This is a genomic window from Mumia flava, from assembly GCF_002797495.1.
Lineage (GTDB): Bacteria > Actinomycetota > Actinomycetes > Propionibacteriales > Nocardioidaceae > Mumia > Mumia flava.
This window is the reverse complement of record NZ_PGEZ01000001.1, coordinates 1-112702: the sequence shown is the minus strand read 5'-3', so window position 1 is coordinate 112702 and position 112702 is coordinate 1. Positions and strand designations below refer to the sequence as shown.

Annotated in this window: 115 protein-coding genes, 4 tRNA genes and 1 riboswitch (1 of these 120 cut by a window edge); of the genes, 96 read left to right on the top strand and 23 right to left on the bottom strand. The window is 72.7% G+C overall.

All coding sequences use genetic code 11. The features are described 5' to 3' along the window. The 4 genes from CLV56_RS00595 to CLV56_RS00580 form a co-directional block, all read right to left on the bottom strand. Positions 1–464, bottom strand: the 5' end (the start) of a protein-coding gene (locus tag CLV56_RS00595) for a dihydrolipoyl dehydrogenase family protein (protein WP_039357515.1). The gene continues 898 nt to the left of window position 1, outside the view; 464 of the gene's 1362 nt are visible here — the first part of the coding sequence; its start codon is at positions 462–464; its stop codon lies off the left edge, out of view. 243 nt (positions 465–707) lie between these two features. Continuing rightward, a complete protein-coding gene (locus tag CLV56_RS00590; protein WP_039357513.1) occupies positions 708–1307 on the bottom strand; it encodes a hypothetical protein in 600 nt (199 codons plus the stop codon). 9 nt (positions 1308–1316) lie between these two features. After that, on the bottom strand, positions 1317–2540 hold the full coding sequence (locus CLV56_RS00585; RefSeq protein WP_100414223.1) for an HRDC domain-containing protein: 1224 nt from the start codon (positions 2538–2540) through the stop codon (positions 1317–1319). Next, positions 2537–3133, bottom strand: a complete 597-nt coding sequence (locus CLV56_RS00580) for a DUF3000 domain-containing protein (RefSeq protein ID WP_039357510.1) — start codon at positions 3131–3133, stop codon at positions 2537–2539. The genes CLV56_RS00585 and CLV56_RS00580 overlap by 4 nt, the downstream gene beginning before the upstream one ends. 193 nt (positions 3134–3326) lie before the next feature. Between CLV56_RS00580 and hemE the strand changes: the two genes are divergently transcribed. From hemE to hemQ, 3 genes are read left to right on the top strand one after another with little or no spacing between them, the layout of a single operon-like run. Further along, on the top strand, positions 3327–4337 hold the full coding sequence (hemE, locus tag CLV56_RS00575; protein ID WP_039357580.1) for a uroporphyrinogen decarboxylase: 1011 nt from the start codon (positions 3327–3329) through the stop codon (positions 4335–4337). Between the two features lie 4 nt (positions 4338–4341). After that, positions 4342–5748: a protoporphyrinogen oxidase gene (gene hemG / locus CLV56_RS00570; RefSeq protein ID WP_039357507.1), complete on the top strand. Its 1407-nt coding sequence runs from the start codon at positions 4342–4344 to the stop codon at positions 5746–5748. A gap of 4 nt (positions 5749–5752) precedes the next feature. Further along, complete coding sequence (gene hemQ / locus CLV56_RS00565; protein WP_039357504.1) at positions 5753–6451, top strand: hydrogen peroxide-dependent heme synthase; 699 nt, start codon at positions 5753–5755, stop codon at positions 6449–6451. Between the two features lie 203 nt (positions 6452–6654). On the opposite strand, the gene msrB is transcribed toward hemQ, so the two are convergent. From msrB to CLV56_RS00525, 9 genes are all read right to left on the bottom strand, one after another. Beyond that, positions 6655–7059 (bottom strand): peptide-methionine (R)-S-oxide reductase MsrB, encoded by a 405-nt coding sequence (gene msrB / locus CLV56_RS00560; RefSeq protein WP_039357501.1) that lies wholly within the window; start codon positions 7057–7059, stop codon positions 6655–6657. A 69-nt stretch (positions 7060–7128) separates the two neighbouring features. Continuing rightward, complete coding sequence (locus CLV56_RS00555) at positions 7129–7671, bottom strand: hypothetical protein (protein ID WP_039357498.1); 543 nt, start codon at positions 7669–7671, stop codon at positions 7129–7131. 91 nt (positions 7672–7762) lie between these two features. Beyond that, positions 7763–8512: a sirohydrochlorin chelatase gene (locus CLV56_RS00550; RefSeq protein WP_039357496.1), complete on the bottom strand. Its 750-nt coding sequence runs from the start codon at positions 8510–8512 to the stop codon at positions 7763–7765. 62 nt (positions 8513–8574) lie between these two features. Further along, a complete protein-coding gene (locus CLV56_RS00545; protein ID WP_100414221.1) occupies positions 8575–9318 on the bottom strand; it encodes a phosphoadenylyl-sulfate reductase in 744 nt (247 codons plus the stop codon). Further along, complete coding sequence (locus CLV56_RS20765; protein WP_170224743.1) at positions 9315–9473, bottom strand: eL43 family ribosomal protein; 159 nt, start codon at positions 9471–9473, stop codon at positions 9315–9317. The genes CLV56_RS00545 and CLV56_RS20765 overlap by 4 nt, the downstream gene beginning before the upstream one ends. After that, the gene (locus CLV56_RS00540) at positions 9470–11152 is read right to left on the bottom strand and encodes a nitrite/sulfite reductase (RefSeq protein ID WP_039357492.1); all 1683 of its coding nucleotides are present in this window, start codon (positions 11150–11152) and stop codon (positions 9470–9472) included. The genes CLV56_RS20765 and CLV56_RS00540 overlap by 4 nt, the downstream gene beginning before the upstream one ends. A 316-nt stretch (positions 11153–11468) precedes the next feature. After that, the gene (locus CLV56_RS00535) at positions 11469–12824 is read right to left on the bottom strand and encodes a M15 family metallopeptidase (RefSeq protein WP_157805021.1); all 1356 of its coding nucleotides are present in this window, start codon (positions 12822–12824) and stop codon (positions 11469–11471) included. A gap of 70 nt (positions 12825–12894) precedes the next feature. Further along, a complete protein-coding gene (locus tag CLV56_RS00530) occupies positions 12895–14304 on the bottom strand; it encodes an amidase (protein WP_039357489.1) in 1410 nt (469 codons plus the stop codon). Between the two features lie 126 nt (positions 14305–14430). Then, positions 14431–14754, bottom strand: coding sequence for a hypothetical protein (locus CLV56_RS00525; RefSeq protein WP_039357486.1), 324 nt, complete (start codon positions 14752–14754; stop codon positions 14431–14433). Between the two features lie 118 nt (positions 14755–14872). Here CLV56_RS00525 and CLV56_RS00520 point away from each other — a divergent pair, with 118 nt between their 5' ends. The 3 genes from CLV56_RS00520 to CLV56_RS00510 all read left to right on the top strand — a co-directional run bounded on the left by CLV56_RS00520 (position 14873) and on the right by CLV56_RS00510 (position 17470). Then, a complete protein-coding gene (locus tag CLV56_RS00520; RefSeq protein ID WP_157805020.1) occupies positions 14873–15448 on the top strand; it encodes a hypothetical protein in 576 nt (191 codons plus the stop codon). A gap of 99 nt (positions 15449–15547) precedes the next feature. Then, positions 15548–16501: an endonuclease/exonuclease/phosphatase family protein gene (locus CLV56_RS00515; RefSeq protein ID WP_039357484.1), complete on the top strand. Its 954-nt coding sequence runs from the start codon at positions 15548–15550 to the stop codon at positions 16499–16501. 66 nt (positions 16502–16567) lie between these two features. Then, a complete protein-coding gene (locus tag CLV56_RS00510; RefSeq protein WP_100414218.1) occupies positions 16568–17470 on the top strand; it encodes an ATP-binding protein in 903 nt (300 codons plus the stop codon). A 128-nt stretch (positions 17471–17598) separates the two neighbouring features. Here CLV56_RS00510 and CLV56_RS00505 read toward each other — a convergent pair. The 3 genes from CLV56_RS00505 to CLV56_RS00495 all read right to left on the bottom strand — a co-directional run bounded on the left by CLV56_RS00505 (position 17599) and on the right by CLV56_RS00495 (position 17901). Further along, a tRNA-Val gene (locus tag CLV56_RS00505) sits at positions 17599–17673 on the bottom strand. 41 nt (positions 17674–17714) lie between these two features. After that, a tRNA-Cys gene (locus tag CLV56_RS00500) sits at positions 17715–17785 on the bottom strand. Positions 17786–17829: 44 nt separating this feature from the next. Beyond that, a tRNA-Gly gene (locus CLV56_RS00495) sits at positions 17830–17901 on the bottom strand. Positions 17902–17997: 96 nt separating this feature from the next. On the opposite strand from CLV56_RS00495, the gene CLV56_RS00490 reads away from it, so the two are divergent. The 24 genes from CLV56_RS00490 (at position 17998) to CLV56_RS00375 (ending at position 38792) form a co-directional block, all read left to right on the top strand. Continuing rightward, on the top strand, positions 17998–18831 hold the full coding sequence (locus tag CLV56_RS00490) for an aminotransferase class IV (protein WP_039357482.1): 834 nt from the start codon (positions 17998–18000) through the stop codon (positions 18829–18831). Positions 18832–18994: 163 nt separating this feature from the next. Further along, positions 18995–20290, top strand: a complete 1296-nt coding sequence (locus CLV56_RS00485) for an HNH endonuclease signature motif containing protein (protein WP_170224742.1) — start codon at positions 18995–18997, stop codon at positions 20288–20290. A 170-nt stretch (positions 20291–20460) separates the two neighbouring features. Then, positions 20461–20532, top strand: a tRNA-Val gene (locus tag CLV56_RS00480). A gap of 150 nt (positions 20533–20682) precedes the next feature. After that, on the top strand, positions 20683–21909 hold the full coding sequence (locus CLV56_RS21415) for a GmrSD restriction endonuclease domain-containing protein (protein ID WP_211287948.1): 1227 nt from the start codon (positions 20683–20685) through the stop codon (positions 21907–21909). An 82-nt stretch (positions 21910–21991) separates the two neighbouring features. Next, the gene (locus CLV56_RS00470) at positions 21992–22591 is read left to right on the top strand and encodes a carboxymuconolactone decarboxylase family protein (RefSeq protein ID WP_039357475.1); all 600 of its coding nucleotides are present in this window, start codon (positions 21992–21994) and stop codon (positions 22589–22591) included. 16 nt (positions 22592–22607) lie between these two features. Then, positions 22608–23195 carry a DUF1214 domain-containing protein gene (locus CLV56_RS00465; RefSeq protein WP_039357472.1) on the top strand — a complete coding sequence of 196 codons (588 nt, stop codon included), beginning with the start codon at positions 22608–22610 and terminating at the stop codon, positions 23193–23195. Next, positions 23192–23746 (top strand): DUF1254 domain-containing protein, encoded by a 555-nt coding sequence (locus CLV56_RS00460; RefSeq protein ID WP_157805019.1) that lies wholly within the window; start codon positions 23192–23194, stop codon positions 23744–23746. Before CLV56_RS00465 ends, CLV56_RS00460 begins: the two co-directional genes overlap by 4 nt. Before the next feature lie 85 nt (positions 23747–23831). Further along, a complete protein-coding gene (gene thrS / locus CLV56_RS00455; RefSeq protein WP_039357466.1) occupies positions 23832–25838 on the top strand; it encodes a threonine--tRNA ligase in 2007 nt (668 codons plus the stop codon). Next, the gene (locus CLV56_RS00450) at positions 25835–26389 is read left to right on the top strand and encodes an HIT family protein (RefSeq protein WP_039357463.1); all 555 of its coding nucleotides are present in this window, start codon (positions 25835–25837) and stop codon (positions 26387–26389) included. The genes thrS and CLV56_RS00450 overlap by 4 nt, the downstream gene beginning before the upstream one ends. Beyond that, positions 26389–26997, top strand: coding sequence for a phosphatidylinositol phosphate synthase (gene pgsA, locus CLV56_RS00445; RefSeq protein ID WP_039357461.1), 609 nt, complete (start codon positions 26389–26391; stop codon positions 26995–26997). The genes CLV56_RS00450 and pgsA overlap by 1 nt, the downstream gene beginning before the upstream one ends. Positions 26998–27010: 13 nt before the next feature. After that, positions 27011–27919, top strand: coding sequence for a phosphatidylinositol mannoside acyltransferase (locus CLV56_RS00440; RefSeq protein ID WP_100414217.1), 909 nt, complete (start codon positions 27011–27013; stop codon positions 27917–27919). A gap of 13 nt (positions 27920–27932) precedes the next feature. Further along, entirely contained in the window at positions 27933–29033 is a 1101-nt protein-coding gene (locus tag CLV56_RS00435; protein ID WP_039357458.1) for a glycosyltransferase family 4 protein, read from the top strand. Further along, positions 29030–29632, top strand: coding sequence for a hypothetical protein (locus tag CLV56_RS00430; protein ID WP_211287947.1), 603 nt, complete (start codon positions 29030–29032; stop codon positions 29630–29632). The genes CLV56_RS00435 and CLV56_RS00430 overlap by 4 nt, the downstream gene beginning before the upstream one ends. A gap of 33 nt (positions 29633–29665) precedes the next feature. Next, the gene (pdxS, locus tag CLV56_RS00425; protein ID WP_039357455.1) at positions 29666–30595 is read left to right on the top strand and encodes a pyridoxal 5'-phosphate synthase lyase subunit PdxS; all 930 of its coding nucleotides are present in this window, start codon (positions 29666–29668) and stop codon (positions 30593–30595) included. 6 nt (positions 30596–30601) lie between these two features. After that, positions 30602–31168 carry a DUF6891 domain-containing protein gene (locus CLV56_RS00420; protein ID WP_100414216.1) on the top strand — a complete coding sequence of 189 codons (567 nt, stop codon included), beginning with the start codon at positions 30602–30604 and terminating at the stop codon, positions 31166–31168. Then, positions 31165–31764, top strand: a complete 600-nt coding sequence (gene pdxT / locus CLV56_RS00415) for a pyridoxal 5'-phosphate synthase glutaminase subunit PdxT (RefSeq protein ID WP_039357452.1) — start codon at positions 31165–31167, stop codon at positions 31762–31764. The genes CLV56_RS00420 and pdxT overlap by 4 nt, the downstream gene beginning before the upstream one ends. A 60-nt stretch (positions 31765–31824) precedes the next feature. Next, positions 31825–32586 (top strand): YebC/PmpR family DNA-binding transcriptional regulator, encoded by a 762-nt coding sequence (locus CLV56_RS00410; RefSeq protein ID WP_039357558.1) that lies wholly within the window; start codon positions 31825–31827, stop codon positions 32584–32586. Between the two features lie 81 nt (positions 32587–32667). Beyond that, the gene (locus CLV56_RS00405) at positions 32668–32841 is read left to right on the top strand and encodes a CsbD family protein (RefSeq protein WP_100414215.1); all 174 of its coding nucleotides are present in this window, start codon (positions 32668–32670) and stop codon (positions 32839–32841) included. Between the two features lie 119 nt (positions 32842–32960). After that, positions 32961–33542, top strand: coding sequence for a crossover junction endodeoxyribonuclease RuvC (gene ruvC, locus CLV56_RS00400; RefSeq protein WP_039357449.1), 582 nt, complete (start codon positions 32961–32963; stop codon positions 33540–33542). Then, positions 33539–34183 (top strand): Holliday junction branch migration protein RuvA, encoded by a 645-nt coding sequence (gene ruvA / locus CLV56_RS00395; protein ID WP_039357446.1) that lies wholly within the window; start codon positions 33539–33541, stop codon positions 34181–34183. Before ruvC ends, ruvA begins: the two co-directional genes overlap by 4 nt. A gap of 14 nt (positions 34184–34197) precedes the next feature. Continuing rightward, positions 34198–35265 carry a Holliday junction branch migration DNA helicase RuvB gene (gene ruvB / locus CLV56_RS00390; protein ID WP_039357444.1) on the top strand — a complete coding sequence of 356 codons (1068 nt, stop codon included), beginning with the start codon at positions 34198–34200 and terminating at the stop codon, positions 35263–35265. 140 nt (positions 35266–35405) lie between these two features. Beyond that, the gene (yajC, locus tag CLV56_RS00385; protein ID WP_211287946.1) at positions 35406–35753 is read left to right on the top strand and encodes a preprotein translocase subunit YajC; all 348 of its coding nucleotides are present in this window, start codon (positions 35406–35408) and stop codon (positions 35751–35753) included. Then, entirely contained in the window at positions 35750–36289 is a 540-nt protein-coding gene (locus tag CLV56_RS00380; RefSeq protein ID WP_039357438.1) for an adenine phosphoribosyltransferase, read from the top strand. The genes yajC and CLV56_RS00380 overlap by 4 nt, the downstream gene beginning before the upstream one ends. Positions 36290–36482: 193 nt before the next feature. Beyond that, complete coding sequence (locus tag CLV56_RS00375; RefSeq protein WP_100414214.1) at positions 36483–38792, top strand: RelA/SpoT family protein; 2310 nt, start codon at positions 36483–36485, stop codon at positions 38790–38792. Positions 38793–38844: 52 nt separating this feature from the next. On the opposite strand, the gene CLV56_RS00370 is transcribed toward CLV56_RS00375, so the two are convergent. Both CLV56_RS00370 and CLV56_RS00365 read right to left on the bottom strand, forming a co-directional pair. Beyond that, entirely contained in the window at positions 38845–39759 is a 915-nt protein-coding gene (locus tag CLV56_RS00370) for a hypothetical protein (protein WP_100414213.1), read from the bottom strand. A 145-nt stretch (positions 39760–39904) separates the two neighbouring features. Beyond that, positions 39905–41149 carry a DUF349 domain-containing protein gene (locus CLV56_RS00365; protein ID WP_039357432.1) on the bottom strand — a complete coding sequence of 415 codons (1245 nt, stop codon included), beginning with the start codon at positions 41147–41149 and terminating at the stop codon, positions 39905–39907. 150 nt (positions 41150–41299) lie between these two features. Between CLV56_RS00365 and CLV56_RS00360 the strand changes: the two genes are divergently transcribed. The 18 genes from CLV56_RS00360 to nusB all read left to right on the top strand — a co-directional run bounded on the left by CLV56_RS00360 (position 41300) and on the right by nusB (position 60462). Next, positions 41300–42010 (top strand): MBL fold metallo-hydrolase, encoded by a 711-nt coding sequence (locus CLV56_RS00360; protein WP_039357430.1) that lies wholly within the window; start codon positions 41300–41302, stop codon positions 42008–42010. Position 42011: 1 nt separating this feature from the next. Then, positions 42012–43367, top strand: coding sequence for a histidine--tRNA ligase (gene hisS, locus CLV56_RS00355; protein WP_039357427.1), 1356 nt, complete (start codon positions 42012–42014; stop codon positions 43365–43367). Beyond that, a complete protein-coding gene (gene aspS / locus CLV56_RS00350) occupies positions 43364–45124 on the top strand; it encodes an aspartate--tRNA ligase (RefSeq protein ID WP_039357426.1) in 1761 nt (586 codons plus the stop codon). The genes hisS and aspS overlap by 4 nt, the downstream gene beginning before the upstream one ends. 105 nt (positions 45125–45229) lie before the next feature. Next, positions 45230–47080: an ABC transporter substrate-binding protein gene (locus CLV56_RS00345; RefSeq protein WP_157805018.1), complete on the top strand. Its 1851-nt coding sequence runs from the start codon at positions 45230–45232 to the stop codon at positions 47078–47080. 72 nt (positions 47081–47152) lie between these two features. Beyond that, positions 47153–48562 carry a replication-associated recombination protein A gene (locus CLV56_RS00340; protein ID WP_245857467.1) on the top strand — a complete coding sequence of 470 codons (1410 nt, stop codon included), beginning with the start codon at positions 47153–47155 and terminating at the stop codon, positions 48560–48562. A gap of 33 nt (positions 48563–48595) precedes the next feature. Beyond that, a complete protein-coding gene (locus CLV56_RS00335; RefSeq protein WP_039359164.1) occupies positions 48596–49186 on the top strand; it encodes a hypothetical protein in 591 nt (196 codons plus the stop codon). Beyond that, positions 49183–49521, top strand: a complete 339-nt coding sequence (locus CLV56_RS00330; protein WP_157805017.1) for a DUF6167 family protein — start codon at positions 49183–49185, stop codon at positions 49519–49521. Before CLV56_RS00335 ends, CLV56_RS00330 begins: the two co-directional genes overlap by 4 nt. 17 nt (positions 49522–49538) lie before the next feature. Continuing rightward, the gene (alaS, locus tag CLV56_RS00325; protein ID WP_039359163.1) at positions 49539–52205 is read left to right on the top strand and encodes an alanine--tRNA ligase; all 2667 of its coding nucleotides are present in this window, start codon (positions 49539–49541) and stop codon (positions 52203–52205) included. Then, a complete protein-coding gene (gene ruvX / locus CLV56_RS00320) occupies positions 52180–52662 on the top strand; it encodes a Holliday junction resolvase RuvX (protein ID WP_425437682.1) in 483 nt (160 codons plus the stop codon). The genes alaS and ruvX overlap by 26 nt, the downstream gene beginning before the upstream one ends. Continuing rightward, the gene (mltG, locus tag CLV56_RS00315; RefSeq protein WP_100414211.1) at positions 52659–53801 is read left to right on the top strand and encodes an endolytic transglycosylase MltG; all 1143 of its coding nucleotides are present in this window, start codon (positions 52659–52661) and stop codon (positions 53799–53801) included. Before ruvX ends, mltG begins: the two co-directional genes overlap by 4 nt. Next, positions 53801–54613 carry a shikimate dehydrogenase gene (locus tag CLV56_RS00310; RefSeq protein ID WP_039359162.1) on the top strand — a complete coding sequence of 271 codons (813 nt, stop codon included), beginning with the start codon at positions 53801–53803 and terminating at the stop codon, positions 54611–54613. The genes mltG and CLV56_RS00310 overlap by 1 nt, the downstream gene beginning before the upstream one ends. A 157-nt stretch (positions 54614–54770) precedes the next feature. Beyond that, positions 54771–55460 (top strand): prepilin peptidase, encoded by a 690-nt coding sequence (locus CLV56_RS00305; protein WP_157805016.1) that lies wholly within the window; start codon positions 54771–54773, stop codon positions 55458–55460. Positions 55461–55548: 88 nt separating this feature from the next. Beyond that, positions 55549–56727, top strand: a complete 1179-nt coding sequence (gene aroC, locus CLV56_RS00300; protein ID WP_039359161.1) for a chorismate synthase — start codon at positions 55549–55551, stop codon at positions 56725–56727. After that, positions 56724–57224 carry a shikimate kinase gene (locus tag CLV56_RS00295; protein ID WP_039359160.1) on the top strand — a complete coding sequence of 167 codons (501 nt, stop codon included), beginning with the start codon at positions 56724–56726 and terminating at the stop codon, positions 57222–57224. The genes aroC and CLV56_RS00295 overlap by 4 nt, the downstream gene beginning before the upstream one ends. A 56-nt stretch (positions 57225–57280) precedes the next feature. After that, positions 57281–58375, top strand: a complete 1095-nt coding sequence (gene aroB, locus CLV56_RS00290) for a 3-dehydroquinate synthase (RefSeq protein ID WP_039359159.1) — start codon at positions 57281–57283, stop codon at positions 58373–58375. A 37-nt stretch (positions 58376–58412) separates the two neighbouring features. Beyond that, positions 58413–59489: a M24 family metallopeptidase gene (locus CLV56_RS00285; RefSeq protein ID WP_039359158.1), complete on the top strand. Its 1077-nt coding sequence runs from the start codon at positions 58413–58415 to the stop codon at positions 59487–59489. Then, entirely contained in the window at positions 59486–60052 is a 567-nt protein-coding gene (gene efp / locus CLV56_RS00280) for an elongation factor P (RefSeq protein WP_039359157.1), read from the top strand. The genes CLV56_RS00285 and efp overlap by 4 nt, the downstream gene beginning before the upstream one ends. After that, the gene (gene nusB, locus CLV56_RS00275) at positions 60052–60462 is read left to right on the top strand and encodes a transcription antitermination factor NusB (RefSeq protein ID WP_039359156.1); all 411 of its coding nucleotides are present in this window, start codon (positions 60052–60054) and stop codon (positions 60460–60462) included. Before efp ends, nusB begins: the two co-directional genes overlap by 1 nt. A gap of 216 nt (positions 60463–60678) precedes the next feature. Here nusB and CLV56_RS00270 read toward each other — a convergent pair whose 3' ends face one another. Then, entirely contained in the window at positions 60679–61059 is a 381-nt protein-coding gene (locus CLV56_RS00270) for a hypothetical protein (RefSeq protein ID WP_157805015.1), read from the bottom strand. Between the two features lie 159 nt (positions 61060–61218). Here CLV56_RS00270 and pyrR point away from each other — a divergent pair, with 159 nt between their 5' ends. From pyrR to CLV56_RS00135, 27 genes are all read left to right on the top strand, one after another. Continuing rightward, complete coding sequence (gene pyrR, locus CLV56_RS00265) at positions 61219–61818, top strand: bifunctional pyr operon transcriptional regulator/uracil phosphoribosyltransferase PyrR (RefSeq protein ID WP_039359154.1); 600 nt, start codon at positions 61219–61221, stop codon at positions 61816–61818. After that, on the top strand, positions 61815–62783 hold the full coding sequence (locus tag CLV56_RS00260) for an aspartate carbamoyltransferase catalytic subunit (protein WP_039359153.1): 969 nt from the start codon (positions 61815–61817) through the stop codon (positions 62781–62783). The genes pyrR and CLV56_RS00260 overlap by 4 nt, the downstream gene beginning before the upstream one ends. Continuing rightward, positions 62780–64081 carry a dihydroorotase gene (locus CLV56_RS00255; protein WP_039359152.1) on the top strand — a complete coding sequence of 434 codons (1302 nt, stop codon included), beginning with the start codon at positions 62780–62782 and terminating at the stop codon, positions 64079–64081. The genes CLV56_RS00260 and CLV56_RS00255 overlap by 4 nt, the downstream gene beginning before the upstream one ends. Beyond that, positions 64078–65241 carry a glutamine-hydrolyzing carbamoyl-phosphate synthase small subunit gene (gene carA / locus CLV56_RS00250; protein WP_039359151.1) on the top strand — a complete coding sequence of 388 codons (1164 nt, stop codon included), beginning with the start codon at positions 64078–64080 and terminating at the stop codon, positions 65239–65241. The genes CLV56_RS00255 and carA overlap by 4 nt, the downstream gene beginning before the upstream one ends. Further along, entirely contained in the window at positions 65241–68600 is a 3360-nt protein-coding gene (gene carB, locus CLV56_RS00245) for a carbamoyl-phosphate synthase large subunit (RefSeq protein WP_039359150.1), read from the top strand. Before carA ends, carB begins: the two co-directional genes overlap by 1 nt. Beyond that, a complete protein-coding gene (locus CLV56_RS00240; protein ID WP_039359149.1) occupies positions 68597–69442 on the top strand; it encodes a dihydroorotate dehydrogenase electron transfer subunit in 846 nt (281 codons plus the stop codon). The genes carB and CLV56_RS00240 overlap by 4 nt, the downstream gene beginning before the upstream one ends. Beyond that, a complete protein-coding gene (locus tag CLV56_RS00235; protein ID WP_100414993.1) occupies positions 69439–70401 on the top strand; it encodes a dihydroorotate dehydrogenase in 963 nt (320 codons plus the stop codon). The genes CLV56_RS00240 and CLV56_RS00235 overlap by 4 nt, the downstream gene beginning before the upstream one ends. Continuing rightward, positions 70394–71272, top strand: coding sequence for an orotidine-5'-phosphate decarboxylase (pyrF, locus tag CLV56_RS00230; protein ID WP_100414209.1), 879 nt, complete (start codon positions 70394–70396; stop codon positions 71270–71272). The genes CLV56_RS00235 and pyrF overlap by 8 nt, the downstream gene beginning before the upstream one ends. A 124-nt stretch (positions 71273–71396) precedes the next feature. Continuing rightward, positions 71397–71753, top strand: coding sequence for a hypothetical protein (locus tag CLV56_RS00225; RefSeq protein WP_039359148.1), 357 nt, complete (start codon positions 71397–71399; stop codon positions 71751–71753). 162 nt (positions 71754–71915) lie between these two features. Beyond that, complete coding sequence (locus CLV56_RS00220) at positions 71916–72407, top strand: hypothetical protein (RefSeq protein WP_039359147.1); 492 nt, start codon at positions 71916–71918, stop codon at positions 72405–72407. A gap of 179 nt (positions 72408–72586) precedes the next feature. After that, positions 72587–72907 carry an integration host factor, actinobacterial type gene (gene mihF, locus CLV56_RS00215; protein ID WP_039359146.1) on the top strand — a complete coding sequence of 107 codons (321 nt, stop codon included), beginning with the start codon at positions 72587–72589 and terminating at the stop codon, positions 72905–72907. Then, entirely contained in the window at positions 72900–73496 is a 597-nt protein-coding gene (gene gmk, locus CLV56_RS00210) for a guanylate kinase (RefSeq protein ID WP_039359145.1), read from the top strand. The genes mihF and gmk overlap by 8 nt, the downstream gene beginning before the upstream one ends. Positions 73497–73506: 10 nt before the next feature. Further along, the gene (gene rpoZ / locus CLV56_RS00205) at positions 73507–73791 is read left to right on the top strand and encodes a DNA-directed RNA polymerase subunit omega (RefSeq protein WP_039359144.1); all 285 of its coding nucleotides are present in this window, start codon (positions 73507–73509) and stop codon (positions 73789–73791) included. 5 nt (positions 73792–73796) lie between these two features. Further along, on the top strand, positions 73797–75020 hold the full coding sequence (coaBC, locus tag CLV56_RS00200; protein WP_039359143.1) for a bifunctional phosphopantothenoylcysteine decarboxylase/phosphopantothenate--cysteine ligase CoaBC: 1224 nt from the start codon (positions 73797–73799) through the stop codon (positions 75018–75020). Between the two features lie 62 nt (positions 75021–75082). Beyond that, the gene (gene metK, locus CLV56_RS00195) at positions 75083–76276 is read left to right on the top strand and encodes a methionine adenosyltransferase (RefSeq protein ID WP_039359141.1); all 1194 of its coding nucleotides are present in this window, start codon (positions 75083–75085) and stop codon (positions 76274–76276) included. A gap of 44 nt (positions 76277–76320) precedes the next feature. Next, on the top strand, positions 76321–78387 hold the full coding sequence (locus tag CLV56_RS00190; protein WP_039359138.1) for a primosomal protein N': 2067 nt from the start codon (positions 76321–76323) through the stop codon (positions 78385–78387). A gap of 55 nt (positions 78388–78442) precedes the next feature. Next, entirely contained in the window at positions 78443–79366 is a 924-nt protein-coding gene (fmt, locus tag CLV56_RS00185) for a methionyl-tRNA formyltransferase (protein WP_039359135.1), read from the top strand. Beyond that, positions 79359–80741, top strand: a complete 1383-nt coding sequence (locus tag CLV56_RS00180; protein WP_039359184.1) for an RsmB/NOP family class I SAM-dependent RNA methyltransferase — start codon at positions 79359–79361, stop codon at positions 80739–80741. The genes fmt and CLV56_RS00180 overlap by 8 nt, the downstream gene beginning before the upstream one ends. 157 nt (positions 80742–80898) lie before the next feature. After that, positions 80899–81570: a ribulose-phosphate 3-epimerase gene (rpe, locus tag CLV56_RS00175; RefSeq protein ID WP_039359132.1), complete on the top strand. Its 672-nt coding sequence runs from the start codon at positions 80899–80901 to the stop codon at positions 81568–81570. Between the two features lie 73 nt (positions 81571–81643). Beyond that, positions 81644–81772: riboswitch (FMN riboswitch) on the top strand. A gap of 117 nt (positions 81773–81889) precedes the next feature. Continuing rightward, complete coding sequence (gene ribD / locus CLV56_RS00170; protein ID WP_039359182.1) at positions 81890–82894, top strand: bifunctional diaminohydroxyphosphoribosylaminopyrimidine deaminase/5-amino-6-(5-phosphoribosylamino)uracil reductase RibD; 1005 nt, start codon at positions 81890–81892, stop codon at positions 82892–82894. 4 nt (positions 82895–82898) lie between these two features. Beyond that, positions 82899–83513, top strand: coding sequence for a riboflavin synthase (locus CLV56_RS00165; RefSeq protein WP_039359130.1), 615 nt, complete (start codon positions 82899–82901; stop codon positions 83511–83513). Further along, positions 83510–84205: a nicotinamide mononucleotide transporter family protein gene (locus CLV56_RS00160; RefSeq protein ID WP_039359127.1), complete on the top strand. Its 696-nt coding sequence runs from the start codon at positions 83510–83512 to the stop codon at positions 84203–84205. Before CLV56_RS00165 ends, CLV56_RS00160 begins: the two co-directional genes overlap by 4 nt. Next, positions 84202–85557, top strand: coding sequence for a bifunctional 3,4-dihydroxy-2-butanone-4-phosphate synthase/GTP cyclohydrolase II (locus CLV56_RS00155; protein ID WP_100414208.1), 1356 nt, complete (start codon positions 84202–84204; stop codon positions 85555–85557). The genes CLV56_RS00160 and CLV56_RS00155 overlap by 4 nt, the downstream gene beginning before the upstream one ends. After that, positions 85554–86024, top strand: coding sequence for a 6,7-dimethyl-8-ribityllumazine synthase (gene ribH / locus CLV56_RS00150; protein WP_039359124.1), 471 nt, complete (start codon positions 85554–85556; stop codon positions 86022–86024). The genes CLV56_RS00155 and ribH overlap by 4 nt, the downstream gene beginning before the upstream one ends. A 6-nt stretch (positions 86025–86030) precedes the next feature. After that, complete coding sequence (locus tag CLV56_RS00145) at positions 86031–86294, top strand: phosphoribosyl-ATP diphosphatase (RefSeq protein ID WP_039359121.1); 264 nt, start codon at positions 86031–86033, stop codon at positions 86292–86294. 71 nt (positions 86295–86365) lie between these two features. Beyond that, complete coding sequence (hisG, locus tag CLV56_RS00140) at positions 86366–87211, top strand: ATP phosphoribosyltransferase (protein WP_039359119.1); 846 nt, start codon at positions 86366–86368, stop codon at positions 87209–87211. Continuing rightward, positions 87199–87663, top strand: a complete 465-nt coding sequence (locus CLV56_RS00135) for a PH domain-containing protein (protein ID WP_157805014.1) — start codon at positions 87199–87201, stop codon at positions 87661–87663. The genes hisG and CLV56_RS00135 overlap by 13 nt, the downstream gene beginning before the upstream one ends. Positions 87664–87685: 22 nt before the next feature. On the opposite strand, the gene CLV56_RS00130 is transcribed toward CLV56_RS00135, so the two are convergent. After that, complete coding sequence (locus CLV56_RS00130) at positions 87686–88117, bottom strand: hypothetical protein (RefSeq protein ID WP_100414206.1); 432 nt, start codon at positions 88115–88117, stop codon at positions 87686–87688. 91 nt (positions 88118–88208) lie between these two features. On the opposite strand from CLV56_RS00130, the gene CLV56_RS00125 reads away from it, so the two are divergent. After that, the gene (locus CLV56_RS00125) at positions 88209–88694 is read left to right on the top strand and encodes an SseB family protein (RefSeq protein WP_039359117.1); all 486 of its coding nucleotides are present in this window, start codon (positions 88209–88211) and stop codon (positions 88692–88694) included. A gap of 4 nt (positions 88695–88698) precedes the next feature. Here the strand turns inward: CLV56_RS00125 and CLV56_RS00120 are convergent, their stop codons facing one another. Both CLV56_RS00120 and CLV56_RS20435 read right to left on the bottom strand, forming a co-directional pair. Beyond that, the gene (locus tag CLV56_RS00120; RefSeq protein WP_157805013.1) at positions 88699–88998 is read right to left on the bottom strand and encodes a DUF4333 domain-containing protein; all 300 of its coding nucleotides are present in this window, start codon (positions 88996–88998) and stop codon (positions 88699–88701) included. A 70-nt stretch (positions 88999–89068) separates the two neighbouring features. Continuing rightward, positions 89069–90100 (bottom strand): GNAT family N-acetyltransferase, encoded by a 1032-nt coding sequence (locus tag CLV56_RS20435; RefSeq protein WP_170224741.1) that lies wholly within the window; start codon positions 90098–90100, stop codon positions 89069–89071. Between the two features lie 337 nt (positions 90101–90437). On the opposite strand from CLV56_RS20435, the gene infC reads away from it, so the two are divergent. The 16 genes from infC (at position 90438) to CLV56_RS00030 (ending at position 106395) form a co-directional block, all read left to right on the top strand. Then, on the top strand, positions 90438–91082 hold the full coding sequence (gene infC / locus CLV56_RS00105) for a translation initiation factor IF-3 (RefSeq protein ID WP_039359112.1): 645 nt from the start codon (positions 90438–90440) through the stop codon (positions 91080–91082). A 1-nt stretch (position 91083) separates the two neighbouring features. Then, a complete protein-coding gene (locus tag CLV56_RS00100) occupies positions 91084–91281 on the top strand; it encodes a large ribosomal subunit protein bL35 (RefSeq protein WP_039359109.1) in 198 nt (65 codons plus the stop codon). A gap of 41 nt (positions 91282–91322) precedes the next feature. Next, positions 91323–91718 (top strand): 50S ribosomal protein L20, encoded by a 396-nt coding sequence (gene rplT / locus CLV56_RS00095; protein ID WP_039359107.1) that lies wholly within the window; start codon positions 91323–91325, stop codon positions 91716–91718. A 24-nt stretch (positions 91719–91742) separates the two neighbouring features. Continuing rightward, complete coding sequence (locus tag CLV56_RS00090) at positions 91743–92594, top strand: TrmH family RNA methyltransferase (RefSeq protein WP_039359106.1); 852 nt, start codon at positions 91743–91745, stop codon at positions 92592–92594. Continuing rightward, the gene (locus CLV56_RS00085; RefSeq protein WP_170224737.1) at positions 92591–93634 is read left to right on the top strand and encodes a sensor histidine kinase; all 1044 of its coding nucleotides are present in this window, start codon (positions 92591–92593) and stop codon (positions 93632–93634) included. The genes CLV56_RS00090 and CLV56_RS00085 overlap by 4 nt, the downstream gene beginning before the upstream one ends. Positions 93635–93688: 54 nt before the next feature. Beyond that, positions 93689–94792 carry a phenylalanine--tRNA ligase subunit alpha gene (pheS, locus tag CLV56_RS00080; RefSeq protein ID WP_039359104.1) on the top strand — a complete coding sequence of 368 codons (1104 nt, stop codon included), beginning with the start codon at positions 93689–93691 and terminating at the stop codon, positions 94790–94792. After that, the gene (gene pheT / locus CLV56_RS00075) at positions 94792–97284 is read left to right on the top strand and encodes a phenylalanine--tRNA ligase subunit beta (RefSeq protein WP_039359100.1); all 2493 of its coding nucleotides are present in this window, start codon (positions 94792–94794) and stop codon (positions 97282–97284) included. The genes pheS and pheT overlap by 1 nt, the downstream gene beginning before the upstream one ends. A gap of 79 nt (positions 97285–97363) precedes the next feature. Further along, positions 97364–98392: an N-acetyl-gamma-glutamyl-phosphate reductase gene (gene argC / locus CLV56_RS00070; RefSeq protein WP_039359098.1), complete on the top strand. Its 1029-nt coding sequence runs from the start codon at positions 97364–97366 to the stop codon at positions 98390–98392. Continuing rightward, positions 98389–99540, top strand: a complete 1152-nt coding sequence (gene argJ / locus CLV56_RS00065; protein WP_039359096.1) for a bifunctional glutamate N-acetyltransferase/amino-acid acetyltransferase ArgJ — start codon at positions 98389–98391, stop codon at positions 99538–99540. Before argC ends, argJ begins: the two co-directional genes overlap by 4 nt. Continuing rightward, positions 99537–100490: an acetylglutamate kinase gene (argB, locus tag CLV56_RS00060; RefSeq protein WP_039359093.1), complete on the top strand. Its 954-nt coding sequence runs from the start codon at positions 99537–99539 to the stop codon at positions 100488–100490. Before argJ ends, argB begins: the two co-directional genes overlap by 4 nt. Next, the gene (locus tag CLV56_RS00055; RefSeq protein WP_100414204.1) at positions 100487–101716 is read left to right on the top strand and encodes an acetylornithine transaminase; all 1230 of its coding nucleotides are present in this window, start codon (positions 100487–100489) and stop codon (positions 101714–101716) included. Before argB ends, CLV56_RS00055 begins: the two co-directional genes overlap by 4 nt. Further along, positions 101713–102648, top strand: coding sequence for an ornithine carbamoyltransferase (argF, locus tag CLV56_RS00050; protein WP_039359090.1), 936 nt, complete (start codon positions 101713–101715; stop codon positions 102646–102648). Before CLV56_RS00055 ends, argF begins: the two co-directional genes overlap by 4 nt. Continuing rightward, complete coding sequence (locus CLV56_RS00045; RefSeq protein WP_039359087.1) at positions 102645–103169, top strand: arginine repressor; 525 nt, start codon at positions 102645–102647, stop codon at positions 103167–103169. The genes argF and CLV56_RS00045 overlap by 4 nt, the downstream gene beginning before the upstream one ends. Next, positions 103166–104371 (top strand): argininosuccinate synthase, encoded by a 1206-nt coding sequence (locus tag CLV56_RS00040; RefSeq protein WP_039359085.1) that lies wholly within the window; start codon positions 103166–103168, stop codon positions 104369–104371. The genes CLV56_RS00045 and CLV56_RS00040 overlap by 4 nt, the downstream gene beginning before the upstream one ends. A 2-nt stretch (positions 104372–104373) precedes the next feature. After that, positions 104374–105804: an argininosuccinate lyase gene (argH, locus tag CLV56_RS00035; protein ID WP_039359167.1), complete on the top strand. Its 1431-nt coding sequence runs from the start codon at positions 104374–104376 to the stop codon at positions 105802–105804. A gap of 42 nt (positions 105805–105846) precedes the next feature. After that, positions 105847–106395, top strand: coding sequence for a DNA-3-methyladenine glycosylase (locus tag CLV56_RS00030; RefSeq protein ID WP_039359166.1), 549 nt, complete (start codon positions 105847–105849; stop codon positions 106393–106395). A 1-nt stretch (position 106396) separates the two neighbouring features. Here CLV56_RS00030 and CLV56_RS00025 read toward each other — a convergent pair whose 3' ends face one another. Further along, positions 106397–107536, bottom strand: coding sequence for an ROK family transcriptional regulator (locus tag CLV56_RS00025; RefSeq protein WP_039359082.1), 1140 nt, complete (start codon positions 107534–107536; stop codon positions 106397–106399). A gap of 178 nt (positions 107537–107714) precedes the next feature. Between CLV56_RS00025 and CLV56_RS00020 the strand changes: the two genes are divergently transcribed. The 4 genes from CLV56_RS00020 (at position 107715) to tyrS (ending at position 112391) form a co-directional block, all read left to right on the top strand. Continuing rightward, entirely contained in the window at positions 107715–108773 is a 1059-nt protein-coding gene (locus tag CLV56_RS00020) for a substrate-binding domain-containing protein (protein ID WP_039359079.1), read from the top strand. Positions 108774–108849: 76 nt separating this feature from the next. Continuing rightward, positions 108850–109731 carry an ATP-binding cassette domain-containing protein gene (locus tag CLV56_RS00015; protein WP_100414203.1) on the top strand — a complete coding sequence of 294 codons (882 nt, stop codon included), beginning with the start codon at positions 108850–108852 and terminating at the stop codon, positions 109729–109731. Next, positions 109728–110963, top strand: coding sequence for a sugar ABC transporter permease (locus CLV56_RS00010; RefSeq protein ID WP_039359077.1), 1236 nt, complete (start codon positions 109728–109730; stop codon positions 110961–110963). The genes CLV56_RS00015 and CLV56_RS00010 overlap by 4 nt, the downstream gene beginning before the upstream one ends. Before the next feature lie 165 nt (positions 110964–111128). Then, the gene (gene tyrS, locus CLV56_RS00005; protein ID WP_039359074.1) at positions 111129–112391 is read left to right on the top strand and encodes a tyrosine--tRNA ligase; all 1263 of its coding nucleotides are present in this window, start codon (positions 111129–111131) and stop codon (positions 112389–112391) included. The last annotated feature ends 311 nt before the right edge of the window (positions 112392–112702 follow it).

Sequence of the window (112702 nt, the reverse complement as noted above, 5' to 3'; positions counted from 1 at the left end):
TCGGCGAGGCCGTCGATCGGGGGAGGGACGGCCCGGGTGCCGACGTCCAGCAGGACCCCCCGGCGGGCCGTGACGGTCGTCCCGTTCACGTCGACGCGCCGCTCGCCGAGCAGGCGGCCCGTCCCACGCACCACGGTGACGCCCTGCCGCTCCAGCCGTTCGACGGCCGCGGAGTCGTCCCAGTCGGCCGTGATCGTCCGCACCCGGTCGTGGGCGAGGGCGAAGTCGGGGCGGACGTCGACGGTGCCCCCGACACCGTCGGCGCGCCGGGCCTCGGCGACCAGGTCCGCGGAACGGATCAGGGTCTTCGAGGGGATGCAACCGTAGTACGGGCACTCGCCGCCGACCAGGTGCTTCTCGACCGCCAGCACGGCGAGTCCCGCCTCCGCCAGCGCGCCGGCGGCCGCCTCCCCACCCGGTCCGGTGCCGATCACGACGACGTCGACCTCGGTCTGCTCAGCCATGTCGCGATCATCCCCGAGACCGGCCCGTTCCGCTCGTGGCGCGTCGGGGGAGCTGGTGCGCCGGGCTGGGAGCGCCTCACGGCGCGTGGCCGCTCGTAGCGGCTGATGTTGGGACCCGGGGCTACCGCAGCCCGGCGCGGTGACCAGCCTAGCCCGGTTGGCGGATTCGGCGAAACGAGCGCGGGTGTGACCTCGTCGACGACCGCCGTGACACCCACCCGGCCGTACGGCGCCCCGCGGCGGTCAGTGCAGCTCGCCCAGGCGCTCGGCGGCGGCCGCCCGCTCGAGCGCCGCGGCGGTGTCGGACAGGCGCGCCGCACTGGTCGCCTCGGCCGGACCGCCGTCGCCCGCGGCGGCGCGCCCGACACCGACGATCGCGGCGAAGGCCGCGGCCCGGTCGAGCGTGTCCGCGAGGTCGCCGGTGACCACGCCGCGCAGGACCTGGTCGACCAGGGCGACGACCTCGGTCGGTCCGGGCGGGTCGACCACGCCGGCGACCACCTCGGCGACCGGGACCAGCCGGCGTCCCGCGTCGAACTCGGACGCGGCGGTCGCCGGGTCGCGCCGCACCCAGGTCCGCAGCACGTACAGCCGCCAGAGAACGCCGGCCAGGGAGTCCGACGGCGCGCCGGCCCACAGCTCGGCGAGCAGGTCCAGCCCCTGGTCGTCGGCGAGGGCGACGATCCGCTCGACGGCGCCCTCGTCGTGCGCGTCCCGGGTCCCGCGCACGAGCAGCGTCGCGACCCGCGCCCCCGCCTCGGCCCGCGCGACCGGGTCGTCCGTCCCGGCGCGTGCCTCGAACAGCTCGGGCCCGCTGGGCAGCGGCTTCGAGAAGTCGGCCATCGGCTCAGCCTACGCGTCGAGACCGGAGCGAGCGGCGGCGAGACCGGGCGCCGTGAGACCCACCTGCCAGCGGCGTGCGCCGCGAGCGAGCAGGTGCTCGGCGATCGCGTCGGGCTCGGCGGGCACCGGGTCGTCCCAGGCCAGACGGCGGACGAGCTCGGGGGTGAGCAGGTTCTCCAGCGGCAGGTCGTGCTCCTCGGCGAGCCGGGTCAGCGTCGCACGGTACGCGGTCAGGCGGGCCGCCGCCTCCGGGTTCCGCTCGCTCCAGGCGCGCGCCGGCGGAAGCGTGTCGACGTCGGGAGCGGTCGAGGGGAGGTCCGCGTCGCCGAGCTCCCCGGCGCGTACGACGGCCTCCGTCCATGCGTCGAGGTGCCGTCGCGCGCCGCGTCCCCGCATCGCAGGGAGGTCCCGCAGGGCCTGGCGCGTGGTGGGCGTGGCCTTGGCGATCTCGACGATCGTGGAGTCCGGCAGCACGCGGCCGGGGGTGATGTCGCGCTCCCGGGCGATCGCGTCGCGCTGCTCCCAGAGCTCGCGGACGTACGCGAGGCGACGTCCGCCGCGGACCTTGTGGATCCCGGAGGTTCGTCGCCACGGGTGCGCGCGCCTCGGGGGGCCGGTGAACGACAGCAGCGCCTCGAACTCCTCGCGCGCCCACTCCAGCTTCCCGGCGTCGTCGAGACGGCGCTCCAGCTCGTCTCGGATCTCCACCAGCGGCTCCACGTCGAGCGCTGCGTAGAGCAGCCACGGCTCGGGAAGGGGACGGCGGGACCAGTCGGCGGCCGAGTGCTCCTTGGCCAGGCTCGCTCCGAGCACCTCCTGGACGAGCGCGGCCAGACCGACCTTCGGAAGGTTCAGCAGCCGACCGGCGAGCTCGGTGTCGAACAGCGCACGCGGACGCAGCCCGACCTCCGCCAGCGACGGGAGGTCCTGGGTCGCGGCGTGCAGGATCCACTCCGACTCGCCGATCGCGGTGTCGAGGTCGGTGAGGTCGGCGAACGCCACCGGGTCGACCAGGGCGGTGCCCGCACCCTCGCGGCGGAGCTGGATCAGGTACGCGCGCTGGGAGTAGCGGTAGCCGGACGCCCGCTCGGCGTCGAGCGCGATCGGCCCCGACCCGGCAGCGACGGCGGCGACCACGCCGGCGAGCGCCTCAGGGGTGTCGACGACGGCGGGGAGCGGGTCCGCGAGCACGAGCGGGGCCAGACCGTCCCCGTCGGCGGGCGTCTGGGTCACCGCTGCCTGCGCCTCTCACGCCCTCGGGTCGGCAGGGCGAGCACCCCGGGCGCGAGCGGGGGAAGCCCGGAGACCATGCACAGCAGCTCCGACCAGGCGCTGGCGTGCGGCCCGAGGTCGGGCGCGTCGGTGGGGGTCCACGAGGCCCGGATCTCCAGCTGGGCGTTCGAGCCGTCGTCGGCCATCCCGCCGAACCCCTCGGTCCGCACCAGGGTGACGCTCCCGCTCGGCGCCACGTAGGTGGCGCCGGCCGACTCGAGCGCCTCGACGAGCCAGCTCCAGCCCACCCCGGCCATCACCGGGTCGCTGGCCATCTCGGAGTCGAGGTCCGCCCGGGCGAACATCACCAGCCGGAACGTGCCCTCCCAGCTGTCGTTGCCGTCGGGATCGTGCAGCAGGACGAGGCGACCGGTGCCGACCTCGTCGCCGCCGACGACGACCTCGGCAGCCTGCGCGAAGGCGTACGGCGCGATCCGCCGCGGCGGTGGCAGGTCCTCGGGCAGCACCTCGGGACGCAGCGTGGCCTCGTGCAGCCGGGCCACGGCGTCGTTGAACACCGACGGCGAACCGTCGAGCTCGTCGCGCGCTGCCATGCCGCCACACTATGCGTGATCGCGCGGACCTGCGGCGGCGACGCGCCGCGCGACCTGGGAGGATCGGGGGGTGAGTGCGAAGCCGACGGACAAGCCGAGCGACAAGCCGACCGAGAAGCCGACCGAGAAGCCGACCGAGGAGCGACCGGGCGGCACGGCCTCCCCGCAGGCGGGCGGGACGACGTCCGCCTTCCTGGCCGCCTGTCGCGGCGAGAAGGTCGACCACGTCCCGGTCTGGTTCATGCGGCAGGCCGGGCGGTCGCTGCCGGAGTACCGCAAGGTCCGCGAGGGCGTCCCGATGCTCGAGTCGTGCACGCGACCGGAGATGGTCGTCGAGATCACGATGCAGCCGGTCCGTCGATACGGCGTGGACGCCGCCATCTTCTACTCCGACATCGTCGTGCCGCTCAAGGCCGTCGGTGTCGACCTCGACATCGTGCCCGGCACCGGGCCGGTCGTGGACGAGCCGATCCGCACGCGCAAGGCGGCGGAGAAGCGCCTGCGCGCGCTCGAGCCCGACGACGTCCGCTACGTCACGGAGGCCGTCCGCGGTCTGGTCTCCGAGCTCGGCGACACCCCGCTAATCGGCTTCGCCGGCGCTCCGTTCACCCTCGCCTCCTACCTCGTCGAAGGCGGCCCATCGCGGGACCACCGGCTCACCAAGGAGCTGATGTACTCGGCGCCGGACGCGTGGGACGCGCTGATGAGCCGCCTCGCCGACATCGCGGCGGCCTTCCTGCGGGTCCAGGTCGACGCGGGGGCGCGGGCGGTCCAGCTGTTCGACTCGTGGGTCGGCACGCTGTCGCGCGCGGACTACGTCCGCTACGTGAAGCCGTACGCCGCCAAGGTCCTGTCCTCGGTCGCGGACCTCGGAGTGCCGCGGATCCACTTCGGCGTCGGCACCGGCGAGCTGCTCGGCGAGATGGCCGATGCGGGCGCGGACGTGGTCGGCGTCGACTGGCGGGTCGACCTGGCCGAGGGGATCGAGCGGGTCGGGAAGGGACGCAGCGTGCAGGGCAACCTGGATCCGACGGTGCTGTTCGCCCCGCAGGACGTGATCGAGGCGAAGGCGCGGGCCGTGCTGGAGGCGGGGCGCTCGGCGCGCGGGCACGTCTTCAACCTCGGCCACGGAGTGCTTCCGGCGACCGACCCGGACGCACTGGCACGCCTGGTCGAGCTGGTGCACTCGTACGAGGTGGGCTGAGGCCGTGCCGCAGGGGCCCACGATCGCGGTCGTCGGCGGCGGGATCGCCGGGGCGGCGGCGGCGCGTGAGCTGGCCGAGGTGCGGCCCGACGCCCGCGTGCTGCTGCTCGAGGCGGGGGACCGGCTCGGCGGCAAGCTCGCCCGGGCGGAGGTCGCCGGCACGGTGCTCGACGTCGGCGCGGAGTCAATGCTCGCGCGCCGATCCGAGGGCCTCGAGGCGGTACGGACCGCCGGGCTGGAGCCACGCCTCGTGCACCCCGAGCCCGTCGGTGCGGCACTGTGGACCCGCGGCGCGCTGCGGCCCTTGCCGAGGACGGTCCTCGGGGTCCCGAGCGACCGTGTCGCCCTCGCTTCCTCGGACGTGCTGTCCGATCGTGGGTTCCTCCGGGCCCAGGAGGACCGTGCGCTGCCGCTGCCGGACCACGACCAGAGCGTCGCCGCGTACGTCGGGGCCAGGCTCGGCTCCGAGGTCGTCGACCGGCTCGTCGAGCCGCTGCTCGGCGGGGTGTACGCGGGCCACGCGTCGGACCTGTCGCTGCAGGCCGCGGCACCGGCGATCTGGGCGCTGCGTGCGCACGGTCCACGCCTGCTCGAGGCCGCGGCCGCCCAGGTCGCGGCGGCGCCGGACGATCCGCGGCCGGTGTTCGCGGGGATCGAGGGCGGGATCTGGCAGCTGCCGGCCGCGCTCGCGGACCACCCGGCGGTGACGGTACGGACGGGCGCGTGCGTCCGCGCGGTGGAACGGACGGTGGACGGGTTCCGCCTCGAGGTGGGGTCCGCGGCCGCGCCGGAGCACCTCGACGTCGGCGGCGTCGTCCTGGCGACGCCTGCCGCCCCCACGGCGCGGCTGGTGCGTGACCTGGCCCCCTCGGCGGCGGGGCTGCTCGGCGACGTGCCGTACGCGTCGATGGCGATCGTCACGCTCGCGGTCGGGCCCGGGCAGCTCCCCGGCGCATCCGGCTCCGGGTTCCTCGTCCCGCCCGTCGACGGGCGCACGGTCAAGGCCTCGACGTTCTCCAGCGCGAAGTGGCGCTGGCTGTCGCGCCGGCCCGACGGCGCGGTTCTCCTGCGCGCCTCGGTCGGCCGGGCAGGGGAGGAGCGCACGCTCCAGCGCGACGACGCCGACCTCGTCACGGCCGTGGTCGCTGACCTCGTCGACGCCGTCGGGCTGCACGGACCCGTCGTCGACAGTCACGTGCAGCGGTGGGGCGGCGGGCTGCCGCAGTACACCGTCGGTCACCTGGACCGGGTGGCCCGGATCCGCTCCGCAGTCGCCGGCGTGCCCGGCCTCGCGGTGTGCGGCGCGGCGTACGACGGGGTCGGGATCCCGGCGACGGTCGGCTCCGCGCGGCGGGCCGTGCGGCAGGTGCTCGACCACCTCGCGGCAGCGGGCCGCGAAGGGGGACAATGACCCCATGACGTCCGCAGCTGATCCCGAAGTCCTCAACGCCACCATCCGCTACTCGATGTGGTCGGTGTTCCGGCTCCAGACGCGCTTCGGTGACGTCGCCGACCGCGCCAAGACCGTCGAGGAGGTCGAGGCGCTGATCGCGGGCTTCACCGAGTCGGACGTCGTCGTGCGCGGCCTGTACGACGTCTCGGGCCTGCGTGCCGACGCCGACGTGATGATCTGGTGGCACGCCCCCAGCGCCGACGCGCTCCAGGACGCCTACCACGCGTTCCGCCGGACCGATCTCGGTCAGCGGCTGGAGCCTGTGTGGTCGCAGGCAGGGCTGCACCGTCCCGCGGAGTTCAACCGCTCGCACACTCCGGCGTTCATGTCGGAGCCGGGCGGCAAGGCGTACCTCTGCGTCTACCCGTTCGTCCGGTCCTACGACTGGTACGTGCTGCCAGAGGAGGAGCGGCGCGCGATGCTGCGCGAGCACGGCATGATGGCGGCCGGGTACGCGGACGTCCGCGCGAACACCGTCTCGGCGTTCGCGCTCGGCGACTACGAGTGGCTGCTGGCGTTCGAGGCCGACGAGCTGCACCGCATCGTCGATCTCATGCGCGATCTCCGCGCGTCGAAGGCCCGCCTCCACGTCCGCGAGGAGATCCCCTTCTACACCGGCCGGCTGCGTACGGTCGCCGAGCTCGTCGACACCCTGCCCTGATTCACGACCACGCGGCGAGTCGCTCGTGGTGGGGTGGCGAGTCGCTCGTGGTGGGTGGCGAGTCGCTCGTGGTGGGTGGCGAGTCGTCCGGGGTGGTGGGCCGAGGGCACGCGCATGCGTACGGGGTGGCCGGCTGTTCGAGTACGCAGGCACCTCGGTCGCCGGCAGTGACTCGCGACTACGCCTCGAGTGACTCGCGAGCGTCAGGCGTCGGGCACGAGGCGCAGGCTGACGCCGTTGATGCAGTAGCGCTCGTCGGTCGGCGTCCCGAACCCCTCGCCCGAGAACACGTGACCGAGGTGCGACCCGCAGGTCGCGCAGCGTACCTCGACGCGGCGCATGCCGAGGGAGTTGTCCTCGAGCAGCTCCACCGCCTCACCGGCGAGCGGGGTGTAGAAGGCCGGCCAGCCGCAGTGTGCGTCGAACTTCGTCTCGCTGCGGAACAGCTCGGCCCCGCAAGCACGGCAGGCGTACACGCCCACGGTCTCGTCCGTCTCGTACGGGCTGCTGAACGCCCGCTCCGTGCCGGACTCGCGCAGGACGTGGAACTCCTGCGGCGTGAGCTCGGCGCGCCACTGCTCGTCGGTCTTGTCCACCTGGTAGCCCATGGATCCAGCCTACGGCGCAGGACCAGGGACGACCGGAGGCCAGGGCCCACCCGCACGATCCGCCTGGAGTCAGATCAGGGACGCGCCCTCGCCGGCGCCGGAGGACTGGGCGTCGAACGACTCGTGCTCGATCAGGTGCAGCGTCGGCACGTTGAGCTTGCGCTCTGCGCGGGACGCCCAGTCGACGTGGAAGAACTCGGAGATCGCGTGGGGCGAGGTGAGGATGATCGCCTCGGAGGCGTCGACCCGGGTCACGAGATCCGCCAGCGCGTTCACCGGGTCGTCGCGGGTGAGCTCGCTCTCGACGCTGCTGGCCTCCTTCGCTGCGGCCTGGACCAGCTCCGCCGACGCTGCCAGCGTCCGGCTGCCGTCGTCGACGACGGCATCGTCGATGTCGCTGATCGAGCGCGGGTCGGGCATCGCCATGTCGGGGCTGCCGAGCACGCCGAGCGACGTCGCCATCGTGGCGGCGGCGTCCTCGATCGGGAGCATGAGGTGGTAGACGACGGGGTCGTCGAGCCCTTCGTGCAGCGCCACGAGCTGGCGTGCGTCCAGCTCGGTGAACGCCTGCTCGAACAGGACGGCCACGTGGTACGCGGTTGACTCGCTCACGGCGCTTCCCCTCTCGGTCCGGGTGGGGACAGCGTATCGCTGCCTGCGCCGCACCGGACGCAGGTGGTCGCCGTACGCGGGCGCTGCGGTCTCAGACCGGGATCGGCACGAGATCGACGGCACCGACGGCGTACCGGGCGAGCACGACGCGTGCGATCTCCGGGTCGGATCCGAGCGGCTCGGAGACGGCCACAGCCCCGGCCTCGAGAGCCAGCTCGGCGGCACGCGACGGGAGGAACCCGGGTGCGAGGAACAGCGAACCGACCGCGATGTGGCGCTTTCCGTCCGCGCGGAGCTGGCGGACCGCCTCGCCGGTGGCCGGCGGTGTGGCCGACGCGAAGGCCGCGAGGACGGGGAGGTTGTGGTGCGCACCCCAGGCCCGAGCCGCGCGGGCGATCTGCGCGTTGGCGAGCGGGTCCGAGGAGCCGGCTGCGGCGAGCACGAGCCCGTCGAGCTCGGTGGCCCGTGCTTCCCGCAGCGCGGCGCGGAGCCGGGCGTCGAGGATCGGCAGGAAGCTGCGCTGGATCCCCAGCACGTCGGTCGCGAGGATCCGCAGGCCGGTGTGCCGGGCCCGCGCCGCGTCCAGGACCGCCGGGATGTCGACGCCGGCGTGGTACGCGTGGGTCAGCAGGAGCGGGACGACGACGATCTCGTCGTAGCCGTCGGCGACGAGGCGGTCGATCACGCTCGCCGGGTCGGGCTGCGCGAGCTCGAGATACGCGGTCTCCACCCGCAGGTCCGGCCGCATGCACGCGACCGAGTCCGTCAGTGCTGCGATCGTGGCGGCCGAGCGGGGGTCGCGGCTCCCGTGGGCGAGAGCGAGAAGGGCTGGCGCGGTCATGGTGCATGCCTCCTTCCAGGAGGTGGTTCGGGGTCGGACGTCGTCGTCACGACCTGGGGATGTCAGAGGTGGATGCCGCACTCGTTCTTGCCGGTGCCGGCCCAGCGGCCGGCTCGGGCGTCCTCGCCGTCGGCGACGCGGCGCGTGCACGGCCAGCACCCGATCGACGGGTAGCCGTCGTACTGGAGCGGGTTGACGAGCACGCCGTTCTCCGCGACGTAGCGGTCGACGTCGTCGGCGCTCCACCGCGCGAGCGGCGAGACCTTGACCTTCTGCTTGCTCGCGTCCCACCCCACGACCGGCGCGATCACACGGCTGTGGGTCTCCTCGCGCCGCAGGCCGGTGGCCCAGGCGTCGTAGCCGGACAGGGCGTCCTGGAGCGGCTTGACCTTGCGGAGGAAGCAGCAGCGGTCGGGGTCGCGGGCGAAGAGGTCCTTGCCCTCGGTGGCGTCCTGCTCGGCGACGCTCTGCTCGGGCGTCACCGTGATCAGGTTGACCGGCAGCGTCGCCTCGACGGCGTCGCGGGTGCCGATGGTCTCGGCGAAGTGGTAGCCGGTGTCGAGGAAGACGACGTCGATCCCGGGCGCCACCGTGCTGGCGAGGTGCGCGAGGACGGCGTCGCCCATCGACGACGTGATGCAGAAGCGCTCACCGAACTGCTCGAGCGCCCACTCGATGATCAGCTCGGCCGGGGCGAGCTCGAGGTCCGGTCCGGCGATCCGGGCGAGCTCCTCGAGCTCGGCGGCCGAACGGGTCGGGGGTGCGGTGGTGGTTCGGGTCGGCTGGCCGATGGCGGTCGCGGTCATGCGGGGTCACCTCCGGGGGAGATCAGTCCGAGGAACGAGAGCGAGAAGGCACGCATGCAGCCGCGGCACTCCCAGGCACCGTGCGACGCGGCGTGTGGACGGAGGTCCTCGTCGCCGCAGTACGGGCAGTAGAAGGGGGCTGCGCGTCCGCTCATCGCAGATCGTCCTCCTCGGCACGGGCGACCCAGGCGGCGAACGTCTCGCCGTCGGCCCGCTGGTCGAGGTAGGTCCGCACGATGCCCTCGACGTAGTCGGCGAGGCCGGCGGCGGTGACCTTGTGGGCGCGCAGCTTGCGGCCGAACCCGGCGGTGAGCCCGAGGGCTCCACCGAGGTGGACCTGGAAGCCTTCGACCTGCTCACCCTCGTGGGTGACGAGCTGGCCCTTGAGCCCGATGTCGGCGACCTGGATCCGCGCGCAGGAGTTCGGGCATCCGTTGAGGTTGACGGTGATCGGGACGTCGAGCTCGGGGATCCGGCGCTCCATCTCGGCGATCAGCCACTGCGCACGGTCCTTGGTGTCGACGATGGCGAGCTTGCAGAACTCGATCCCGGTGCAGGCCATCGTGTTCTGGCGCCATGCGGACGGCCGTGCCTCGAGCCCGAGCTCGGCGAGGGCCGCGACGAGAGGCTCCACCTGCTCCTGCTCGACGTCCAGGACGAGGAGCTTCTGCTGCGCGGTGGTGCGGATCCGGTCCGAGCCGTGCGCCTCGACGACGTCGGCGAGGCGGCTCAGGATCGTGCCGGTGACGCGGCCGACCGTCGGGGCGACGCCGACGTAGTAGCGGCCGTCGTTCTGGCGGTGGACTCCGACGTGGTCGCCGGGCGTGGCGGGGGCCGGCGCCTCGGGCCCGTCGACCAGCTTGCGCTTGAGGTACTCGTTCTCGAGCACGTCGCGGAACTTCTCGGGTCCCCAGTCCGCGATCAGGAACTTGATCCGGGCCCGGGTCCGCAGGCGGCGGTAGCCGTAGTCACGGAAGACGCCGGCGATCCCCGCCCAGACCTCGGGGACCTCCTCGAGGGGGACCCACGCGCCGAGGCGCTTGGCGAGCATCGGGTTGGTCGACAGTCCGCCACCGACCAGCAGGTCGAAACCGGGCCCGTGGTCGGGGTGGACGACGCCGGTGAACGCGATGTCGTTGATCTGCGGGACGACGTCGTGGCTCGGGTGCCCGCTGATCGCGGTCTTGAACTTGCGGGGAAGGTTCGAGAACGCGGGGCTGCCGATGTAGGTCCGCTCGATCTCCTCGACCGCCCAGGTCCCGTCGAGGATCTCGTCCTCGGCGATCCCGGCGACGGGGGAGCCGAGGATGACGCGCGGGCAGTCGCCGCAGGCCTCCTGGGTGGACAGCCCGACCGCCTCGAGGCGGCTCCAGATCTCCGGCATGTCCTCGACGCGGATCCAGTGGTACTGGACGTTCTGCCGGTCGGTCAGGTCGGCGGTGTCGCGCCCGAACTCGGTCGAGATCTCCGCGATGGTGCGCAGCTGGGCGACGGTGAGCTGGCCACCGTCGATGCGGACGCGGAGCATGAAGTACGAGTCCTCGAGCTCCTCCGGCTCCAGGGTCGCGGTCTTGCCGCCGTCGATCCCGGGCTTGCGCTGGGTGTAGAGACCCCACCAGCGGAACCGCCCGCGCAGGTCCTGCTTGTCGATCGAGTCGAAACCGCGGTGCGCGTAGATCGTCTCGATCCGGGCCCGGACGTTGAGCGCGTCGTCGTCCTTCTTGATCTGCTCGTTGCCGTTGAGCGGCTCGCGGTAGCCGAGGGCCCACTGGCCTTCGCCCTTCTTGCGGCGGGGGCGGGCGGCGCGCACGGGCGCGTCGGTGGTCGCAGTCATGTGACGTCCTGTCGAGGAGAGATGCTCGGGAGGGCTGGCGGTCGGGCGGCGCTCAGAGGCCGACCCTGGGAATCACGCGCAGCGACACATCATGCTGCGGACACGACCGAAGTCCACGTGGCGACGGGCCGCCAGATGGGTCGTGTGCGCGATGAGCATGACGCCAGTCTCCGGGGGAGAGGGCGCCCCGGGCAACCGCAGGTCTCAGAATATGGGACATGCGTCCGTATCGTGGGACGCCCGGATGCGGCCACGCCTGCGAGCGCGGGCCGGCGCGGACGGTGGTGTGACCGGAGCCACAGCGCCAGCCGGTCGCTCAGTCGTGGAAGTGCTCGGGCGTCGGCATCGTACGGGCGCCGCTGCCGACGTACTGGAAGTGCTGCCAGTCGGCGCTGCCGAGCCACCCGAAGCCGTGCCGCGCCATGATGCGCACGACCTGGTGCGAGCGGGACCGGTAGACGAAGGCGCGCGGACGGGTGCGGCTGTCCCAGTAGGCGTTCGGGACGAGGCCCCAGCCGGAGCGGTACGGGTTCTCCCACGTGTTCAGGTCGATGCTCCGACCCAGCGCGTGCGGGCTGCGCCGCCCCGGTGCGCCGACCACGGAGCGGCAGTTGAAGGCCGAGGAGTTCCCGGCGGCCATCGAGCGCATGTCGTTCGCGCCGTTCAGCCGACGCGACCAGCCGAACCGGTCGACGCGGTACATCGAGCGGATCGGGACCTTCGCGCGGTAGAGGTCCCGCAGAGCTCGACGGGTCTGCTTGGCGACGCCCGCGTGGACCACCATCACGCCGCGGCGGCGGTACCCGTCGTACGCGTAGTAGCTGGTCCGGACCAGGCGCAGGCTGGAGCGCGAAACGGGGCAGCCGCGGTGCCAGCTGCGGCCCTTCATCGACCGCCAGACCCGTCCCGGGATCGTCGAGACCGAGGCGTTCGCGCCGAGGACGTACGCGCGACGCTGACGCGGCAGCCGAACCCGTGGTCGCGGCGCGCCGCTCGGTCGGCGGAAGACCGTCCCGGGCGGTCGGTTGTCGACCCGCAGGGGCCCCGAGCGCCCGGCGAGCACGATCCGGGTGCCCCCGGCGCGCAACCGGTAGCGGAGGTCGCGACGGGGACGGGTGCGGACCGAGCCCGAGCCGGACCGGACCTTCACGGTCGTGACCCGGTGCCAGCGGGACTGGCCCGCGCGGCGACGTTCGAGGCGGACCCTGCCCGTGAGTGCGCGTCCGTCCTGGGTCCGCCACCGGGCGGTCAGGCGGATCCGGCGGCCGTCGACCACCGAGCTCGGGCCCCCGAGGCGCAGCCGGCTCTCGGCCCGGGCACCCGTGAGGGTGACGACGGTCTGGACGGTCTCGTCCGGGTGCGTCAGGCGTACCCGGAGGTCGTGGCGTCCACGGAGCACGCCCAGCCTGAAGGAGAACCGGCCGTCGTCCGACGGTCGCCTGCTGCTGACGACCACCCAGTCGCCGTCACGCCGACGGGCGACCGTGACGGTGCCCGCAGCCGGGTCGGGCAGGTCGACGACCTCCCCGCGCAGCGTCGCCGTCGTCCCGACGAAGGCGCGCTGGGGCAGGTCGACCTGGAGCCCCGGAGCCGCGTGGGCCGGGGACGAGGCGAGCAGCGATGCGATCAGGGTCAGGAGGACCAGCGCTGCCCCCCACGTACGACCGTGCACTTGCGTACCCCCTCCGCGCGGCATCGCCGACCAGCCTAAGCCCGGTCGGTCCACTCGGCCGCTCGACGATTCACCGCCCGGTGATCGAGGCGAACGGGTGCGCCTCCTCGAGCTCGAAGGCCAGCTCGAGGAGGGTGCGCTCGTCGCCGTGAGCAGCAGAGAAGTGCACGCCGACCGGCAGCCCCGAGCGGGTCTGCGCCAGCGGGAGCGACAGCCCGGGACCACCCGAGACGTTGTTCAGCGGCGTGAACCCGACGTACGAGCGCAGCCGTGAGAAGAGGGTCTCGAAGTCCTGGGTCGGTGAGAGGTAGCCGATCTTCGGGGTGACGTGCGTGAGGACCGGGGACAGGACGACGTCGTAGCGGGTGAAGAGCGCGCGGTACTGCTTCTCGACCCGTCGCAGCCGGAGCACCGTCGTCGGTGTCCGGGCGAACCCGCGGCGATACGCGGCCGCGAGACCGCGGGTCAGGTTGTCGGTGCGGGCGGCGTCGAAGTCGGGCGCGAGGCTACGCCGCCCGGTCGTCGACATCACCCACGCGAGCAGGCCCCAGTAGTGGGAGAAGTCGTCCGCGAACTGGCGGGTCACCGGCACCGGCATCTCCTCGACCCGGTGGCCGAGTCCGGAGAGCAGGTCCGCGGTCTGCTGCGTCGCGGCGGCGGTCTCGCGGTCGACCGGACCGGTCACGGAGTCCCGGACGACCGCGACCCGCAGCCGGGTCGGGCTCGGGCCGGTGACCTCGCGAACCGCCGGCAGGGCCGGGTTGCGGTACGTGCGTTCGGCGGCCGCGAGGAACCGCGCGGAGTCCCGGACGGTCCGGGTCACGACACCCTGCGCGACCAGCCGGACCGGCATCGCGCGGTCCATGGCGTCCGAGACCGTACGTCCGCGGGTGGGCTTCAGCCCGACCAGGCCGCACGCGGCAGCCGGGATCCGGATCGAGCCGCCACCGTCGTTCGCGTGGGCGATCGGGACCACCCCGGCGGCCACCAGCGCTGCCGACCCGCCGGACGAGGCGCCGGGGGAGTACGCGAGGTTCCACGGGTTGCGCACCGGAGGGCGGGTCATGAACTCGGTCGCGGCGCTGAACCCGAACTCCGGGAGCCGGGACTTCCCGAGGATCGTGACGCCGTGCTGGCGCCACGCCGCGACGAAGTCGCCGTCGCGTGGCGCCGTGCGGGGGGTGTACGCCTCCGAGCCGTGCCCGGTCGGCATCCCGGCGACGTCGGCGTTGTCCTTCGCGAACGTCGGCACGCCTGCGAACGGGCCCGATCCGACGGCGTCCGCCTCGGCCAGCGCACGCTCGGAGTCGAGGTGCTCGACGGCTTCGAGCTCTCGGACCGACTCGAGCCGCTCGAGGGCAGCCTCGACGGCCTCGCGCGGCTTGATCTGGTGGGTCGCGATCAGCTCGGCGAGCCCGGTGGCGTCGAGGTCCGCGAGGACGTCGTCGCGGAACGCGTGCAGGCGCGGGGACGGGGACATCGGCGGCTCCGTGGTCGAAGGCGGGACCCGGTGGTCCCGGGGGCTCGATCACACGGACCCTAGCAGCGGCGGTTACCGGTCGGTAGGGCCCTCACGTGCACGCCGGCCGGCCGGGCTCCTGGGGCTTCAGCGCAGGCTCTCCGGCGACAGGGATCCCGCGAGGACGGCCGCCTGGTAGGCGGTCAGCGGGACCTCCGGACCGCCTCGCTGGTCAGGGAACACGAGCATGAACTCGGGCTCCCCGGTCTCGGGGTCGACGCCGCGCAGGGTCAGGTAGACGTCCTCGCCGAAGGACTGGCAGCCCTCCTCGACCTCGTGCGGGATCGCGCAGAACCGCATGCAGGTCGGGAACGGCCACGACGGTCCGGGCGGTCGGGCAGCGGGGGCGGCGGCGCGCTTGCCGTGGTACGTGGTCCCGCGCGTGCTGGCGCCGGCGGGATCGTCTTCCATGGAGCCCAAGTTTGGCCCGATCCGGCCTCGGGGTCCAGCAGGAAGCACGGCGACGCGAGCGTGCGTCGCGCCCGCAACGCGGTCGCGGGCGCGACGTCGGGCGATCTACGGTGACGACGTGAGCACGCGGATGGGCGTGGCGGGGGTCGGCCTGGGCGCGGTCGCCGGCCTGGCGTGGGCCTGCGGGCTGCGGTCGTGGATGGAGGCGCTCGCCGGGCCCGAGAGCACGTTCACGTGGGCCACCGAGCTCGGCGTCCTCGTGCCGGCGGCCGCCGCCGGGGCACTTCTCGGGTACGCAGCCAGCCTGCGACTGGGAGGTCGGCCCCTGTCCCGGTGGCTGGTGCTGAGTCCGTTGGTGACCGCAGCGGTCCTGGTCGTCCCCGGCTACCTCGTCGACCTGCTCACCCGGGGTCTCGGCAGCGGTGCGCTGCTGGTCCCGATGATCGCGATGGCGACCGCGTACGCACTCGCGTCGGGCGGGCGACCATGGGCGCGTGCCCTCGCGGGCGCGCTGGGGGCCGCCGGATTCGTCGGGATCGCGGTGCTGCCCGCCTCGATGCAGCCGGGGCTCGGCGCCGGGACGCCGCAGGGGTTCTTCGTCATCGTCCAGGGACTCAGCCTGATAGCGGTGTTCAGCGCAGCCGCCGCCATCCCGTACGGCCCGACCCGCTCACGCCTGGGCGGCTCGGCGTGACGACCACCGGCGGCTGAGCACAAACCGGACGGAACGGACACCGTGGCGGTGCGACGATGACGGGGTGAGACCTGCAGCGCCGAGGGATCCGGCCCTGCCGTGACGACCACGACCGTCGTCCCGGAGGCCCCGCCAGCGCTCGCCGCGGAGCTCCTCGCCATGGACGCCGCGGCGTCTGCCGCGATCCCTGCCCGCACGGAGCGGAACCTGCTGGTCGCGACCTGGAACCTTCGCGCCTTCTCCGACCTCACGCCCAGGTGGGAGGCACGGTCGTCCGACACGCCCAAGCGCGACTGGCACGCGGTCGCCTGCATCGCCGCCGTGCTGTCGCACTTCGACGTGATCGCGATTCAGGAGGTCCGGCGCAACACGACGGCGCTGCGATTCCTGCTCGCGCGGCTCGGGCCTCGGTGGCACTTCCTCACCAGCGACGTGACGGAGGGGAGTGCCGGCAACGGCGAGCGGCTCACCTACCTCTACGACAGCACGCGCGTGGAGCCGTCGGGGCTCGTCGGGGAGATCGTGCTGCCCGCGGGCGTCGGGGACGACCCCGGCCGCCAGTTCGCGCGGACCCCGTACGCCGCATCGTTCCTGCGGGCGGATGTCGAGTTCATCCTGACCACCGTGCACGTCCTCTGGGGCGCCGACGCCGACGAGCGGCTGCCGGAGGTCGAAGCGGTCGCGCGCTGGATGCGGGACTGGGCCGACCGTCCCGACGACTGGAACAGCAACCTGCTCGTGCTGGGGGACTTCAACATCGACCGCCTGGACGACCCGCTGTACCGCGCCTTCGTCGCGACCGGGCTGTCCCCGCCACCGGAGCTGAACGGCGTGCCTCGGACGATCTTCGACAACGACAGGGCCCGGCACTTCTACGACCAGATCGCCTGGTTCTCCGCGCCCGACGGTCGCCCGCTGCTGAACGCGATGTCCTACACCGACCGCGGTGGGTCGTTCGACTTCCTCGGCCACGCCTTCGGCACCCTGAGCAAGAACCAGGTGTCGTGGCGGATCTCCGACCACTACCCGCTCTGGGTGGAGTTCGCGCTGTGACGTGACGCGGCGCCGTCGCTGAGATCACACACGCTGACGGTGCGCCGCGGAACTAGGCTCGGCGTCATGCACTCGGCAGCGCCGCGCGCGCCGGACGTGGAGCCGGCACAGGGCCGGTGGGCGCGAGACACCCTCGCGTCCCTCGCCGCGGTGCCCGGCGTACGGCGGGTGGGGCTGGCGCTGACCGACGGAGGCGGCCGCGAGCTGCTGTTCACGGCGAGCGACCGCGACGAGGCGGCGGACGGCCAGTGGTGCCTCATCGACGCGTACGACGAGGTCCCGCTCAACGCCGCGATCCGGTCCGGGGCGCCGGTCGTCGGGAGCCTGCAGGACCTGCGCGGCAGGTTCGGCACGTTCGTCGAGCGTCAGCGCGACGGGCTCACGGCCGCCCTGGCGGCCGTTCCGGTGGTCGGGTCCGGGCAGGTCCTGGGCGGCTACGTCCTCTTCTTCGACAGCGAGCAACGGTTCGGGCCGGGCCGGGTGCGCGCGCTCGCGGCGGTCGGCTGCGAGGTCGGAGCGGCGCTGCGTCGTCTCCAGCGCGAAGACGTCCGACCGGCCCCGGCCCTGACCGACGAACCCGTTCCACCGGGTGCGCGCGCCGTCGTCCACGAGCTCGCGCCCGAACCGGCCGCCGTCCCGCAGGCCCGCCGCTTCCTGCGAAGCACGCTGGCGTCGTGGGGTGTCGACGGCCGGGCGGGGGAGGCGGCCGAGCTCTGCCTGTCCGAGCTCGTCACGAACGTCGTGATGCACACCGGCTCCGGCTGCGGGGTCCGGGTGCTGCTGGACCGGGGCGTCCTGACCACCACGGTCCGCGACTGCGGCGCTTCGCGCCCGACGCCCGTCAGCCGGCCCGTCGACCCGCTCGGCGTCCACGGCCGGGGCCTCCAGATCGTGGAGGCACTCGCCGACCGGTGGGGCTCCGAGCTCGACGGCGTCGGCACGACGGTGTGGTTCGAGATCGAGCTCTGAACGTGCACGACCGCCCACGGAAGGCCGACGCCCGGTTAGCGTGAGACCGACGGAGGCCCGTCTGCGCGCACGAACGACAGAGGTCCCCGCCCGGCGGGAGTGCCGGACGGGGACCTCTGTGGTGATGCTGGTGGGCGATACTGGGTTTGAACCAGTGACCTCTTCCGTGTCAGGGAAGCGCGCTACCGCTGCGCCAATCGCCCTCAGGACCTCGCGGTCCCGCTGGAGCCTCGCGGTCCAGTCGAGGTGGAGACGGGATTTGAACCCGTGTAAACGGATTTGCAGTCCGTTGCCTCGCCTCTCGGCCACTCCACCGGACATCCTCGGATGCCTGAGAAGGGGCCATCAGACCCACTCCGAGCGGACGACGGGATTCGAACCCGCGACCCTCACCTTGGCAAGGTGATGCTCTACCACTGAGCCACGTCCGCGTGCTTCCGGGCTTCCCCGGCGGCGAAAGAAACATTAGCGGATGGCACGGACGCGTCCAAACAGGGGGGTCGGCCACGGCCGGGTACGGTGTCGCCATGCGCGCGTGGATCGACGGCAGAACGCTGGAATCGCCGGATGAACCGGCCCTGTCGGTGCTCGATCACGGTCTCGTCGTCGGGGACGGAGTCTTCGAGACGGTGAAGGTCGAAGAGGGTGTTCCCTTCGCTCTCGAGCGGCACCTGCTCCGGCTCGCACGCTCCGCGATCGGGCTCGGCCTCGACGCGCCGGACCTCGACGCCCTGCGGTCGGGAGTGGCTTCGTGCCTGGCTGGTCAGGATCTCGTCTTCGGGCGGATCCGGATCACGCTCACGTCCGGTCGGGGCCCGTTGGGGTCCCCTCGCGGCGGCGGCGCTCCGACCGCGATCGTCGTCGTCGAGCCGGCGACGCGGCCGGGCCCGACGACCTCGGTCGTGTCGGTGCCGTGGACCCGCAACGAGCGGGGCGCGCTGACCGGGCTCAAGACCACCTCGTACGCCGAGAACGCCGTGATGATCGAGTACGCCCGGGCACGTGGCGCCACCGAGGCGCTGATCCCGAACACCGCCGGGCTGCTGTGCGAGGGCACCGGCTCGAACGTCTTCTACGTGCTCGACGGCCAGCTCGTCACCCCCACCCTGGAGTCGGGCTGCCTCGCCGGTGTCACGCGGGCGTTGGTGCTCGAGTGGTGCCGCGACGAGGTCGACGTGGTCGAGCGCGACGAGCCGATCGAGGTGCTCCAGCGAGCGGAGGAGGTGTTCCTGGTCGGCACCACCCGCGACGTCCAGGCCGTGCACCGCGTCGACGAACGGGACCTGCCCGCGCCCGGACCGGTCACGAAGCTGGTCGCATCGATCTGGGCGCGCCAGGCTCCGCTCCACCCGGAGCCCTGACCGAGTTCCCCGCTGCTCCAGGCGTGAGGCGGTCCTCCCGCTGGACGCTGGTCGAGGCGCGAGGCGGTCCTCCCGCTGGACGCTGTTCGAGGCGCGAGCGGAGCGAGCGATCGAGAACCCTTCTGTCAGAGGCTTCTGCGATGCTGTACATATGTTCGAATCCGTGCCAGTGGAGCGCCTGTCCACCGTCGTCTCCGAGCTGTGCTCCCAGCCGATGGCACTCGCCGACGGGGAGCAGACCCGCGATCTCCTGCGCCGCGTCCGCGACGCGTCCGACCGGCTCGCCGGCCTCGAGGCCGCCGCGCTCGACCATCTCGACGAGACCGGGGCGTACGCCGAGGACGGCGCCTCGAGCGCCCTCGGCTGGGCGCGTCGGGAGCTGCGCCTGACCCCGGAGCAGCTGAAGATCCGCCGGTCCGCCGGGCGTACGATGCGGCGCCTGCCGGCGGTCGGTGATGCGCTGCGGTCCGGCCGGATCCGCCTGGATCACGTGCGCAAGTTCACCGCAGGTCTGACCCGGCTCGGGACCGCTGTGATGGACGAGGTCTGCGACGAGCTGCTGGACACGGCCTCCGACGCCGATCCGGCGACGCTCGGTGAGCGGATCGACGAGATCGAGCGTCAGCGCTACCCGGAGCGCCTCGACGACCGCTGGGCCACGGGCATGGAGAAGCACGACCTCACGCTGGCGAAGTGCGGCGACGGCTGGCACCTGGCGGGCTATCTCGACATCGCGACCGGTGCGCGGGTCGCCTCCTGGCTGAAGGCCGCCTCGGCGCCACGCGGTGAGGACGACGACCGGTCGCCTGCCCGGCGACGGGTGGACGCATTCGGGGATCTCGTCGCCGCCGCCCTCGCGCACGGGATGCCGACGGATCGCGGAGTCCGCCCTCAGATTCATGTCATGACCGACGCGCGGTGGCTGGCGGACCAGCTGGCGCACCGGGGCGACGCTCACCACGGCGGCGTCGGGCCGGTGCTCACGGGCTGGGGGCCGATCGGGCCGGGGCTGCTCGACTACCTGGCCTGTGATGCCGACAGGACGGACGTGCTGTTCGACGGGTTCACCGACGGGCCCACTCCGCAGGCGGACATCCTCAACGTCGGCCGGGCCCAGCGGCTCGCCACCCCGGCCCAGCGCGCGGCCGTGATCGCCCGGCAGCACGGCATCTGCGCCAACCCGGGCTGCGGCGGGACCTGCCTCGAGATCCACCACGCCGAGTGGTGGGAGCGCGACGGCGGCGCCACCGACCTCGACAACCTCCCCGGGGTGTGCCCGCGTTGCCACCAGCTCATCCACGCCGGACGCCTCGTCGTCACGGCGGACGGGCGTCGGGGCTTCGTCTTCACCCTCACGACCGGAAGGCAGCGCGGCCGCGCGCTCGAGGATCACCAGCTCCACGCCCGCAATCGCGCCTGGCTCGCCGCCGACTCGGCCCAGCGCCGCGAGGCCGCCTGAGACGCAGCCTGCCCGCCCCGACGCCGGACCGTACCGGCCACACCCGCCTGCGAGGAATCGCGGCGGCCCTCGGGATGCCCTCACGCGCTGCCCTCGGCGCGTCGACCCGGCGTTCGATCTCCCGACCCGCGTGCGCTAGTATCCGTGACGTCCTGATCGCAGGATGATGCGGGCGATTGGCGCAGTGGTAGCGCGCTTCGTTCACACCGAAGAGGTCACTGGTTCGAACCCAGTATCGCCCACCCGCACGATCAAGCCCCTGACCTGCACGTCGCAGGCAGGGGCTTCGTCGACCCGGCCCGGTGCGCGGAAACCATCACGGCGACCGACCCCCTCGCGTACGGTGTCGTCCGCCCCGCGACACCGCTCACGACGAACGGACCAGCGACACGATGACGACATCCCCTGATCGGTCGCGCAACCGCGGACAGCAGTCGACCTGGAGCGTCTGGCTCGGGTGGACGGTGTCGGCGGCACTCGCCGCCCTGGGGGCGGCCTCCGGCGGGCTCTCGGGCTTCCTGATCATGTCCGGGCTGGTCCTCCTGCTCGTCGCGCTCGTCGCCACCATCCGCGGTCGCGTCCGGTGGGCGCTTCTGCGCTCCCGGGTCGCGGGCGTGTCCGCACTGGCCGTGGCGCTCGCCGTGATCGTGGTCGGCGGTGCGGTCGCGGACACGGAACCGGCCGGCCGCATCGCTGCGTCGGAGACGTCGAGCGTCGCGGATGAACCCGCCCCGACCTCGTCGCCGTCCGACCCGTCCGCGGGGTCGCCGTCCCGGCAGCCAAGCGATCCCACCACCTCCGTGAGCCCGTCGACGCCGGGCGCTGACACCGCACTCGCACTCCTCGCGACCCTCCCGGTGAAGGGACGCGCACCCAAGACCGGCTACGACCGGGACCAGTTCGGACAGGCCTGGGCGGACGTCGACCGCAACGGGTGCGACACCCGCAACGACATCCTCCGGCGCGACCTGACCGAGCTCGTCGTGGAATCCGGGACGCACGGGTGCGTCGTCCTCACCGGCAGGCTCGACGGGCCGTACACCGGCGAGAGCATCGACTTCGTCCGCGGTGCCGCCACGTCGTCCGCCGTCCAGATCGACCACGTCGTGGCCCTGTCCGACGCATGGCAGAAGGGCGGGCAGCAGCTCCGGCTCGGCGCCCGGACGGCACTGGCGAACGACCCGCTGAACCTCCTCGCCGTCGACGGCCCGACGAACGCCTCGAAGGGCGACGGCGATGCCGCCACCTGGCTGCCACCGTCGAAGCACTTCCGGTGTGCGTACGTCGCGCGGCAGGTCGCGGTCAAGGCACGCTACGACCTGTGGGTCACCCGGGCGGAGCACGATGCCATCGAACGGGTCCTGACGGCTTGCCCTGACACCGTCGTCCCGACCTCCGAGCCCGTCCCGCTCGGCGGCGGCCGAACCGGCACCCCTGAGCCCACCTCCGGACCGACGCCGACCAGGAAGCCGACGAGGCGCGGCACCGGCTCGACCGACCCCCGCTTCGACACGTGCACGGCCGCGATCGACGCCGGGTACGGGCCGTACGTGCGCGGGAAGGACGCCGAGTACGGGTGGTACGACGACCGCGACGCCGACGGAACCGTCTGCGAGTGACGACGCATCCCGACCCTCGTTGCATCCGCCCGCGCGAGCACGTGATCGGCAGTAGCGTGTGAGGGCCGAGCCAGGAGCACCGATGACCTCTGCCAGCTTCCTTCCCGAGCCTCGCGAGTCAGAGGCCCTCGCGAGCGCGTACGAGGACGACCTGCGCTCGGACGGGTACGTGAACAACCTGACCCGGGTGTGGGGCTGGCGTCCCGATGTCCTCGCGGACTTCACCGAGGTGCGCGCGACCCTGCTCGCCGGCACGACGCTCGACGACCGCGAGATCGCTGTCGTCGTGGTGGCGACCGCGTCGGGTCTCGGCGACGCGTACTGCTCGCTCGCCTGGGGCGCCAACCTCGCAGCCCTCACCGACGACGAGACCGCCGCCGGCGTCCTCGCCGACGCACCCGGGATCCCCACGCTGTCGCCCCGTGAGCGCGCACTCGCCGACTGGGCGCGGCAGGTGGCGCGCGACCCGAACAGCACGACGGCCGAGGACGTCGAGGCCCTGCGCGCGGTCGGTCTGACGGACCGGGAGATCTTCGAGGCCACGAGTCTGGCGGCGTTCCGGCTCGCGTTCTCGACGGTCAACGACGCGCTCGGGGCGAGGCCGGACGCGGGGCTCGCCGCGCGCGTGCCCGATGCGGTCCGCGCGGCCGTGACCTACGGGCGTCCGGCGGCCGACGCGTGAGCTCGGGCCCACCGCGGTGAGGCGCGCGCTGCGCTGGGTGCTCGCGGTCGGCGTCGGCCTGGCCGTCGGCGTCGGCTCGGCTGCGCTCGTGCTGTCGGGCGCTCTCGTGGGGAGCAGCGAGACGAAGGTCGGTGCGTGGTCGATCAGCCTGGACCGGGGGAGCACCGAGGCGAACCCGTACGTCCGCTCGGCGACGGCGATCCAGGGGCTGCTCGCGCTGTCGCAGCGCGAGGCCGTCTACCTGGTCGCGCTCGGTGACGACGACGGGACCGACCTCGACGCGGCGTGCCGCTACGCGATCGCAGGCGCCGACCTGCCGGCGCGGTGGTGGTCGATCACGTTGTACGACGGGGCGTACCTCGCCGACAACGACGACGGACGGCCGTCGGTGGACGCGACCAGCCTCACGCGTGCCTCCGACGGGGCGTGGACCGCCGAGCTGGCCGCGACGGCACCGCCGGACGGCGACTGGCTCTCGATGGGGGAGGCGGACCGACCCAACCTCGTTCTGCGCCTGTACGAGCCGGAACCCTCCGTGCTCGACGACCCGACGACGGTGCCCGTGCCCACGATCACGCGAGTCGAGTGCGGCGACGCGCGATGACCGCCGAGCAGAGCCCCGGGCCGCGGCGCCGTTGGTGGGCACCGCTCGCGGTCGCCGTGGTGGTCGCCGTGATCGCCCACCTGGTGGTGGTGCTCGCCGCGCCGCGGGTCGTGATGGGCGTCGCCGAGCGCCGCATCGCCGAGAGCGCGGGCGGTCGCAACACCTGGCTGCACACCCCGCGCGTGACCCCGCGGAACCAGCAGGTGGTCCGGTCCTCGCCCGACCTCGCGTACTCCGCGTGCGTCTGGGACCTGTCCGACGGCCCCGTACGGGTGAGCGCGCCGGGCTGGGACGGCTACTACTCGCTCAGCATCTACGACGACCGCACCGATGTCGTCTTCGTCGACGGCGACCCGCACCCTGAGGTCACGGTGCTCCTGGCGACCACCGACCAGGAGGACCAGGCGCGGCGCGCGGCCGGTTCGGACGTCGAGGTCGTCGTCGTCCCGGCCCCGGACGGTGTCGCGCTGTTGCGCTACCTGGCGCCGACCGACGACGCGTTCGCCGACGCCGACCGCGTCCGGTCGTCGGCCGTCTGCGCGCCCGCGTGATGCGCGGCAAAAGGGGTGCGCGGCCCGAGCGAGCGAGCCGATAGCATCGAGGGCGATCCGTCCGCACCGAACCGAGGAGATCTTCGTGTCCGAGCTGAGAGTCGTCGTCGCCGGCCCCGAGTCGAAGGCCGAGCACACGGTGACGCCCGGGACGAAGGCGTGGGAGCTGTTCCCCGACGACCCGGCGGTGATCGCCGCGCGGGTCGACGGCGTGCTCAAGGACCTGTCGTACGAGCTCGGGCAGGGCGAGACCGTCGAGCCCGTCGCGATCGGCAGTCCTGACGGGCGCGACATCCTGCGGCACTCGACCGCGCACGTGATGGCGCAGGCGGTCCAGGAGCTGTTCCCCGACGCCAGGCTCGGGATCGGGCCTCCGGTCACCGACGGCTTCTACTACGACTTCGACGTCGAGCAGCCGTTCACGCCCGAGGACCTCGAGAAGATCGAGTCGCGGATGCGCAAGATCGTGAAGGCGAACCAGCGCTTCTCCCGTCGACCGATCGACGACGACGAGGCCCGCACCGAGCTCGCCCACGAGCCGTACAAGCTCGAGCTGATCGGGCTCAAGAGCTCGACCGGCTCCGACGGCGACGGCGCCGATCTGGATCAGGCCGCCGAGGGGGCGAGCGTCGAGGTCGGCGCCGGCGGTCTGACCATGTACGACAACCTCGGCCGTTCCGGCGACGTCGCGTGGACCGACCTGTGCCGGGGTCCGCACCTGCCGACCACCAAGCGCATCCCGGCCTTCAAGCTGATGCGCAGCGCGGCGGCCTACTGGCGCGGCAACGAGAAGAACAAGCAGCTCCAGCGGATCTACGGCACCGCATGGGAGTCCAAGGAGGCGCTCGACGCGTACCTCCACCGCCTCGAGGAGGCGCAGCGGCGCGACCACCGCCGGCTCGGCACCGAGCTCGACCTCTTCAGCTTCCCCGACGAGATCGGCTCCGGCCTGCCGGTGTTCCACCCCAAGGGCGGGGTGATCAAGCGTGAGATGGAGGACTACGTCCGCCGCCGGCACATCGAGGAGGGCTTCTCCTACGTCGGCAGCCCGCACATCACCAAGAGCCACCTGTTCGAGACCTCGGGCCACCTCCCGTACTACGCGGACACGATGTTCCCGCCGATGGAGCTCGAGAACGCCGAGTACTACCTCAAGGCGATGAACTGCCCGATGCACAACCTGATCTTCAGGTCGCGCGGGCGGTCGTACCGCGAGCTGCCGTTGCGGTTCTTCGAGTTCGGCACCGTCTACCGCTACGAGAAGTCCGGCGTGATCCACGGGCTGACCCGGGTCCGCGGCCTGACCCAGGACGACTCGCACTCGTACGTGACGCCGGAGCAGGCGCCGGACGAGATCAAGCACCTGCTGTCGTTCGTGCTCGGCCTGCTCCGGGACTTCGGGCTGGACGACTTCTACCTCGAGCTGTCGACGCGCGACCCCGACTCGGACAAGTTCATCGGCTCCGACGAGGAGTGGGAGAACGCCACCGCGGTGCTGCGCCAGGTCGCCACTGAGACCGGGCTCGAGCTGGTCCCGGACCCGGGCGGCGCCGCGTTCTACGGTCCGAAGATCTCGGTCCAGGCCCGCGACGCGATCGGGCGCACCTGGCAGATGTCGACGATCCAGTACGACTTCAACCAGCCGGCGCGGTTCGGCCTGGAGTACGTCGCCCCGGACGGGTCCCGTCAGCAGCCCGTGATGATCCACTCGGCCAAGTTCGGGTCCCTCGAGCGTTTCTTCGGCGTGCTCGTCGAGCACTACGCCGGCGCATTCCCTCCGTGGCTCGCCCCCGTCCAGGTCACCGCGATCCCGATCGCGGAGCGGCACGTCGACTACCTCACCGCCGTGGCGACCCGGCTGCGTGCCGCGGGGATCCGCGTCGAGGTCGACGACTCCGACGACCGGATGCAGAAGAAGATCCGCAACGCCCAGACCCAGAAGGTTCCGTTCATGCTGATCGCCGGCGACAACGACGTCGAGGCGGGGGCGGTGTCGTTCCGCTACCGCAGCGGGGACCAGGACAACGGGGTGGCCGCCGACGACGCGATCGCACGGATCGTGGACGCGGTCGCGAGCCGGGTCCAGGTATGACCGACGGGAGCGACGCGCGCCCCTGGGGACGCTCGGACCACGGGTTCGAGGACTTCGACCGGCTGTGGACGCCGCACCGGATGGCCTACGTCACCGAGGTCAACGGCGACGACGAGGACGACGACGGCTGCCCGTTCTGCACGATGCAGAGGAAGGGCGACGCCGAGACGCTGATCGTGGCGCGCGGTCGGCACGTGTTCGCCGTCCTGAACCTGCACCCGTACAACCCGGGCCACCTCATGGTCGTCACGAACCGTCACGTCGGCGAGCTGGAGGCGCTCACCGACGACGAGGCCCACGAGCTGACCGCGTTCACCCAGCAAGCCGTCCGGGTGATCAAGCAGGTCAGCGGGCCCGCCGCGTTCAACGTGGGCCTGAACCTCGGCGGTGTCGCCGGCGGGTCGCTGTCGGACCACCTGCACCAGCACGTCGTCCCGCGGTGGTCCGGTGACGTCAACTTCATCACGGTCGTCGGCGGTGCCAAGGTGCTGCCGCAGCTGCTCGCCGACACGCGCGACCTGCTCGCCAAGGCCTGGGACGAGGTGGCCTGATGCTCGAACGCTTCCGGGCGAGGTGGGCGCGGATCATGACGCCGGTCGCCGACTTCCTCCTGCGGCTCGGGATCAGCCCCGACGCCGTCACGTTCGTCGGCACGCTCGGTGTCTCGTTCGGCGCGCTGTGGTTCTTCCCGCGCGGCCAGTTCTTCGTCGGGGTCATGGTGGTGACCCTGTTCGTGTTCTCCGACATCGTCGACGGCCTGATGGCCCGCCGGTCCGGGCGGTCCAGCGCGTGGGGTGCGTTCCTCGACTCCACCCTCGATCGGGTCGGCGACGCGGCGGTCTTCGGCGGCCTCGTGCTCTGGTACGCCGGGGACGGCGACGACCTCCTGCTCATGGGCGTCGCGCTGTGGTGCCTGGTCGGCGGTCAGCTGACGTCGTACGTCCGCGCGCGTGCCGAGGCCCTGGGGATGGAGGCCAAGGGCGGCATCGCCGAGCGGTCGGACCGGCTGGTCGCGGTGCTGGTGATGACGGGCCTCTCGGGTCTGTTCGACCTGCCGGTGCTGCGCACGATCGTGCTGTGGGCGCTCGCCGTCGCGAGCACGATCACCGTGATCCAGCGGATCGTCATGGTCCGGCGCCAGGCGCTGGCCGACGCATGACCGTGGCCGACGCATGAGCCCCGTCGCGCTCGGCGACCTGGCCGCGTCCGTCCGGACCGAGGTCGAGGCGGCTGCGTACCGTACGGGCTGGGGGGTCGCGAACCGTCTGCCTCAGGCGATGGTGTCGAGCGCCCTGCGGACGACCGCCGACACCCTGACCCGGCGCGGCGGACGCGGGATCGACCAGCTCCGCGCCAATCTCGCGCGAGCGGCAGCGCCCGACGCCGACCTCGACGTCCTCACCCGGGACGCGATGCGCTCGTACCTGCGCTACTGGGGCGAGGTGTTCCGGCTCCCGCGGCTCGCGGCCGACGACATCGACGCCGCGATGGGCGTCGACGACATCGAGATCGCCTACGAAGCACAGGCGGCCGGACGCGGTCTGATCGCCGCGCTGCCGCACATGGGCAACTGGGACCTGATGGGCGCCTGGGCCTGCCTGCACGGACTGCCGCTGATGACGGTCGCGGAGCGGCTGCGACCGGAACGGCTGTACGACGAGTTCGTCGCGTTCCGCGAGGAGCTCGGGATGCAGGTGCTCCCGCTCACCGGAGGCGACCCGACGATGCCGGCGCTCGCCGAGCACCTGCGGGCGGGCGGGTTCGTGTGCCTGCTCGCCGACCGTGACCTGAGCCGCAGCGGCATCGAGGTCGAGCTCCTCGGCGAGTCCGCCCGGATGCCGGTCGGACCGGCGCTGCTGGCACAGCAGACCGGCGCGGTGCTGTTCGCCGCGACGTCGCACGACGAGGGCGAGCGGATGCGGATGGTGGTGCACGAGCCGGTCCCGCACCGTGCCGGACCCGACGGCCTGCGGGTCATGACACAGGACCTCGCCGACACGTTCAGCGCGCAGATCCGCGCGCACCCGGCCGACTGGCACATGCTCCAGCGTGTGTTCAGCGCTGACCGGACCCCGCTCTGAGAGGCTGGTCGGTGTGAAGGTCGGCATGGTGTGCCCGTACTCGTTCGACGTCCCGGGCGGGGTGCAGAACCACGTCCTCGACCTGAGCCGCACGCTCCGGGGGCTCGGCGTCGACGTGTCGGTGCTCGCGCCGGCGACGGTCGGGGTCGAGCTGCCCGACTGGGTCTCCGCCGCCGGGCGGGCACTCCCGGTCCGCTACAACGGCGCGGTCGCGCGGGTGTCGTTCGGTCCGGTCGCGATGGCGAAGACCCGCCGCTGGATGAGGGACGGGCGGTTCGACGTCGTGCACGTGCACGATCCCGCGACACCGAGCGTGTCGTTGATCGCCCTCAGCCTGGTCTCCGGCGTCGCCGTGGCGACGGTGCACACGTCGATCGGCCGGTCGCGCGCCCTGACCGCGACCGAGCCGCTGCTGCGGCCGGCGATGGAGAAGCTGAGCGCTCGGATCGCCGTGTCCCGCGAGGCTCGCCGCGTCGTGGCGCAGTACCAGGGCGGGGACGCCGTCGTGATCCCGAACGGCATCGATGTCGCCTCCTTCGGGCAGATCCCGCGGGCGAGCGGTGGGGAGAAGCCGACCGTGCTCTTCCTCGGGCGGTTCGAGGAGCCCCGCAAGGGGTTCGGGGTGCTGCTGGACGCGCTCCCCGCGGTGCTGGACCGGATCGGGGACGTGCGGGTCCTCGTCGCGGGCGCCGGCGACGTCCGGGCCGGCACCGCACTGGTCCCCGCGAGCCTGCGCGACCACGTCGAGGTCCTGGGAAGGGTGGACGACGCCGTACGCGCCCGGCTGCTCGCCGAGGCGGACGTCTACGTCGCGCCCAACACCGGCGGCGAGAGCTTCGGGATCGTGCTGATCGAGGCGATGGCCGCGGGTGCTCCCGTCGTGGCCTCCGACATCCCTGCGTTCGCCGACGTGCTCGACGACGGCCGCCTCGGCGCGATGTTCGCCAACGGCGATCCGGAGTCGCTCGCGAAGGTGCTCGGGGAGGCGCTGCTCGATCCCGCGCGTGACGCGCGTGCGGCGCTGGCCCGTACGGCCGTGCGGCGCTACGACTGGAGCGTGGTCGCGCCGGAGGTGGTGCGGGTCTACGAGACGGTGCTGGGAGGGAGCGCGTGAGCACGCTCGAGTGGGTCCTGGTCGTCGGGGCCGTGATCGCCGCGATCACGGTCGCGTTGTCGACGACGGCGGGCCGGCTGGACCGTCTGCACATCCGGCTGGCGACGGCGCAGGCGTCCCTCGACCGCCAGCTGCTCGAGCGCTCGACGCTGTTGAAGGAGCTGGCCACGAGCGGGTTGCTCGACCCGGCGAGCGCGCTCGTCGCGGTCGAGGCTGCGGACGCAGCGCGGGCGTCGCGGGGGACGGCGATGCAGGCGGAGCGCGAGAGTGACCTGAGCGAGGTGATCCGGACGATCTTCGGCGAGGCGGCCGATGTCGACCGGCTCTGGCGCGACGCCGACGAGACCCAGCGTGAGGTGCTGGCCGACTTCGGCGACGCGGCCGACCGGGTGCGGCTCGCGCACCACTTCCACGAGGACCTCGTCGCCCGGACGGTGCGGATGCGCAGCCAGCCGGTGGTGCGGTGGGGCCACCTCGCCGGGCATGCACCGTGGCCACGGCGGATCGACCTCGATGACGCCCCACCGCCCGGCCTGGTCGCGCACGAGCGTCCGCCCTCCGGGCACGAGCCGGGCGTCGGAGGGGCGGACGTACGATGAAGGCGTCCGTTTCGACCACACCGAGGTGACCGAATGACCGACCAGACCCTTCCGCCCGCGGACCACGCGACGACCCCGGCCTCGCAGACCGGGACCGCGCGGGTCAAGCGCGGCATGGCCGAGATGCTCAAGGGCGGCGTGATCATGGACGTGGTCACGGCCGAGCAGGCCAAGATCGCCGAGGATGCCGGTGCGGTCGCGGTCATGGCGCTGGAGCGGGTTCCGGCCGACATCCGGGCCCAGGGCGGTGTGGCTCGGATGAGCGACCCGGACCTGATCGATGGCATCGTCTCGTCGGTCTCGATCCCGGTGATGGCGAAGGCGCGGATCGGTCAGTTCGTCGAGGCGCAGGTCCTGCAGTCGCTCGGCGTGGACTACATCGACGAGTCCGAGGTGCTGACGCCCGCCGACTACACCCACCACATCGACAAGTGGGGTTTCACCGTGCCCTTCGTGTGCGGCGCGACCAACCTGGGCGAGGCGCTGCGCCGCCTGACCGAGGGGGCGGCGATGATCCGCTCCAAGGGCGAGGCCGGCACCGGTGACGTCTCGAACGCGACGACCCACATGCGCTCGATCCGGGCGGAGATCCGCCGGCTCCAGAGCCTCGCGCCCGACGAGCTGTACGTCGCCGCGAAGGAGCTCCAGGCCCCGTACGAGCTGGTCCGCGAGGTGGCCGAGGCCGGCCGCCTCCCCGTGGTGCTGTTCACCGCGGGTGGCATCGCGACGCCGGCCGACGCGGCGATGATGATGCAGCTCGGCGCCGAGGGCGTGTTCGTGGGGTCGGGCATCTTCAAGTCCGGCAACCCGGCCGAGCGCGCTGCGGCGATCGTCAAGGCGACGACGTTCTACGACGACCCCGACGTGATCGCGAAGGTCTCGCGGGGCCTCGGCGAGGCCATGGTCGGCATCAACGTCGAGGACGTCCCCGAGCCGCACCGGCTCGCCGAGCGCGGCTGGTGAGCCTCGGTGCCGTTCTTCTCGGCGCCGAAGCTGTCGGCTGACGACGCGCTGAGGTCGTACGCCCGGGTGCTGGTGCGCTCCGGTCTGCTCGGTCCGGACGCGTGCGTCGCCGAGGTCGCGGAGGCGGCCCACGAGGACGCCGGTCGCGACGACGCCGAGGAGGTGGCCCGCGGTCTCGTGGCCTCCGAGCGCGCGGCGCTCGCCGCGGACGTGGCGTCCTGGCCTGCGCGGACCGACTACGACGCGCTCGTCGAGGCGTTCGAGGTGCTCGAGTCCGACGGTGTTCGCGTCCTCGTCGGGGTCGACGACCACTGGGCCGCGGCAGCGGTCGTACGGTCCGGGGAGTCCGGGCTGGAGGGCGTGGTGTGGTTCACCCCGCCGGACGTCTGGCACGCGGTCGAGCACGGCATGCTGGAGGTGAACGCCTGGCATCCCGACGGCGCGAACGTCGCCGACGGCGACCCGCTGTGCGTGCGGGTGATCGAGGCGATCGCGTCCGCCGGCCTCGCGGCGCGCTTCGACGAGGGCCGGATCGAGGTCGCGGCGTCCTGGCGGCGCCGGGTGGGGGAGTGAGCGCGCCGCGGATCGGCGTGCTGGCGCTGCAGGGCGACGTGCGCGAGCATCTGCGGATGCTGACCGACGCCGGTGCGGAGCCGTTCGGGCTGCGCCGACCGGCGGAGGTGGAACGCTGCGACGGGCTGCTGATCCCCGGTGGGGAGTCGACGACGATCGACAAGCTGTCGCGGATCTTCGAGGTCCGCGACCCGATCCGTGCCCGGCTCGCCGAGGGGATGCCGGCCTTCGGCACGTGCGCGGGCATGATCATGCTGGCCGACCGGATCCGCGGCGGTCTGCCGGACCAGCAGACCTTCGGCGGGCTCGACGTGACCGTGCGGCGCAACGCGTTCGGCAGGCAGGTGGACTCGTTCGAGACGGAGCTGGACGTGGCGGGCCTGGCGGCGCCGATGCACGCGGTCTTCATCCGGGCCCCCTGGGTGGACGAGGTCGGCGAGGGCGTCGAGGTCCTGGCCTCGGTCGACGCCGGCCCGGCGGGGCAGCACCCGGTCGTCGTACGGCAGGGTGCGGTGCTGGCGTCGTCGTTCCACCCGGAGTTCGGCGGGGACGACCGGCTCCACCGGATGTTCGTCGACACGGTGCGGGCCGGATAGGATCGTAGGCGGCCGTGAGGACGGCCGAGCCAGTTCGAGGACGAGGGATAGGTGGGTGTCGTGTCCGGTCACTCCAAGTGGGCGACGACCAAGCACAAGAAGGCCGCCATCGATGCCAAGCGCGGCAAGCTGTTCGCCAAGCTGATCAAGAACATCGAGGTCGCTGCGCGCACCGGAGGTCCCGACCCCGACGGCAACCCGACGCTGTACGACGCGATCCAGAAGGCGAAGAAGCAGTCGGTCCCGAACGACAACATCGACCGCGCCGTCAAGCGCGGCGGCGGTCTCGACGCCGACGCCGTCGACTACCAGACGATCATGTACGAGGGGTACGCCCCCGGCGGCGTCGCGATCCTGATCGAGTGCCTCACCGACAACAAGAACCGTGCGGCCATGGAGGTGCGCACCGCGATGACCCGCAACGGCGGCTCGATGGCCGACCCGGGCTCGGTGTCGTACATGTTCCACCGGAAGGGCGTGGTGATCGTCCCGGCGGACCAGGGTGACCGCACGCTGACCGAGGACGACGTGCTCGAGCCGGTCCTCGACGCCGGGGCCGAGGACGTCAACGACCTGGACGGGTCGTTCGAGGTCGTCAGCGAGCCGGGCGACGTGGTCGCGGTGCGGACCGCGTTGCAGGACGCGGGCCTCGACTACGACTCGGCGGAGGTGTCCTTCGTGCCGTCGATGACGGTGGAGGTCGACGCCGACGGCGCGGGCAAGGTCGTCCGGCTGATCGACGCGCTCGAGGACTCCGACGACGTCCAGAACGTCTTCACCAACTTCGACGCCTCCGACGAGGTCATGGCGCAGGTCGGCTGACGGCCGTCTGCGCCGCGCATGCTTGCGCGGCATCGTGGGTACGTCAGTCCTGACATCCCGCGGACCGAGGAGATGAGTCGCATGGCCGCCGACGACAAGATGAAGAACACCGCCGAGGACCTCGAGGGCAAGGCGAAGGAGGCCGCGGGCAAGGCCCGGGGCGACGAGCAGCAGGAGAACGAGGGCAAGGGCCAGCAGGCCAAGGCCGACCTCAAGAAGGCCGCCGAGAACGTCAAGGACGCCTTCAAGAAGTGATCCGAGGGGCCGCGCCGGTCCTGCTCGATCCGAGCGGGGCCGGCGCGGCGCGTCGCAGCCGAACCGCCGGCCGGTCGCGATAGCGTGTCGAACACGTGTTCGCTGTCGCGGGAGGTTCGATGCGTGTCCTCGGGGTCGACCCGGGCCTGACCCGGTGCGGCATCGGCGTGGTCGAGGGTCGGGTGGGGGCCGCGTTGAGCGCGGTCGCGGTCGAGGTCGTCCGCACCCCGGCGAGCGACGAGGTCGCTCAGCGGCTGCTCGCGATCGAGGTCGCGCTGTCCGACGCACTGGTCCGCTACGAGCCCGACGTCGTCGCCGTCGAGCGCGTCTTCTCCCAGAACAACGTGTCCACCGTGATGGGGACCGCTCAGGCCAGCGGGATCGCGATGGTCGCGGCCGCGCGGCGCGGCCTCCCGGTCGCGCTGCACACGCCGAGCGAGGTCAAGGCCGCGGTCACCGGCAACGGTCGGGCCGACAAGGCCCAGGTCACCGCCATGGTGACGCGGCTGCTCGCCCTCGAGACCGCTCCGCGGCCGGCTGACGCCGCCGACGCGCTGGCGCTGGCGATCTGTCACGTCTGGCGCGGCACCTCGACCGGCCGGCTCGAGGCTGCCGCGGCCGCCCAGCGCCGTACGGCCGGTCCCGTCCGTACGGCCGCCGAGCCGCTCCGTTCACGACTGCCCGGGAGGTACGCCCGATGATCGCCCACGTCCGCGGCACCGTCGCCGCGACCACGCTCGACTCCGCCGTGATCGACGTCGGCGGGGTCGGCATGCTCGTCCGCTGCACTCCCGGCACCCTGGCCGGTCTGCGCGACGGCCGCGAGGCCCAGGTGTCGACCAGCCTGGTGGTGCGCGAGGACTCCATGACCTTGTACGGCTTCGCCGACGACGACGAGCGCGACACCTTCGAGCTGGCGCAGACCGCCAGCGGTGTCGGCCCGAAGGTCGCGCAGGCGATCGTCGCGGTCCTCGGGGCCGACGGGCTCCGGCGGGCGGTGGCGTCGGAGGACGTGACCGCCCTGACGAAGGTGCCGGGGATCGGCCGCAAGGGCGCTCAGCGGATCGTGCTCGAGCTCAAGGATCGCGTCGCGGCGGTCGTGCCGGGCGAGTCCGCGAGCGTCGCGGCCGGGGGAGCGGGCCCCGTCGCCGGCGGCGGCGACGCCGCCGACTGGCGCCCGCAGGTCCACGCGGCCCTCGTCGGCCTGGGCTGGTCCGCGCGCGAGGCCGAGAGCGCGGTCGTCGCGGTGGTCGACGTCGCGGCCGCCCAGTACGAGTCCGACGGCGCTGCCGACGTCTCCGAGCTGCTGCGTGCCGCGCTGCGCACGCTCTCGAGAGCCTGAGCCGGGGGAGCGGCATGGACGATCGTGACCTGGAGACCCGAGAGGCTGCCGAGCTCGAGGCGCGGCTCGTCGGCCCCGACGCCGACGGCGACGAGCGGGCGTACGAGGCGGCGCTGCGGCCGAAGACCCTGGACGAGCTGATCGGGCAGGAGCGGGTCCGCGAGCAGCTCTCGCTGGTGCTGACGGCCGCGAAGGGTCGGGGCCGCACACCCGACCACGTCCTGCTGTCCGGTCCGCCGGGCCTGGGCAAGACCACGCTCGCGATGATCATCGCGAGCGAGATGGGCACGTCGCTGCGCCTGACGAGTGGTCCGGCGATCCAGCACGCCGGTGACCTGGCCGCGATCCTGTCCGGGATCAACGAGGGCGACGTCCTGTTCGTCGACGAGATCCACCGGATGTCCCGGCCCGCCGAGGAGCTCCTCTACATGGCGATGGAGGACTTCCGCGTCGACGTGGTGATCGGCAAGGGGCCGGGCGCCACCGCGATCCCGCTGCAGATCCCGACGTTCACCCTGGTCGGGGCGACGACCCGCGCCGGCCTGCTGCCCGGGCCGTTGCGGGACCGCTTCGGGTTCACGGCGCAGCTGGAGTACTACGAGTCGGCCGAGCTGCACCGGATCGTGGACCGCTCGGCGGCGCTGCTGGGGGTCGACGTCACCCGCGACGGTGGGATGGAGATCGCCTCGCGGTCCCGTGGGACGCCGCGGATCGCCAACCGCCTGCTCCGTCGGGTCCGCGACTACGCCGAGGTCCGCGGCGACGGGACGGTCGACCTCGACGTCGCGCACCGTGCGCTCGAGCTGTACGAGGTGGACCGGATCGGGCTCGACCGGCTCGACCGCTCCGTCCTGGAGGCGTTGTGCCGGCACTTCGGCGGTGGCCCGGTCGGGATCTCGACCCTCGCCGTCGCGGTGGCCGAGGAGCGGGAGACCGTCGAGGAGGTCGCGGAGCCGTTCCTGGTCCGTCGAGGGTTCCTCGCTCGGACCCCGCGGGGCCGGATCGCCACCGCGGCCGCGTGGGAGCACCTCGGGCTCCGCCCGCCGGAGGGATCCGGCCCGGAGCCGTTGCCGATCGACTGAGCGCCGGGGCGGCGCGCGGCATCGCGTACGGCGACCGTCGGCAGTCCGACCTGCACCGATGGACCTGCACCGATGGACGTCGTCCAGGGTCTCCTCGCTAGACTTGTGCGGGTTCTCTCACCCAACCCCCTGGAGTCATCGTGGAGCTCGGTGCCCTGCTGCCGCTGATCCTGCTCGCCGGCGTTTTCTACTTCCTCATCATCCGACCGCAGAGCAAGCGGCGCCGCGAGTTCGTCGACATGCAGAGCCGCGTCGAGCTCGGCGCCGAGGTGATGCTGACCAGCGGCATCTTCGGCACAGTGACGGGGCTCGATGAGGACTCGATGGAGCTGACGATCGCGCCCGGCGTCGAGATCCGGGTGCACCGCAACGTCGTCGCGAAGATCCTGACCCCGACGTCGGGCGGCGCCGACGATCCCCGCCTCGACGACCCGGCGTCCTCCGACGACGACGCGCCGTCCGACAAGCGGGAGGAGAACGGGGCGTGACCCCCGCTCTCGACGACGTCCTGGACCGCCTGGTCCGCGACGTCGAGGACTGGCCCGAGCCGGGCGTGCTCTTCCGCGACGTCACGCCTCTCCTGGCGGATCCGCCGGCGCTGCGCGTCACGGTGGAGCGGTTGACGGAGCTGTCCTCCGAGCTGGCCGACGGTCCGGTGGACAAGGTGGTCGGCATCGAGGCCCGCGGCTTCATCCTGGCGGTGCCGGTGGCGCTCGCGCTGGGGGCCGGATTCGTCCCGGCACGCAAGGCCGGCAAGCTCCCCGCGACCACGCACCAGGTCTCCTACGACCTCGAGTACGGGTCCGCGACCCTCGAGATGCACACCGACGCCCTGGTTCCGGGGGAGCGGGTCGTGGTCCTCGACGACGTGCTCGCGACCGGCGGGACGATGGCGGCGGTCGACGAGCTCGTCGCCGCCACGGGCGCGGAGGTCGTCGGCAACGTCACGATGCTCGAGATCGGCCCGCTCGGGGGACGCAGCCGGCTTCCTGTCGGCCGTTTCGGCACCCTGCGTACGTACTGACCGGTGCGCGCGCCGCGCGCAGCACCTGGGGAGAGTGAGCGACATGAGTCCCGAGACCACGCGCCTGATCGCGCTCGTGCTGGCGATCGCGTTGGTGCTCGCGGGGGGCGCCACACTGTTCGGTGTGCTGTTCGGCTGACGTTGGGGACAACGCCGCGCGGGCTTGCGCTCCGGCCTAGGATGGCGGCCTACGATGGAGGGGGAGGTGCCGGTGGCTGATCGCGCTCGAACCGAGTCCGGACCGCGCAAGGAGTCCGTCCCGACCCCGGCGCGCGTGCGTTCCCGCCTGGCCCGGCTCGGCGGTGGCCGTGGAGGCTCGGACACCCCTGTCGTGCTCGACCCCCTGGTGCGGATCATCCGGACCAACCACCCCAAGGTCGACACCGGGGTCATCGTGCGGGCGTACAAGACGGCGGCCCGCCTGCACCGCGGTCAGAAGCGCAAGAGCGGCGACCCGTACATCACGCACCCCTTGGCCGTCGCGACGATCCTCGCCGAGCTCGGCATGACGCCCCCGACGATCGTCGCGGCGCTGCTGCACGACACGGTGGAGGACACCGCCTACACCCTCGACGAGGTCACGAAGGAGTTCGGCGAGGAGGTCGCGACGCTCGTCGACGGCGTGACGAAGCTGGACAAGGTGCGCTACGGCGAGAACGCCGAGGCCGAGACCATCCGCAAGATGATCGTCGCGATGAGCCGCGACATCCGGGTGCTGATCATCAAGCTCGCCGACCGCCTGCACAACATGCGGACGCTGCGCTACCTGCGCCAGGACAAGCAGGAGAAGAAGGCGCGCGAGACGATCGAGATCTATGCCCCGCTGGCTCACCGGCTCGGCATGAACACCATCAAGTGGGAGCTCGAGGACCTCTCGTTCTCGACGCTCCACCCGAAGGTCTACGACGAGATCGTTCGCCTGGTCGCTGATCGCGCACCGTCACGCGAGGACTTCCTCTCGAAGGTGATCACCCAGGTCAACGAGGACCTCAAGACCTCGAAGATCAAGGCGACCGTGACCGGTCGCCCGAAGCACTACTACTCGATCTACCAGAAGATGATCGTGCGTGGCCGCGACTTCGCCGACATCTACGACCTGGTCGGGATCCGCATCCTCGTCGACAGCGTGTCGGAGTGCTACGCGGTCCTCGGCGTGCTGCACGCTCGCTGGAACCCGGTGCCGGGTCGGTTCAAGGACTACGTCGCGATGCCGAAGTTCAACATGTACCAGTCGCTGCACACGACCGTGATCGGCCCGGAGGGCAAGGCGGTCGAGCTGCAGATCCGGACGTACTCCATGCACCGTCGCGCCGAGTACGGCGTCGCCGCGCACTGGAAGTACAAGGAGGACGGGTCCGGCGGGTCGGGCTCCGGGTCGGGCTCCGGCGACATGGCGTGGGTCCGCCAGCTGATCGAGTGGCAGCGCGAGAACGAGGAGTCCCAGGACTTCCTCGAGAGCCTCCGGTTCGACCTCTCCGACCAGGTCTACGTGTACACCCCGCGCGGCGACGTGATCGGGCTGCCGGCCGGGTCGACGCCGATCGACTTCGCCTACGCCGTGCACACCGAGGTCGGCCACGCGACCATCGGCGCCCGGGTCAACGGTCGGCTGGTCTCGCTCGAGTCGGCCCTCGACAACGGCGACGTGGTGGAGATCTTCACGTCGAAGGCGCCCGGCGCCGGGCCCTCCCGCGACTGGCTGGAGTTCGTCAAGAGTCCCCGCGCCCGCAACAAGATCAAGCAGTGGTTCACCAAGGAGCGTCGCGACGAGGCGATCGAGCAGGGCAAGGACGCGATCTCACGTCAGATGCGCAAGGAGGGGCTGCCGCTCCAGCGGCTGCTCAAGCACGACACCCTGGCGACGGTGGCGAAGGACCTGCACCTGAGCGACGTCTCCGCGTTGTACGCCGCGGTCGGCGAGGGGCGCGTCGGCCCGCAGAACGTCGTCGAGCGCGTGCTCGCCCTCCTCGGGGGTGAGGAGGGCGCCAGCGAGGACCTCGCCGAGGCCGTGATGGTCCCCGACGAGGTGCACCGTCGCCGCGTCCGGCGTGGTGATGCGGGCGTGACCGTCAAGGGGATGGACGGCTCGGTCCAGATCAAGCTCGCCCGGTGCTGCACCCCGGTCCCCGGCGACGACATCATCGGGTTCGTGACCCGGACGCAGGGGATCTCCGTCCACCGCAAGGCCTGCACCAACGCGAAGGACCTCCTGAAGGACACCGGCCGGCTGGTCGACGTCGAGTGGGCGCCGAGCGCGTCGTCGATGTTCCTCGTCGCGATCCAGGTCGAGGCGCTGGACCGCTCGCGCCTGCTCTCGGACCTCACCCGGGTCCTGTCCGACCAGCACGTCAACATCCTGTCGGCGGCCGTCTCGACCGGCCGCGACCGGGTCGCGAAGTCCACCTTCACGTTCGAGATGGGTGACCCCACGCATCTCGGTCACGTGCTCAAGGCGGTTCGCACGGTCGAGGGTGTCTTCGACGTCTACCGCGTGAACCAGTAGCCCGCGAGTCGCCCGTGGCGGGCTCGCGAGTCGCGGGTGGTGTGGTCCCGAGTCACCACTGGCGGGGCATGGTCGCGATTCCGAGCAGTTCGCCGATCTCGCGCTCGAATGCGTCGTCCTTCCCGAAGACCGTCTCCCGCGTCCCGACCACGAATCGCCAGCCGTATCGACGCGCGAAGTACTCCCGGCGAACGGCGTCGTGATCCCGGTCCGACTCGGTCGTGTGGAACTCTCGCCCGTCGTACTCCGCAGCGACGAGATGCTGACGGTATCCGAGGTCGAAGTACCGATCGTTCCCGTACTCGTCCACCACCGGGATCTGCGTACACGGTCGTGGCAGACCGGCGTCGATCATCCGGAGGCGCGTCCAGGATTCACCGGGTGACTCCGCTCCCGGGTCGGCATACGCCACGAGCTCCCGTGCTTTCGGTGCCCCGGGGAATCCCCTGAGCGAGCGGACGTACTCGTCGAGCTCGGCCAGGCCGACGAGCTCCGCCCGGACCATGCCATCGACCGCGGCGAGGGCGTACGGGCGCCACAGCCGGCGTGCGAGATCACCGGTCGTGCGCAGGGGGCTCGTCACCAGCAAGCCGTCGACCTCGACGACCTCCTCGGGTGCGAGGCGGGCTTGGCGACACCGGACGCCGGGAGCGCGGACGCGACTGGATCCGTGAGGCACGAGGAGGGACGGTGTCAGGAGGTGGCGCTCGCTGGGCTTGAACGTGTCGACTCCGAAGAGCCATGAGGCGAAGCAGTCGCTGACGACCGCATGCGGGGGCGTCACGAGGTGTGCCGCGACGAGCCGGAGTCCACGCGTGTCCGGAACCCGGGCATCGACGTAGACGGACTTGAATATCTGGCGGAACTGCCCTTCGTCGAGTGCTTTTCTGAAGGCGTGCCGCGTCAGGCCGAGGTCGTTGGGCACGCTCGAGACGAACGGGCGTCCCTCGTTCAGGTAGGAATCCACCCGCTCATCACAGCGGAGTTCGCCGTACCGCCGCGTCGGCTATCCACAGACCCGCCATGGGCGACTCGCGACCCCGCCAAGGGCGACTCGCGAGCGGGCCATGGGCGACTCGCGACCCCGCCTTGGGCGACTCGCGAGCGGGCCGTCAGGAGAGGTCGTCGAGCGAGCGTCGGGCCTGGTCGAGCCAGAGCCTGCGTGCCTCGACGGACTCGCGCAGGTCCTTCGCCTTGCGCTCGTTGCCCGACGCCTCCGCCTTGGCGAGCTGAGCCTCGAGGTCGGCGATGGCCTTCTCCAGCTTGGAGACGGTGTCGTCGACACGCGCGACCTTCTCGGGGTCGGTGCGCTGCCACTCCTGGTCGGCGGCGTCGGAGATCGCACGCTCCACGGCACGCAGCCGTCCCTCGAACTCCTTGACCTGGCCGCGCGGAACCTTCCCCGCGGCCTCCCAGCGCTCGGTGATCCCGCGCCACGCGGCCCGCGCCGCCTCGAGGTCGGTGATCGGCAGGAGCGCCTCGGCCTCGGTGAGGATCTCCGCCTTGACGACGGCGTTGGCGGCGTACTCGGCGTCGAGCGCGGCATTGGCCTCGTCCCGCGCGCCGAAGAACGTGTCCTGCGCGCCCCGGAACCGCTTCCAGAGCCGGTCGTCGATCCCGCGCGGGGCCGGACCAGCGGCCTTCCACTGCGCCATCAGGTCACGGAAGCGTCCTGCCGTCGGACCCCAGTCGGTCGAGTCGGCGAGCGTCTCGGCCTCGGCCGCGAGCCGCTCCTTGACCTTCTGCGCGTCGGCGCGACGCTCGTTCTGCTCCGCGAAGTGTGCCTTGCGCCTCCGGGTGAACGCGGTCCGGGCGCTGGAGAACCGGTGCCACAGCTCGTCGTCGACGGTCTTGTCCAGGCGCGGCAGCGACTTCCACTGGTCGAGCATCTCGCGCAACCGGTCGGCGCCGTGGCGCCAGTCGTCGCTCGTCGCGATCTGCTCGGCGGTCGAGGCGATCTCCTGCTTCTGCTCGAGCGCCTCCGCGGCACGCTGGGCCCGTACGGCCTTGCGCTGCTCGCGCTGCTCGTCGATCAGCGGGCCCAGGGCGTCGAGCCGGTCGCTCAGCGCGTCCAGGTCGCCGACGGCGGCAGCGTTGTCGACGGCCTCGCGTACCTGTGCGAGCGCGCGCCGGGCGTCCTCGGGGGAGAGGCTGCCGCCCTGGATGCGCTTCTCGAGCAGCTCGACCTCGACGGCGAGGCCCTCGTAGCGCCGGGTGAACAGCGCCATCGCCTCGCTGGGATCGCCGTCGGGCCACTGCCCGACCACGCGCTCGCCGGCGCGCGTGCGGACGTAGACCGTACCGTCGTCGTCGATGCGGCCCCAGGTCTCGGCCGGGCTCGGGGAGTTCTGACTCACGTTTCCACCTTGTCGTCCGGGTCGGGAGAAGTCTAGGAGGACACGAGGGCCGACGGCACGCTTTGACCGCTCCGTGGGCACGTCGGGGTGCGTACGGGGCGTCCGGAAGCGGCTCGCAGCCCTCCTGGCGCCTCGCGTACCCTGTCGGGTGTGCTGATCGCCGCCTTCCCCGCCGGACCCCTGGCCGCCAACTGCTACCTCGTCGCGACCGGCCCCGGTGCCGAGTGCGTCGTCGTCGACCCGGGGATGGAGTCGGCGGAGCAGATCGCGCGCGTCGTGGAGCAGCACGATCTGACGCCGGCGGGTGTCCTCGTCACCCACGGGCACTTCGATCACATGTGGCAGGCCGCCGACGTCGCGTCGTCCTACGACGTCCCCGTGTGGATCCACCCGGACGATCGTCACCTGCTGGCCGACCCGATGGCCGCGATCTCCGGCCCGTCGGCTGCCATGCTGCGCGCGCAGCTCGGCGAGGTCCCGTCGTTCCGCGAGCCGGCCGACGTACGGGATGCCGCGGACGGCACGGTGGTCGACGTCGCCGGCCTGCGGATCGAGGTCGACCACGTCCCGGGCCACACGCCGGGCACCGTCGCGTACCGCACGGACTACGTCGGCGACGAGCCGGTCTCCCAGGTCGCGTTCACGGGGGACTTCCTGTTCGCGGGGTCGATCGGGCGTACGGACCTGGTCGGCGGCGACACCGACACGATGGCGCAGAGCCTCCGCCGGTTCTTCGAGCTCCCCGACGACGTCGTCGTGCTGCCCGGGCACGGTGAGCAGACCTCGATCGGACGCGAGCGCGCGACGAACCCGTTCGTCCTGGACATGGTGGGCGCGGGCACGGGCACGGAGGGCTCCTGAGATGGCCAGGCCCACCCCGCTGTCCGGCTTCCCCGAGCTCCTGCCGGCCGAGCGGATCGCGGAGCAGCACGTGCTGGACCACCTGCGGGCGACGTTCGAGCTGCACGGGTTCGCGTCGGTCGAGACCCGTGCGGTCGAGCCGATGGAGCAGCTCCTGCGCAAGGGTGAGATCGACAAGGAGGTCTACGTCTTGCGCCGGCTGCAGGCCGAGGACTCCGAGGGCGACGCCCGCCTGGGCCTGCACTTCGACCTGACGGTGCCGTTCGCACGGTACGTGCTGGAGAAGGCCGGGCACCTCGACTTCCCGTTCCGCCGCTACCAGATCCAGAAGGTGTGGCGTGGCGAGCGTCCGCAGGAGGGGCGCTTCCGCGAGTTCACGCAGGCGGACATCGACGTGGTCGCGCGCGACGTGCTGCCGTTCCACTTCGACGTCGAGATCGCGTCGGTGATGGCCGAGGCGCTGGCCGGTCTGCCGCTGCCACCGGTGCGTCTCCAGCTGAGCAACCGCAAGCTGCTCGAGGGGTTCTACCGCGGCCTGGGGGCCGAGGACCCGACCGCGGTGATGCGCGTGATGGACAAGCTCGACAAGCTCGACGAGACCGGGATCCGGACGCTGCTCGCCGAGTGCGGCCTCGACGAGCAGCAGGCCGGGCTGTGCCTGGCGCTCGCCGAGGTGGTCACCGAGGACACCGCGTTCGTCGACCGGGTCCGGGCGCTCGGTGTGACCGACCCGATGCTCGACGAGGGCCTGGCCGACCTCGCCGAGGTGGTCGGGTCGCTGACCGACCTCGGGCTCGACGGCGTCACGGTCACGGCCGACCTGCGGATCGCTCGCGGCCTCGACTACTACACGGGCACCGTCTTCGAGACGATGCTCGAGGGGTACGAGTCGCTCGGCTCGATCTGCTCCGGGGGCCGCTACGAGGCGCTCGCGTCCGACGGTCGCAACGTGTTCCCCGGCGTCGGGATCTCGCTCGGCGTGACCCGGATGGTGGTCCCCCTGGTCGCACGTGGGGCCCTGACCGCGTCCCGGTCGGTCCCCAGCGTCGTGCTGGTCGCGGTCTCCGACGAGGCGTCGCGGCCACGCAGCAACGCGATCGCCCGCGCGCTGCGGGGCCGGGGCATCGCGTGCGAGGTCGCGCCGAGCGCCGCGAAGTTCGGCAAGCAGATCCGGCACGCCGACCGGCGCGGGATCCCGTACGTCTGGTTCCCGGCCGCCGCGGACCCCACGGGGGACGCGGGCGACGAGGTCAAGGACATCCGCAGCGGGGAGCAGGTGGTCGCCGACGCCGCGACCTGGACCCCGCCCACCGCAGACCTGCGGCCGCAGGTCGTCACGAAGGAGACAGCACAGTGATCCGCACGCACGCCGCCGGAACCCTGACCGCCGCGAACGTCGGCGAGCAGGTCACGCTCGCCGGATGGGTCGCCCGCCGGCGCGACCACGGCGGGGTGGCGTTCATCGATCTGCGCGAGGCCTCCGGCGTGGTGCAGGTGGTCGTCCGTGAGGAGGTCGCGCACCAGCTGCGCGCCGAGTACTGTCTCAAGGTCTCCGGCACCGTGGAGCGTCGGCCCGACGGCAACGAGAACCCCTCGATCACCACCGGTGAGATCGAGGTGATCGCCGACGACGTGGAGATCCTGAGCGCGGCCGCGCCGCTGCCGTTCCCGATCGACGAGCACGTGGACGTGGGCGAGGAGGTACGGCTCAAGTACCGCTACCTCGACCTGCGCCGCAGCGGTCCTGCCGCGGCGATCCGGATGCGCAGCGCGGTGAACGCCGCCGCCCGCGAGGTCCTGGGCCGGCACGACTTCGTCGAGATCGAGACCCCGACGCTGACCCGCTCGACGCCGGAGGGCGCGCGTGACTTCCTCGTGCCCGCGCGGCTGCGTCCGGGCAGCTGGTACGCCCTGCCGCAGAGCCCGCAGCTGTTCAAGCAGCTGCTCATGGTCGGCGGGATGGAGCGCTACTACCAGATCGCCCGCTGCTACCGCGACGAGGACTTCCGCGCGGACCGGCAGCCGGAGTTCACCCAGCTCGACCTCGAGATGAGCTTCGTCGAGGGCGACGACGTGATGGCGCTGGCCGAGGAGATCTACGTCGCGCTCTGGAAGCTGATCGACGTCGACCTGCCGACGCCGTTCCCGCGGATCTCCTACGCCGACGCGATGGACCGCTACGGGTCGGACAAGCCCGACCTGCGGCTCGACCTCGAGCTGACCGACTGCACCGCGTACTTCTCCGAGACCCCGTTCCGGGTGTTCCAGGCGCCGTACGTCGGGGCGGTCGTGATGCCGGGCGGCGGGTCGCAGCCGCGCCGCCAGCTGGACGCGTGGCAGGACTGGGCGAAGCAGCGCGGCGCGAAGGGTCTGGCGTACGTGCTGGTGGGCGAGGACGGCGAGCTGACCGGGCCTGTGGCCAAGAACATCAGCGACGCCGAGAAGGCCGGGATCGCCGCGCACGTCGGGGCCAAGCCGGGCGACTGCATCTTCTTCGCCGCCGGTGCGCGCAAGACCAGCCAGGCGCTGCTCGGCGCGGCGCGGCTCGAGATCGGCCACCGCGGCGGCCTGATCGACGAGACCGCGTGGGCCTTCTGCTGGGTGGTGGACTGGCCGATGTTCGAGGCGGTCACCGATCTGGAGTCCGGTGACGTGGCGGTCGGCGGCGGCGAGTGGACCGCGATGCACCACGCCTTCACGTCGCCGCAGGACCCGGCGACGCTGGCCGACCCCGGCACCTCGGTCGCCCAGGCGTACGACATCGTCTGCAACGGCAACGAGATCGGCGGCGGGTCGATCCGTATCCACCAGCAGGACGTGCAGGAGCGCGTCTTCGAGATCATGGGCATCGGCCACGACGAGGCGCGGGAGAAGTTCGGCTTCCTGCTCGACGCCTTCGCCTACGGTGCGCCGCCGCACGGCGGGATCGCCTTCGGCTGGGACCGCACCTGCGCCCTGCTGTCGGGCGTCGACTCGATCCGCGACGTGATCGCGTTCCCGAAGTCCGGCGGCGGGTACGACCCGCTGACCGCGGCGCCGGCGCCGATCACCGCCGAGCAGCGCAAGGAAGCCGGCGTCGATGCGCGACCGGCTCCGGCCGACGCGCAGGGCTGAGCAGGGGCGCACGCCGCGGGTCCCGGGCGCCGGACCGGTCGGACACGAATCGTTATAGCGACGTGGTCGCGGGCGCTCCCCGCTGCGCCCTAGGCTCCCCTGGAGGTGCGCGCACGAGCGCACGGGAAGGGGAGCGCCGTGCGCCGGGTCGTGACCGCCTGCGCCGGGCTGGTCGCGTTCGCCTGCCTCGCCGCGTGCACGACGCCGTCGCCCGAGGACCCGGCTGACGGCCCGACCACGCAGCTCGACCTGACCCGCGCGGGCGAGGTGGGCAACCGCACCGACCCGAGGGCTCCGGCGCCGGCTCCCGAGATCGACGGCGCCACCCGCGGCGGCACCGTGCACGTGGTCACGGCGGCGGTGCCGGACTCGCTGGACCCGGCACGCTCCGCCTACACCGACACGCGCGCCATCCTGAGCGACCTGGTCGTGCGGTCCCTGACGCAGCTGGCCCACGATCCGGACACCGGCCGGATGGTGCTGGTCCCGGACCTGGCGACGGACCTCGGGCGCCCGAACGCGGACCGGACCCGCTGGACGTTCACGATCCGCAGGGGTGTGCGGTTCGAGAACGGCGAGCCGGTCACGGCCGCCGACGTCGCGTACGGCGTGAAACGGGCGTTCGCGACCACGGAGCTGCCCGGCGGCCCGGCGTACCTGCGGACCTTCCTGGTCGACGGCGACCGCTACCAGGGGCCGTACGCGACGACCGCGGAGGTCCGTGCCCGGCCGGGGGCGCGCCCGGACGCGTACGCCGGGGACGACTTCGCCGGCGTCGAGGTGCGCGGCAGCACGATCGTGTTCAGGATGCGGCGGCCGTTCGACGACATGCCGTACCTCGCCTCGTTCCCGCAGCTCGCACCCGTGCCCCGGGAGGCGGACAGCAACCCGGCGGCGTACGGCGACCACCCGGTCGCCACCGGTCCGTACCGCATCGCGTCGTCGACGCCGGGCTCGGCGCTGCAGCTGGCGCGCAACACCGAGTGGGACCCCGCGACCGACCCGGGCCGCCACCAGTACGTCGACGGGTGGCGGTTCTCCTTCGGACTGGACCCGTCCCGGGTCAACGGTCTGCTGCTCGACGACGCCGGTGAAGGGCGCGCGGCGCTGACCTACGACTCCGTCGAGCCGGCGACGTTCGAGGCGCTGCGCGAGTCCGATCCCTCCCGGCTCGCGGTGGCGACGTCGCCGTGCACCTACCTGTGGTACCTCGACACCCGGCGCATCCGCGACGTGCGGGTCCGCCGTGCGCTCGGTTGGGCCTACCCGTACGCCCGCGCGTGGGAGGCGGGCGAGGAGATCGTCGGCACCACCCGCGTCCCGGGCACGACGCTGCTGCCGCCGGGCACCGCCGGGCGGGTGGAGCACGACCCGCTCGGGAACGGCGGGCTGATCTCCGACCCCGCCCGCGCGCGGTCGCTGCTCGAGCAGGCCGGGTCGGTCGGGTTCGCGATCCGCTGGCACTACGCGTCGGACCTTCCGGAGAAGGTCGCCGCGAAGGACGTGGTGGTCCGGGCCCTGCGCAGCGCCGGGTTCGACCCCCAGCCGATCGCCACCACCGCGGCGCAGCTGCGGACGGTCCAGCGCGACCCGGACGGGCCGCAGAACGTGATCGAGTCGGGCTGGTGCTCGGACTGGCCGACGGGCTCGTCGTGGTTCCCCGCCCAGTGGGCGCCCGCGATGGTCGACGAGCCGGGGATGCCGAACCCGTCGATGCTGGACGCTCCGGTGGTCCAGGCCCGGATCGACCGGGTGCTGGGCACGATGACCGGTGACGCAGCGGCGCAGGCGTGGGGCCGGCTCGACCGGTCGATCATGAGCGACTGGTACCCGGCGGTGGTCCTCGGGCACGGCGGGGTCGCGCTGGCACGCGGCAGCGAGGTCGGCGGCATGGCCGTCGACCGGATGACGGGGATGCCGGTCTTCGCCGACCTGTACGTCGACGCAGGCAGCTGAGGCGGGGCCGGGCCGCGCGGCGTCGCGGCGCGGACCTCCGGGCGGTGTGCCCGCGGTCGCTAGGGTGGCGACGTGGACGCCGAGCCGTTGTTCGAGACCCCGGCGGCTGCCGGGCCTGCGCCGGGGCCGGGGGGCAGCCTGTCGGACGCGTCGCACGCGTCGGCGCCGTTGGCGGTGCGGATGCGGCCGACGTCGCTGGACGAGCTGGTCGGCCAGGACGCCCTGCGGCAGACGGGATCTCCGCTGCGGCGCATGATCGAGGGCGACCGGTCGATGTCGGTGGTCCTGTGGGGACCTCCCGGGACGGGCAAGACCACGATCGCGTCGTTGGTGAGCCGTCAGACCGACCGGCGCTTCGTCGAGGTCTCAGCCGTGTCGGCGGGCGTGAAGGAGGTCCGCGAGACTCTCGCGGACGCACGCCGTCGGCTGGCCCGGGGCGAGCGCGAGACGGTCCTGTTCGTCGACGAGGTCCACCGGTTCTCCAAGGCCCAGCAGGACGCGTTGCTGCCCGGGGTGGAGAACCGCTGGGTCTCGCTGATCGCCGCGACGACCGAGAACCCGCACTTCTCGGTGATCTCGCCGCTGCTGTCGCGATCCCTCCTCCTCACCCTGGAGCCGCTGACCGACGCCGACATCGCGGCGCTGGTCGACCGGGCCGTGGTCGACGAGCGCGGGCTGGGTGGTGCTGTCACGCTCGACCCGCAGGCCCGCGACCACCTCGTACGGCTCGCCGGCGGGGATGCGCGACGGGCCCTCACGTACCTGGAGGCGGCCGCCGACGCCGCGGTGTCCGACGGGTCGGAGCGGATCGGCGTCGACGACGCCGCCCGTGCGGTCGACCGGGCCGCGCTGCGCTACGACCGGCAGGGCGACCAGCACTACGACGTGACCAGCGCCCTGATCAAGTCGGTGCGCGGCTCGGACGTCGACGCCGCGCTGCACTACCTGGCGCGGATGGTGGAGGCGGGGGAGGACCCGCGCTTCCTCGCGCGTCGCCTGATGATCCTCGCCAGCGAGGACATCGGTCTCGCGGACCCGACGGCGCTGCCGACCGCCGTCGCGGGGGCGCAGGCGGTTGCGATGGTCGGGTTCCCCGAGGCGCGCATCATCTTGTCGCAGGTCGTGATCGCGCTGGCGCTCGCGCCGAAGTCGAACGCCGCGTGCACGGCGATCGACGCCGCCCTGGCCGACGTCCGCGCGGGCCGGGCCGGCGCCGTACCCGCCGCCCTTCGCGACGCGCACTATCCGGGCGCGAAGTCGCTCGGCCACGGCCACGACTACCGGTACGCGCACGACGACCCGCGCGGCGTCGTCGAGCAGCAGTACGCTCCGGACGCGATCGCGGACTCGGCGTACTACCGCCCGACGAGTCGCGGCGCCGAGGCGCAGCTCATGACGCGGTGGGAGCGGCTGCGTGCGATCGTGCGCGGGCACGATTCGGCCGCGGGCTCGGACGAGGGCCGTTCGGGGTCCGCCCGGTGACGGGCCTCGGGGAGGCTCGGTAGGGTCGCCTGCATGTCCGCCGAGGCCTGGATCGTCACCGTCGCGAGCGCCGTCGCCGTGCTGGCGCTGGTCGCCGCGGTGCTGTCGTTCGGGCTGCTGCTGCGGTTGCGGCGGCAGGTGGCGGCGCTGCAGACCGACCGCGCACGCGCCGGTGACCTCGGCACGGAGCCCGCCGATCGCCCCGCGCCCGCCGACCACCCGGCCGACGGCGACGACGCCGAGGATCGACCGTCGACGGCGCCCGGGGTCCTCGAGGGTCGGATCGCCGCGCCCGGCGGCTCGCACACGGCGCGCGTGCCGGGTGACCCCGGCGCCGTGGTCACCCGCGACGGCCGTGTGGTCGTCCTTCCGACGGGCGAGCAGGTGGTGGCGGCTACGATGGGACGACCGCTGATCCGCGGTGCCGTGCTCAGCCACGGGCTGCTCTACGCGCTGCGGCCGCAGAGCCGTGACCGGATCCGCGGGATCGTCCGGAGGGAGTTCCGCCGCCGTCGCCGGATCCGTGCCCGGGCCGCCCGGGCCGCGGCGCGAGCGGCGAGGATCCGCCCGGAGCCGGCACCGCCACCGGCCGCCGACACGTTCGAGGAGAAGGGGAATCGATGAGGGCCCGCATGCTGTGGTTCGTCGCGGGGACGACCGCCGGCGTCTACGGCACCGTGAAGGCACGGCGCCTCGCGACCCGGCTCACCCCGACCGGGCTGGCCGACCAGCTGGCCGCCGTGCAGCTGGGCGCGAGCGCGTTCCTGGCCGAGATGCGTGTCGGGATGGCCGACCGCCAGCTCCAGATCGCCGAGCGTCTCGGGATCGACCCTGCCGACCTCCGCTCCGTCGACGTCGCCGCCGCGGCGGCGGACCGCCTCGCCGCCCCGCCCTCGCCGGCCGCGCTCGACGCCGCCCGCCCCGCCCTCCCGGCCACCCCCGGGAACGACACCCGCTGAACAGGACACCTCACCCCATGGACACTGCCGAGATCCACCGCCGCTTCCTCGCTCACTTCGAGCGCAACGGCCACACGGTGGTCCCGTCGGCCTCGTTGATCCTCGACGACCCCAACCTGCTGTTCGTCAACGCCGGCATGGTGCCGTTCAAGCCGTACTTCCTGGGTCAGGAGACGCCGCCGTTCGAGCGCGCCACCAGCGTGCAGAAGTGTGTGCGCACCCAGGACATCGAGGAGGTCGGCAAGACCACCCGGCACGGCACGTTCTTCCAGATGAACGGCAACTTCTCCTTCGGCGACTACTTCAAGGCCGGCGCGATCGAGCTCGCGTGGTCGCTGGTGACCGGCTCCGTCGACGACGGCGGTCTCGGCTTCGACCCGGACAAGGTCTGGGTCACGGTGCTGCCGAGCGACGCCGAGGCGCGTGCGGAGTGGAAGCGGGTCGCGGGCCTGCCCGACGAGCGGATCCAGGACCGCGGCCTGGAGGACAACTACTGGAACATGGGCGTGCCCGGGCCGGGCGGCCCGTGCTCGGAGATCTACATCGACCGCGGCCCGGAGTACGGACCGGACGGCGGACCGGTCGTCGACGAGGACCGCTTCCTCGAGATCTGGAACCTCGTCTTCATGCAGGAGGAGCTCGCCGCGGTCCGCAGCAAGGCGGACTTCGACGTCGCGGGCCCGCTGCCGAAGAAGAACATCGACACCGGCATGGGCATGGAGCGGGTCGCGTACCTGCTCCAGGGCAAGCAGAACATGTACGAGATCGACCAGGTGTTTCCCGTGATCGAGCGGGCGGCTGCGCTCTCCGGTAAGCGGTACGGCGCCGACCACGGCGACGACGTGCGGTTCCGGGTGATCGCCGACCACGTCCGCAGCGGTCTGATGCTGATCGGCGACGGGGTGACCCCCGGCAACGAGGGACGCGGGTACGTCCTGCGACGCCTGCTGCGTCGTGCGGTGCGCTCGATGCGCCTGCTGGGGTTCGAGGACCGGGCGCTGCCCGAGTTGCTCCCGGTCAGCCGTGAGCAGATGGAGCGGTCCTACCCCGAGCTGGGATCGGACTTCGCGCGGATCTCGCAGGTCGCCTACGCCGAGGAGGACGCGTTCCGCCAGACCCTCGCGAAGGGCACGCAGATCTTCGACCTGGCGGCCGGCGAGGCGAAGCAGTCCGGCGCGCCCTCGCTGAGCGGCCAGAAGGCCTTCCAGCTGCACGACACGTACGGGTTCCCGATCGACCTCACCCTCGAGATGGCCTCCGAGCAGGGGCTCGTCGTCGACGAGGACGGTTTCCGGTCGCTGATGGCGGAGCAGCGCGCCCGTGCGAAGGCGGACGCGAAGTCGAAGAAGGGCCGGCACGCCGACACGGCCGTCTACCGCGACGCCCTGGACGCGAACGGCCCGAGCGAGTGGCTCGCGTACACCACCCTGAGCACCGAGTCGGTCGTGCAGACCGTGATCAAGGAGTCGGGCCCGGCGGCGGTCGTCGCCGAGTCCGAGATCGCCGAGGTCGTGCTGGACCGGACCCCGTTCTACGCGGAGTCGGGTGGCCAGAACGCCGATGCCGGCGTGCTGGAGTGGGACGGCGGCCGCGCCGAGGTGCTCGACGTGCAGCGCCCCGTCCGAGGGCTCGTGGTGCACCAGGTCCGTGTGCTCGCCGGCGAGCTGGCCCACGGCACGCCCGTGCACGCGCAGGTCGACCCGCAGTGGAGGCTCGGTGCGTGCCAGGCCCACTCCGGCACCCATGTCGTGCACGCGGCGTTGCGCGAGGTTCTCGGCCCGACCGCGCTGCAGTCCGGCTCGTACAACCGTCCGGGCTACCTGCGGCTCGACTTCGGCTGGAGCAACCCGCTGAGCCCGGAGCAGATGCACGACGTCGAGCAGGCCGCGAACCGTGCTCTGCGCGAGGACCTGCCGGTCTCGGCTGCGGTGATGTCGCTGGAGAAGGCGAAGGAGATCGGGGCGCTCGCGCTGTTCGGGGAGACCTACGGCGAGGACGTCCGGGTGATCGAGATCGGCGGCCCGTGGTCGCGTGAGCTGTGCGGCGGCACGCACGTCGCCCACTCCTCGCAGATCGGCACGGTCGTGATGACGTCGGACTCCTCGGTGGGTGCCGGCAACCGCCGGGTCGAGGCCGTGGTCGGGCTCGAGGGCTTCTCGTACCTCGCGCGCGAGCGTGACCTCGTCGCGCAGCTCGGGGACCTGCTGAAGACGCCGTCGGAGGATCTGGGCGACCGGGTCAGCGACCTGGTCGGACGCCTGCGGACCGCCGAGAAGGAGATCGAGAAGCTGCGGGCGGCCGAGCTGCTGTCGTCCGTCTCGGACCTCGCCGCGCGTGCGGTGGACGTGGCCGGGACGGCGTACGTCGGGCACGTGGCCGACGGCCTGTCCGCCAAGGACGCCCGCACGCTCGCGCTGGACGTGCGCGGGCGGCTGGACCCGGCGCGGCCCGGCGTGGTCGCGGTGGTGGGGACGTCCGACGGGAAGGCGGCCTGCGTGGTCGCGGTGAACGAGGCCGGGCGCGAGGCCGGGCTCGCCGCCGGCGAGCTGATCAGGCCCGCGATGGCGGCCCTGGGCGGTCGTGGTGGCGGCAAGCCCGACGTCGCGCAGGGCGGAGGCACCGACGTCGCGGGGGCTCCCGCCGCCGTCGCGGCGGTCCGTGACGCCGTCGGGAGCGCGGCCTGACGTGCGGGCGGGCGTACGGATCGGTGTCGACGTCGGCGACGTCCGGATCGGCGTGAGCGTCAGCGACCCCTCGGGGCTGCTCGCGACTCCGGTGGAGACCGTGCCGGCGGGCGCGACGTCCGTCCGGGCGATCCTCGCGATCGCCGAGGATCGACGTGCGGTCGAGATCGTGGTTGGCTTGCCACGATCACTGTCGGGGGACTGGGGACCGGCTGCGCACAAGGTGCGCGGCTACGCCGAGGAGCTGGCTCGGAGCACACCGCTCCCGGTCCGGCTCGTTGACGAGAGGATGTCGACCGTGACCGCCGAGCACGCGCTGAGAGAGGTCGGGCGCAAGGGCAAGAAGCGTCGGGCCGTCGTCGACCAGGCCGCGGCCGTGGTGATCCTGCAGTCGGCGCTGGACGCCGAGCGGTCCCAGGGACGTGCTCCGGGCGAGCTGGTGGAGGTCGCACGATGAGCAACCTCGGACTCATGCCCGACGAGGAGCGTCGCCGTCCCGGGCACCGCTCGAAGAAGCGTCGCAAGTCGAAGGAGCGCCGGGGCGGCTTCAGCTGCCTGGTGGTCCTGGCGGTCGCGGCCGGGCTCCTGGTCGCTGCGTACTTCGGCGCCACGAGGGGCCTGTCCGCCGTCGAGTCGCTGTTCGCCGGGCCGGAGGACTACTCCGGGCAGGGCACGGGATCGGTCGTGGTGGAGATCAGCACGGGCGACTCGGTCGCGGCGATGGGGCGCACGCTCAAGGACGACGGGGTGGTGGCCAGCGTGGACGCGTTCCTCGCGGCCGCCGACGCCACCGGCGGCGAGGTGACCCAGGTCCAGCCGGGCTTCTACGACATGCGGGAGCAGATGTCGGCGGAGGCCGCGGTGCAGCGGCTGCTCGACCCGGCTGCGCGCGTCGACGCGCAGGTGACGGTCCCGGAGGGCGCACGCACCGACCAGGTGGTGGACATCGTGGCCGAGCAGACGGACTTCGGCCGCAAGAAGGTCGAGGCTGCGCTCGCCGACCCGAAGCTCGGGCTGCCGGGCGCCGCGAACGGCGACCCGCAGGGCTACCTCTATCCGGCGACGTACACGGTCGCGCCCGACACCACCGCGATGTCGCTGCTCCAGCAGATGGTCTCCGCCGGTGGCGAGGTCCGCCAGGAGGTCGGCGTCGGCCAGGGCGCCCAGGCGCTGGGGTACACCCAGGCCGAGATCGTCACGGTGGCGAGCATCGTGCAGGCCGAGGCGGGCACGGCCGACATGCGCAAGGTCGCCCGGGTGATCTACAACCGGCTCGACCAGGGCATGGCGCTCCAGATGGACTCGACGGTGCACTTCGCGGTCGGCAAGAACGGCAGCGTGTGGACCAGCGAGACCGACCGGGACTCCGACTCGCCGTACAACACCTACAAGTTCGCCGGTCTTCCGCCCGGTCCGATCGACAACCCGGGTGAGAAGGCCCTGAACGCCGCGGTGAACCCGGCGGACGGGGACTGGCTGTACTTCACGGTGATCGACCCCGAGACCGGTGAGTCGGCCTTCACGTCGTCGTACGACGAGCACCTCGCGAACGTCGAGGAGTTCAAGGCGAAGTGCGCGGAGCAAGGGGGCTGCTGATGCCGCGCTGCGCCGTGCTGGGCAGCCCGATCGCGCACTCGATGTCCCCGCCCATGCACCGGCGCGCCTACGAGCACCTCGGGCTGACCGACTGGACGTACGAGGCCTTCGACGTCGACGAGGACGGCATCGGCGTGTTCCTCGCCGGCCTCGACGACCGGTGGCGGGGACTGTCGCTGACGATGCCGCTGAAGCGTGCGGTGCTGCCCTACCTCGACACCGTCGACGTCGGCGCGCAGGAGGTCGGTGGCGTCAACACCGTGATCCGCGACGTCGAGGGTCTGCACGGCTTCAACACCGACCTGACGGGCGGGGTCGCGGCGCTGCGCGAGCGCGGGGTCGACGCGGTCACCGACGCGCTCGTGATCGGGGCGGGGGCGACGGCGGAGTCGATGGTGGCGTCGCTGCGCCGGCTCGGGCTCCGTCGGGTCACGATCGCGGCCCGTTCGCTGGAGCAGGCCGACGCCCTGGCTGCGCGTCTGTCCGGCCACGGTCTGGAGACCGAGGTCGCAGGGCTGGGTCCGGACATGGTCCGGTCGGCCCAGGTGGTCGTGTCGACCGTCCCGACCGTGGCCGTCACCGGGTTCGCCGACGAGCTGGTCGCGCGTTGCGACGCGGTCTTCGACGTGGTCTACGACCCCTGGCCGACGCCGCTGGCGACCGCGGCGATCAACGCGGCCGTGCCGGTGATCAGCGGTCTGGACCTGTTGGCGCACCAGGCGGTCGACCAGGTGCGGCTGATGACGGGTGCCGAGATCGAGGCGGGGCTGCTCCGCGAGACCGCGCTCGAGGCACTGGCCCTTCACCGCTGAGCGTCTGGCCGTCGTTCCGAGCGCTCGGAGTCGATCGGTGCCGCGACTCGGTGCGGGTGACGACCCCGGCAGTCCGCGGGTCCGTGGGCACCGCCCGGTCGTGCCTGGGCTGGGGACGACGGCGCCGCGCGGCACGCCGTACGGCTATCGTGCGTCCGTGTCCGAACTTCTCCTGGCCGCGTCGATGGCCGTGGCCGGAGGGGTCGGCGGTGCGCTGGCGCCGCTGGTGCTGGCTCGCCTGCCCGAGCCGGACGACGCGGCCGAGGACAAGATCACCTACGCCCGGCTGGCACGTCGGCGCGGACTGGCGGGGGCGTACGCGGTGCTGGGGGCGCTCGGGTGCGCGGCGATCGGCTGGCGCTGGTCCGACGCGCCGGTGCCGGTGCTCGCCGCGTGGGTGGTGGTCGTCGTCCTGGGGGTGGTGCTCGCCGACGTCGACCTGCGCACCCGGCTGCTGCCCCGGCGGCTGGTGCTGCCCGCCTATCCGCTGCTGCTCGTCCTCGCCGCGCTCGCCGCGGTGGTCGCGGACGATCTCGGCCTGCTGGTCCGCGTCGGGGTCGGGTGGCTGGCGGTCTCGGGCGGCTACCTGCTGCTGTGGGTGGCCTCGCCCCGCGGCATCGGGTACGGCGACGTCCGGCTGTCCGGCGTCCTCGCGATCGCGCTGGCGATGCTGGGATGGGCGCCGCTCGTGGTGGGGACCTACGCCGCGTTCCTGGTCGGCGCAGCGGTCGGTGTCGTCGTCCTCGTCCGGCGGCGCCCGGACCGCACGTTCCCGTTCGGGCCGAGCATGGTGCTCGGCGCGTGGTGCGGAGCGCTGCTCGGGGGCCTCCCCGCCTCCTGGTGGTGAGGCGGGCGGGAGGCGTGCGCCCGAGGCAGGTGCGCGCCCGTGGCGAGACGCGCACGGGACCCCGTGCCCGGCATGACAGACTTGGCGCATGCTTCGGTGGTTGACGGCAGGGGAGTCCCACGGCCCTGCCCTGGTCGCGGTCCTGGAAGGGATGCCTTCGGGTGTCGAGGTGACGAGCACGACGATCTCGGACGCGCTCGCTCGCCGGCGTCTCGGCTACGGGCGCGGCGCCCGGATGAAGTTCGAGGCCGACGAGCTCGAGATCGTCGGCGGGATCCGGCACGGACGGACGCTCGGCAGCCCGATCGCGCTGCGGATCGGCAACTCCGAGTGGCCGAAGTGGGACAAGGTGATGGCGGCCGACCCGGTCGACGAGGACGAGCTCGCGGGCGTGGCGCGCAATGCTCCGCTGACCCGTCCGCGTCCCGGTCACGCCGACCTCGTCGGGATGCAGAAGTACGCCCACGACGAGGCGCGTCCGATCCTGGAGCGCGCGAGCGCCCGTGAGACCGCGGCGCGGGTCGCGCTCGGTGCCGTCGCCACGGCGTTCCTGCGCCAGGTCTGCGGGGCGAGCGTGGTGAGCCACGTCGTCGAGTTCGGCGGCGTCCGGGCGCCGAGCGGACTGGTCCCGACGATCGACGACGTCGAGCGCCTCGACGCCGACCCGGTGCGTACGCTCGACGAGGCGACGTCCGCGGCGATGGTCGCCGAGGTCGATGCCGCACGCAAGGACGGCGACACCCTCGGCGGGGTCGTCGAGGTCGTCGTCCACGGGCTCCCGCCGGGCCTCGGCAGCCACGTCCACTGGGACCGGCGGCTCGATGCCCGTCTGGCGGCCGCCCTGATGGGGATCCAGGCGATCAAGGGGGTCGAGCTCGGCGACGGCTTCGAGCTCGCCCGGACCCGGGGGTCGCTGGCGCACGACGAGATCGTCGGCACCGAGGACGGCATCCGGCGGACGTCCGGGCGGTCCGGCGGGACCGAGGGCGGCATGTCGACCGGCGAGGCGCTGCGGGTCCGGGCCGCGATGAAGCCGATCGCGACCGTGCCGCGGGCGCTGCGCACGGTGGACGTCCGCACCGGCGAGGCGGCCCAGGCGCACCACCAGCGCTCCGACGTGGCCGCGGTCCCCGCGGCCGGCATCGTCGCCGAGGCGATGGTGGCGCTGGTCGTCGCCGACGCGGTGGTGGAGAAGTTCGGTGGCGACTCGGTCGCGGAGACCGCCCGCAACGTGGCTTCGTACCTCGACCAGCTCGCGCCGGCGTGAGCCCCCGGGTGGTCCTCGTCGGCCCTCCGGGGGCCGGCAAGTCGACGGTTGCGGCGCTGCTGGGCGAGGCCTGGGGCGTGGCGGTGCGCGACACCGACGCCGACGTGGAGGCGTTGACCGGGACGGCCATCGCCGACCTGTTCGTGGAGCGGGGCGAAGCGCACTTCCGTGACCTGGAGGCCGGGGCGGTCGCCCGGGCGCTCGCCGAGCACGACGGTGTCCTCGCCCTGGGCGGGGGAGCGGTGATGCGGCCCGAGACCCGCGAGGCGCTGGCTGGCCACCCGGTCGTGTTCCTCGACGTCGGTCTGGCCGAGGCCGCGTCGAGGGTCGGCCTCACGACGAGCCGCCCGCTGCTGCTGGGCAACGTACGCTCCCAGATGAAGGCGCTGCTCGACGAGCGCCGTCCTGTCTACACGGAGGTGGCGGCCCATGTCGTCCCCACCGACGGCCGCACCCCCGACGAGGTGGCGCAGGCCGTGCTGTCCCTGATCGACTGACCGAACGATCCGTCGACCGAGGCCCGAGCCGCGGCCGGTCGGAGCAAGGAGCCACGGTGTCCGACCCGACCCGAGTGAGCGTCGCGACCGCGCAGCCGTACGACGTGGTCGTCGGCCACGGACTCAGCGCGCACCTGCCGCCGCTGCTGCCCTCCGAGGCGGAGCGGGTCGCCGTGGTCCACCCCGTCGCCCTGCGCGCGCTCGGCGAGGCGGTCCGGGCCGCGCTGGCGCGGACCGGGCTGGAGGCGCACGCGATCGAGGTGCCGGACGGGGAGTCGGCGAAGACGGCCGACGTGGCCGGGTTCTGCTGGTCGGTGCTGGGCGGTGCCGGCTTCACCCGCTCGGACGCGATCGTGGGGGTGGGCGGCGGCGCGACGACGGACCTGGCGGGCTTCGTCGCGGCGACCTGGCTGCGCGGGGTGCGCTTCGTCCTCGTCCCGACCACGGTGCTGGGGATGGTCGACGCCGCGGTCGGCGGCAAGACCGGCATCAACACCGCCGACGGCAAGAACCTCGTCGGGTCGTTCCACGAGCCGTCCGGCGTGCTCTGCGACCTGTCGTTGCTGCGCTCGCTGCCGGTCAACGAGATCCGCTCCGGCCTCGCGGAGGTCGTCAAGTGCGGCTTCATCGCGGACCCGGAGATCCTGACCCTGCTCGAGCCGAACCCGTCGGCGGCCCTCGACGTCGGCAGCGAGGTGCTGCGGGAGGTGGTCACCCGCGGGATCCGCGTCAAGGCCGCGGTCGTCGCCGGGGACCTGCGTGAGTCCGGTGCCGGCGGCGGGATCGGGCGGGAGGCGCTGAACTACGGCCACACCCTGGGCCACGCGATCGAGCGACACGAGGCGTACGCGTTCCGCCACGGCGCCGCGGTCTCGATCGGCATGGTCTTCGCCGCCGAGCTGGCCCGGCTGTCCGGGCGGATCGACGCCTCCCTCGTGGCGCGGCACCGGTGGCTGCTCCAGGCGATCGGGCTGCCCACCTCGTACCAGCCGGGCGCGTGGGACGACCTGCTGGCCGGGATGCGGCTGGACAAGAAGGCCCGGGGCTCGCAGCTGCGGTTCGTGGTGCTCGACGGGCTGGCGCGGACGTCGATCCTGGCCGGCCCCGACGACGCCACGCTCATGTCGGCGTACGCCGAGATCAGCCGCTGAGCGCTTGCGTCCCGGCCGTCGGGCTAGGGTGGCGGGCATGGCTGTGGAGCACGATGCACGGCGGGGACGCCTGGCCGCGATGATCCGCGCTCGCGGGATCGCGACGGCCCTCGTCACCGATCTCGTCAACGTCCGCTACCTGACCGGGTTCACCGGCTCGAACGGCGCGGTCGGCGTCGCCGCCGACGGCACCGCGGTCCTGGTGACCGACGGCCGCTACCAGGACCAGGCCCGGGCCGAGGCCCCGGACGTCCAGATCGAGGTCGACCGCGACCTGCTCGGGACCCTGTCGGCGCGGCTGGGCGGGGCCACCCGGGTCGGCGTCGAGACGCATGCGCTGTCCGTCGACGAGCACGAGCGCCTGGTGAGTGCGCTCGACGGGGTCGAGGTCGCCTCGCTGCGGCGCGCCGTCGAGGAGCTGCGGGTGGTCAAGGACGAGGTCGAGCTCGACGCGCTGCGCGTCGCGTGCCGGGTCTCGACCGAGGCGCTCGCGGGCCTGCTGGAGGGTCCGCTCGTGGGGCGCACGGAACGGGCGGTCGCACGCGACCTGGAGTGGCGGATGTACGAGGCCGGGGCGGAGGCGATCGCGTTCGACACGATCGTGGCCTCCGGCCCCAACAGCGCGATCCCGCACCACGACCCGACCGAGCGGGTGCTCGAGACCGGGGACCTGCTCAAGATCGACTTCGGGGCGCGTGTGGACGGCTACCACGCCGACTGCACCCGGACGGTCGTCCTCGGGCGCGCCGACGCCTGGCAGCGCGAGATCCACGACGCGGTCCGTGAGGCGCAGGCACTCGGCGTCGAGGGGTGCCGGGAGGGTCGACAGACCGACGAGGTGGATGCCGACGTCCGGGGGAGCCTGGCCGACGCGGGCTGGCTGGAGCACTTCACGACGGGCCTCGGGCACGGCGTCGGCCTGAGGATCCACGAGGACCCGTTCTTGAGCTCGCCGAGCCCCGCTAGACTGGACCGCCGCACCGCCCTGACGGTCGAGCCCGGGATCTACGTCCCCGGTCGCGGGGGCGTGCGCATCGAAGACACCCTCGTCGTGACCGACGGCCAGCCCGAGCTGTTGACGGTCGCGACCACTGAACTCCTGGAGCTCGCCTGATGGCAACGACGAACGACCTGAAGAACGGCATGGTGCTCAACCTCGACGGACAGCTGTGGGCCGTCGTGTGGTTCCAGCACCACAAGCCCGGCAAGGGCGGGGCCGTCGTCCGCACCAAGCTGAAGAGCGTGCTGTCGGGCAAGGTCGTGGACCGCACCTTCACGGCGGACGTGAAGGTCGACGTGGCCACGGTCGACAAGCGCACGATGCAGTACCTCTACCACGACGGCGACTCCTACGTGTTCATGGACACGACCACGTACGACCAGCTCCCGCTGTCCGAGGACGTCGTCGGCGAGGCCGCCGGCTTCCTCCTGGACAACCAGGAGGCGATGGTCGCGACGCACGAGGGCACCCCGCTCTACATCGAGCTCCCGGCGTCGGTCGAGCTGACGGTCGAGTACACCGAGCCGGGCCTGCAGGGTGACCGGTCGTCGGGCGGCACGAAGCCCGCGAAGCTCGAGACCGGTCGCGAGATCCAGGTCCCGCTGTTCATCACGACGGGCGAGAAGATCAAGGTCGACACGCGCGACGGCAGCTACCTGGGTCGCGTCAGCAGCTGATGGGCGCGCGTACGAAGGCCCGCAAGCGCGCCCTCGACGTCCTGTTCGAGTCCGAGATGCAGGACCGGCCGGTCGGCGCGTCGCTGGACGAGCGGCTCGCCGCCGGCGATCCGCCCGTGAACCCGTACACGGTCGAGCTGGTCGAGGGTGTGCGGGAGCACCGCGATCGGATCGACGCCCTGCTGACCGAGTTCGCGCAGGGGTGGACGCTGACGCGGATGCCGGCGGTCGACCGCAACCTGCTGCGGATCGGTGCCTACGAGATCCTGTTCCGCGACGACGTCCCGGACCCGGTCGCGATCTCCGAGGCCGCGAACCTCGCCGGCGACCTCTCCACCGACGGCTCGCCGTCGTTCGTGCAGGGTCTGCTGACCCGGATCGCCGACGAGAAGCCCGCCCTCCCCGCCTGACCCCTCCGCGCTGGTCGAGGCCGAGACCCCACCTCCCGCTGGTCGAGGCCGAGCGGAGCGAGGATCGAGACCCCAACCCCCGCTGGTCGAGGCCGAGCGGAGCGAGGATCGAGACCCCAACCCCCGATGGTCGAGGCCGAGCGGAGCGAGGATCGAGACCCCAACCCCCGCTGGTCGAGGCCGAGCGGAGCGAGGATCGAGACCCCACCTCCCCCCTCAGACGCCCGCGGCCCCCGTACCGCGGCTGGACATCGGACGCCCCACCTGCAGGTTTTCGTTGCCGGCAACAAGAAGTGGTTCGTGGCACCGGAAGCGCGCGCGATTCCTCCGTGCCCGGAGCCAGGTTCCATTGCCGGCAACGGAACCCCCGCTCGCGACGGGCCGGGACGTCGCCGTGTTTTCGTTGCCGGCAACGAAAACACGCGGGGCCGGGGATCCGCCGGCTCCCCGCTGGACGCCCTCGAACTCGCCGTCGGACCGCACGCACGCGTGGCCTGCGGCGCTGAGGCGGCCCTCCGGCCCGTCGAGGTCGCGCACGAGGAGGGCGGGGTGCGCCTTGGGCGCGGGCGCGAACGGCGCCGCGACCCCGAGGATCATGGGGATGTCCTCCTCGGTCGGCATCACGTCGTGCCGGTCCGTACGGGTCCGTCCGACCCGCGGAGGACGCCGTACGGCGTGTCGTTCGCGGCCCTGTAGGCTGTGCTCGACAGACGTCCTTTAACCACCGTCCCGTGAGGCGGAGAAGGAGGTCAGCCGGTGTCAGCGCACACCCCTGATTCCGCGCGCCCTGGTCCCGACGAGACCGGCGCACGTCCCCGTGTGGTCCTCGACGCAGGCGACATCGCCCGCGCTCTGACCCGCATCACCCACGAGATCCTCGAGAAGAACCGCGGCAGCGACGACGTCGTCGTCCTGGGGATCCCCACCCGCGGTGTCGAGCTCGGCCGCCGCGTCGCGGACCGGATGAGCCAGGTCGAGACACGGCCCGTCCCGTACGGCTCGCTCGACATCACGATGTACCGCGACGACCTGCGGCTGAAGCCGGCGCGGGCTCTGGAGCGCACGGAGATCCCCGTCGACCTGGACGACAAGGTCGTGGTCCTGGTCGACGACGTGCTGTTCTCGGGGCGTACGATCCGGGCCGCCCTCGACGCCCTCGGCGACCTCGGGCGGCCCCGGGCCGTGCAGCTCGCCGTGCTCGTCGACCGAGGCCACCGCGAGCTGCCGATCCGGGCCGACTTCGTCGGCAAGAACCTCCCGACCGCGTTGTCGGAGCAGGTGAAGGTGCACGTCGCCGACCACGACGGGGCCGACGAGGTCCTGATCGAGTCGGCGCGGACGGAGGAGGCGCGATGAGGCACCTGCTGTCGGCCGGCGACCTGAGCCGCGACGAGGCGGTGCTGCTGCTCGACACCGCCGAGGAGATGCGGCACATCGCCGAGCGGCCGATCAAGAAGCTCCCCACGCTGCGGGGCCGTACGGTCGTCAACCTGTTCTTCGAGGACTCCACCCGCACCCGGATCTCGTTCGAGGCGGCGGCCAAGCGGCTCAGCGCGGACGTGATCAACTTCGCCGCGAAGGGGTCGAGCGTCTCCAAGGGCGAGAGCCTCAAGGACACCGCGCTCACGCTCCAGGCGATGGGCGCCGACGCGGTCGTGATCCGCCACCAGGCCTCCGGCGCCCCGAAGCGGCTCGCCGACGCCGGCTGGATCGACTCCGCGATCCTCAACGCCGGGGACGGCTCGCACGAGCACCCGACCCAGGCGCTGCTCGACGCCTTCACGATGCGCCGTCACCTCGGCGATCTCGACGGTCGTCGGATCACGATCGTCGGGGACGTGCTGCACAGCCGCGTGGCCCGCTCGAACGCCCTGCTGCTCGCCACGCTCGGCGCCGAGGTCACCCTGGTCGCTCCGCCCACCCTGATGCCGTACGGAGTGGAGTCGTGGCCGGTCGAGACGACGTACGACCTCGACTCGGCGCTGGCGAAGACCGACGCCGTGATGATGCTGCGGGTGCAGCGCGAGCGGATGAACGCCGCGTACTTCCCGAGCGCACGCGAGTACAGCCGCCGCTACGGCCTCGGGGTCGAGCGGCTCGCCCGGATGCCGGAGCACGCGATCGTGCTGCACCCCGGCCCGATGAACCGCGGGATGGAGATCACCGCCGACGTCGCCGACTGCGACCGCTCGGTGATCGTCGAGCAGGTCACGAACGGCGTCGCCGTCCGGATGGCCGCCCTGTACCTCCTCCTCGGCGGCGCGCGCGAGGCCGCCGCCCCCGCCAGCACCCCCTCCGCCACGACAGAAGGGCAGGCATGAGCGCCTACCTCCTCCGCCACGCGTCCCTGCTCGGCGAGACGGTCGCCGACGTCCGGATCGCCGACGGCGTGATCACCGAGATCGGCACCGACCTGGATCCGGGCGCGGACACGGTCGTCGACGCCGAGGGCCTGATCGCGCTGCCGGGTCTGGTCGACCTGCACACCCATCTGCGCGAGCCGGGCCGCGAGGACTCCGAGACCGTCGAGACCGGCACCCGCTCGGCCGCCGCCGGCGGCTTCACGTGCGTGCACGCGATGGCCAACACCGACCCCGTCGCCGACACCGCCGGTGTCGTGGAGCAGGTCTGGCGGCTGGGGCGCGAGCACGGCTGGTGCGACGTCGCACCGGTCGGCGCCGTGACCGTCGGCCTCGACGGCGAGCGGCTCGCCGAGCTCGGCGCGATGGCCGACTCCGCGGCCGGCGTCCGGGTGTTCTCCGACGACGGCCGCTGCGTCTCCGACGCGGTGCTGATGCGTCGGGCGCTGGAGTACGTCAAGGCGTTCGACGGCGTGATCGCGCAGCACGCGCAGGAGCCGCGCCTGACCGAGGGCGCCCAGATGAACGAGGGCGAGCTGTCCGGACGGCTCGGGCTGACGGGCTGGCCGGCGGTCGCCGAGGAGGCGATCATCGCCCGCGACGTCCTGCTCGCCGAGCACGTCGGGTCGCGGCTGCACGTCTGCCACCTCTCGACCCGCGGCTCGGTGGAGATCGTCCGCTGGGCGAAGTCGCGCGGCGTCGACGTGACCGCCGAGGTCACCCCGCACCACCTGCTGCTCACCGACGCGCTCGCCGCGACGTACGACCCGCGCTACAAGGTCAACCCGCCGCTGCGGACCGCCGACGACGTCGCCGCCCTGCGCGAGGCGCTCGCCGAGGGGGTCATCGACATCGTGGCGACCGACCACGCGCCGCACCCGAGCGAGGACAAGGAGTGCGAGTGGGCGGCCGCGGCGTTCGGGATGACCGGGCTGGAGACCGCCCTGTCGGTCGTCCAGCACACGATGGTCGACACCGGCCTGCTCGACTGGGCGGGAGTCGCCGAGCGGATGTCGGCCACGCCGGCCCGGATCGGCCGGGTCGCCGCGCACGGCCGCCCGCTCGCGGTCGGCGAGCCCGCCAACGTCGTGCTGTACGACCCGGCGGCGAGCCGCACGATCGATCCGCGCGACGCGGTCTCGCGCTCGCGCAACATCCCGTACGCCGGGCTCGAGCTGCCGGGACGGGTCGTCGCCACCTTCCTGCGCGGTCGCCCGACGGTGCTCGACGGTGCGCTGGTGCAGGAGGTGGCCGCATGAGCCAGGTCGTACGGACGCCCGCGGTGCTCGTCCTGGAGGACGGGCGCACGTTCCGTGGTGAGTCCTACGGGGCTCGGGGCACGACGCTGGGGGAGGCGGTCTTCTCCACCGGGATGACCGGCTACCAGGAGACGCTGACCGACCCCTCGTACCGCCGCCAGGTCGTCGTGATGACGGCGCCGCACATCGGCAACACCGGCGTCAACGCCGACGACCCGGAGTCGGGCCGGATCTGGGTCGCCGGGTACGTCGTCCGCGACCCCGCGCGCCGCGTCAGCAGCTGGCGCGCGACCGGGACGCTGGAGGACGAGCTGGTCGCCCAGGACGTCGTCGGGATCAGCGGCGTGGACACCCGCGCCCTCACCCGGCACCTGCGCGAGCGGGGCGCGATGCGGGTCGGGATCGCCTCCGACGGCACCTCGGCCGAGGCACTGCTCGATCAGGTCCGGGAGGCCCCGTCGATGGCGGGCGCCGACCTGGCCGCCGAGGTGACCACCGACGCGGCGTACGTCGTCGAGGCTCGTGGCGAGAAGCGGTTCACCGTGGCCGCGGTCGATCTGGGGATCAAGGCGATGACGCCGCACCGGATGGCCGAGCGCGGGATCGAGACTCACGTCCTGCCCGCCGGCGCCACCGTCGACGACGTGCTGGCGGTCGGGGCCGACGGGGTGTTCTTCTCCAACGGACCCGGCGACCCGGCGGCGACCACGGGCGCCGTCGCGCTGCTGCAGGAGGTGCTGCGGCGCCGGATCCCGTTCTTCGGGATCTGCTTCGGCAACCAGATGCTGGGCCGCGCGCTCGGGTTCGACACCTACAAGCTGAAGTACGGCCACCGCGGGATCAACCAGCCCGTGATGGACCGGACCACCGGCAAGGTCGAGGTCACCGCGCACAACCACGGCTTCGCCGTCGATGCGCCGACCGACCGGCCGGTGGAGACCCCGCTGGGGATCGCGGAGGTCACCCACGTGTGCCTCAACGACGACGTCGTCGAGGGCCTGGCGCTGCGCGACCCGGACGGCCGGCCGCTGGCGTTCAGCGTCCAGTACCACCCCGAGGCGGCCGCGGGCCCGCACGATGCCGAGTACCTGTTCGACCGCTTCGCCGACCTCATGGCCGACCGCGCCGGGTCGGCCGGCAACGAAGAAGGGGGGCGCTGATGCCGCGCCGCGACGACATCTCCTCCGTCCTCGTGATCGGGTCCGGGCCGATCGTGATCGGCCAGGCCTGCGAGTTCGACTACTCCGGTACGCAGGCGTGCCGGGTGCTGCGCAGCGAGGGGCTGCGGGTGATCCTGGTCAACTCGAACCCGGCGACGATCATGACCGACCCCGAGTTCGCCGACGCCACCTACGTCGAGCCGATCACCCCGGAGTTCGTCGAGCGGGTGATCGCGCAGGAGCGCCCGGACGCGCTGCTCGCGACGCTCGGCGGCCAGACCGCGCTCAACGCCGCGATGTCGCTGCACCACGGTGGCGTGCTGGAGAAGTACGGCGTCGAGCTGATCGGCGCGTCGGTCGAGGCGATCGAGAAGGGCGAGAACCGCGAGTCGTTCAAGGCGATCGTGGAAGGCCTCCCCGACGCGTGGGGCGCCGAGGTGGCCCGCTCGGCGATCTGCCACTCGATGGCCGACTGCCTCGCCGCGGTGGAGGACCTCGGCTACCCGGTCGTCGTCCGCCCGTCGTACACGATGGGCGGCGTCGGGTCGGGGATCGCGCACGACGAGGCCGACCTGCACCGGATCGCCGGCGCGGGCCTGGCCGCCAGCCCGACCACCGAGGTGCTCCTGGAGGAGTCGATCCTCGGCTGGAAGGAGTACGAGCTGGAGGTGATGCGCGACAAGGCCGACAACGTCGTGATCGTCTGCTCGATCGAGAACGTCGACCCGATGGGCGTGCACACCGGTGACTCGATCACCGTGGCACCGGCGATGACCCTGACCGACCGCGAGTACCAGCGGCTGCGCGACATCGCGATCGGGGTGATCCGCGAGGTCGGCGTCGACACGGGCGGCTGCAACATCCAGTTCGCCGTGAACCCCGCGGACGGTCGGGTCGTCGTGATCGAGATGAACCCGCGGGTCTCGCGCTCGAGCGCGCTGGCGTCGAAGGCCACCGGCTTCCCGATCGCGAAGATCGCCGCCAAGGTCGCCGTCGGCTACACCCTCGACGAGATCCCGAACGACATCACCGAGCAGACCCCGGCGAGCTTCGAGCCGACCCTGGACTACGTCGTGGTCAAGGTGCCGCGGTTCGCGTTCGAGAAGTTCCCGTCCGCCGACGAGCGGCTCACGACCCACATGAAGTCGGTCGGTGAGGCGATGGCGATCGGCCGGAGCTTCACCGAGGCGCTCCAGAAGGCGCTGCGCTCGCTGGAGCGCCCGGACGCGGTCTTCGACTGGCACCGCGAGTGGGTCGATCTCGACAAGGAGTCGCTCCTCGCCGAGATCGCGACGCCGCACGACGGGCGCCTGAAGAAGGTGATGGACGCGCTGCGCGCCCGGGCGACGCCGGAGGAGATCTTCGACGCGACCCGGATCGACCCGTGGTTCGTCGACCAGCTCGCCCTGATCAACGAGGTCGCCGAGGAGCTGAGCAGCGCCGAGGAGCTCGATCCGGTCGTGCTCCGCCGGGCGAAGCGGCACGGCTTCTCCGACGCGCAGATCGGCAAGATCCGCGGGATGAGCGCCGACGTCGTCCGCGGGGTGCGGCACGCTCTGGGGATCCGTCCGGTCTACAAGACGGTCGACACCTGCGCGGCCGAGTTCGCGGCGCGTACGCCCTACCACTACTCGTCCTACGACGAGGAGACGGAGGTGGCGCCGCGGGATCGTCCGGCGGTGGTCATCCTCGGCTCCGGCCCGAACCGGATCGGCCAGGGGATCGAGTTCGACTACTCCTGCGTGCACGCGTCGCTCGCGCTGTCCGAGGCCGGCTACGAGACCATCATGGTCAACTGCAACCCGGAGACGGTCTCGACCGACTACGACACCTCCGACCGGCTCTACTTCGAGCCGCTGACGCTCGAGGACGTGCTCGAGGTCGTGCACGCCGAGCAGAAGGCGGGCCCGCTCGCCGGCGTCGTCGTGCAGCTCGGCGGGCAGACGCCGCTCGGCCTGGCGGCTGCGCTCGAGGCGGCGGAGGTCCCGATCGTCGGGACGTCCCCGGCCGCGATCGACCTCGCCGAGCACCGTGGGGAGTTCGGCCGGGTGCTGGCACAGGCCGGGCTGCCGGCTCCGAAGCACGGCACCGCGACGTCGTTCGCGGGTGCGAAGCAGGTCGCCGACGAGATCGGCTACCCGGTCCTCGTCCGCCCCTCGTACGTCCTGGGCGGCCGCGGCATGGAGATCGTGTACGACGAGGCGGCCCTGGCGGGCTACATCGAGCGTTCGACGGAGATCTCGCCGGAGCACCCGGTGCTGGTCGACCGGTTCCTCGACGACGCGGTCGAGATCGACGTCGATGCGCTGTTCGACGGCACCGACCTCTACCTCGGTGGCGTGATGGAGCACATCGAGGAGGCCGGGATCCACTCGGGCGACTCCTCCTGCGCGCTCCCGCCGATCACGCTGGGCGCCGAGGACCTGGATCGGATCCGGGTCTCGACGCGGGCCATCGCCGAGGGCGTCGGGGTGCGCGGCCTGATCAACATCCAGTTCGCGCTCAGCTCCGACGTGCTCTACGTCCTGGAGGCCAACCCGCGCGCCTCGCGCACGGTGCCGTTCGTCTCGAAGGCGACCGCGGTGCCGCTGGCGAAGGCGGCCGCCCGGCTGATGCTGGGGGAGTCGATCGCGGACCTCCGAGCGGCCGGCGTCCTGCCGGCGACGGGCGACGGCGGCGACCTCGGACCGGACGCGCCGGTCGCCGTCAAGGAGGCGGTGATGCCGTTCAACCGCTTCCGGACCGTCGAGGGCACGACCGTCGACACCCTGCTGGGCCCGGAGATGCGCTCCACGGGGGAGGTGATGGGCATCGACTCGCTGTTCGGCACCGCCTTCGCGAAGGCGCAGGCGGGGGCTCAGGAGGGTCTGCCGACCGGCGGGAAGGTGTTCGTCTCGGTCGCCAACTCCGACAAGCGGCACATGATCTTCCCGATCAAGCGGCTGGCCGACCTGGGCTTCGAGATCGTGGCGACGGCCGGGACGGCTGCGGTGCTGCACCGCAACGGCGTCGACGCGGCCGTGGTCCGCAAGCTGGGCGAGGAGCCGGTCGACAGCGGGCACGCGATCGTCGACCTGATCTCGTCGGGCGAGGTGGGGCTCGTGATCAACACGCCGCACGGCGCGACGTCGGGCGGCAGCCCGCGCGTCGACGGGTACGAGATCCGGACCGCGGCGATCAACGCCGGCGTCCCCTGCATCACCACGGTGCAGGGTCTGGCAGCGGCGGTGCAGGGGATCGAGGCGGCTCGCTCGGGGGAGGTGGGGGTCCGCTCGCTCCAGTCCTGGGGAGCGGCCCTGAAGGTCGGCCCCGGACCGGCCGGGGATGCGGCCGGGGATGCGGCCGAGGTGCCGGCATGACGGTCACGCAGGCCCGTGGCCGCGTCGTCAGCCGCACGCCGGTCGGCGACTACCACCACCTGGTGATCGCGGTCGAGGGCATCGCCGAGCACACCCGGCCCGGGCACTTCGTCGCGCTCGCCGTGGGCGGGGCCGACTCGGGGATGCTCCTGCGTCGGGCGTTCTCGATCTATCGCACGTCGACGACGGGGCGCTACGGCCCGACGGTGGAGGTCGTCTTCGCCGCCCACGGCAAGGGCACCCGCTGGATGGCGGACCTGGCCCCGGAGGACGAGATCGACGTCGTCGGCCCGATGGGCCGGCCGTTCGCGCTGCCGAAGGAGAAGGTCGCCTGCATCCTGGTCGGCGGCGGGTACGGCTCGGCGCCGATGTTCTCGCTCGCGAGCGCCCTGCGGGAGCGGGGGAGCAGCGCGCACTTCGTGCTCGGCGCGGCGACGACACCGCGCCTGTTCGGCGTGCTGGAGGCCAACCGGGTGGGGTCCAGCGTGCACGTGACCACCGAGGACGGGTCGACCGGCACCCGGGGTCGGGTGACCGACGTCCTCGAGGGTCTGGTCGACGACGTGGAGGCGGCGGTCGTCTACGCCTGCGGTCCGATGGGCATGCTGCGGGCGGTCGCCGACCTGGCCGAGGACGCCGGCGCGTGGAGCCAGTGCGTCGTGGAGGAGTCGATGGCCTGCGGTGTCGGCGTGTGCATGACGTGCGTGCTGCCGGTCGAGGGAGAGGACGGGCTGGTACGCATGGTGCGCAGCTGCGTGGAGGGCCCGGTGTTCCGGGGCGACCGGGTCCGGTGGGACGCGGTCGGGACGATCCCGCCGGGGACGCTGGGGGCGCCGCGATGAGCGCGGCCGAGGGCGGCCGGGCGCCGCTCGATCCCGCCGACGTCGATCTCGCGGTCGACCTGTGCGGACTGCGGATGCCGACGCCGGTGATGACCGCGTCCGGCTGCGCGGCAGCCGGTCGCGAGCTGGACCAGTTCTTCGACGTCACCTCGATCGGCGCGGTGGTGACGAAGTCGATCATGCGCAGCCCGCGCTCCGGTCGGCCGACGCCGCGGATGGTCGAGACCCCGTCAGGGATGCTGAACTCCATCGGGCTCCAGGGTCCCGGGATCGACGCGTTCCTGGCCCGGGACCTGCCCTGGCTGGTCCAGCGCGGCGCGCGGGCGTTCGTCTCGATCGCGGGGGAGACCGCCGACGAGTACGTCGAGCTGGCGCGTCGCGTGGGCCAGGCTCCGGGCGTCGCGGGCATCGAGGTCAACATCTCCTGCCCGAACGTCGAGAACCGCGGCATGGTCTTCGCCTGCGACCCCGACTCGTCGTACCGCGTCCTCAGCGAGGTCCGCCCCCACATCCCCGACGACATCCCCGTCTTCGCGAAGCTCACGCCCGACGTCACCGACATCACGATCGTGGCGGGCGCCGCGGCCGACGCGGGTGCGGACGGGGTGACGGTGATCAACACGCTGCTCGGCATCGCGATGGACCCCGACACGCTGCGTCCGCGGCTGGGCGGGGTCACCGGTGGGCTGAGCGGTCCCGCGGTCCGCCCGGTCGCGGTCCGCGCGGTCTGGCAGATCCGCCGTGCGCTCCCGGACCTCCCGATCATCGGCGTGGGCGGGATCCGCACGGGCTTCGACGCGCTCGAGATGGTGCTCGCCGGCGCCGCGGCGGTGCAGGTCGGCACCGTGATCTTCCACGACCCGTCGGCGCCGGTCCGCGTCGCCGACGAGCTGCGCGACGAGCTCGCGGTCCGCGGGTTCGCATCGTTGGACGAGGTACGGGGGTTGGCGCATGTCTGAGCCGGTCGGTCCGCAGGAGCCAGGAGACGCCGGGGGCCCCGGGGACGCAGAACCGTTCGGTGCGCGGCTGTGGGCCGCGACCCGGCGGTACGGTCCGCTGTGCGCGGGCATCGACCCGCACGCGGCGCTGCTCGACGCCTGGGGCCTGCCCGACGACGTCGCGGGACTGGAGCGCTTCGCGCTGCGGGCGGTCGAGGCGTTCGCGGGCGAGGTCGGCGTCGTGAAGCCCCAGTCCGCGTTCTTCGAGCGGTTCGGAGCGGCCGGGGTGGCCGTGCTGGAGCGCACCGTGCGCGAGGCACGCAGCGCGGGTCTGCTCGTGCTGCTCGACGTGAAGCGCGGCGACATCGGGTCGACGGCGGCGGCCTACGCCGACGCGTACCTCCATGCCGACTCGCCCCTGCGGGTCGATGCCGTGACGGTCAGCCCGTACCTCGGGCTCGGCTCGCTGGACCCGTTCCTGCAGCGCGCCGCCGAGCACGGCGGCGGTGTCTTCGTGCTGGCGCTCACGTCGAACCCCGAAGGGTCCCAGGTGCAGCGTGCGCGTCTGGAGGGCGGCGCGACGGTCGCACAGACGATGCTCGACGGGATCCGGGAGCGCAATGCCGGGGTGCGACCCCAGGGCTCGTACGGAGCGGTGGTCGGGGCGACGCTCGGCGACCTGGACGCCGACGTCCGGATCGGCGGTCCGCTCCTGGTGCCCGGCTACGGGGCGCAGGGCGGGACGTCGCAGGACCTCGCACGGATGTTCGGCGACGTGTGGGACCACGTCCTCGTGGCCTCGTCGCGCGGCGTCCTGGGGCGCGGACCGGACGTCGACGGTCTGCGCGGGGCCGTCCGCGAGGCCCGTGAGGACCTGGCCTCGGCTCGCTGAGCCGGCCACGCCCGACCCGTCGTCGTCCTGAGCCCGGCGTGCCCTAGGGTCGTGGTGCGCCGAACCGGCGCGCATCGACGACTCGGTCGGCCCGGGGGCCGACCCGAACGCCAGGAGCCTCTTCATGATCCGTCCGCTTCGTGCCCTGCCCGCCGTCCTGCTCGCCGGTGTGGCGCTGACCGCGTGCGGCGGCGGTGGTGACGAGTCCGCGGCCTACTGCGACCAGGTCGAGGCGTTCGCCGACGCGGCGCAGGACCTGGACGCCGAGCAGGCGTCCACGTACGCCGAGGAGGTCCAGAAGGTGGTCGACGAGGCCCCGGACGGCATCGTCGATGCGTGGACGACGCTGCAGGAGGGCTTCGCGGCGGTCGCCGACGGTGATGTCGAGGGGGTGGACGCCGACGCGATCCAGGAGGCGACCGACTCCATCGAGCAGAACGTCAAGGACGACTGCGACCTGGACCTCAACGAGCTGGGCTGACCCGGCGGCAGCGTCCGGGCCAGAGCAGCGCACCCGCCCGGTGGGGCGGGTGCCGCTCGGGGGTTGGCGGCGGGCGTCCGGAGCACTACTGTGTTCCTCGCCACAGCCGTACGCCGTGTGCAACTGAGAGTGGCACACGCGCATCCCCCGAGGAGCCCCGTCATGCCCTGGACCCGTCTCGCCGCCTCGCTGCTGACCACCGGCCTGCTCGTCGCCACCGCGGCGTGCAGCGGATCGGACTCCGACGGTGGCGGTGACGAGAGCGCGCAGGCCTCGGCACCCTCGGCCTACTGCGCCTCGGTCGCCGACTCCGCCGAGGCGTTGTCGCGGATCGGCTCGGACCCGTCGATGAGCACCGACGACTTCGCGGGCACGATCGAGGTGGTCCGCGAGGTCGGCGCCGAGGCCGGCGACGAGGCGGGTGAGGCGTGGACGACCGTCGCCGACGGGCTCCAGCAGGTCCACGACGGGCTGACCACCGCCGGCATCGAGCTCGGCGACCTGACCAAGCCGAAGAAGATCGACCAGCTCAAGCGCAAGCAGCGCAAGGCGCTGGAGAACGCGATCTCGGCCCACCTCGGCATGTCCGAGGCGATGCAGACGATCGTGGACGACGTCGAGTCCGAGTGCGGGGTCGCCCTCGGCGAGAGCTGAGCGCCCTCTAGGCTGTCCGCGTCGCCCGCCTCCGTCGGCGCCGCGCCAGCACCGGCGGAGGAGGTCCGGGACCGCGCCGAGTCGCGGTCCTGCCCGTCGGCGGTGACGGTCGTGTTGCCGCCCGCACGGCGGCCTCGCTAAGTTCTCAGCATCCGCCCCGATCTGACGAGGTGACCCCGTTGGCCCTTCCTCCGCTCACCCCTGAGCAACGCCAGGCTGCGCTCGAGAAGGCAGCCGCCGCCCGGCGCGAGCGCGCCGCGGTCAAGAACCGGCTCAAGACCTCGGGCACCTCGCTGTCCGAGGTGCTGAAGGAGGGGCAGTCCAACGAGGTCGTCGGCAAGATGAAGGTCTACGACCTCCTCCAGTCGATGCCGGGCCTCGGCAAGGTGCGCGCCAAGCAGATGATGGAGCGGATCGGGATCGCCGACTCGCGTCGCGTGCGCGGGCTCGGGGTCAAGCAGATCGCTGCGCTCGAGCAGGAGTTCGCCGAGCGTGAGTGACCGGCCCCGTCGGCTCGTCGTCCTCGCCGGTCCGACCGCGGTCGGCAAGGGCACGGTGGCCGCGCGGGTGCGTGAGACCCACCCCGAGGTGTGGATCTCGGTGTCGGCGACGACCCGGCCGCCGCGACCGGGCGAGGTCGACGGCGTGCACTACCACTTCGTGACGCCCGAGCAGTTCGACGAGCTGGTCGAACGCGGCGACATGCTCGAGTGGGCGGTGGTGCACGGCACCCACCGGTACGGCACGCCGCGCGCGCCGGTCGTCGCACGGCTCGCGGCGGGCGTGCCGGCCCTGCTCGAGATCGACCTCCAGGGGGCGCGCCAGGTCCGGGCGGCGATGCCGGAGGCGCTGTTCGTGTTCCTGGCGCCGCCGTCCTTCTCCGACCTGGTCGACCGGCTCGTCGGTCGGGGCACGGAGTCGGAGGCCGAGCGCGAGCGGCGTCTCGAGACCGCGCGCGTGGAGCTGGCCGCGGTCGACGAGTTCGACGTGTCGATCGTCAACGCCGACGTGGAGCAGGCGTGCGCCGACTTGGTAGCATTGATCGAGAATCCGCCCGACGTCGATCGGGATCCCACCACTTCTCTGTGAGGCCATCTTCGTGTCCGGCACCCAGGCAGCCCCCGAGGGCATCACCTACCCGCCCATCGACGACCTGCTCGGCAAGGTGTCGTCGAAGTACGAGCTCGTGCTCGTGAGCGCCAAGCGCGCTCGTCAGATCAACGCCTACTACTCGCAGCTCGGCGAGGGCCTGCTCGAGTACGTCGGTCCTCTGCTGGACACCCACGTCCAGGAGAAGCCGCTGTCGATCGCGCTGCGCGAGATCGACGCCGACCTGCTGCAGACCGAGTCCGCGCCCCAGGAGCAGGCGGACGAGCAGGCCTGACGGCCATGCGTTCGGTCGTTCTCGGCGTCGGGGGCGGGATCGCCGCCTACAAGTCCGCGGAGCTTCTCCGCCGGTTCACCGAGTCCGGTGACCGGGTGCGGGTCGTTCCGACGGCCGCGGCGCTGCGGTTCGTGGGCGCTCCCACGTGGGAGGCGCTGTCCGGGCAGCCGGTGACCGCGGAGGTCTTCGAGGCCGTTCCCGAGGTCCCGCACGTGCGGATCGGGCAGAGCGCCGACCTGGTCGTGGTCGCGCCGGCCACGGCCGACCTGATCGCGAAGGCCGCGCACGGCCTCGCCGACGACCTCCTGACCAACACCCTGCTCACCGCCCGGTGTCCCGTCCTGCTGGTGCCGGCGATGCACACCGAGATGTGGGAGCACGCCGCGACCCGGGCCAACGTCGCCACGCTCCGCTCGCGCGGCGTCACGGTGATGGAGCCCGCGGTCGGTCGTCTCACCGGGGCCGACTCCGGCAAGGGGCGCATGCCCGACCCCGCCGACGTCCACGCCGCGGCCCTCGCGCTGCTCGACGCGCCCGCCGCGCGGGTCGCCGACCTCGCTGGTCGGCACGTCGTGGTGAGCGCCGGCGGCACCCGCGAGTACCTCGATCCCGTCCGCTACCTCGGCAACCGCTCGTCGGGGCGGCAGGGGGTCGCGATCGCCGAGGCCGCGGCCGCGCGTGGTGCGAAGGTGACGCTCGTCGCCGCGAACGTCACGGTCGAGGTCCCGGCCGGCATCGACGTCGTCCAGGTCGAGACGACCGCCCAGCTGCACGAGGCGATGCTGGCCCGCACGGACGCCAGCGACGTGGTCGTGATGGCGGCGGCACCCGCGGACTTCCGCCCGGAGTCGACGGCCGGCGCGAAGATCAAGAAGGACGAGTCCGGCTCGGTCCCCGAGGTCCGGCTGGTCCAGAACCCTGACGTCCTCGCCGACCTCGTCGCTCGGCGAGGGCCGGGCTCGGCGGCCCCGCTGCTGGTCGGTTTCGCCGCGGAGACCGGCGACGAGCAGGCCACGGTGCTCGAGCACGCCCGCGCCAAGCTCGCCCGGAAGGGATGCGACTACCTGGTCGTCAACGACGTCTCGGCCGGGAAGGCGTTCGACCGCCCGGACAACGAGGTCGTGGTCCTCGGCGCCGACGGCAGCGCGCTCGAGGTCCCGCTCGGCCCCAAGAGCGAGATCGCCCGGGCCCTGCTCGACGTGCTGGCCCGCAGGCTGGACAATCGCTGACGTCCGATCGGGCCGGGTATACGCTGAGGTGCCCGTCCACCGTTCCTGCGAAGGGATGTGCTGTGAGCCGTCTGTTCACCTCCGAGTCCGTGACCGAGGGTCACCCGGACAAGATCGCCGACCAGATCAGCGACTCCGTCCTGGACGCCCTGCTGACCCAGGACCCCTCGTCCCGCGTCGCGTGCGAGACGTTCGTGACCACGGGTCTGGTCCTCGTCGGCGGTGAGGTGACGACCACGGCGTACGCCGACATCGCACGGATCGCCCGGGACCGTGTCCTCGAGATCGGCTACGACTCGTCGGTCAAGGGGTTCGACGGTGCGTCCTGCGGGGTCCAGGTGACGCTCGGCCAGCAGTCGCCCGACATCGCGCAGGGCGTCGACCAGGCCTACGAGGAGCGCACCGAGGGCTCCGTCGACCCGCTGGACCTCCAGGGTGCGGGGGACCAGGGCCTGATGTTCGGCTACGCGACCGACGAGACCCCCGAGATGATGCCGCTGCCGATCACGATCGCGCACCGGCTCGCCGAGCGGCTGACCGCCGTCCGCAAGGACGGCACGGTCCCGTACCTCCGGCCCGACGGCAAGACCCAGGTCACGATCGAGTACGACGACGACGACCACGCGCTGCGGGTCGACACGGTCGTGGTCTCGACGCAGCACGCTGCCGACATCGACCTCGAGGCCATGCTGACGCCGGACGTGAAGAAGCACGTCGTCGACGCGGTCCTCGACGGATTCGAGATCGACCACTCCGACTACCGGCTGCTCGTCAACCCGACGGGCAAGTTCGAGATCGGCGGGCCGATGGGCGACGCCGGGCTCACGGGCCGCAAGATCATCATCGACACCTACGGCGGGATGGCGCGCCACGGGGGCGGTGCGTTCTCCGGCAAGGACCCGAGCAAGGTCGACCGCTCCGCTGCCTACGCGATGCGCTGGGTCGCCAAGAACATCGTCGCTGCCGGTCTGGCGAAGCGTGTCGAGTGCCAGGTCGCGTACGCGATCGGCAAGGCTCACCCGGTGGGGTTCTACCTCGACACGTTCGGCACCGAGACCGTGCCCGTCGACCGGATCCGATCGGCCGTCGACGAGGTGTTCGACCTGCGGCCCGCCGCGATCGTGCGCGACCTGGACCTCAAGCGTCCGATCTACGCCAAGACGGCGGCGTACGGCCACTTCGGCCGCGAGCTGCCCGAGTTCACCTGGGAGTCGACGTCGCGGGCGGACGCGCTGCGCGCGGCGGCCGGCCTCTGAGCGCACCCGCCGGCGGTGTCGGCCCCGGTTGGTAGAACGGGACCGTGACCGATCCCGACGCCGAGCCGACGCAGCTGGCCCTCGTGCCGTCCGCCGACGTCGGCGACGCCGGTGGGCAGGGCCCCCCGGCCGGTGGCGCGGCGGACGGAGGACCGGCGTCCGCGTCGGCCGACCGGTTCGCGGGCGCGGCGCAGCGCCTGCCGGTCGCGCGGGTGGCGATCGAGGTGAGCCTGGCTCATCTGGACCGTCCGTTCGACTACCTCGTGCCCGAGGCGATGGACGACCAGGTCGTGGCGGGCTGTCGGGTGATGGTCCGGTTCGGCGGCGCGAGCGTGTCCGGCTTCGTCCTCGAGCGCAGCGACACGACCGAGCACACCGGTCGACTCGGGCGGATCTCGCGGGTGGTGTCGTCCGAGCCCGTGCTGCGGCCGGACGTCGCCCGCGCCTGCCGAGCGGTCGCGGACCGCTACGCCGGGACGTTCGCCGACGTGGTCCGGCTCGCGGTCCCTCCGCGGCACGCCCGGACCGAGAAGCGGCCGCTCGAGGGCGAGGAGCCGCTGCCGGTCCCGGCCGAGCGGTCCACGGTGTGGGCGGCCTACGACGGCGGCACGGACGTCCTGGACGCGCTCGCGACCGGTGGGTCTCCACGTGCGGTGTGGAGCCCGCGCCCGGGGGCCGCACCGGAGGCGGGTCTGGTGGAGGCGGTCGCCGCGGTCCTGTCGGGCGGGCGCGGCGCGATCGTGTGCCTGCCCGACGTCGCGGACGTGGAGCGCCTGGACGCTGCGATGACGGCCGCCTGGGGCAGCGACCACCACGTGACGCTCACGGCCGATCTCGGCCCGGCGGCACGGTACGCCGCGTTCCTGCGCGTTCTTCGGGGACGGGCCCGTGTGGTGATCGGGACACGTGCGGCCGCGTTCGCGCCGGTGGCGGACCTGGGCCTGGTCGCGATCTGGGACGACGGCGACGATCTGTTCGCCGAGCCCCGAGCCCCCTATCCCCACACGCGGGAGGTGCTCCTGACCCGCGCGTGGGACAGCGGGTGCGGCGTCCTGGTCGCGGGCTGGGCACGCACGCCCGAGGCGCAGCAGCTGGTCGAGTCGGGATGGTGCTCGTCGATCGAGGCACCGTCGGCGCAGCGGCGTGCCGCGTGGCCCCGGATCGAGACCGATGAGCCCGGTCGGGCACTGTCGACGGCGCGGTTGCCGGCGGCGGCGTTCCGCGCCGTGCGCGCCGGCCTGGAGGCCGGTCCGGTGCTCGTGCAGGTGCCGCGGACGGGCTACCGCGCGAGCCTGGCCTGCCAGGAGTGCCGGCGTCCGGCGCGCTGCGTGCGCTGCACCGGTCCGTTGCGCCAGGACGACCCGGGTGCGCCGCCGCGGTGCGGGTGGTGCGGCGGTGAGGCGGAGCCGTGGTCCTGCCCGCACTGCGGCGGCACACGCCTGCGGGCCCCTCTGCTGGGGGACCGGCGCACGGTCGAGGAGCTCGGGCGCGCATTCCCGCAGGTCCGCGTCCGCTCGTCGGTGGGCGGCTCGGCGGTGCGTGACGTCGACGCCGAGCCCGCGATCGTCGTGGCGACGCCGGGCGCGGAGCCGCGAGCCTCGGGCGGGTACGCCGCGGCCGTCCTGCTCGACACCTGGGCGACCCTCAGCCGCCCGGACCTTCGGACCGACGAGGAGGCGCTGCGGCGCTGGCTGAACGCCGCGGCGCTGGTCCGTGGCTCGGCCGACGGGGGACGGCTCGTGGTGGTCGGCGATCCCGGTGTGCCGGTCGTCCAGGCGCTGGTGCGCACCGACCCGGTCGGGTTCGCTGCACGCGAGCTGGGCGAGCGGCGAGCGGCCCGGCTGCCTCCCGCTGCCCGCCTGGCGACGCTCGAGGGCCCGGAGGACGCCGTGACCGACCTCGTCGGGCACGGGTGGCCCGAGCACGCGCAGGTGCTCGGGCCGATCGAGCTGGACGCCGACGACGACGGCCCCCGGGCGCGCCTGGTCGTGGCGGTGCCGCGCAGCGGGGGTCGTGTGCTCACCGCCGCCCTGCGGCACGTGCAGGCCGACCGCAGCCTGCGCAAGCGCCGCCCGGTGCGCGTGCAGGTGGACCCGTACGCCCTGGGCTGAGCACCCGCCCACGCCCCGGACGGGCCGGATCGTGCGGTCCACCTAGGCTGGGCGCGTGAGACTCGCCTTCGCCGGGACCCCCGAGGTCGCTCTGCCCTCCCTGGACGCTCTCGTCGCCAGCGGCCACGAGGTCGCGGCCGTGATCACCCGACCGGACGCCCGTGCGGGACGGGGCCGGACGCTGACGGCGTCGCCGGTCGCGGAACGGGCGCTGGAGCACGGCATCGAGGTGCTGCGTCCGACGCGGCCGTCGGACCCCGACTTCGTCGCGCGACTGCGCGCGATCGCGCCCGACTGCGTGCCGGTGGTCGCCTACGGTGCGCTGCTGCCGGGCGACCTGCTCACGATCCCGACCCACGGCTGGGTCAACCTGCACTTCTCGGTCCTGCCCGCGTGGCGGGGCGCCGCGCCGGTGCAGCACGCCCTGATCGCCGGGGACGAGGTGACGGGTGCGACGGCGTTCCGGATCGTCGAGGAGCTGGACGCCGGCCCGCTGTTCGGCCTGCTGACCGAGCGCATCCGGCCGGAGGACACCGCCGGCTCGCTGCTCGATCGTCTGGCCGGTGCCGGAGCGGGACTGCTCGTCGACGTCGTCGATCATCTCGAGGCCGGGGACATCGAGGCCCGTCCCCAGCCCGAGGAGGGCCTCTCGTACGCCCCGAAGATCACCACCGAGGACGCACGCGTCGACTTCGAGGCGCCTGCGTTCGGCGTCGACCGGCGGATCCGCGGGTGCACGCCGGCTCCCGGTGCGTGGACGCTGTACGACGGGCAGCGGCTGAAGCTCGGCCCGGTCACCGTGCTGGACGACGCCCGGCTCGCGCCCGGCTCCGTCGAGGCGGGCAGACGCGAGGTCCGGGTGGGCACGGCGACGAACGACGTGCTGCTCGGGGACGTCCAGCCGCACGGCAAGAAGCCGATGCCGGCGCCCGACTGGGCCCGTGGCGTGCGCGTACCCGACGGTGCACGCCTTGGCTGAGCAGCGACGCGGCGCGCCGCGCGGACGAGTCGATCCGGCACGCCGGGCGGCGTACGACGTCCTGCGCGCGGTCGACGAGGACGACGCGTACGTGAACCTGGTGCTGCCGCCGCTGCTCCGCGATCGCGGGATCGCCGGACGCGACGCGGCGTTCGCGACCGAGCTGACCCACGGCACGGTCCGACGCTCCGGGACGTACGACCTGATCCTCGACCACCTCGCGCCGAAGGGGATCGACGCGCCGGTGCGCGACGTGCTGCGGCTCGGGACGCACCAGCTGCTCGGGATGAGGGTGCCGAGTCACGCCGCAATCTCGACCAGCGTCGATCTGGTCCGCACGGCGGTGGGCCACCGGCCGGCCGGCTTCGTCAACGCCGTGCTGCGCAAGGTCGACAGGCTCGACGAGGCCGCGTGGGTCGACCGCGTCGCACCGCCGGCCGAGCAGGACCCGATCGGCCGGCTGTCCGTCGAGCACGCACACCCCCGCTGGGTGGTGGAGGCGCTGCGCGACGCCCTCGCGGCCGGTCCGACCGACGGCGACGCGCTGGACGACCTCGCTGCGCTGCTCTCCGCCGACAACGAGCCGCCCCGCGTCACCCTGGTCGCGCGCCCCGGCCTCGCGGACGTCGGCGAGCTGGGGGTCGCGGGAGCCGAGCCCGGACACTGGTCCCCGTACGCCGTGCGGCTGACCGAGGGCGGTGACCCGGCCGCGATCGACGCGGTGCGTGACGGTCGCGCCGGCGTCCAGGACGAGGGCTCGCAGCTGGTGGCGCTGGCGGCGACGTCCGCTGCGCTGGACGGGCCGGACGCACGCTGGCTCGACCTGTGCGCCGGTCCCGGCGGGAAGGCGGCCCTGACGGCCGCGCTGGCCGCGCCGCGAGGCGCCCACCTGGTCGCCAACGAGGTTGCGCCGCACCGTGCCCGGCTGGTCGCGGCGGCGGTCCGGCGGCTGCCCGACGTCGAGGTCGTGACCCACGACGGGCGCACCCTCGAGCTTCCGCCGTTCGACCGGGTCCTGGTCGACGCGCCCTGCACCGGGCTCGGTGCCCTCCGACGGCGCCCGGAGGCTCGGTGGCGCCGTCGTCCCGAGGACGTCGGCGAGCTGGTGCGACTCCAGCGGGCGCTGCTCGTCCGGGCGGTCGAGCTCACCCGGCCCGGGGGAGTGGTCACGTACGCCACCTGCTCGCCGCACCTCGCGGAGACCCGCGGCGTGGTCGAGGACGTGCTCGCCGGGCGAGAGGACGTCACGCTGCTCGACGCCACGGCGGCGCTCCCGCAGGTTCCCGACCTCGCCGGCACCGGACCGTACGTCCAGCTCTGGCCGCACCGGCACGGCACGGACGCCATGTTCGTCGCGCAGCTGCGCCGCCGCTGACCTCGTGCGGTGGCCACTCACGGGCGGCGAGTCGCCGGTGGTGTGGTCGCGAGTCGCGGGTGGTGTGGTCGCGAGTCGCGGGTGGTGTGGTCGCGAGTCGCGGGTGGTGAGGACGCCCGCGCGGGTCGGCGTCGCGGCTCCTCGCTAGCCTGCTCCCATGGGCCTGCGCATCTCGCCGAGCATCCTGTCCGCCGACTTCGCGAACCTCGAGCGCGACGTCCGCCGGATCGACAACGCCGACTGGGTGCACGTCGACGTGATGGACAACCACTTCGTCCCGAACCTCACGCTCGGTCTGCCCGTCCTCGAGGCGATCGCCGGCGTGACCGACACGCCCGTCGATGCCCACCTGATGATCGAGGACCCCGACCGGTGGGCCCCCGCGTACGCCGAGGCGGGCGCGGACAGCGTGACGTTCCACGTGGAGGCCGCGGCGGCTCCGGTCCGCCTGGCCCGCGAGCTGCGCGGCCAGGGCGCACGCGCGTCGATGGCGCTGAAGCCGGCGACGCCGATCGAGCCGTACGAGGACCTGCTCGGCGAGCTCGACATGGTGCTGCTGATGACCGTCGAGCCGGGTTTCGGCGGCCAGGCGTTCCTCGACATCATGCTCCCGAAGATCCGCAGGACCCGTGCGCTGCTGGACAAGCACGGCGGTGACGTCTGGCTCCAGGTCGACGGCGGTGTGTCGGAGTCGACGATCGAGCGGTGCGCCGAAGCGGGTGCGGACACGTTCGTGGCGGGTTCCGCGGTGTTCGGCGCCGACGATCCGTCGGCGATGGTCGACGCGCTCCGGGATCGTGCGGCGGCGGCCGCGCGCCGGCACGTCTGAGGCTCGTCGGTCCGTGGCGCGGACCTGGGTGCCGGGCCGCCGCGGGGCGTCGTACACTCGACAGCGAGAGCAGTGCGTGCTCCGGGGTCGGTGAAATTCCGAGCCGGCGGTGACAGTCCGCGACCCTGACGCCTTCGGGCCGACGGTTGACCTGGTGGAACTCCAGGACCGACGGTGAGAGTCCGGATGGGAGGAACACGCGCCCCTCGCCGATGCCCGGTGTCCGCCGGGCCCGGCGAGCGACGACCTGTCACCCCGGAGCCCGCGTCGATCGACGACGAGAGGGCGAGCGGTGGCGGACCAGCACGAGACCCAGGCGATGCGCCGGGCGCTGCAGGCTGCCCGGGACGCGTGCGTCCGCACGTTCCCGAACCCGCGCGTGGGCTGTGTGCTGCTGTCCTCGGACGGCACCGTGCTCGCCACGGGCGCCCACCGTGGCGCCGGCACCGCCCATGCCGAGGCCGACGCCCTCGCCCGCGCCGGCACGCGCGCCGACGGGTCCACCGCGGTGGTCACGCTCGAGCCGTGCAACCACCAGGGCCGCACGGGACCGTGCAGCGAAGCCCTGGTCGCCGCCGGGGTCCGCCGCGTGGTCTACGGGCAGGCCGACCCGAACCCTCAGGCGGCCGGTGGCGCCGACCGGCTCCGCGCCGCCGGCATCGACGTCGAGACGGGCCTGCTCGCCGACGAGGCCGCCGAGCTCAACCGCGAGTGGACCTTCGCGATCCGTACCGGCCGTCCCTTCGTGACCTGGAAGTACGCCGCGAGCCTCGACGGGCGGAGCGCGGCGGCGGACGGGTCGAGCCGGTGGATCACCTCGCGCGAGTCCCGCGCCGACGTCCAGGCCTTCCGGGCGCGGTGCGACGCGATCCTCGTCGGGACCGGCACCGCGCTCGCCGACGACCCACGGCTGACGCTGCGCGACGACGAGGGCGCGCCGCTGCCGTACGACCAGCAGCCGCTGCGCGTCGTGCTCGGCGAGCGTGACCTGCCGGTCGACGCCCGGCTCAACGACGACACCGCGCCGACGCTGCGGCTTCGCACCCGTGACGTGCCCTCCGCTCTCGCGGAGCTCGGGGCGCGTGAGATCCGGCACGTGTGGCTCGAGGGCGGGCCGCGGCTGGCGGGCGCCTTCGCCGCCCACGGGCTGGTCGACGAGGTCGTCGGGTACGTCGCCCCGCTGCTGCTCGGCCGCGGGGACGCCGCGCTGACCGAAGCCGGCGTCGGCACGGTCGCCGACGCCCACCGCCTGACGATCACCGACGTGACCGTCGTCGGGGCGGACGTCCGGATCACCGCACGACCGCACGACAGGGAGGACTGAGCTGATGTTCACCGGAATCGTCGAGGAGCTCGGGACCGTGCTCGCCCTCGAGGACCAGGGCGACGCGGTCCGGATGCGGGTCCGTGGACCGCTGGTCGTCTCCGACGCCGGTCACGGCGACTCGATCGCCGTGAACGGCTGCTGTCTGACGGTGACCGAGCACGACGACGAGTCGTTCACCGTCGACGTGATGCGCGAGTCGCTGGACCGGACCAGCCTGGGTCGTGCCGCCGTCGGCGACACGGTGAACCTGGAGCGGGCCCTGAGGGTCGGCGCCCGGCTGGGCGGCCACGTCGTCCAGGGCCACGTGGACGCGACGGGGACGATCGTCTCGCGGACGCCGAGCGAGCACTGGGAGGTCGTCGAGGTCGCGTTCCCTCGGGAGCTGGCGCGCTACCTCGTCGCCAAGGGCTCGATCACCGTCGACGGGATCTCCCTGACCGTGGTCGACGTCTCCGAGGACCGCTTCTCGATCTCCCTGATCCCGACCACGCTCGCGCTGACGACGCTCGGCGTGAAGAAGCCCGGCGACGTCGTGAACCTCGAGGTGGACGTCCTCGCGAAGTACGTCGAGCGGATGCTCGGTGACCGCCTCGGACCGCAGGAGCCGGCGTCGTGAGCATCCTGACCGAGCTGTACGACGCCCACCTCGTGATCGGCGGGCACCCGATCGCGTGGCGCGAGATCGTCGGGAACGCCTTCGGGCTCGCGTCGGCGGTCGGGGGGATGCGTCGGCGGGTGTGGGCGTGGCCGGTCGGCATCGTCGGCAACGTGCTGCTGTTCACCGTCTTCCTCGGCACGGCGCTCGGCGGCCACGGCGCCCCGCTCTTCGGCCAGGCCGCGCGCCAGGTGTTCTTCGTGGCGGTCGCCGTGTACGGGTGGGTGCGCTGGCGCGCCGCGCGGACCACGGCGGACGCGCCCGCGGTCGTGCCGCGGTGGGCGACGCACCGTGAGCGGATCGCGTACCTGACGGGTGCCGCGGTCGCGATCGGGTTCTGCGCATGGCTGTTCATGCAGGTCGGCGCGGGATGGCCGGCCCCGGGCTGGTACTACCTCGCCGACGCGTGGATCTTCGTCGGCTCGATCCTGGCGACGTTCGCGATGGCACGCGGCTGGGTCGACTTCTGGCTGGTGTGGCTCGCCGTCGACCTGGTCGGCGTACCCGAGCTGCTGTACTTCGGCTACTACCCGTCGGCGGTGCTGTACGGGGTGTACGCCGCGTTCGTCGTCTGGGGCTTCGTCGTGTGGCTGCGGGCCTCGCGCGACGAGCGCCCGCGCATCGAGGACCCGCGTACGGAGGTGGTGGCATGAGCAGGACGGCCCAGGAGGAGCTGGACGCGATCCGGCTCGACAGCGTGGAGCGAGCCCTGAGCGACATCGCGGCGGGCCGCGCGGTCGTCGTGGTGGACGACCCGGGCCGCGAGAACGAGGGCGACCTGATCTTCGCGGCCAGCAAGGCGACCCCCGAGCTGATGGGCCTGATGGTGCGGCACTCGAGCGGGTACGTGTGCGCGCCGGTGACCGGTGAGCTGCTCGACCGGCTCGGGATCGCGTTGATGACGCCGCACAACCGGGACCGCCTCAAGACCGCGTACACGATCTCGGTCGACGCCCGTGACGGGGTCACGACCGGCATCTCTGCCGCCGACCGGGCGAGGACCGTGCGGGTGCTCGCGGACTCGGCGACCGAGCCGTACGAGCTGGTGCAGCCGGGTCACGTGCTCCCGCTGCGGGCCCGCGACGGTGGTGTACTGGCTCGGCCGGGTCACACCGAGGCCGCGGTGGACCTGACGCGTCTGGCGGGGCTGACCCCGGCCGGGGTGATCGGCGAGCTGATCAACGACGACGGGTCGCTGATGCGCGCGCCCGAGCTGAGGGAGTTCGCCGACGAGCACGGTCTGGCGATGATCTCGATCGAGGACCTGATCACCTACCGGCGCCGCCACGAGACGCAGATGCAGCGGGTGGTCGAGACCAGGCTGCCGACCGAGTTCGGGACGTTCACCGCCATCGGCTACCGCAACACCGTCGACGGCGGTGAGCAGGTCGCGCTCGTGCACGGCGATCTCGGCGACGGCGCTGACGTGCTCGTGCGGGTCCACTCGGAGTGCCTGACCGGCGACGTGCTCCAGTCGCAGCGCTGCGACTGCGGGCCGCAGCTGCAGGCGTCGATGGCCGCGATCACCGAGCACGGCGCCGGCGTGGTGGTCTACCTGCGCGGGCACGAGGGGCGCGGGATCGGCCTGATCGGCAAGCTCCAGGCCTACGCGCTCCAGGACGCCGGGCAGGACACCGTCGACGCGAACCTCACGCTCGGCCTCCCGATCGACGCCCGTCACTACGCTGACGCCGCCCAGATCCTGCGCGATCTGAAGGTCAGCTCCGTGCGCCTGCTGACGAACAACCCGGACAAGGTCGCGGCGCTCCAGCGGTACGGCGTCGCGGTCGCCGGGCGGGCGCCGCTGGCGATCGCGCCCACGGCGGACAACCTGCGCTACCTCCAGACGAAGGCGGAGCGCATGGGTCACCACCTGCCGGAGCTGCTCACGCAGCCGCCGGCGCTCGAGCGCGCGGTTCCCGAGCCCGCGGCGCTCGACCGCACCGAACCCGAGGGCGTCGTCCCCGAGAGCACCGTTGTCGAACGCACGGAGGAAGCACGATGAGTGGACAGGGCGCACCGCGCGTAGCGGGCGACGCGAGCGGGCTGCGGGTCGCGGTCGTGGCGTCGTCGTGGCACGAGACGGTGATGGACGGGCTGGTCGGCGGCGCCCTGCGCGCGCTGGCGGAGATGGGGTGCGCGGAACCGACCCTGGTACGGGTCCCCGGGTCGTTCGAGCTCCCGGTGGTCGCGGGCGCGTACGCCGAGGCGGGCTACGACGCGGTCGTGGCGCTCGGGGTCGTGGTGCGTGGCGGCACGCCTCACTTCGACTACGTGTGCGCGGCGGCCACAGACGGCCTCGCTCAGGTCGCGACCCGGACCGGCGTGCCGGTCGGTTTCGGCCTGCTCACGTGCGACGACGAGGCCCAGGCGCTGGACCGTGCCGGCCTCGCGTCGAGCCGCGAGGACAAGGGCCGGGAGGCGGCCGAGGCAGCCGTGGCGACGGCCGCTGTCCTGGCGTCGGTACGCTAGGCCGCGATGAAGACCTTCGACGAGCTGTTCGCCGAGCTGAGCGACAAGGCCGTCAACCGCCCCGAGGGCTCGCGCACGGTCGCCGAGCTCGACGCCGGCGTGCACACGATCGGCAAGAAGCTGGTCGAGGAGGCCGCGGAGTCCTGGATGGCCGCGGAGCACGAGGGCGCGGAGCGTGCGGCGGAGGAGCTGAGCCAGCTGCTGTACCACGCCCAGGTGATGATGCTGGCGGCCGGGCTGACGCTCGACGACGTCTACGCCCATCTCTGACGGGCGTGGTCGCGTCGACCCGCCCGTGCCCCGTCCCCACGACGTCCCGCGCTCACCAGGAGTCGCAGTCCATGCTCAGAATCGCCGTCCCCAACAAGGGCGCCCTGTCCGAGGCCGCGGCGCAGCTGCTCGCCGAGGCCGGCTACCGGCAGCGCCGGACCAGCCGGGACCTCGTCACCGTCGACCCGGACAACGACGTCGAGTTCTTCTACCTGCGTCCGCGTGACATCGCGATCTACGTGGGGGAGGGCACCCTCGACGTCGGCATCACCGGCCGTGACCTGCTGCTCGACTCCGGTGCGTCGGCGCAGGAGGTGAAGGGGCTCGGCTTCGGTGCCTCGAGCTTCCACTTCGCGGCCCCGGTCGGCGACCTGCCGTCCGATCGTGACGTCGCCGGCCGCCGGATCGCCACCTCGTACCCGGGCATCGTCCGGTCCTGGCTGTCCGAGCGCGACCTCGACGCGCACGTGGTCCGCCTCGACGGCGCGGTGGAGTCGTCGGTACGGCTGGGCGTGGCCGACGTGATCGCGGACGTGGTCGAGACCGGCTCCACGCTGCGCCAGGCCGGCATGGAGGTCGTGGGAGAGCCGATCCTGCGCTCGGAGGCGGTGGTGATCACGCCGCGCGACGGGGACCGGCCGGACGGGTACGACGTGTTCCTGCGACGTCTCGACGGCGTCCTGGTGGCCCGGTCGTACGTGATGATGGACTACGACATCCGGGCCGAGCAGGTCGAGCAGGCGGTGGCGCTGACGCCGGGGATCGAGTCGCCGACGGTGTCCCCGCTGCATCGCGAGGGGTGGGTCGCGGTCCGGTCGATGGTGCCGCGCGACACCGCGCAGCGCGTGATGGACGAGCTGTGGGTGCTGGGAGCCCGGGGCACGCTCGTCACCGAGATCGCCGCGTGCCGGCTGTGAGCGACCGTCGGGTCTACCGTCCGGTCGGGCCGCGGGTGGTGGCGATCGTCGCGGGTGCCTGCCTCGTCGCGCTGTTCGTCGCCGTCGCGGCCACGCTCCCGCCGGAGGTCCGGGCCGCGTTCACCCCGCTGCAGACCGGCACGCTGCTGCTCTTCCTCGGGGTCTTCCTGGCGGTTCTCTGGGGGATCGCGCGCAGCCGGGTGGTGGTCGACGACGACGGGGTGCACGTGACGAACGGGTACCGGACGCACCATCTGGCCTGGGCGGACATCCTGGACGTGGCCTATCCCGACGGCGCTCCGTGGCCGACGCTGGCCACCCGTGACGACCGGCGCGTCATGATGCTGGGGCTTCCGTCCTCCGACGGGACACAGGCCCGCGAGGCCGTCTGGTACCTGCGTGAGAGGTTGCTGGCCGGCGGCGACGAGGGCCCGGACGACGGGGAGACCTGAGAGGCGGCTGGTCCGGGGCGCGTCACTGGATGCCGTGACGGCGCAGGATCTCCTCGATCTCGTCGAGGTCGTCGTCGCCGCTGCTGCGACCGCGCGCACGCGTAGCGGGCTTCGTGCGACCCGTGCTCGGGTCGGACCGGTCGGAGGCGACGGCTCCGGGCTCTCGACCGCGACTGCCGTAGGCGATCAGGGCGACCGAGACGACCCCGAGGGCCGCGCCGAGCCAGACCGTGGGGCTGAAGACCAGGGCGGTCGCCCAGTCGACGACCGCGTCGGCGACCCGGACGGCCAGGCGCAGGGCGCCGACCATGAGCAGGGCCCACGGCAGCAGCGCCCACCCGAGGCGCCCGACGGCGGCGCGGCGCCGGCCGGCCTGCCACGCCCGCCACGCCCAGAACCCGGCGAGCGCGGACAGCAGGAGTGCCCAAGGAAGCATCGCCACGGTGCTGGTCATACCGTCCAGTGTGCCCCAGGCCACCCAGCAGCACGACCCCCTGGCGGCCACGTGGCGGGTGGACAGCCTCCTCCCGCTAGCGTGAGGAGGCGTGAGCACACTCGCGCAGCCTGCCTTCCCCGACGACGACGGCGCAGCCGACCCGCGGCTCGCAGCCGCGCTGCACGCGCTGGCGCAGTCGCCCGACCTCGTCGGGGTGCTCGGGGCGCTGTCCGATGCCCGGGTGCTGGTCCCGGTGGTGGCCGTTCTGGGCGAGTCCGAGTCCGGGACCGACAAGGAAGCGGACATGGCGACGGTGATGCTGACCGGCGCCGACGGCCGACGCGCTCTGCTGGCGTTCTCGTCGCTCGAGACGCTCGGGCGCTGGCGTCCGGACGCGCGCCCTGTCCCCGTCCGGGCGCGCGACGCTGCCCGGGCGGCGATCGACGAGGGTGCGACGGCGCTGATCGTCGATCTGGCCGGCCCGGTGCGCGCGGTGGTCGAGACCGACGACCTGCGGCACCTCGCGACCGGCGACGTCCTCGTCGACGTGGCGGGCCGGTGGGCGTGGGCGGCCCCGGGCGAGGCGCCGGCCTGACGGGCTAGCCCGGAGCGGGTGTGGCGACGTGCCAGGCGACCTTCCGGTCGTCGCGGACCTCGACCTCGATCGTCCCGGTGACGCCCGACGCGAGGGTGAGCCGGCAGGTCGCCGTCGTCCCCGGCTCGCGCGGGATGTCGTCGGGGCAGCGGACGGACTCGACCGTGCTGCCCGGGTCCCGCTTCTCGTACTCGGTGCCGATCCGCTCCTCGAGCCGGGTGTTGTCGATCACCTCGGTCGCGCACCCGGACAGGAGCACGACGCCGGCTGCCGTCAGCGCGGCAGCGCACACCGGTGTCCTCAACGAAGCTCCTCGACGCTCGGGGGAAGGGTCGAACCGACCAGGGCCGGTGGGGCAGCCTAGCAGTCGGGGATCACCGGACAGGCGATGCGCAGCGGGGCACCGCGTCCGGGCTGAGCGCCACGCTGATCCGCAGCGCCGTGCCCTCACGGGTGATCCGGGCGAGCAGCCCCGCTCGGCCGATCGTCCGCAGGATCGCGTCGTTGCCGGGCTCGGTGACGATCTCCACCTCCGCGGCGCCTGCGCGCCGCGCCGCCCACGTCACGTGGCGCAGCAGGGCGGTGCCGAGGCCGCGGCGCTGCCACACGTCCTCCACGAGGATCCCGAGCTCCCAGCGGGTGGGGTCGTCCTCGTCGGTCGGGATCGCGACGGCGTGGCCGGTCACGGTCCTCGCCGTGGTCGCGATCACCGCCACCCCGTCGGCCGGCGCGACGAGGCGCCGCGCCATGCGGGGATGGATCACGCCCGTCATCGGTGCGTTGTACCGGAGGAAGAGCGTGCGCTCGCTGCAGCGCGTGTGCAGGGCGGCGAGGTCGTCGGCGTCCTCGGCGGTCGCATCCCGTACGACCGGGTCCTGGGCGGGTGGCCGCGGCGCGGCGGGCACCGGCGGGTCGGGCGCCGGGCCCACCGCGGCGACGAGGTCGGCGAGCGCCGAGGCGCGGGCTCGCTCGGTCGCGGTGAACGGCACGGCCCGGCTGACCGCGAGCGGCTCGGTGCCGGTGAGCTCGATCGTGTCGTGACCGGCGTAGTCGGCGACGTCGGGCGCCTCGGTCTCGAGCAGCCGTTCCAGGGCAGCGTGCAACGAGGAGCGTCCGCCGAGCACGTCGGCGGCGGCCCTGAGGTAGCTCGTCGGTGCGTCGCGCAAGGAGCGGGCGGAGCAGCGCGTCACGCTGACCTGACGGCCGCCGGCCTCGGTGACCAGCTGCGCGACGCCGATCTCGGTCCATCCCGCGCCGACGCTGACCACCAGCTCGTCGGTGACGCCGTCGTGGGCGGGGAAGGCCTGGAAGCTGAGGATGTTGATGCCGGCGTCGCCGCAGACCGTCGCGAGCGCGGCGAGGACGCCGGGCCGGTCCCGGAAGGTCGTCCGTACGCGGTACAGCATGGGACCAGGGTGGCGGGGGCGGGTGACGGGACGTTGTCGGGCGGGTTGCCGCGGGATTTCGGTCTTGTCGGACGCTCTGCTACTGTTGACCGCCGAAGTGGAGTCCGCCTCCCACCTGGGTGACCGAAGGTTGCCGGGTCCGCGTCGATCGCAGCTCTGATCGGCGACACCGCGCCTGGTCGCGGTGCCTGGTGGTGGCCTTCGCTTCGAGCGAAGGCCATTTTCTTTTCGTTCCCGGTGGTCGTCGCACCGACACCCGTACGACCGACCCGGTACGAACCCAGGAGGACTCATCAGCACAGATCTGCGCATCAACGACCGGATTCGCGCATCCGAGGTGCGCCTCGTCGGCCCCAACGGCGAGCAGGTCGGCATCGTCCGTCTGGACGACGCCCTGCGCCTGGCCCAGGAGTCCGACCTCGATCTCGTCGAGGTCGCGCCCACGGCCCGGCCGCCCGTCTGCCGCCTGATGGACTACGGCAAGTTCAAGTACGAGGCCGCCCAGAAGGCCCGCGAGTCCCGGCGCAACCAGACGAACACCATCATCAAGGAGATGAAGCTCCGCCCCAAGATCGACCAGCACGACTACGACACCAAGAAGGGTCACGTCGAGCGGTTCTTGAAGCAGGGCGACAAGGTCAAGATCACGATCATGTTCCGTGGTCGTGAGCAGAGCCGCCCCGAGCTGGGCTTCCGTCTCCTGCAGCGCCTGGCCGGCGACATCGAGGAGCTCGGCTTCATCGAGGCCGCGCCGCGCCAGGACGGCCGCAACATGACGATGGTCGTCGCCCCTCACAAGAAGAAGTCCGAAGCCCGTCAGGAGGCCAAGCAGGCGAAGGATCGCCAGGCCGCCGAGCGGGAAGCGGAGCGGCAGGCCGACCGCGACTACGAGAAGGCCCGCCGCGAAGCCAGCGAGCAGACGCCGAGCGCCAAGAAGCCGCGTCGCCGCTCCGAGAACCTCGACCCCGACATGGAGGCATGAGATGCCGAAGATGAAGCGCAACTCGGGCATGAAGAAGCGCGTCCGCACGACCGGGACCGGCAAGCTCGTGCACAAGCACGGTCGTCGTCGCACCCACCTGATGCAGAAGCAGAACACGGCCCGGACCCGTCTGGAGAAGGGCGATCAGCCGATCGCCAAGGCCGACGTCCCGCGCGTCAAGCGCATGCTCGGTCTCTGAGCCCGGCCCGCCCCACCCCAGACACGAACGAGGAGTAACCCATGGCACGCGTCAAGCGTTCCGTCAACGCCGCCAAGAAGCGTCGCGAGACGCTGGAGCGGGCTTCCGGCTACCGCGGTCAGCGTTCCCGCCTGTACCGCAAGGCCAAGGAGCAGGTCACGCACTCGCTGGTCTACAGCTACCGTGACCGCCGGGCCAAGAAGGGCGACTTCCGTCGCCTGTGGATCACCCGGATCAACGCGGCCGTGCGCCAGCACGACCTGACGTACAACCGCTTCATCCAGGGTCTGCGCGAGGCCGGCGTCGAGGTCGACCGCAAGATCCTCGCGGACCTGGCGGTCAACGACCCCACGGCGTTCGCCGCCCTGGTCGAGACCGCGAAGGCGAGCCTGCCGGCCGACGTCAACAAGCCGAAGGCCAGCGACGCGGCTGCCTGACGCAGCCGAGCGATCGGAGCACGCGTGGCGAGTCCCGAGCCGGTCCTGACCCCTCGTACGGGGCGTGTCAGGGCTGCTCGGAGGCTCGCCACGCGTCGTTTCCGTGACCGGGAGCGGGCGTTCCTCGCCGAGGGCCCGCAGGCGGTCCGTGAGGCGCTCGGCGTCGAGCCGACGGTCGTCCGGGAGGTCTTCGCCACCGCGGACGCGACGCAGCGCCATCCGGAGCTCGTGCGGGCTGCGGGCTCGCGCTGGAGCGTCGTCGACGCGGACGTGGTCGCGGCCCTGACCGACACCGTCAGCCCTCAGGGGATGGTCGCGGTCTGCGACGCGCTCGACGTCCCGCTCGCCGTGGCGCTGTCGACGGCGCCCCGGCTGGTCGCGGTCTGTGCCGACGTGCGCGACCCGGGCAACGCCGGGGCCGTCCTGCGGTGCGCGGACGCTGCGGGCGCGGACGTGGTGGTCTTCGCCGGCGACTCGGTCGACCCGTACAACCCGAAGGCGGTCCGGGCGAGCGTGGGCAGCCTGTTCCATCCGCACATCGTCTGCGACCGCGACACGGTCGCGGTGCTCGCCGCCGTGCGCGGCGCCGGCCTGCAGGTCCTCGCGGCCGACGGCGGCGGCGAGGACCTGGTGGATCTCGACGACGCCGGTGCGCTGGCCGGGCCGACGGCCTGGTTGTTCGGCAACGAGGCCTGGGGCCTTCCCGACGACCTCCGCGCCCGTGCGGACGCGGTCGTCGGAGTGCCGATCTACGGTCGGGCCGAGAGCCTCAACCTCGCGACCGCCGCGGCCGTCTGCCTGTACGCCTCGGCGCGGGCCCAGCGACGCGGTGCGGCGGCGGGTCGGGGCGATCTCGGCGGGGGCGGTGGGTCATGAGCGGGTACGACGACCTGCCCGACGCGGTCGTGGTCGCCGACGCCGACGGCTGCGTGACCGACGTGAACGCCGCGGCGCGCCGGGTCCTGCGCGCGCGGCCGGAGGATCTGGTCGGTCGCCACGTGCGGGACGCCGTCGCGCTGGACGATCTGACGGGGCACGACTGGTTCTCCTGCCTCGACCCGTACGGCGGGCTCCCGCAGCGCACGCTGCTGAGCGAGCAGGGCTGGTACACCGCGGACGGCGACGAGATCCTGATGACCGGGCGCCTGGTCCGCGAGGAGCCTCGCGGGCCGGTGGTGCGCCTCGTGCTCAGCCTGCGGCGCGCCCACGCCCGCGCGTACCGCGACCGCGCCCACTCCGACCTGGTCGCGACCGCCGCGCACGAGCTGCGCTCGCCCCTGACGGGGGTGAAGGGCTTCACGGCGACGCTCCTGCGCAACTGGGACCGGTTCACCGACGGGCAGCGTCGGCTGATGCTGGAGACGGTCGACGCCGACGCCGACCGGTTGTCCCGGCTGATCACCGACCTTCTGGACGCAGCCCGGATCGACTCGGGGCGCCTGACCCTGCGGGTCGAGCCGACGGACGTCGCCGAGCACGTCCGTGCGATCCTGGCGGGCCTGTCGCTGGGGTTCGAGGGCCGGATCGTGGTCGTGGCCGACGACGAGCTGCCACCGGTCTGGGTCGACCCCGACCGGGTCGCCCAGCTCGTCACGAACCTCGTGGAGAACGCCGAGCGCCACGGGCAGGGAGTACGCGACGTGCGGGTGGAGGCTGCCGACGGTGACGGAGTCCGGCTGACGGTCTCCGACTTCGGCCCGGGGATCCCCGAGCAGGTCCGGGACCGGATGTTCACCCGCTTCTGGAAGTCGGGGGATCGCGGCGGGACGGGTCTCGGCCTCTACATCGTCAAGGGGGTCGCGGACGGCCACGGGGGCGAGATCGAGGTGCTCGACGGTCCCGAGGGCGGGGCCGAGGTCCGGGTCTGGTTCCCCCAGAACAAGCCCGAGGTGCTCCGCGACGAACCGCCCGCGTAACCCGGTGGACGCGCTCCCTAGACTTGACCCGTCAGACCGTGACGAAAGGTGACCATGTCCGGACCCAACAGCGACTACGACCCGGTCGAGGTCACGCCGCTGCACGCAGACGAGGTCGAGGCCATGCGCGATGCCGCGCTGGCGGCCCTCGCCGCTGCGGACTCGCTCGAGGCCCTGAAGCAGGCGCGGATCGACCACACCGGTGACCGGTCGCCGCTGGCGCTGGCGAACCGCGAGATCGGCGCGCTGCCCCCGCAGGCCCGCAAGGACGCCGGGATGCGCGTGGGGCAGGCCCGCAAGGCGGTCGCCGCCGCGCTCGCCGAGCGCCAGGGGGTGCTCGAGGCCGAGGCGGAGGCGCGGATGCTCGTCGACGAGGCGGTCGACGTCACGCTGCCGACCGACCGTACGCCCCGCGGGGCCCGTCATCCGATCACGACGGTCCAGGAGAAGGTCGCCGACATCTTCGTCGGGATGGGGTGGGAGGTCGCCGAGGGCCCCGAGGTCGAGGCCGAGTGGCTCAACTTCGACGCCCTGAACCTCGGCCCGGACCACCCGGCGCGGACGATGCAGGACACCTTCTGGGTCTCACCCGCCAGCGCGGCCCGGGTGCTGCGGACGCACACCTCGCCGGTCCAGGCCCGCACGATGCTGACCCGCACACCTCCGATCTACGTGATCGCTCCTGGGCGGGTGTTCCGCACCGACGAGATGGACGCCACGCACTCGCCGGTCTTCCACCAGGTGGAGGGTCTGGCGATCGACGAGGGCCTGTCGATGGCACACCTCAAGGGCACGCTGGACCACTTCGCGCAGGCGATCTACGGCGAGGGGATGACCACACGGTTCCGGCCGTCGTACTTCCCGTTCACCGAGCCGAGCGCCGAGATGGACCTGCTCTGCTACGTCTGCCACAACGAGCCGGGCGCGGTCGCGCAGTGCCGTACGTGCCGTGGCGAGGGCTGGGTCGAGTGGGGCGGCTGCGGGGTGGTGAATCCCCGGGTGCTGATCGCGAACGGAGTCGACCCGCAGCGCTACTCGGGCTTCGCCTTCGGGATCGGCCTCGACCGCACGATCACCGGCCGCTACGACATCGCGGACCTGCGTGACCTGTTCGACGGAGACATCCGGTTCACCGAGCCGTTCGGAGTGGAGATCTGATGCGCGTTCCCACCTCGTGGCTGCGCGAGTACGCCGACCTTCCCGCGGACCTGAGCACGGCGGCGCTCGCCGACCGTCTCACGATGCTCGACCTCAAGCTGGAGGAGATCATCGAGGCGGGCGCCGGGCTGAGCGGCCCGATCGTGGTCGGTCGGGTGCTGAGCGCGGAGCCGGAGCCGCAGAAGAACGGCAAGACCATCAACTGGTGCTCGGTCGACGTCGGGCCCGACCACGGCGTCGACGGCGGACCTCGCGGCATCGTCTGCGGAGCCCACAACTTCGGCCCCGGCGACCTCGTGGTCGTGGCGCTCCCCGGATCGGTCCTGCCCGGCGACTTCGCGATCGCCGCCCGCAAGACCTACGGTCACGTCTCCGACGGGATGATCTGCTCGGGCGCGGAGCTGGGGACGGCCGGAGACCCTGACGGCATCATCGTCCTTCCGGCGGACAGCGCGGAGCCCGGGACGGACGCGGTCGCGCTGCTGGGTCTGCGCGACGACGTGCTCGACCTGGAGGTCAACCCGGACCGCGCGTACGCCCTGTCGATGCGCGGCGTGGCCCGCGATGCGGCGATCGGCTTCGACGTGGCCTTCCACGACCCCGCCGACGTGACGCTCCCGGAGACCGAGGCGGCGTCGTACCCGGTCGTCGTCGAGGACCCGGTCGCGTGCCCGGTGTTCGTCACACGGACGGTCCGGGGCCTGGACCCGACCCGCCCGACGCCCCGCTGGATGGTGCGGCGCCTGGAGCTGGCGGGCATGCGCCCGATCTCGCTCGCGGTCGACATCACCAACTACGTGATGCTCGAGCTGGGTCAGCCGATCCACGGCTACGACGCGAGCCGGCTCCAGGGCCCGATCGTGGTCCGACGCGCGGCGCCGGGGGAGAAGGTCACGACGCTGGACGACCAGGTGCGGGACCTGTCGACCGAGGACCTGCTCATCACCGACGACTCCGGCCCGATCGGGCTCGCGGGCGTGATGGGCGGCGCGACGACCGAGCTGGGCCCGGACACGACGGACGTCGTGATCGAGGCGGCGCACTTCGACGCGCCGACGATCGCCCGCACGGCCCGCCTGCAGAGGCTGTCGAGCGAGGCGTCGCGACGCTTCGAGCGCGGCGCCGACCCCGAGCTCCCGCTGCGCGCGAGCCAGCGGGTCGCCGAGCTGCTGGTCGAGCTCGGCGGCGCGGTCGCCGACGAGGGCGTGACCGTCGTCGGTCGGCCGCCGGCGCGCAAGCAGATCACCCTCGCCTCGGACCTGCCGGAGCGGATCGCGGGGCTCCCGATCGAGGCCGAGACCGCAGTGGTCGCGCTGGAGGCGAACGGCTGTGCCGTCGAGCTGTCCGACGACCTGCTGACCGTGGTCGCGCCGAGCTGGCGTCCGGACCTCACCGACCCGTACGACGTGGTCGAGGAGGTCCTGCGGCACGTCGGGTACGACCAGGTCCCCTCCGTGCTCCCGCCCGCCCCGGCAGGGCGGGGCCTGACGCCGTTGCAGCGGCGTCGTCGCCGGGTCGGCCAGGTGATGGCGGGCGCGGGCTACGTGGAGGTGACGACGTTCCCCTTCGCCGGCCCGGCTGACTTCGACCGCCTCGGGCTCGCTCCCGACGACGTACGACGCGACCAGGTGCTGCTCGAGAATCCTCTGTCGGCGGAGGAGCCGGGACTCACCACGACGCTGATGACGGGCGTGCTGCGTGCGCTGGCGCTCAACGTCGGGCGTGGGCACGACGACGTGTCGATCTTCGAGACCGCACGGGTGTACCTGCCCGAGCAGGACCAGCCCGACGCCCCGATCCCGGGCGTGGACGCCCGTCCGAGCGACGACGAGATCGCGGCGCTCGACGCCGCCCTCCCGGCCCAGCCGTACCACCTGGCGGTGGCCGTCACCGGGCGACGCGAGCGTGCCGGTTGGTGGGGGGAGGGCCGCCGCGCGACGTGGGGCGACGCCGTGGAGGCGTTCCGTACGGTCGCGGGCTCGCTCCATCTCGAGCTCGAGGTGAGCTCCGGCGACGTCGGAGCGCCCTGGCACCCCGGGCGGACCGCGGTCCTCTCGCTGGACGGGACGGTCGTCGGCCACGCCGGCGAGCTGCATCCGCGCGTCTGTCGGGCATACGGCCTGCCGCCGCGCGCGGTGGCCGGCGAGATCGACCTGAGCGCGCTGCTGGCGGCGTCGCCGGAGATCGGCCCTCGTCCGGACTTCTCGACGTTCCCCGTCGCGAAGGAGGACGTCGCGCTGGTGGTCGATGCGTCCGTCCCGAGCGCGGACGTCGCCGCCGCACTGGTCGAGGGCGGGGGCGACCTGCTCGAGTCCGTCCGGCTGTTCGACGTCTACACCGGCGACCCGGTGCCCGACGGCAGCAAGTCGCTGGCGTTCGCCCTGCGACTGCGCGCCGGCGACCGGACGCTGACCGAGGCCGAGGCCGCGCAGGCTCGTGACGCTGCGGTCGCACGGGCGGCCGAGTTGACCGGGGCGGTCCAGCGGGCCTGAGATCCCGCCTGAGGTGCTGACGGTGTGATCCAATGCACGGATTTGCATGAGGCTGCAAGTCCGTGCAAGACTGGCCGGCATGACTTCACGTGTCGCCGTCGCCGGAGCGAGCGGGTACGCCGGAGGGGAGGTCCTGCGGCTGCTGCTCGGCCATCCCGAGGTCGAGATCGGAGCGCTCACAGCCGGCTCCAACGCCGGGTCGAGACTGGGTGAGCACCACCCGCACCTGACGCCGCTGGCCGACCGGGTGCTCGGGGAGACGACGCAGGAGGTCCTCGCCGGGCACGACGTCGTCTTCCTCGGCCTCCCGCACGGGGCCTCGGCCGAGGTGGCCGCGCAGCTGGGCGACGACGTCCTGATCGTGGACTGCGGCGCCGACTTCCGGCTGACCGACTCCCAGGCGTGGCAGACGTTCTACGGCGGCGAGCACGCCGGCAGCTGGCCGTACGGTCTGCCGGAGCTGCCGGGGCAGCGCGAGCGGCTCGCCGGTGTGAACCGGATCGCCGCGCCGGGATGCTTCCCGACCGTGTCGACCCTCAGCATCCTGCCGGCCGTCGGGGCCGGCCTGGTGGATCCGGACGTCGTCGTCGTCGCCGCGACCGGCACGTCGGGCGCGGGCCGGTCGCTCAAGCCGCACCTGCTCGGCGCGGAGGTGATGGGCCAGGCGTCGGTGTACGGCGTCGGAGGCGTGCACCGGCACACCCCGGAGATCGAGCAGAACCTCGCGCTCACGGGCGCGGACGGCGTCCGGGTCTCCTTCACCCCGATCCTCGCGCCGATGTCGCGGGGCATCCTCGCGACGGTCAGTGCTCCGGCCCGCCCGGGCGTCGACGCCGACGATCTGCGGGCCGCCTACGCGAAGGCGTACGACGACGAGCCGTTCGTCCATCTGCTGCCCGAGGGGCAGTGGCCGCAGACGAAGGGGGTGCTCGGCTCCAACTGCGTGCACGTCCAGGCCGCGCTCGACGAGCGGGTCGGCCGCGTGGTCGCGGTCGGCGCGATCGACAACCTGACGAAGGGGACGGCGGGCACGGCGATCCAGTCGATGAACCTCGCCCTCGGCCTGCCGGAGGGCCTCGGCCTCCCGGTGGCGGGGGTGGCGCCGTGAGTGTCACCGCACCTCAGGGATTCTCCGCCGCCGGTGTCGCCGCGGGCCTGAAGTCGACCGGCAAGCCGGACGTCGCCGTCGTCCGCAACGACGGCCCCCAGAGCTCCGCAGCGGCGGTCTTCACCTCGAACCGCTGCAAGGCCAACCCGGTGCTCTGGAGCGAGCAGGCGATCCGGACCGGGTCCGCGCGCGCCGTCGTGATCAACTCCGGCGGAGCGAACTGCTACACCGGGCCCGACGGGTTCGCGGTGACCCACGCGACCGCCGAGACCGCAGGCGAGCTGCTCGGGGTCGCGCCGGTCGACGTCCAGGTCTGCTCGACCGGACTGATCGGTCTGCTGAACGACCGCGACGCTCTGCTCGGCGGCGTGGCCGACGCCGTCGCGGCTCTGGCGTCCGACGGGGGCCCGACGGCCGCCGAGGCGATCATGACGACCGACTCGGTCTCGAAGCAGGCCGTGGTGACCGGCGAGGGCTACACGATCGGCGGGATGGCGAAGGGCGCGGGCATGCTGGCGCCGTCGCTCGCCACGATGCTCGTCGTCCTCACCACCGACGCGGACCTGACACCGGCCGAGTGCGACGCGGCCCTGCGGCACGCGACCGCGCGCAGCTTCGACCGGCTCGACTCCGACGGCTGCCAGTCGACGAACGACACCGTGCTGCTGATGGCGAGCGGCGCGAGCGGGGTGAAGCCCGGCGCGCAGACGTTCGCCGACCAGCTCACCGACCTCTGTCGTGACCTGGCGCTGCAGCTGCTCGCCGACGCCGAGGGCGCCGACCACGAGATCAGCATCGAGGTCGTCGGCGCGGCCAGCGAGGACGACGCGCTCGAGGTCGGCCGTGCGGTCGCACGCAGCGCGCTGTTCAAGACCGCGATCTACGGGCGCGACCCGAACTGGGGCCGGATCCTCGCCTCGGTCGGCACCACCGGGGCGGCGTTCGACCCCGCCGACCTGGACGTGGCGATCAACGGCGTGACGGTCTGCCGCAACTCGGGTCTGGGCGACGACCGCGACCAGGTCGACCTCGAGCAGCGCCAGGTGCACGTCCGGATCGACCTCAAGTCCGGCGACGAGACCGGCACGATCTGGACGAACGACCTGACCCACGCGTACGTGCACGAGAACTCGGCGTACTCCTCATGACCGACTCGACGGACGAGAGCATGAACGACATCCCCGCGCACTGGAAGCGCAAGACCGAGAAGGCCGGCATCCTCGCCGAGGCGCTGCCCTGGCTGATGCAGTACCACGGCGAGATCATCGTCGTGAAGTACGGCGGCAACGCGATGGTCGACGAGGAGCTCAAGCAGGCCTTCGCCGAGGACATCATGTTCCTGCGCTACGCCGGCTTCAAGCCCGTCGTGGTGCACGGCGGAGGGCCGCAGATCTCCTCGATGCTCGACCGCCTCCAGATCGACTCGGAGTTCCGCGGCGGCCTGCGGGTCACGACACCGGACGCGATGGACGTCGTACGGATGGTGCTCGTCGGTCAGGTCGGCCGCGAGCTGGTCGGGCTGCTCAACCAGCACGGACCGCTGGCCGTCGGCCTGTCCGGCGAGGACGCCGGCCTGTTGACCGCGACCCGTACGACGGCGATCGTCGACGGTGACGAGGTCGACCTCGGTCTCGTCGGCGAGGTCAGCGAGGTCCGCCCGGAGGCGGTGCTCGACCTGATCGAGGCAGGGCGCATCCCCGTCGTCTCCTCGGTCGCGCCCGACGACGACGGCGTCGTGCACAACGTGAACGCCGACACCGCCGCCGCCGCGCTCGCCGGCGCGCTCGGCGCCGCGAAGCTGCTCGTGCTGACCGACGTCGAGGGGCTCTACCGCGACTGGCCGGACAGCGACGACGTGATCGGTCAGATCAGCGTCGACTCGTTGGAGACCCTGCTCCCGACCTTGGCGTCGGGCATGGTCCCGAAGATGACCGCGTGCGTGAAGGCGATCCGTGCCGGGGTGCCGCGCGCCACCGTGGTCGACGGGCGCGAGTCGCACGCCGTCCTGCTGGAGATCTTCACCGACGAGGGTGTCGGCACCCAGGTGCTCCCCGAGGCCGAGACGAAGATCCGGACCGCACTGAGGAAGACGTCATGACGGAGCAGACCGCCTGGGCCGACCGCTACGCCGGCTCGCTGATGAACACCTTCGGGCCCCCGCAGCGGGTGCTGGTCCGAGGCGAGGGCGCGTACGTGTGGGACGCCGACGGCAACCGTTACCTCGACCTGCTCGCCGGCATCGCCGTGAACGCGCTCGGGCACGCGCACCCCGCGCTGCGCAAGGCCGTCGACGAGCAGATGGCGACCCTGGGCCACGTGTCCAACTTCTTCGCGACGCCGCCGCAGGTCGAGCTCGCCGAGCGGCTCCTGGGGCTGGTCGGGCAGCCGGGGAAGGTGTTCTTCACCAGCTCCGGCACCGAGGCCAACGAGGCCGCGTTCAAGCTGACCCGGCGGACCGGACGGACGCGCGTGGTGGCGGCCACCGGCGCGTTCCACGGGCGCACGATGGGGGCGCTGGCGCTGACGCACAAGGAGGCCTACCGCACGCCGTTCGAGCCGCTGCCCGGTGACGTCGCGTTCGTCGAGTACGGCGACGCCGACGCGCTCGCCGCCGCGGTCGACGAGACGGTGGCGGCGATCGTGCTGGAGCCCGTGCAGGGCGAGGCCGGTGCGATCGTCCCGCCGGCGGGCTACCTCGCGGCCGCCCGCAGGATCGCCGACGAGCACGGAGCGCTGCTGTGGTTCGACGAGGTCCAGTCGGGGATCGGCCGGACCGGCGCCTGGTTCGCCTACACCGCCTCGGGGGTCCAGCCGGACGTGCTGACGGTCGCCAAGGGGCTCGGCGGGGGCATCCCGATCGGCGCCTGCCTCGCGTTCGGTGCGGCGGCCGACCTGCTGCAGCCGGGCAACCACGGCACGACGTTCGGTGGCAACCCGGTCTCGACCGCTGCCGCGCTCGCCGTCCTGGACACGATCGAGGCCGACGGCCTGCTCGTGAACGCGACGACGGTGGGGGACCGGGTCCGTGAGCGCGCCGCCGCGCTGCCGCTGGTCGCCGACGTGTCCGGCGCCGGTCTCCTGATCGGCATCGGCCTGAGCGCCCCGGTGGCCAACGAGGTGCGTGACCGGCTCCTCGCGCGCGGGATCGTGCTCAACGCTGCGACGCCGCAGCGGCTCCGGCTGGTCCCGCCGCTGATCCTCACCGCCGAGCAGGCGGACGAGGCCGTCGACGCGCTGGCCCAGGTGCTCGCCGAGCTCGCGGCCGAGTCCGAGGTCGTCGGGGAGGTGGCGGCCCCGGCCGACCGGAGCGGAGGCGAGGACTGATGCGGCACTTCCTCCGTGACGACGACCTGTCGCCTGCCGAGCTCGTCGAGGTCCTCGACCTGGCGGATGCGCTGAAGCGAGCGCCGCACTCCGCGCGCCCGCTCGACGGCCCGCAGACCGTCGCCGTGATCTTCGACAAGGCGTCGACCCGGACCCGGGTCTCGTTCGCCGTCGGGATCGCGGACCTGGGCGGGTCCCCGCTGGTGCTCGACGCCGGCTCCAGCCAGATGGGCCGCGGCGAGTCGGTCGCGGACACCACGAGGGTGCTCGAGCGGATGACCAGCGCGATCGTGTGGCGCACCTTCGCCCAGTCCGGCCTGGAGGAGATGGCGGCCACGAGCACCGTCCCGGTGGTCAACGCACTGAGCGACGACTTCCACCCCTGCCAGCTGCTCGCGGACCTCCAGACCGTCCGCGAGCACAAGGGCCGGCTCGCAGGCCTCACGATGACCTATCTCGGCGACGGCGTGAACAACATGGCGCACTCGTACCTGCTCGCCGGCGCGAACGCCGGGATGCACGTACGGATCGGTGCGCCCGCCGCGTACGCCCCGCGTGAGGACGTGCTCGCCGACGCCAAGGCGCGCGCGAGCGTGACGGGCGGATCGGTGGAGGTGCTGACCGACCCCGACGCGGCCGCGGCCGGCGCGGACGTGATCGCGACCGACACGTGGGTCTCGATGGGCCAGGAGGAGGAGAAGGCGCTGCGAGCCGCGACGTTCGGCGACTACAGCGTCACCGAGCGGCTGCTCGCCCTCGCGGCGCCGGACGCGATCGTGCTCCACTGCCTGCCGGCGTACCGCGGCTTCGAGATCGACGGCCCGGTGATCGACGGGCCGCAGAGCGTGGTCTGGGACGAGGCCGAGAACCGCCTGCACGCCCAGAAGGCCCTGCTGTGCTGGCTGCTCGCCCGGACGGACGCCGGACGATGAGCGTGATCCCGGCGACGAAGGCCGCGCGGCAGCAGCGGATCATCGAGCTGCTCGGCACCGAGGTGATCCGGTCGCAGACCGACCTGGCCGACCGCCTCGCCGACGACGGGGTGCAGGTCGCGGCGTCGACGCTGTCGCGCGACCTGGTGGAGCTCGACGCGGTCCGCGTCCGCCACCCCAGCGGCGGCCTGGTCTACGCGGTGCCCGCCGAGGGCGGCGACATGACCCCGCGTCCGGCCGTCGAGCCGGTCTCGGCGCAGGCGCGGCTGGCGCGCCTGTGCCACGAGCTGCTCGTCTCGGCCCAGGGCACGGCCAACCTGGTCGTGCTCCGCACGCCGCCGGGCGCGGCGCAATTCTTCGCCTCCGCGATCGACCACGCGGCGCTTCCCGCGCTGCTCGGCACGATCGCCGGAGACGACACGGTGCTCGTGATCTGTCACGACCCCGACGGAGGAAACACCGTGGCCGAGCAGTTCCGTGCTCTGGCCACCCAGGAGAATCAGACGAAGGAGACATCATGACCGAGCGGGTCGTACTCGCGTACTCGGGCGGCCTCGACACCTCGGTGGCCATCGGCTGGCTCGGGCAGGAGACCGGGGCCGAGGTCATCGCGGTGGCGGTGGACGTGGGCCAGGGCGGCGAGGACATGGACGTCGTCCGCGAGCGCGCGATCGCCTGCGGCGCGGTCGAGTCGGTCGTGGTGGACGCGAAGGACGAGTTCGCCGAGGAGTACTGCCTGCCGGCCGTCCGGGCGAACGCCCTGTACCAGGACCGCTACCCGATCGTGTCCGCCCTGTCGCGTCCGCTGATCGTGAAGCACCTGGTCGACGCCGCGATGTACCACGGCGCGACCACGGTCTCGCACGGCTGCACCGGCAAGGGCAACGACCAGGTCCGGTTCGAGGTCGGGACGAAGGCGCTCGCACCGGACCTCAAGGTGATCGCGCCGGTGCGCGACTACGCGTGGACGCGCGAGAAGGCGATCGCCTACGCCGAGGAGCACGGGCTGCCGATCGACGTGACCAAGAAGTCGCCCTACTCGATCGACCAGAACGTGTGGGGTCGTGCCGTCGAGACCGGCTTCCTCGAGGACATCTGGAACGGCCCGATCGAGGACCTGTACTCCTACACGTCCGACCCGGCCCAGCCGCGCGACGCCGACGAGGTCGTGATCGGCTTCGACGGCGGCGTCCCGGTGACCATCGACGGGAAGCCCGTCAGCGTGCTGCAGGCCATCCAGGACCTGAACGAGCGCGCGGGCGCCCAGGGAATCGGCCGGATCGACGTGGTCGAGGATCGCCTCGTCGGCATCAAGAGCCGCGAGATCTACGAGGCACCGGGCGCGATGACGCTGATCGCGGCCCACATGGAGCTCGAGAACGTCACCATCGAGCGCGAGCTCGCACGCTACAAGCGCGGGGTCGACCAGCGCTGGGGCGAGCTGGCGTACGACGGCCTGTGGTTCTCGCCGCTGAAGCGGTCGCTCGACGCGTTCGTGGACACGTCGCAGGAGCACGTCACCGGCGAGGTCCGGATGACCCTGCACGGCGGCCGTGCGACGGTCACCGGCCGGCGGTCGACCTCGAGCCTGTACGACTTCAACCTCGCGACGTACGACGAGGGCGACTCGTTCGACCAGTCGATGGCGCGCGGCTTCATCGAGATCTTCGGGATGTCGAGCACCCTGGCGAACAAGCGCGACCGGACCGTGGCAGGGGAGTGACGATGACCCCCGAGCCCGAGCAGGCCCGTGCCGCCCTCTGGGGCGGCCGGTTCGCCGGCGGTCCGTCGCGGGAGCTGGAGGCGCTGTCGCGCTCCACGCACTTCGACTGGCAGCTGGCGCCGTACGACCTGGCGGGCTCGCGGGCGCACGCCCGGGTGCTGTCGCGCGCCGGTCTGCTGACGGATGCGGACCTCGAGCGGCTGCTCGCCGGGATCGACGCCCTCGAGGCCGACGTGGCGGCCGGGGTCTTCGTCGCCGACCCCGGTGACGAGGACGTCCACAGTGCGCTCGAGCGCGGGCTGGTCGAGCGGCTCGGGCCCGAGCTGGGCGGTCGTCTGCGTGCGGGCCGGTCGCGCAACGACCAGATCGCTACGCTCGGCCGGATGTACCTGCGCGACCACGCCTCGACGATCGCCGGTCTGGTCGGCGATCTCGTCGACGCGATCGTCGAGCAGGCCCGGACCCACCTCGGCGCCACCATGCCCGGCCGTACGCACCTCCAGCACGCGCAGCCGGTGCTGCTGAGCCACCATCTGCTGGCGCACGCCTGGCCGCTGGTCCGGGACCTGGAGCGCCTGCGCGACTTCGATGCGCGGACCGGGTCGGAGTCGCCGTACGGCTCGGGTGCGCTCGCCGGCTCGTCGCTCGGCCTGGACCCGCTGGCGGTCGCCGCCGACCTCGGGTTCACCGGGTCGGCACCGAACTCCATCGACGGCACCGCGGCCCGCGACACGACCGCCGAGTTCGCGTTCGTGACGGCGATGATCGGCATCGACGTCTCGCGGTTCGCCGAGGAGGTGATCGTGTGGGCGACGAAGGAGTTCGACTTCGTCCGGCTGCACGACGGCTACTCGACCGGGTCGAGCATCATGCCGCAGAAGAAGAACCCGGACATCGCCGAGCTCGCGCGCGGCAAGGCGGGCCGCCTGGTGGGGAACCTCACCGGCCTGATGACCACGCTCAAGGCGCTCCCGCTCGCGTACAACCGCGATCTCCAGGAGGACAAGGAACCGGTCTTCGACTCGGCCGAGACCCTCGAGGTGCTGCTCCCGGCGTTCACCGGCATGGTCGCGACGCTCGGGTTCAACACCGAACGGATGGCCGAGCTCGCGCCGCAGGGTTTCTCGCTCGCCACCGACGTCGCCGAGTGGCTGGTCCGCGAGGGCGTGCCGTTCCGTGACGCGCACGAGATCTCGGGCGCGTGCGTGCGCCTCTGCGAGGAGCGCGGGATCGAGCTGTGGGACCTGACCGACGAGGACCTCACGTCGGTCTCGGAGCACCTGACGCCGGGCGTGCGCGAGGTGCTGAGCGTCGAGGGCTCGATCGCCAGCCGTGACGGTCGTGGCGGGACCGCCCAGGTCCGCGTGGCCGAGCAGATCGAGGAGATCGACGCCCGCCTGGCGGCGGTGCGCGGGGCTCTCGGAGCCGCCTGACCGGACGGCGGGCACACTGCGAGGGTGGACGATCACGACCTCATGGCCGAGGCCCGGGCGCTGCTGGGCGCCCGGGTCACCCACGCCGGCGTGACGGTCCGGGTCACCGAGGTCGAGGCGTACGGCGGCGCGGGCGACCCCGCCTCGCACGCCGGGCGTGGGCCGACGCCCCGCAGCGCCGTGATGTTCGGCCCGCCGGACGTGCTGTACGTGTACCTCAGCTACGGGATGCATCACTGCGCGAACGTCGTGGTCGGACCCGAGGGCGACGCTGCGGCCGTCCTGCTGCGCGCCGGCGAGGTGATCGACGGTCACGCGATCGCGCGGCAGCGCCGGGGCCCGGTGCCGGACGTGGCGCTCGCTCGGGGACCGGCGTGCCTCGGTCAGGCGCTCGCCCTCACCGTCGCCGACAGCGGCACGAGCCTGCGTGGCGGCCCGGTCGCGCTGAGGCGGTCGCACCCGCCGGCGAGCGCGCGCACGGGTCCCCGCGTCGGGGTCTCGAAGGCCGCCGACCGGCCGTGGCGGCTCTGGCTGCCAGGGGAGTCGACCGTCTCCGCCTACCGCCGCAGCCCGCGCGCTCCGGCTCGCTGACTCAGGCCGCCGACAACGGCACGGAGCGCAGGGCGAGCATGAGGGCGCCGGTCACCGAGGCCCGGTCGCCGAGGGTCGACAGGGACAGGCTCACGTCGCTGCCGAGGGTCCCGACGGCGTGGCGCCGCAGGCCGTCACGGACGCCGTCGAGGAGAGCGGGGCATGCGAGGTCACCGCCGATGACGATGGACTCCGGGCTGAGGAGGTTGACGAGGATCGCGCATCCCTGGCCGAGCGCCCGTCCGGCATCCTCCACCAGCCGCGCGGCGCCGGTGTCGCCGTCGGCCACCAGGTCCGTGATCCCGGACACGGACAGCTCCGGCACGCGGGCCTCCAGCTGGGCGACGATGCCGCTGCCCCCGGCGTACGCCTCGAGGCAGCCGCGGCTGCCGCAGCGGCACAGGGGGCCGGACTCATCGAGTGTGACGTGACCCAGCTCGCCCGCCGTGCCCAGCCCGCCGTGGTAGATGTCGTCGTTGAGGATGAGCCCGCAGCCGACGCCCGACCCGGCCTTGAGGTAGGCGAGCGACCCCACCGCCGGGTCGGACCTGCGGTGCTCGGCGAGGGCGCCGAGGTTGGCGTCGTTGTCGACGAGCACGGGGACGCCGAACGCGCTCGCGGCGACCTTGGATGCGCTCACCCCGACCCAGCCGGGCAGGATCGACGCGGCGACCACCCGTCCGTCACGGTCGATCGGGGCGGGGAGGCCGAGGCCGGCGGCGCGGACGGCAGCGGGATCGGCTCCGGCGTCTCCGAGGAGCCCGCTGAGCAGGCGTCGGGCACGCTCGAGCCCGTACCGGTGGTCGTGGTCGTTGTCGATCGGCTCGTCGACGACGCCGACGGTGCGCCCGGCGAGGTCACCGAGCGCGACGCTGAGGTGGGAGTGGCCGAAGTCGACGCCGACGACGTAGCCCGCGCCGGGTGCGATCCGCACCGCCAGCCCGCCGCGCCCGCCGCTGCCGGACGTCTCGACCAGCCCGTCGGCGGCGAGGCCGCGGACGATGTTGGACACGGTGGCCGGGGCCAGGTCGGTGCGCCGGGCGATCTCCGCCTGGGTCATCGCGCGGCCGGCGCGCAGCGTCTCGACCACGCGCTCGAGGTTGGCGGCGCGCAGCGCTGAGGTCGTTCCCGGGGCCGGCATGGGCAACACCGTAGTCAGTTCCCGAGAATCGTCAAGAGGTGATCATTCTTTCACTGGAGGTCTCGGAATGGTCACAGATACGTTCACGACTTGACGTTTTGCCCTGATCCTCTCGACACTTTCTGAGCAGGGCCGGTGACCCGGCTCACATAAGACAGGGGAGGACAGCGTGAACAGAATGGCGCGCACCGCCGCAGGGGCGGCCGTCACCGTGATCTTCGCGGGGGCACTGGGTGCATGCGGCGCGAACGACGACAGCAGCGACGGCTCCGGCGACGGAGGCGACACCAAGACGATCGCGCTGCTGCTGCCGGAGACCAAGACGACCCGGTACGAGGCGCACGACAAGCCGCTCTTCGAGGCGAAGGTGGCGGAGCTGTGCGACGACTGCGAGGTCAACTACCTGAACGCGGACCAGGACCCGCAGAAGCAGCAGCAGCAGGCGCAGTCGGCGATCACCGACGGCGCCGACGTGCTGGTCTTCGACCCGGTCGACGGCGACGCGGCCGCCGGTGCGGTGAAGTCGGCCCAGAGCGCCGACGTGCCCGTGATCGCGTACGACCGGTTCATGGAGGGCGCGGACTACTACATGTCGTTCGACAACCAGCGTGTCGGCGAGATGCAGGGTGAGGCACTGGTCGAGGCGACCGGCGGCAAGGGCGACATCCTCATGCTCAACGGCTCGCCGACGGACCCGAACGCCGCACAGTTCAAGGAGGGCGCGCACTCGTCGATCGACGGCAGCGGCCTGAACATCGTCGCGGAGTACGACAACCCGGACTGGAGCCCGGACAACGCCCAGAAGTTCACCAGCAGCCAGCTCAACAACATCGACCCGTCCTCGCTCGCCGGCGTCTACGCCGCGAACGACGGCCAGGCCGGTGGCGTGATCGCGGCGCTGCGTGCGGCCGGCGTCCAGCAGATGCCGCCCGTGACCGGGCAGGACGCCGAGCTCGCGGCGATCCAGCGGATCGCTGCGGGGCAGCAGTACATGACGATCTACAAGCCGATCAAGGTCGAGGCCGAGAAGGCCGCCGAGGTCGCGGTCGCGATCGTCAACGGCGAGGACGTGGGCGAGACCACGGACTTCCAGGGTGTCGACTCGTTCATCTTCGATCCGATCGTGGTGACGACCGACAACATCGCTGACACGGTCGTCGCCGACGGGTTCTACTCGGTCGACGAGATCTGCACCGCCGAGTACGCCGACGCGTGCGCGGCCGCAGGGATCAGCTGATCGATCGGTCCGGCGTGTGCGGGCGGGGCGGCGAGCCTCGCCCGCACACGCACGTCCCTTCCGCGAAGGTGTGAACATGAGCAACGGCAGCGAGCCGATCCTGTCGCTGCGCGGTGTCGAGAAACGCTTCGGCGCCGTGCAAGCGCTCAGCGACGTTCATCTCGAGGTACGGCCCGGTGAGGTCGTCGCACTCGTCGGTGACAACGGCGCTGGCAAGTCCACCCTGGTCAAGATCATGTCCGGGGTCTACCAACCCGACGGCGGCCAGATCGTCTTCGACGGCCGCGTGGTCAGCGTGGACGGTCCGCGGTCCGCCCAGACGCTCGGGATCGCGACGGTCTTCCAGGACCTCGCTCTCTGCGACAACCTCGACGTGGTCGCGAACCTCTTCCTCGGCCACGAGCAGACCGGCAGCGGCGTGCTCGACGAGGTCGAGATGGAGCGGCGGTCGTGGGAGCTGCTGCGCCAGCTGTCCGCCAAGATCCCGTCGGTCCGCGAGCCGGTGGCCTCGCTGTCCGGTGGCCAGCGCCAGACCGTCGCGATCGCCCGCAGCCTCGTCGGCGACCCCAAGGTCGTGATGCTCGACGAGCCGACGGCCGCGCTCGGTGTCGCGCAGACGGCCGAGGTCCTGAACCTGGTGGAGCGGCTGCGCGAGCGCGGCCACGGTGTGGTGCTGATCAGCCACAACATGGCGGACGTCCAGGCGGTCGCCGACCGGATCTACGTGCTCCGGCTGGGGCGCAACGCTGCGGAGTTCTCGATCGAGAACGTGACCACGCAGGAACTGGTCGCCGCGATCACCGGGGCCTCCGACAACGTGGTCGCCGAGCGCGCAGCGCGGACGCTCGGCGACGACGCGTCCGCGAACGACGGGGCTCCTCCGGGCGACGACGTCCCTTCCAGCGACGACGTCCGCCCGACCGAAGGGTCCCGCCCGACCGAGGAGGACGGCGCATGAGCACCACGACCGCGTACGACCGCAGCGACGAGCGGCTGGTGCAGGACAACTCGCCGCAGGCGCTGGTCCGCGGGTTCGTCCGGCGGATGCGCTCGGGCGACCTCGGGATGGTCCCGGTCATCACCGGGCTGCTGATCATCTGGGTCGTCTTCTACCTGCTGAACCCGCGATTCCTGTCGTCGCGCAACCTGGTCGAGATCAGCCTCGACTCCGCGACGATCGGCATGATCTCGCTGGGGATCGTGCTCGTGCTGCTGCTCGGCGAGATCGACCTGTCGGTCGGTTCGGTCAGCGGCGTCGGGGGAGCGGTGCTGGCGACGCTGCTGGTCTACCAGGACTGGCCGCTGCTGCTCGCCATCGCGGCCGGGCTGTGCTCGGGTCTGGCGATCGGGACCTTGTACGGCCTGATCTACACCCGGTTCGGGGTGCCGAGCTTCGTGATCTCCCTCGCGGGACTGCTCGCGTTCCTCGGGGTCCAGCTCTGGGTGCTCGGGCCGCGAGGCACGGTCAACCTGCCGGTGAACAGCAAGCTCGTGGACTTCGCGAACTTCTGGTACCTCTCGCCGCTGGCGTCGTACGTCCTCGCCGTCCTGATCGGCCTGGCGTACTTCGGGATCCGGCTGCGGGCGATGGCGCGCAGGCGGGCGGCGAACCTCTCCGTGCCCACGGCGCGGAGCGTCGCGGTCCGGGCGGGCCTCATGGTCGCGGCGATGCTCGGGGGTGCGTACTACCTCAACATCGACCGCGGCGTCGGCTACCTGCCGCTGCTCTGGATCGGTCTGATCGTGCTGGTCGACGTGGTGCTCCGCCGGACCAAGGGTGGTCGTTACGTGTTCGCGGTCGGCGGCAACGAGGAGGCGGCGAGACGAGCCGGGATCCCGGTCAACCGGGTCTACCTGACCGTGTTCGCGCTGTGCTCGACGTTCGCGGCTCTGGGTGGCGTGCTGGCCGCGGGCCGGCTCCAGTCGGTCGCGCAGTCGAGCGGCGGCACCGACACCAACCTGATGGCGATCGCTGCCGCGGTGATCGGCGGCACGAGCCTGTTCGGCGGTCGCGGCTCCGCCTACGCGGCGCTGTTCGGGATGCTGGTCCTCCAGTCGATCACCAGCGGCCTGAACCTGATCGGCGTGCAGGCCGAGGTCCGGTACATGGTGACCGGCCTCGTCCTCCTGCTGGCCGTCACCATCGACTCGCTGTCGCGTCGCGCCCGGCGCAGCAGCGGGCGGGCGTAGCCCCCGACGCGCCCGAGCACGCGGCACCGCAGGGCACCTGCCCGGCGGTGCCGCGTGCGTGCGTTCGGGCGCCTAGGCGAGAATCGGCCTGGGACCGTGTCGTACGGCGCGGTCCCGACGCCCGGACGACGGTCCGGCCACGGTGGCCGGACGAAGGAGACGAACGTGACCACGAACGTGCTGGACGACCTCGACGCGCGCGGCCTGATCGCGCACTCGACCGACCGCGAGGCGCTGGAGGCCGACCTCGCGGCAGGGCCGGTCACGTACTACGTCGGGTTCGACCCGACCGCCCCGAGCCTGCACATGGGCAACCTGCTCCAGATCCTGACCGCGCGTCGGCTCCAGCTCGCCGGGCACCGGCCGCTGATCCTCGTCGGCGGCTCGACCGGTCTGATCGGAGATCCACGTGACGTGGGCGAGCGCACCCTGAACAGCCGCGAGACCGTCTCCGACTGGGTGGAGCGGATCCGCGGCCAGGTCGAGCAGTACGTCTCGTTCGAGGGCGACAACGCCGCCCGGGTGGTGAACAACCTGGACTGGACGCGTGACGTCAACGTGATCGACTTCCTGCGCGACGTCGGCAAGCACTTCCCGGTGAACCGCATGCTCGACCGCCATGTCGTGGCCAGTCGGCTCGAGTCCGGCATCAGCTACACGGAGTTCAGCTACGTCCTGCTCCAGTCGATGGACTACCTCGAGCTGCACCGACGCTACGGCTGCGCCCTGCAGACGGGCGGCTCGGACCAGTGGGGCAACATCACGGCCGGTGTGGAGCTGATCCGCCGTGCGGACGGCGACCGGGTGCACGCCCTCGCGACGCCGCTGATCACCAAGGCCGACGGGACCAAGTTCGGCAAGTCGACCGGGGGAGCCCTCTGGCTGGACCCGGAGATGCTCTCGCCGTACGCGTTCTACCAGACGTGGATCCACGCGGAGGACGCGAAGGTGGGGGAGTACCTGCGCCAGTTCACCTTCCTCGACCTGGAGGAGATCGCCCAGATCGAGCGGGAGTCCGCAGAGAAGCCGCAGCTGCGGATCGCCCAGCGTCGTCTCGCCGCGGAGGTGACCACGCTCGTCCACGGGGAGGCGGAGGTCCGGGCGGCAGAGCAGGCGTCGGCCGCTCTCTTCGGCCGTGCCGAGCTGGAGGACCTGCCGGAGTCGACGCTGCGTGCTGCGTTGGCGGAGGCGGGACTGGTCGCGGTCGCCCCGGGGAGCACGGTCGTGGACGCGCTGGTGGCCGCCGGCCTGGTCGACAGCCGATCGGCCGCGCGGCGTGCCGTGACCGAGGGCGGGGCCTACGTGAACAACGTCCGGGCCACAGACCCGGAGGGCTCCGTCGACGAGCGTCTCCTCGCCGGCGGGCTGGTCGTCCTGCGTCGCGGCAAGCGGTCGGTCGCCGGAGTCGAGCTCGACACGCGCGGGTGACCGCGCCGTGGACGGGCAAAGTGGCTCTGACCTGCAGAAACGCGATTGTGAGCCAGGCCACAGCCCCCGGATTTGACCGTGCGTTGACCCGCGCGTAATGTTTCACCTGTCGCCGAGGACGGCGGCGGGCAAGGCCGGAAGGTCGGGCCCGCGGTTCCGGTCCGACTCCCTCACCTGAGACCACCGAGCAGCGCCCGTTGGCTGCCGCTCGAAGTTCTGGTAGGTTTGGGGTTTGCGCGCTTTGTTCTGGTGTTTCTGCCTGTGTGGTGGGGATGGCTGGGGTTTGTGTGTGTGATGTTTGAGAACTCAAC

Bases quoted from the DNA above. Each gene is read 5' to 3' on its own strand.
- CLV56_RS00590 (WP_039357513.1), bottom strand. From the start codon at position 1,307: ATGGCCGACTTCTCGAAGCCGCTGCCCAGCGGGCCCGAGCTGTTCGAG.
- CLV56_RS00405 (WP_100414215.1), top strand. From the start codon at position 32,668: ATGGCCGCCGACGACAAGATGAAGAACACCGCCGAGGACCTCGAGGGC.
- ruvB (WP_039357444.1), top strand. From the start codon at position 34,198: ATGGACGATCGTGACCTGGAGACCCGAGAGGCTGCCGAGCTCGAGGCG.
- coaBC (WP_039359143.1), top strand. From the start codon at position 73,797: ATGCGTTCGGTCGTTCTCGGCGTCGGGGGCGGGATCGCCGCCTACAAG.
- CLV56_RS00450 (WP_039357463.1), top strand. From the start codon at position 25,835: ATGACCGACGGGAGCGACGCGCGCCCCTGGGGACGCTCGGACCACGGG.
- hisS (WP_039357427.1), top strand. From the start codon at position 42,012: ATGGCCAGGCCCACCCCGCTGTCCGGCTTCCCCGAGCTCCTGCCGGCC.
- CLV56_RS00310 (WP_039359162.1), top strand. From the start codon at position 53,801: ATGCCGCGCTGCGCCGTGCTGGGCAGCCCGATCGCGCACTCGATGTCC.
- CLV56_RS00460 (WP_157805019.1), top strand. From the start codon at position 23,192: ATGACCGCCGAGCAGAGCCCCGGGCCGCGGCGCCGTTGGTGGGCACCG.
- CLV56_RS00155 (WP_100414208.1), top strand. From the start codon at position 84,202: ATGAGCAGGACGGCCCAGGAGGAGCTGGACGCGATCCGGCTCGACAGC.
- pheS (WP_039359104.1), top strand. From the start codon at position 93,689: ATGTCCGGACCCAACAGCGACTACGACCCGGTCGAGGTCACGCCGCTG.
- CLV56_RS00100 (WP_039359109.1), top strand. From the start codon at position 91,084: ATGCCGAAGATGAAGCGCAACTCGGGCATGAAGAAGCGCGTCCGCACG.
- nusB (WP_039359156.1), top strand. From the start codon at position 60,052: ATGGGCGCGCGTACGAAGGCCCGCAAGCGCGCCCTCGACGTCCTGTTC.
- CLV56_RS00235 (WP_100414993.1), top strand. From the start codon at position 69,439: ATGAGCGCGGCCGAGGGCGGCCGGGCGCCGCTCGATCCCGCCGACGTC.
- hisG (WP_039359119.1), top strand. From the start codon at position 86,366: ATGCTCAGAATCGCCGTCCCCAACAAGGGCGCCCTGTCCGAGGCCGCG.
- CLV56_RS00030 (WP_039359166.1), top strand. From the start codon at position 105,847: ATGGCCGAGGCCCGGGCGCTGCTGGGCGCCCGGGTCACCCACGCCGGC.
- carA (WP_039359151.1), top strand. From the start codon at position 64,078: ATGAGCCAGGTCGTACGGACGCCCGCGGTGCTCGTCCTGGAGGACGGG.
- CLV56_RS00165 (WP_039359130.1), top strand. From the start codon at position 82,899: ATGTTCACCGGAATCGTCGAGGAGCTCGGGACCGTGCTCGCCCTCGAG.
- CLV56_RS00530 (WP_039357489.1), bottom strand. From the start codon at position 14,304: ATGTCCCCGTCCCCGCGCCTGCACGCGTTCCGCGACGACGTCCTCGCG.
- CLV56_RS00240 (WP_039359149.1), top strand. From the start codon at position 68,597: ATGACGGTCACGCAGGCCCGTGGCCGCGTCGTCAGCCGCACGCCGGTC.
- CLV56_RS00375 (WP_100414214.1), top strand. From the start codon at position 36,483: ATGGAGGGGGAGGTGCCGGTGGCTGATCGCGCTCGAACCGAGTCCGGA.
- hemQ (WP_039357504.1), top strand. From the start codon at position 5,753: ATGACGTCCGCAGCTGATCCCGAAGTCCTCAACGCCACCATCCGCTAC.
- CLV56_RS00525 (WP_039357486.1), bottom strand. From the start codon at position 14,754: ATGGAAGACGATCCCGCCGGCGCCAGCACGCGCGGGACCACGTACCAC.
- CLV56_RS00510 (WP_100414218.1), top strand. From the start codon at position 16,568: ATGCACTCGGCAGCGCCGCGCGCGCCGGACGTGGAGCCGGCACAGGGC.
- CLV56_RS00580 (WP_039357510.1), bottom strand. From the start codon at position 3,133: ATGGCAGCGCGCGACGAGCTCGACGGTTCGCCGTCGGTGTTCAACGAC.
- CLV56_RS00270 (WP_157805015.1), bottom strand. From the start codon at position 61,059: ATGATCCTCGGGGTCGCGGCGCCGTTCGCGCCCGCGCCCAAGGCGCAC.
- rpe (WP_039359132.1), top strand. From the start codon at position 80,899: ATGGGCCTGCGCATCTCGCCGAGCATCCTGTCCGCCGACTTCGCGAAC.
- CLV56_RS00020 (WP_039359079.1), top strand. From the start codon at position 107,715: ATGGCGCGCACCGCCGCAGGGGCGGCCGTCACCGTGATCTTCGCGGGG.
- CLV56_RS00225 (WP_039359148.1), top strand. From the start codon at position 71,397: ATGATCCGTCCGCTTCGTGCCCTGCCCGCCGTCCTGCTCGCCGGTGTG.
- CLV56_RS00145 (WP_039359121.1), top strand. From the start codon at position 86,031: ATGAAGACCTTCGACGAGCTGTTCGCCGAGCTGAGCGACAAGGCCGTC.
- CLV56_RS00130 (WP_100414206.1), bottom strand. From the start codon at position 88,117: ATGACCAGCACCGTGGCGATGCTTCCTTGGGCACTCCTGCTGTCCGCG.
- CLV56_RS00330 (WP_157805017.1), top strand. From the start codon at position 49,183: ATGAGGGCCCGCATGCTGTGGTTCGTCGCGGGGACGACCGCCGGCGTC.
- argH (WP_039359167.1), top strand. From the start codon at position 104,374: ATGACCCCCGAGCCCGAGCAGGCCCGTGCCGCCCTCTGGGGCGGCCGG.
- ruvC (WP_039357449.1), top strand. From the start codon at position 32,961: ATGCGTGTCCTCGGGGTCGACCCGGGCCTGACCCGGTGCGGCATCGGC.
- CLV56_RS21415 (WP_211287948.1), top strand. From the start codon at position 20,683: ATGACGACATCCCCTGATCGGTCGCGCAACCGCGGACAGCAGTCGACC.
- pgsA (WP_039357461.1), top strand. From the start codon at position 26,389: ATGCTCGAACGCTTCCGGGCGAGGTGGGCGCGGATCATGACGCCGGTC.
- CLV56_RS00055 (WP_100414204.1), top strand. From the start codon at position 100,487: ATGACGGAGCAGACCGCCTGGGCCGACCGCTACGCCGGCTCGCTGATG.
- pdxS (WP_039357455.1), top strand. From the start codon at position 29,666: ATGACCGACCAGACCCTTCCGCCCGCGGACCACGCGACGACCCCGGCC.
- alaS (WP_039359163.1), top strand. From the start codon at position 49,539: ATGGACACTGCCGAGATCCACCGCCGCTTCCTCGCTCACTTCGAGCGC.
- ribD (WP_039359182.1), top strand. From the start codon at position 81,890: ATGCGCCGGGCGCTGCAGGCTGCCCGGGACGCGTGCGTCCGCACGTTC.
- pyrF (WP_100414209.1), top strand. From the start codon at position 70,394: ATGTCTGAGCCGGTCGGTCCGCAGGAGCCAGGAGACGCCGGGGGCCCC.
- CLV56_RS00040 (WP_039359085.1), top strand. From the start codon at position 103,166: ATGACCGAGCGGGTCGTACTCGCGTACTCGGGCGGCCTCGACACCTCG.
- aroC (WP_039359161.1), top strand. From the start codon at position 55,549: ATGCTTCGGTGGTTGACGGCAGGGGAGTCCCACGGCCCTGCCCTGGTC.
- pheT (WP_039359100.1), top strand. From the start codon at position 94,792: ATGCGCGTTCCCACCTCGTGGCTGCGCGAGTACGCCGACCTTCCCGCG.
- CLV56_RS20435 (WP_170224741.1), bottom strand. From the start codon at position 90,100: ATGCTGTACCGCGTACGGACGACCTTCCGGGACCGGCCCGGCGTCCTC.
- carB (WP_039359150.1), top strand. From the start codon at position 65,241: ATGCCGCGCCGCGACGACATCTCCTCCGTCCTCGTGATCGGGTCCGGG.
- CLV56_RS00010 (WP_039359077.1), top strand. From the start codon at position 109,728: ATGAGCACCACGACCGCGTACGACCGCAGCGACGAGCGGCTGGTGCAG.
- CLV56_RS00440 (WP_100414217.1), top strand. From the start codon at position 27,011: ATGAGCCCCGTCGCGCTCGGCGACCTGGCCGCGTCCGTCCGGACCGAG.
- mltG (WP_100414211.1), top strand. From the start codon at position 52,659: ATGAGCAACCTCGGACTCATGCCCGACGAGGAGCGTCGCCGTCCCGGG.
- CLV56_RS00015 (WP_100414203.1), top strand. From the start codon at position 108,850: ATGAGCAACGGCAGCGAGCCGATCCTGTCGCTGCGCGGTGTCGAGAAA.
- CLV56_RS00545 (WP_100414221.1), bottom strand. From the start codon at position 9,318: ATGACCGCGACCGCCATCGGCCAGCCGACCCGAACCACCACCGCACCC.
- CLV56_RS00220 (WP_039359147.1), top strand. From the start codon at position 71,916: ATGCCCTGGACCCGTCTCGCCGCCTCGCTGCTGACCACCGGCCTGCTC.
- argB (WP_039359093.1), top strand. From the start codon at position 99,537: ATGACCGACTCGACGGACGAGAGCATGAACGACATCCCCGCGCACTGG.
- CLV56_RS00085 (WP_170224737.1), top strand. From the start codon at position 92,591: ATGAGCGGGTACGACGACCTGCCCGACGCGGTCGTGGTCGCCGACGCC.
- CLV56_RS00490 (WP_039357482.1), top strand. From the start codon at position 17,998: ATGCGCGCGTGGATCGACGGCAGAACGCTGGAATCGCCGGATGAACCG.
- msrB (WP_039357501.1), bottom strand. From the start codon at position 7,059: ATGGGCTACCAGGTGGACAAGACCGACGAGCAGTGGCGCGCCGAGCTC.
- CLV56_RS00550 (WP_039357496.1), bottom strand. From the start codon at position 8,512: ATGACCGCGCCAGCCCTTCTCGCTCTCGCCCACGGGAGCCGCGACCCC.
- rplT (WP_039359107.1), top strand. From the start codon at position 91,323: ATGGCACGCGTCAAGCGTTCCGTCAACGCCGCCAAGAAGCGTCGCGAG.
- CLV56_RS00260 (WP_039359153.1), top strand. From the start codon at position 61,815: ATGAGGCACCTGCTGTCGGCCGGCGACCTGAGCCGCGACGAGGCGGTG.
- CLV56_RS20765 (WP_170224743.1), bottom strand. From the start codon at position 9,473: ATGAGCGGACGCGCAGCCCCCTTCTACTGCCCGTACTGCGGCGACGAG.
- ribH (WP_039359124.1), top strand. From the start codon at position 85,554: ATGAGTGGACAGGGCGCACCGCGCGTAGCGGGCGACGCGAGCGGGCTG.
- CLV56_RS00045 (WP_039359087.1), top strand. From the start codon at position 102,645: ATGAGCGTGATCCCGGCGACGAAGGCCGCGCGGCAGCAGCGGATCATC.
- CLV56_RS00540 (WP_039357492.1), bottom strand. From the start codon at position 11,152: ATGACTGCGACCACCGACGCGCCCGTGCGCGCCGCCCGCCCCCGCCGC.
- CLV56_RS00335 (WP_039359164.1), top strand. From the start codon at position 48,596: ATGTCCGCCGAGGCCTGGATCGTCACCGTCGCGAGCGCCGTCGCCGTG.
- CLV56_RS00025 (WP_039359082.1), bottom strand. From the start codon at position 107,536: ATGCCGGCCCCGGGAACGACCTCAGCGCTGCGCGCCGCCAACCTCGAG.
- argC (WP_039359098.1), top strand. From the start codon at position 97,364: ATGACTTCACGTGTCGCCGTCGCCGGAGCGAGCGGGTACGCCGGAGGG.
- CLV56_RS00285 (WP_039359158.1), top strand. From the start codon at position 58,413: ATGGCTGTGGAGCACGATGCACGGCGGGGACGCCTGGCCGCGATGATC.
- CLV56_RS00255 (WP_039359152.1), top strand. From the start codon at position 62,780: ATGAGCGCCTACCTCCTCCGCCACGCGTCCCTGCTCGGCGAGACGGTC.
- CLV56_RS00470 (WP_039357475.1), top strand. From the start codon at position 21,992: ATGACCTCTGCCAGCTTCCTTCCCGAGCCTCGCGAGTCAGAGGCCCTC.
- ruvA (WP_039357446.1), top strand. From the start codon at position 33,539: ATGATCGCCCACGTCCGCGGCACCGTCGCCGCGACCACGCTCGACTCC.